The 110,844-nt window shown below is 70.4% G+C and carries 103 protein-coding genes, 1 tRNA gene, 4 pseudogenes and 1 riboswitch (1 of these 109 only partly in view); of the genes and pseudogenes, 57 read left to right on the top strand and 51 right to left on the bottom strand.

The window, feature by feature from the left end; genetic code table 11:
* Positions 1 to 16 carry the start of an urea carboxylase-associated family protein gene (locus FHG71_RS09310; RefSeq protein ID WP_139081352.1) on the bottom strand. Its footprint begins 848 nt before the window's first position, so the window shows 16 of its 864 coding nt (coding positions 1-16); its start codon is at positions 14 to 16; the stop codon falls past the left edge of the window.
* A 149-nt stretch (positions 17 to 165) separates the two neighbouring features.
* On the opposite strand from FHG71_RS09310, the gene FHG71_RS09305 reads away from it, so the two are divergent.
* Complete coding sequence (locus tag FHG71_RS09305) at positions 166 to 1,161, top strand: serine hydrolase domain-containing protein (RefSeq protein ID WP_139081351.1); 996 nt, start codon at positions 166 to 168, stop codon at positions 1,159 to 1,161.
* A gap of 141 nt (positions 1,162 to 1,302) precedes the next feature.
* Positions 1,303 to 2,277 (top strand): NAD-dependent epimerase/dehydratase family protein, encoded by a 975-nt coding sequence (locus FHG71_RS09300; protein WP_139081350.1) that lies wholly within the window; start codon positions 1,303 to 1,305, stop codon positions 2,275 to 2,277.
* An 85-nt stretch (positions 2,278 to 2,362) separates the two neighbouring features.
* Here FHG71_RS09300 and FHG71_RS09295 read toward each other — a convergent pair whose 3' ends face one another.
* Complete coding sequence (locus tag FHG71_RS09295; protein ID WP_139081349.1) at positions 2,363 to 3,253, bottom strand: LysR family transcriptional regulator; 891 nt, start codon at positions 3,251 to 3,253, stop codon at positions 2,363 to 2,365.
* A gap of 107 nt (positions 3,254 to 3,360) precedes the next feature.
* Here FHG71_RS09295 and FHG71_RS09290 point away from each other — a divergent pair, with 107 nt between their 5' ends.
* Positions 3,361 to 4,914, top strand: a complete 1,554-nt coding sequence (locus FHG71_RS09290; protein ID WP_139081348.1) for a proton-conducting transporter transmembrane domain-containing protein — start codon at positions 3,361 to 3,363, stop codon at positions 4,912 to 4,914.
* Positions 4,915 to 4,920: 6 nt separating this feature from the next.
* A complete protein-coding gene (locus FHG71_RS09285; protein WP_139081347.1) occupies positions 4,921 to 7,308 on the top strand; it encodes a YbcC family protein in 2,388 nt (795 codons plus the stop codon).
* Here the strand turns inward: FHG71_RS09285 and FHG71_RS09280 are convergent.
* A complete protein-coding gene (locus FHG71_RS09280) occupies positions 7,305 to 8,219 on the bottom strand; it encodes an NAD-dependent epimerase/dehydratase family protein (protein ID WP_139081346.1) in 915 nt (304 codons plus the stop codon). The genes FHG71_RS09285 and FHG71_RS09280 overlap by 4 nt on opposite strands.
* 222 nt (positions 8,220 to 8,441) lie before the next feature.
* On the opposite strand from FHG71_RS09280, the gene FHG71_RS23970 reads away from it, so the two are divergent.
* From FHG71_RS23970 to FHG71_RS09250, 6 genes are all read left to right on the top strand, one after another.
* On the top strand, positions 8,442 to 13,109 hold the full coding sequence (locus FHG71_RS23970; protein ID WP_218014067.1) for a PAS domain-containing protein: 4,668 nt from the start codon (positions 8,442 to 8,444) through the stop codon (positions 13,107 to 13,109).
* Between the two features lie 99 nt (positions 13,110 to 13,208).
* Positions 13,209 to 14,471, top strand: coding sequence for an extracellular solute-binding protein (locus FHG71_RS09270; protein WP_139081344.1), 1,263 nt, complete (start codon positions 13,209 to 13,211; stop codon positions 14,469 to 14,471).
* Positions 14,472 to 14,490: 19 nt separating this feature from the next.
* The gene (locus tag FHG71_RS09265; RefSeq protein ID WP_139081343.1) at positions 14,491 to 15,381 is read left to right on the top strand and encodes a carbohydrate ABC transporter permease; all 891 of its coding nucleotides are present in this window, start codon (positions 14,491 to 14,493) and stop codon (positions 15,379 to 15,381) included.
* Complete coding sequence (locus FHG71_RS09260) at positions 15,381 to 16,319, top strand: carbohydrate ABC transporter permease (RefSeq protein ID WP_139081342.1); 939 nt, start codon at positions 15,381 to 15,383, stop codon at positions 16,317 to 16,319. Before FHG71_RS09265 ends, FHG71_RS09260 begins: the two co-directional genes overlap by 1 nt.
* A 2-nt stretch (positions 16,320 to 16,321) precedes the next feature.
* Positions 16,322 to 16,669 carry a hypothetical protein gene (locus FHG71_RS09255; protein ID WP_139081341.1) on the top strand — a complete coding sequence of 116 codons (348 nt, stop codon included), beginning with the start codon at positions 16,322 to 16,324 and terminating at the stop codon, positions 16,667 to 16,669.
* The gene (locus FHG71_RS09250) at positions 16,669 to 17,376 is read left to right on the top strand and encodes a polysaccharide deacetylase family protein (protein ID WP_139081340.1); all 708 of its coding nucleotides are present in this window, start codon (positions 16,669 to 16,671) and stop codon (positions 17,374 to 17,376) included. Before FHG71_RS09255 ends, FHG71_RS09250 begins: the two co-directional genes overlap by 1 nt.
* Here the strand turns inward: FHG71_RS09250 and FHG71_RS09245 are convergent.
* The 4 genes from FHG71_RS09245 to FHG71_RS09230 form a co-directional block, all read right to left on the bottom strand.
* Entirely contained in the window at positions 17,354 to 17,989 is a 636-nt protein-coding gene (locus tag FHG71_RS09245) for a hypothetical protein (RefSeq protein WP_139081339.1), read from the bottom strand. The genes FHG71_RS09250 and FHG71_RS09245 overlap by 23 nt on opposite strands.
* Complete coding sequence (locus tag FHG71_RS09240; RefSeq protein ID WP_139081338.1) at positions 17,990 to 19,051, bottom strand: ABC transporter ATP-binding protein; 1,062 nt, start codon at positions 19,049 to 19,051, stop codon at positions 17,990 to 17,992.
* A gap of 60 nt (positions 19,052 to 19,111) precedes the next feature.
* The gene (locus FHG71_RS09235) at positions 19,112 to 19,705 is read right to left on the bottom strand and encodes an NAD(P)H-dependent oxidoreductase (protein ID WP_139081337.1); all 594 of its coding nucleotides are present in this window, start codon (positions 19,703 to 19,705) and stop codon (positions 19,112 to 19,114) included.
* Positions 19,706 to 19,938: 233 nt separating this feature from the next.
* Positions 19,939 to 20,928, bottom strand: coding sequence for a potassium channel beta subunit family protein (locus tag FHG71_RS09230; RefSeq protein ID WP_139081336.1), 990 nt, complete (start codon positions 20,926 to 20,928; stop codon positions 19,939 to 19,941).
* A gap of 100 nt (positions 20,929 to 21,028) precedes the next feature.
* Positions 21,029 to 21,114, top strand: a riboswitch (TPP riboswitch).
* Positions 21,115 to 21,158: 44 nt separating this feature from the next.
* Between FHG71_RS09230 and thiB the strand changes: the two genes are divergently transcribed.
* The 3 genes from thiB to FHG71_RS09215 are packed head-to-tail and all read left to right on the top strand — an operon-like array spanning position 21,159 to position 24,347.
* On the top strand, positions 21,159 to 22,136 hold the full coding sequence (gene thiB, locus FHG71_RS09225) for a thiamine ABC transporter substrate binding subunit (protein WP_139081335.1): 978 nt from the start codon (positions 21,159 to 21,161) through the stop codon (positions 22,134 to 22,136).
* Between the two features lie 44 nt (positions 22,137 to 22,180).
* On the top strand, positions 22,181 to 23,659 hold the full coding sequence (locus tag FHG71_RS09220; protein WP_246045400.1) for an ABC transporter permease family protein: 1,479 nt from the start codon (positions 22,181 to 22,183) through the stop codon (positions 23,657 to 23,659).
* Entirely contained in the window at positions 23,646 to 24,347 is a 702-nt protein-coding gene (locus FHG71_RS09215; protein WP_139081333.1) for a thiamine ABC transporter ATP-binding protein, read from the top strand. Before FHG71_RS09220 ends, FHG71_RS09215 begins: the two co-directional genes overlap by 14 nt.
* A 126-nt stretch (positions 24,348 to 24,473) precedes the next feature.
* On the opposite strand, the gene FHG71_RS09210 is transcribed toward FHG71_RS09215, so the two are convergent.
* The 7 genes from FHG71_RS09210 to dapF all read right to left on the bottom strand — a co-directional run bounded on the left by FHG71_RS09210 (position 24,474) and on the right by dapF (position 30,929).
* Positions 24,474 to 25,346 (bottom strand): cytochrome c1, encoded by an 873-nt coding sequence (locus FHG71_RS09210; RefSeq protein ID WP_139081332.1) that lies wholly within the window; start codon positions 25,344 to 25,346, stop codon positions 24,474 to 24,476.
* A gap of 11 nt (positions 25,347 to 25,357) precedes the next feature.
* On the bottom strand, positions 25,358 to 26,704 hold the full coding sequence (locus tag FHG71_RS09205) for a cytochrome b (RefSeq protein ID WP_139081331.1): 1,347 nt from the start codon (positions 26,702 to 26,704) through the stop codon (positions 25,358 to 25,360).
* A 12-nt stretch (positions 26,705 to 26,716) separates the two neighbouring features.
* Positions 26,717 to 27,298, bottom strand: a complete 582-nt coding sequence (gene petA, locus FHG71_RS09200) for a ubiquinol-cytochrome c reductase iron-sulfur subunit (protein WP_176559354.1) — start codon at positions 27,296 to 27,298, stop codon at positions 26,717 to 26,719.
* Between the two features lie 242 nt (positions 27,299 to 27,540).
* Entirely contained in the window at positions 27,541 to 28,143 is a 603-nt protein-coding gene (locus FHG71_RS09195) for a glutathione S-transferase (protein ID WP_139081329.1), read from the bottom strand.
* Between the two features lie 97 nt (positions 28,144 to 28,240).
* The gene (locus FHG71_RS09190; protein WP_139081328.1) at positions 28,241 to 28,570 is read right to left on the bottom strand and encodes a hypothetical protein; all 330 of its coding nucleotides are present in this window, start codon (positions 28,568 to 28,570) and stop codon (positions 28,241 to 28,243) included.
* Between the two features lie 272 nt (positions 28,571 to 28,842).
* Positions 28,843 to 30,096, bottom strand: coding sequence for a tRNA (N(6)-L-threonylcarbamoyladenosine(37)-C(2))-methylthiotransferase MtaB (mtaB, locus tag FHG71_RS09185; protein ID WP_139081327.1), 1,254 nt, complete (start codon positions 30,094 to 30,096; stop codon positions 28,843 to 28,845).
* Positions 30,093 to 30,929, bottom strand: a complete 837-nt coding sequence (gene dapF, locus FHG71_RS09180; protein ID WP_139081326.1) for a diaminopimelate epimerase — start codon at positions 30,927 to 30,929, stop codon at positions 30,093 to 30,095. The genes mtaB and dapF overlap by 4 nt, the downstream gene beginning before the upstream one ends.
* Positions 30,930 to 31,009: 80 nt before the next feature.
* On the opposite strand from dapF, the gene FHG71_RS09175 reads away from it, so the two are divergent.
* Positions 31,010 to 31,085: transfer RNA gene (locus FHG71_RS09175), tRNA-Lys, on the top strand.
* Positions 31,086 to 32,497: 1,412 nt separating this feature from the next.
* On the opposite strand, the gene FHG71_RS09170 is transcribed toward FHG71_RS09175, so the two are convergent.
* Both FHG71_RS09170 and FHG71_RS09165 read right to left on the bottom strand, forming a co-directional pair.
* Complete coding sequence (locus FHG71_RS09170; protein ID WP_139081325.1) at positions 32,498 to 34,030, bottom strand: aldehyde dehydrogenase; 1,533 nt, start codon at positions 34,028 to 34,030, stop codon at positions 32,498 to 32,500.
* Between the two features lie 27 nt (positions 34,031 to 34,057).
* Positions 34,058 to 34,693, bottom strand: coding sequence for a GntR family transcriptional regulator (locus FHG71_RS09165; RefSeq protein ID WP_139081324.1), 636 nt, complete (start codon positions 34,691 to 34,693; stop codon positions 34,058 to 34,060).
* 330 nt (positions 34,694 to 35,023) lie between these two features.
* On the opposite strand from FHG71_RS09165, the gene FHG71_RS09160 reads away from it, so the two are divergent.
* The 6 genes from FHG71_RS09160 to FHG71_RS24730 all read left to right on the top strand — a co-directional run bounded on the left by FHG71_RS09160 (position 35,024) and on the right by FHG71_RS24730 (position 39,593).
* A complete protein-coding gene (locus FHG71_RS09160; RefSeq protein ID WP_139081323.1) occupies positions 35,024 to 35,839 on the top strand; it encodes an alpha/beta fold hydrolase in 816 nt (271 codons plus the stop codon).
* 44 nt (positions 35,840 to 35,883) lie between these two features.
* Entirely contained in the window at positions 35,884 to 36,693 is an 810-nt protein-coding gene (locus FHG71_RS09155) for an ABC transporter ATP-binding protein (RefSeq protein WP_218014066.1), read from the top strand.
* A complete protein-coding gene (locus tag FHG71_RS09150; protein ID WP_218014065.1) occupies positions 36,690 to 37,556 on the top strand; it encodes an ABC transporter permease in 867 nt (288 codons plus the stop codon). Before FHG71_RS09155 ends, FHG71_RS09150 begins: the two co-directional genes overlap by 4 nt.
* Before the next feature lie 82 nt (positions 37,557 to 37,638).
* Positions 37,639 to 38,679, top strand: a complete 1,041-nt coding sequence (locus tag FHG71_RS09145) for an ABC transporter substrate-binding protein (protein WP_139081322.1) — start codon at positions 37,639 to 37,641, stop codon at positions 38,677 to 38,679.
* A gap of 171 nt (positions 38,680 to 38,850) precedes the next feature.
* Entirely contained in the window at positions 38,851 to 39,123 is a 273-nt protein-coding gene (locus FHG71_RS09140; RefSeq protein ID WP_139081321.1) for a squalene/phytoene synthase family protein, read from the top strand.
* Positions 39,027 to 39,593 carry a squalene/phytoene synthase family protein gene (locus tag FHG71_RS24730; protein WP_139081373.1) on the top strand — a complete coding sequence of 189 codons (567 nt, stop codon included), beginning with the start codon at positions 39,027 to 39,029 and terminating at the stop codon, positions 39,591 to 39,593. Before FHG71_RS09140 ends, FHG71_RS24730 begins: the two co-directional genes overlap by 97 nt.
* 160 nt (positions 39,594 to 39,753) lie before the next feature.
* Here the strand turns inward: FHG71_RS24730 and FHG71_RS23965 are convergent, their stop codons facing one another.
* From FHG71_RS23965 to FHG71_RS09115, 5 genes and pseudogenes are all read right to left on the bottom strand, one after another.
* Complete coding sequence (locus FHG71_RS23965; RefSeq protein WP_218014071.1) at positions 39,754 to 39,954, bottom strand: cold-shock protein; 201 nt, start codon at positions 39,952 to 39,954, stop codon at positions 39,754 to 39,756.
* 186 nt (positions 39,955 to 40,140) lie between these two features.
* Positions 40,141 to 40,281 (bottom strand): annotated as a pseudogene (locus FHG71_RS23960) (cold-shock protein); the annotation flags it as partial.
* Between the two features lie 104 nt (positions 40,282 to 40,385).
* Entirely contained in the window at positions 40,386 to 40,652 is a 267-nt protein-coding gene (locus FHG71_RS24240) for a WGR domain-containing protein (RefSeq protein WP_246045398.1), read from the bottom strand.
* A gap of 75 nt (positions 40,653 to 40,727) precedes the next feature.
* Positions 40,728 to 41,051: pseudogene (locus FHG71_RS24725) on the bottom strand (hypothetical protein); the annotation flags it as partial.
* Positions 41,052 to 41,511: 460 nt separating this feature from the next.
* Positions 41,512 to 43,749, bottom strand: a complete 2,238-nt coding sequence (locus FHG71_RS09115; protein WP_139081319.1) for a calcium-binding protein — start codon at positions 43,747 to 43,749, stop codon at positions 41,512 to 41,514.
* 1,036 nt (positions 43,750 to 44,785) lie between these two features.
* Between FHG71_RS09115 and FHG71_RS09110 the strand changes: the two genes are divergently transcribed.
* Positions 44,786 to 45,049 (top strand): hypothetical protein, encoded by a 264-nt coding sequence (locus tag FHG71_RS09110; protein ID WP_139081318.1) that lies wholly within the window; start codon positions 44,786 to 44,788, stop codon positions 45,047 to 45,049.
* Positions 45,050 to 45,233: 184 nt separating this feature from the next.
* Positions 45,234 to 45,569 (top strand): ADYC domain-containing protein, encoded by a 336-nt coding sequence (locus tag FHG71_RS09105; protein ID WP_139081317.1) that lies wholly within the window; start codon positions 45,234 to 45,236, stop codon positions 45,567 to 45,569.
* A 192-nt stretch (positions 45,570 to 45,761) separates the two neighbouring features.
* Here the strand turns inward: FHG71_RS09105 and FHG71_RS09100 are convergent, their stop codons facing one another.
* Positions 45,762 to 46,697 (bottom strand): DMT family transporter, encoded by a 936-nt coding sequence (locus FHG71_RS09100; RefSeq protein ID WP_139081316.1) that lies wholly within the window; start codon positions 46,695 to 46,697, stop codon positions 45,762 to 45,764.
* Between the two features lie 87 nt (positions 46,698 to 46,784).
* Positions 46,785 to 47,327: a TetR/AcrR family transcriptional regulator gene (locus FHG71_RS09095; protein WP_139081315.1), complete on the bottom strand. Its 543-nt coding sequence runs from the start codon at positions 47,325 to 47,327 to the stop codon at positions 46,785 to 46,787.
* A gap of 499 nt (positions 47,328 to 47,826) precedes the next feature.
* On the opposite strand from FHG71_RS09095, the gene FHG71_RS09090 reads away from it, so the two are divergent.
* Positions 47,827 to 49,023, top strand: a complete 1,197-nt coding sequence (locus FHG71_RS09090) for an MFS transporter (RefSeq protein ID WP_139081314.1) — start codon at positions 47,827 to 47,829, stop codon at positions 49,021 to 49,023.
* 62 nt (positions 49,024 to 49,085) lie between these two features.
* Here the strand turns inward: FHG71_RS09090 and FHG71_RS09085 are convergent, their stop codons facing one another.
* Positions 49,086 to 49,286, bottom strand: coding sequence for a hypothetical protein (locus FHG71_RS09085; protein WP_139081313.1), 201 nt, complete (start codon positions 49,284 to 49,286; stop codon positions 49,086 to 49,088).
* 517 nt (positions 49,287 to 49,803) lie between these two features.
* On the opposite strand from FHG71_RS09085, the gene FHG71_RS09080 reads away from it, so the two are divergent.
* The 3 genes from FHG71_RS09080 (at position 49,804) to FHG71_RS24570 (ending at position 54,880) form a co-directional block, all read left to right on the top strand.
* Complete coding sequence (locus tag FHG71_RS09080; RefSeq protein WP_139081312.1) at positions 49,804 to 50,931, top strand: mandelate racemase/muconate lactonizing enzyme family protein; 1,128 nt, start codon at positions 49,804 to 49,806, stop codon at positions 50,929 to 50,931.
* Between the two features lie 201 nt (positions 50,932 to 51,132).
* Entirely contained in the window at positions 51,133 to 52,257 is a 1,125-nt protein-coding gene (locus FHG71_RS09075; protein ID WP_139081311.1) for a metallophosphoesterase family protein, read from the top strand.
* 1 nt (position 52,258) lies between these two features.
* Positions 52,259 to 54,880, top strand: a complete 2,622-nt coding sequence (locus FHG71_RS24570) for an AAA family ATPase (protein WP_139081310.1) — start codon at positions 52,259 to 52,261, stop codon at positions 54,878 to 54,880.
* 3 nt (positions 54,881 to 54,883) lie between these two features.
* On the opposite strand, the gene FHG71_RS09065 is transcribed toward FHG71_RS24570, so the two are convergent.
* Positions 54,884 to 55,777: an aldo/keto reductase gene (locus FHG71_RS09065; protein ID WP_139081309.1), complete on the bottom strand. Its 894-nt coding sequence runs from the start codon at positions 55,775 to 55,777 to the stop codon at positions 54,884 to 54,886.
* A gap of 201 nt (positions 55,778 to 55,978) precedes the next feature.
* Between FHG71_RS09065 and FHG71_RS09060 the strand changes: the two genes are divergently transcribed.
* Genes FHG71_RS09060 through FHG71_RS09050 form a run of 3 tightly spaced genes read left to right on the top strand, consistent with a single transcriptional unit; the run spans position 55,979 to position 58,867 of the window.
* A complete protein-coding gene (locus tag FHG71_RS09060) occupies positions 55,979 to 57,043 on the top strand; it encodes a type III polyketide synthase (RefSeq protein WP_139081308.1) in 1,065 nt (354 codons plus the stop codon).
* A gap of 1 nt (position 57,044) precedes the next feature.
* Complete coding sequence (locus tag FHG71_RS09055; RefSeq protein WP_218014063.1) at positions 57,045 to 57,755, top strand: methyltransferase domain-containing protein; 711 nt, start codon at positions 57,045 to 57,047, stop codon at positions 57,753 to 57,755.
* A complete protein-coding gene (locus tag FHG71_RS09050) occupies positions 57,755 to 58,867 on the top strand; it encodes an NAD(P)/FAD-dependent oxidoreductase (protein ID WP_139081307.1) in 1,113 nt (370 codons plus the stop codon). Before FHG71_RS09055 ends, FHG71_RS09050 begins: the two co-directional genes overlap by 1 nt.
* Here the strand turns inward: FHG71_RS09050 and FHG71_RS09045 are convergent.
* The 4 genes from FHG71_RS09045 to FHG71_RS09030 form a co-directional block, all read right to left on the bottom strand.
* On the bottom strand, positions 58,846 to 59,193 hold the full coding sequence (locus FHG71_RS09045) for a hypothetical protein (protein ID WP_139081306.1): 348 nt from the start codon (positions 59,191 to 59,193) through the stop codon (positions 58,846 to 58,848). The two genes, FHG71_RS09050 and FHG71_RS09045, sit on opposite strands and share 22 nt — an antisense overlap.
* A gap of 64 nt (positions 59,194 to 59,257) precedes the next feature.
* Positions 59,258 to 59,704 (bottom strand): hypothetical protein, encoded by a 447-nt coding sequence (locus tag FHG71_RS09040; protein ID WP_139081305.1) that lies wholly within the window; start codon positions 59,702 to 59,704, stop codon positions 59,258 to 59,260.
* 150 nt (positions 59,705 to 59,854) lie between these two features.
* Complete coding sequence (locus tag FHG71_RS09035; RefSeq protein ID WP_139081304.1) at positions 59,855 to 60,130, bottom strand: YiaA/YiaB family inner membrane protein; 276 nt, start codon at positions 60,128 to 60,130, stop codon at positions 59,855 to 59,857.
* A 31-nt stretch (positions 60,131 to 60,161) separates the two neighbouring features.
* Complete coding sequence (locus FHG71_RS09030; protein WP_139081303.1) at positions 60,162 to 60,443, bottom strand: hypothetical protein; 282 nt, start codon at positions 60,441 to 60,443, stop codon at positions 60,162 to 60,164.
* A gap of 104 nt (positions 60,444 to 60,547) precedes the next feature.
* On the opposite strand from FHG71_RS09030, the gene FHG71_RS09025 reads away from it, so the two are divergent.
* The 3 genes from FHG71_RS09025 (at position 60,548) to FHG71_RS09015 (ending at position 62,518) form a co-directional block, all read left to right on the top strand.
* On the top strand, positions 60,548 to 61,159 hold the full coding sequence (locus FHG71_RS09025; protein WP_139081302.1) for a TetR-like C-terminal domain-containing protein: 612 nt from the start codon (positions 60,548 to 60,550) through the stop codon (positions 61,157 to 61,159).
* 131 nt (positions 61,160 to 61,290) lie between these two features.
* Positions 61,291 to 61,686 (top strand): hypothetical protein, encoded by a 396-nt coding sequence (locus FHG71_RS09020; RefSeq protein ID WP_139081301.1) that lies wholly within the window; start codon positions 61,291 to 61,293, stop codon positions 61,684 to 61,686.
* Positions 61,687 to 61,720: 34 nt separating this feature from the next.
* Entirely contained in the window at positions 61,721 to 62,518 is a 798-nt protein-coding gene (locus FHG71_RS09015) for a hypothetical protein (RefSeq protein ID WP_139081300.1), read from the top strand.
* On the opposite strand, the gene urtE is transcribed toward FHG71_RS09015, so the two are convergent.
* The 5 genes from urtE to urtA all read right to left on the bottom strand — a co-directional run bounded on the left by urtE (position 62,515) and on the right by urtA (position 68,526).
* Entirely contained in the window at positions 62,515 to 63,210 is a 696-nt protein-coding gene (gene urtE, locus FHG71_RS09010; protein ID WP_139081299.1) for an urea ABC transporter ATP-binding subunit UrtE, read from the bottom strand. The two genes, FHG71_RS09015 and urtE, sit on opposite strands and share 4 nt — an antisense overlap.
* Before the next feature lie 2 nt (positions 63,211 to 63,212).
* The gene (gene urtD / locus FHG71_RS09005; RefSeq protein WP_139081298.1) at positions 63,213 to 63,953 is read right to left on the bottom strand and encodes an urea ABC transporter ATP-binding protein UrtD; all 741 of its coding nucleotides are present in this window, start codon (positions 63,951 to 63,953) and stop codon (positions 63,213 to 63,215) included.
* Entirely contained in the window at positions 63,950 to 65,191 is a 1,242-nt protein-coding gene (locus FHG71_RS09000; protein WP_176559352.1) for an ABC transporter permease subunit, read from the bottom strand. Before FHG71_RS09000 ends, urtD begins: the two co-directional genes overlap by 4 nt.
* A gap of 4 nt (positions 65,192 to 65,195) precedes the next feature.
* A complete protein-coding gene (gene urtB / locus FHG71_RS08995; RefSeq protein WP_139081297.1) occupies positions 65,196 to 67,133 on the bottom strand; it encodes an urea ABC transporter permease subunit UrtB in 1,938 nt (645 codons plus the stop codon).
* A 109-nt stretch (positions 67,134 to 67,242) separates the two neighbouring features.
* Entirely contained in the window at positions 67,243 to 68,526 is a 1,284-nt protein-coding gene (urtA, locus tag FHG71_RS08990; RefSeq protein ID WP_139081296.1) for an urea ABC transporter substrate-binding protein, read from the bottom strand.
* 460 nt (positions 68,527 to 68,986) lie between these two features.
* On the opposite strand from urtA, the gene FHG71_RS08985 reads away from it, so the two are divergent.
* Genes FHG71_RS08985 through FHG71_RS08970 form a run of 4 tightly spaced genes read left to right on the top strand, consistent with a single transcriptional unit; the run spans position 68,987 to position 73,339 of the window.
* Complete coding sequence (locus tag FHG71_RS08985; protein WP_246045397.1) at positions 68,987 to 70,471, top strand: sugar ABC transporter ATP-binding protein; 1,485 nt, start codon at positions 68,987 to 68,989, stop codon at positions 70,469 to 70,471.
* Between the two features lie 12 nt (positions 70,472 to 70,483).
* Positions 70,484 to 71,485, top strand: a complete 1,002-nt coding sequence (locus FHG71_RS08980) for an ABC transporter permease (RefSeq protein ID WP_139081295.1) — start codon at positions 70,484 to 70,486, stop codon at positions 71,483 to 71,485.
* Between the two features lie 53 nt (positions 71,486 to 71,538).
* Positions 71,539 to 72,540 carry a substrate-binding domain-containing protein gene (locus tag FHG71_RS08975; RefSeq protein ID WP_139081294.1) on the top strand — a complete coding sequence of 334 codons (1,002 nt, stop codon included), beginning with the start codon at positions 71,539 to 71,541 and terminating at the stop codon, positions 72,538 to 72,540.
* Between the two features lie 52 nt (positions 72,541 to 72,592).
* Positions 72,593 to 73,339 (top strand): GolD/DthD family dehydrogenase, encoded by a 747-nt coding sequence (locus FHG71_RS08970; protein ID WP_246045396.1) that lies wholly within the window; start codon positions 72,593 to 72,595, stop codon positions 73,337 to 73,339.
* A 71-nt stretch (positions 73,340 to 73,410) separates the two neighbouring features.
* Here the strand turns inward: FHG71_RS08970 and FHG71_RS08965 are convergent, their stop codons facing one another.
* From FHG71_RS08965 to FHG71_RS08950, 4 genes are all read right to left on the bottom strand, one after another.
* Positions 73,411 to 74,928, bottom strand: a complete 1,518-nt coding sequence (locus FHG71_RS08965; RefSeq protein ID WP_139081292.1) for a tripartite tricarboxylate transporter permease — start codon at positions 74,926 to 74,928, stop codon at positions 73,411 to 73,413.
* Between the two features lies 1 nt (position 74,929).
* The gene (locus FHG71_RS08960) at positions 74,930 to 75,451 is read right to left on the bottom strand and encodes a tripartite tricarboxylate transporter TctB family protein (protein ID WP_139081291.1); all 522 of its coding nucleotides are present in this window, start codon (positions 75,449 to 75,451) and stop codon (positions 74,930 to 74,932) included.
* Positions 75,448 to 76,392, bottom strand: a complete 945-nt coding sequence (locus FHG71_RS08955; protein ID WP_139081290.1) for a Bug family tripartite tricarboxylate transporter substrate binding protein — start codon at positions 76,390 to 76,392, stop codon at positions 75,448 to 75,450. The genes FHG71_RS08960 and FHG71_RS08955 overlap by 4 nt, the downstream gene beginning before the upstream one ends.
* Positions 76,393 to 76,494: 102 nt before the next feature.
* Positions 76,495 to 77,523 (bottom strand): ABC transporter substrate-binding protein, encoded by a 1,029-nt coding sequence (locus tag FHG71_RS08950; protein ID WP_139081289.1) that lies wholly within the window; start codon positions 77,521 to 77,523, stop codon positions 76,495 to 76,497.
* 79 nt (positions 77,524 to 77,602) lie between these two features.
* Here FHG71_RS08950 and FHG71_RS08945 point away from each other — a divergent pair, with 79 nt between their 5' ends.
* Genes FHG71_RS08945 through FHG71_RS08935 form a run of 3 tightly spaced genes read left to right on the top strand, consistent with a single transcriptional unit; the run spans position 77,603 to position 80,199 of the window.
* Complete coding sequence (locus FHG71_RS08945) at positions 77,603 to 78,277, top strand: response regulator transcription factor (RefSeq protein ID WP_139081288.1); 675 nt, start codon at positions 77,603 to 77,605, stop codon at positions 78,275 to 78,277.
* Positions 78,274 to 79,659, top strand: a complete 1,386-nt coding sequence (locus FHG71_RS08940) for a sensor histidine kinase (protein ID WP_139081287.1) — start codon at positions 78,274 to 78,276, stop codon at positions 79,657 to 79,659. Before FHG71_RS08945 ends, FHG71_RS08940 begins: the two co-directional genes overlap by 4 nt.
* Before the next feature lie 57 nt (positions 79,660 to 79,716).
* The gene (locus FHG71_RS08935) at positions 79,717 to 80,199 is read left to right on the top strand and encodes an HAD family hydrolase (RefSeq protein WP_139081286.1); all 483 of its coding nucleotides are present in this window, start codon (positions 79,717 to 79,719) and stop codon (positions 80,197 to 80,199) included.
* A gap of 6 nt (positions 80,200 to 80,205) precedes the next feature.
* Here FHG71_RS08935 and FHG71_RS08930 read toward each other — a convergent pair whose 3' ends face one another.
* The 6 genes from FHG71_RS08930 to FHG71_RS08905 all read right to left on the bottom strand — a co-directional run bounded on the left by FHG71_RS08930 (position 80,206) and on the right by FHG71_RS08905 (position 87,057).
* Positions 80,206 to 80,550: a DUF2934 domain-containing protein gene (locus tag FHG71_RS08930; protein ID WP_139081285.1), complete on the bottom strand. Its 345-nt coding sequence runs from the start codon at positions 80,548 to 80,550 to the stop codon at positions 80,206 to 80,208.
* 218 nt (positions 80,551 to 80,768) lie between these two features.
* Positions 80,769 to 82,121 (bottom strand): NAD(P)H-dependent oxidoreductase, encoded by a 1,353-nt coding sequence (locus FHG71_RS08925; protein WP_139081284.1) that lies wholly within the window; start codon positions 82,119 to 82,121, stop codon positions 80,769 to 80,771.
* Positions 82,122 to 82,626: 505 nt separating this feature from the next.
* The gene (gene glnT, locus FHG71_RS08920; RefSeq protein ID WP_281281961.1) at positions 82,627 to 83,976 is read right to left on the bottom strand and encodes a type III glutamate--ammonia ligase; all 1,350 of its coding nucleotides are present in this window, start codon (positions 83,974 to 83,976) and stop codon (positions 82,627 to 82,629) included.
* A gap of 69 nt (positions 83,977 to 84,045) precedes the next feature.
* Positions 84,046 to 85,377, bottom strand: coding sequence for an FMN-binding glutamate synthase family protein (locus FHG71_RS08915; protein ID WP_139081282.1), 1,332 nt, complete (start codon positions 85,375 to 85,377; stop codon positions 84,046 to 84,048).
* A 9-nt stretch (positions 85,378 to 85,386) separates the two neighbouring features.
* Positions 85,387 to 86,127 (bottom strand): GltB/FmdC/FwdC-like GXGXG domain-containing protein, encoded by a 741-nt coding sequence (locus FHG71_RS08910; protein ID WP_139081281.1) that lies wholly within the window; start codon positions 86,125 to 86,127, stop codon positions 85,387 to 85,389.
* A 33-nt stretch (positions 86,128 to 86,160) separates the two neighbouring features.
* Positions 86,161 to 87,057, bottom strand: coding sequence for a class II glutamine amidotransferase (locus FHG71_RS08905; protein ID WP_139081280.1), 897 nt, complete (start codon positions 87,055 to 87,057; stop codon positions 86,161 to 86,163).
* Between the two features lie 289 nt (positions 87,058 to 87,346).
* Here FHG71_RS08905 and FHG71_RS08900 point away from each other — a divergent pair, with 289 nt between their 5' ends.
* Genes FHG71_RS08900 through FHG71_RS08880 form a run of 6 tightly spaced genes read left to right on the top strand, consistent with a single transcriptional unit; the run spans position 87,347 to position 90,564 of the window.
* Positions 87,347 to 87,604, top strand: a complete 258-nt coding sequence (locus tag FHG71_RS08900; RefSeq protein ID WP_139081279.1) for a hypothetical protein — start codon at positions 87,347 to 87,349, stop codon at positions 87,602 to 87,604.
* Between the two features lie 3 nt (positions 87,605 to 87,607).
* The gene (locus FHG71_RS08895) at positions 87,608 to 87,988 is read left to right on the top strand and encodes a hypothetical protein (protein ID WP_139081278.1); all 381 of its coding nucleotides are present in this window, start codon (positions 87,608 to 87,610) and stop codon (positions 87,986 to 87,988) included.
* 5 nt (positions 87,989 to 87,993) lie between these two features.
* Positions 87,994 to 88,158 (top strand): hypothetical protein, encoded by a 165-nt coding sequence (locus FHG71_RS23500; RefSeq protein WP_176559351.1) that lies wholly within the window; start codon positions 87,994 to 87,996, stop codon positions 88,156 to 88,158.
* Positions 88,158 to 89,570: an APC family permease gene (locus FHG71_RS08890; RefSeq protein WP_246045395.1), complete on the top strand. Its 1,413-nt coding sequence runs from the start codon at positions 88,158 to 88,160 to the stop codon at positions 89,568 to 89,570. The genes FHG71_RS23500 and FHG71_RS08890 overlap by 1 nt, the downstream gene beginning before the upstream one ends.
* Before the next feature lie 44 nt (positions 89,571 to 89,614).
* Positions 89,615 to 90,298: a hypothetical protein gene (locus tag FHG71_RS08885; protein ID WP_139081277.1), complete on the top strand. Its 684-nt coding sequence runs from the start codon at positions 89,615 to 89,617 to the stop codon at positions 90,296 to 90,298.
* Positions 90,298 to 90,564: a hypothetical protein gene (locus FHG71_RS08880; protein WP_139081276.1), complete on the top strand. Its 267-nt coding sequence runs from the start codon at positions 90,298 to 90,300 to the stop codon at positions 90,562 to 90,564. The genes FHG71_RS08885 and FHG71_RS08880 overlap by 1 nt, the downstream gene beginning before the upstream one ends.
* On the opposite strand, the gene FHG71_RS08875 is transcribed toward FHG71_RS08880, so the two are convergent.
* A complete protein-coding gene (locus FHG71_RS08875; protein WP_139081275.1) occupies positions 90,542 to 91,243 on the bottom strand; it encodes a helix-turn-helix domain-containing protein in 702 nt (233 codons plus the stop codon). The genes FHG71_RS08880 and FHG71_RS08875 overlap by 23 nt on opposite strands.
* 128 nt (positions 91,244 to 91,371) lie before the next feature.
* Here FHG71_RS08875 and FHG71_RS08870 point away from each other — a divergent pair, with 128 nt between their 5' ends.
* The gene (locus FHG71_RS08870; protein WP_246045394.1) at positions 91,372 to 92,340 is read left to right on the top strand and encodes a GlxA family transcriptional regulator; all 969 of its coding nucleotides are present in this window, start codon (positions 91,372 to 91,374) and stop codon (positions 92,338 to 92,340) included.
* Between the two features lie 82 nt (positions 92,341 to 92,422).
* Here FHG71_RS08870 and FHG71_RS08865 read toward each other — a convergent pair whose 3' ends face one another.
* The 4 genes from FHG71_RS08865 to FHG71_RS08850 all read right to left on the bottom strand — a co-directional run bounded on the left by FHG71_RS08865 (position 92,423) and on the right by FHG71_RS08850 (position 97,526).
* Positions 92,423 to 92,986 carry a sarcosine oxidase subunit gamma gene (locus tag FHG71_RS08865; RefSeq protein WP_139081273.1) on the bottom strand — a complete coding sequence of 188 codons (564 nt, stop codon included), beginning with the start codon at positions 92,984 to 92,986 and terminating at the stop codon, positions 92,423 to 92,425.
* Positions 92,979 to 95,912, bottom strand: a complete 2,934-nt coding sequence (locus FHG71_RS08860) for a sarcosine oxidase subunit alpha family protein (RefSeq protein ID WP_139081368.1) — start codon at positions 95,910 to 95,912, stop codon at positions 92,979 to 92,981. Before FHG71_RS08860 ends, FHG71_RS08865 begins: the two co-directional genes overlap by 8 nt.
* Before the next feature lie 71 nt (positions 95,913 to 95,983).
* Positions 95,984 to 96,265: a sarcosine oxidase subunit delta gene (locus tag FHG71_RS08855; protein WP_139081272.1), complete on the bottom strand. Its 282-nt coding sequence runs from the start codon at positions 96,263 to 96,265 to the stop codon at positions 95,984 to 95,986.
* Between the two features lie 10 nt (positions 96,266 to 96,275).
* Positions 96,276 to 97,526: a sarcosine oxidase subunit beta family protein gene (locus FHG71_RS08850; protein WP_139081271.1), complete on the bottom strand. Its 1,251-nt coding sequence runs from the start codon at positions 97,524 to 97,526 to the stop codon at positions 96,276 to 96,278.
* Positions 97,527 to 97,830: 304 nt separating this feature from the next.
* Between FHG71_RS08850 and FHG71_RS24720 the strand changes: the two genes are divergently transcribed.
* The 5 genes from FHG71_RS24720 to FHG71_RS08825 all read left to right on the top strand — a co-directional run bounded on the left by FHG71_RS24720 (position 97,831) and on the right by FHG71_RS08825 (position 102,508).
* Positions 97,831 to 98,022, top strand: a complete 192-nt coding sequence (locus tag FHG71_RS24720) for a hypothetical protein (RefSeq protein ID WP_218014062.1) — start codon at positions 97,831 to 97,833, stop codon at positions 98,020 to 98,022.
* A 579-nt stretch (positions 98,023 to 98,601) separates the two neighbouring features.
* Entirely contained in the window at positions 98,602 to 99,675 is a 1,074-nt protein-coding gene (locus FHG71_RS08840; RefSeq protein ID WP_176559350.1) for a GAF domain-containing protein, read from the top strand.
* A gap of 63 nt (positions 99,676 to 99,738) precedes the next feature.
* Complete coding sequence (locus FHG71_RS08835; protein WP_139081269.1) at positions 99,739 to 100,692, top strand: PAS domain-containing protein; 954 nt, start codon at positions 99,739 to 99,741, stop codon at positions 100,690 to 100,692.
* A 136-nt stretch (positions 100,693 to 100,828) separates the two neighbouring features.
* Positions 100,829 to 101,152 carry a response regulator gene (locus FHG71_RS08830; protein WP_139081268.1) on the top strand — a complete coding sequence of 108 codons (324 nt, stop codon included), beginning with the start codon at positions 100,829 to 100,831 and terminating at the stop codon, positions 101,150 to 101,152.
* Between the two features lie 129 nt (positions 101,153 to 101,281).
* Positions 101,282 to 102,508, top strand: coding sequence for a lytic murein transglycosylase (locus FHG71_RS08825; protein ID WP_139081267.1), 1,227 nt, complete (start codon positions 101,282 to 101,284; stop codon positions 102,506 to 102,508).
* 262 nt (positions 102,509 to 102,770) lie between these two features.
* On the opposite strand, the gene FHG71_RS08820 is transcribed toward FHG71_RS08825, so the two are convergent.
* The gene (locus FHG71_RS08820; protein WP_139081266.1) at positions 102,771 to 103,772 is read right to left on the bottom strand and encodes a hypothetical protein; all 1,002 of its coding nucleotides are present in this window, start codon (positions 103,770 to 103,772) and stop codon (positions 102,771 to 102,773) included.
* 586 nt (positions 103,773 to 104,358) lie between these two features.
* Between FHG71_RS08820 and FHG71_RS08815 the strand changes: the two are divergent.
* The 4 genes and pseudogenes from FHG71_RS08815 to FHG71_RS24560 all read left to right on the top strand — a co-directional run.
* Positions 104,359 to 105,483, top strand: a pseudogene (locus FHG71_RS08815) (IS3 family transposase); the annotation flags it as partial.
* A gap of 156 nt (positions 105,484 to 105,639) precedes the next feature.
* Entirely contained in the window at positions 105,640 to 105,921 is a 282-nt protein-coding gene (locus FHG71_RS24565; RefSeq protein ID WP_281281960.1) for a trimethylamine methyltransferase family protein, read from the top strand.
* Positions 105,918 to 106,025 carry a trimethylamine methyltransferase family protein gene (locus FHG71_RS24715; RefSeq protein WP_425467341.1) on the top strand — a complete coding sequence of 36 codons (108 nt, stop codon included), beginning with the start codon at positions 105,918 to 105,920 and terminating at the stop codon, positions 106,023 to 106,025. The genes FHG71_RS24565 and FHG71_RS24715 overlap by 4 nt, the downstream gene beginning before the upstream one ends.
* Positions 106,026 to 106,079: 54 nt before the next feature.
* Positions 106,080 to 106,736 (top strand): annotated as a pseudogene (locus FHG71_RS24560) (trimethylamine methyltransferase family protein).
* Between the two features lie 316 nt (positions 106,737 to 107,052).
* Here FHG71_RS24560 and hpbA read toward each other — a convergent pair.
* Entirely contained in the window at positions 107,053 to 109,089 is a 2,037-nt protein-coding gene (hpbA, locus tag FHG71_RS08805; RefSeq protein ID WP_139081265.1) for an N-methyl-L-proline N-demethylase HpbA, read from the bottom strand.
* Positions 109,090 to 109,231: 142 nt separating this feature from the next.
* Between hpbA and FHG71_RS08800 the strand changes: the two genes are divergently transcribed.
* On the top strand, positions 109,232 to 109,864 hold the full coding sequence (locus FHG71_RS08800; RefSeq protein WP_139081264.1) for a TetR/AcrR family transcriptional regulator: 633 nt from the start codon (positions 109,232 to 109,234) through the stop codon (positions 109,862 to 109,864).
* 305 nt (positions 109,865 to 110,169) lie between these two features.
* Entirely contained in the window at positions 110,170 to 110,379 is a 210-nt protein-coding gene (locus tag FHG71_RS08795; protein ID WP_139081263.1) for a pyrroline-5-carboxylate reductase family protein, read from the top strand.
* Positions 110,380 to 110,844 lie beyond the last annotated feature (465 nt).

The following is a 110,844-nucleotide window of genomic DNA, read 5'->3' as shown; positions in this document are numbered from 1 at the left end:
GATGGGCGGGCTTCACGGGGCGCGGGTCCTTCGGGCAGGGGTGGCGAAAGCCTAAAGGGCTGCGCGGCGGCGTCGAGCGTTCGCGCGCCCCTCGCCATTCCTTGACTGGACAGGCGCGGCGCGGCGGCCACCCTAGGGCGCGACAGGTTCCCCGAGGAGACGCCCATGCCGCATCCGACCCGCCGCCTCGTCCTGGCCGGCCTTGCCGCCGGTCTTGCCGCGCCCGCCTTCGCGCAGGGCGACCCCTGGGCCGGCGCGGTGGAGGCCGCGCGGGGGCTCGGGCAGCTCCACAGCCTGCTGATCGCGCAAGGTGGCGAGGTGAGGGTGGCCGAGGCGTTCCGGGGGCCGGGGCTGGAGGCGCCCGCCAACGTCAAGTCGGTGTCCAAGTCCATCGTGGCGCTGGTGCTGGGCGGGGCCATCGACCGGGGCGTGGTGCCGGGAGTGGGCGCGACGCTGGGCGAGGTCGCGCCGGGGATCATTCCCGAGGGCGCGGACCGGCGCGTGTCGGGGATCACGCTGGAGAATCTGGTCACGCTGCGGGCGGGGCTGGAGCGGACCTCGGGGCCCAGCTACGGCGAATGGGTGTCGTCGGGCAACTGGGTGGCGAACCAGCTCTCGCGGCCCTTCGTGGCCGAGCCGGGCGGGCGGATGCTGTATTCGACGGGGAGCTTCCATGTCCTGGGCGCGGCGCTGGCCGAGGCCTCGGGCGAGAGCCTCCTGTCCATGACGCGGGACTGGCTGGGCGAGCCGCTGGGCATCGAGGTCGCGCCATGGACGCGCGACCCGCAGGGCTACTACCTGGGCGGCAACGAGATGGCGCTGACGCCGCGGGCGATGCTGCGGATCGGCGAGATGGTGCGGCAGGGGGGAGCCTGGGAAGGCGAGCAGGTGCTGTCGCGGGACTGGATCGAGGCGAGCCTGCGACCCGTGACGCGCTCGCCCTTCTCGGGGCTCGACTACGGCTATGGGTGGTTCCTGGGGCGGGCGCCGCGCGGGACGGTGGCGCTGGCGCGGGGCTATGGCGGGCAGGTGATCGCGGTGGCGCCGGAGATGGGGATCACGGCCGTCATCACCTCGGACCCGACCCAGCCCGCGCGCAGCGAAGGCTATTTCGGCGACCTCCTGCGGCTTCTGGACCGCGAGGTGCTGGCGCGGGCCTGAGGGGCGCGGAGGCCACGGCGCGGGGCCGGCGGGCGCCAGCGTCCTTGACAGGCGGGGGGACGGGCGCAAAGGGCAGGGACGACCTGTCCGCTGGAGCCCGCCCATGCCCACCGCCCTTCGCGACCCCGACCGGGTGCGGCCGTGACGACGCTGGTGACCGGCGCGGCCGGGTTCATCGGTTTCCATGTGGCGAAGGCGCTGTTGGCGCGGGGCGAGCGGGTGCTGGGGATCGACAGCCTCGACGCCTACTACGACCCCCGGCTCAAGCATGACCGGCTGGCGGCGCTGGCGCATCCCGGATTCGCCTTCGCGCAGGTGGACATCGCCGACGCGGGCGCGCTGGGCGCGGCGCTGGAGGGGCAGGGGCTGCGGCGGATCATCCATCTCGCGGCGCAGGCGGGGGTGCGGCATTCCATTGAGAATCCGCAGGCCTATGTCGCCTCGAACCTCGTGGGGCATCTCAACATGCTGGAGGTCGCGCGGCGGGCCGAGCGGCTGGAGGGGATGGTCTATGCCTCGTCCAGCTCGGTCTATGGCGGGCAGTCCAAGCTCCCCTTCACGGAAGGCGACCCGGTCGATCAGCCCGTGTCGCTTTATGCGGCGACCAAGAAGGCGGACGAGCTGATGAGCCACGCCTATGCCCACCTTTACGGCATCCCGCTGACCGGCCTGCGCTTCTTCACCGTCTACGGGCCCTGGGGGCGCCCCGACATGGCGGTCTGGGCCTTCACCGAGGCGATCCTGCAGGGGCGGCCGATCCCCGTCTTCAACCGTGGGGCCATGTCGCGGGACTTCACCTACGTGGACGACATCGTGGCGGGGGTGCTGGCCGTGTCGGACTCGCCGCCCCCGGCGGGGACGGGCGACGCGCCGCACCGGATCTACAACCTGGGCAACAACCGGGCCGAGCCGCTCCTGCGGCTGATCGACGTGCTGGAGGAGGCGCTGGGGCGCAAGGCGGAGCGGGAGCTGCTGCCCATGCAGCCCGGCGACGTGCCCGCGACCTACGCCGACATCTCGGCCATCCGGCGCGACCACGGCTTCGAGCCCACGACGCCCATCGAGGTGGGCCTGCGGCGCTGGGTCGAGTGGTACCGGGGCTACAAGGGCGTCTAGGGGCATGGCGGGTCCTTTCGGGGCCAGCCTGCCCATGAGGGGTTAACGAGTCCTTCGACCACCGCGCGGTGGGGTTTCGGAGAGGTTAACCGAGTTGGAGCCCCTCGGCGCGCAGGAGAAGCTCGCGCAGGAGCGGGTTGGGGAACTTGCGCTCCACGGTGACGGCGACGAAGGTTTCCTGGATGCCGGGCAGGCGCGCGGCCTCCAGCAGGAGGTGCGCGGCCAGCTCGTCCTTGACCACGATGGGCGGCAGCACGGCGAGGCCCACGCCTTCGCGCGCCAGAAGGCGCATCAGGGCCATGTCGTCCACCTCGGCCGCGATCTGCGGGCTGAGGCCCAGCCGGTCCACCAGCGCGTCGAAGTCGGTGCGGATGGTGCTGTCGGTCGTGGGCAGGATCATTGGCCGCGTGGCCAGCAGGGCTTCCAGCGCCAGTCCTTCGCCGGCCAGCGCGGGCGTGCCCACGAGCGAGACGCGCTGCTCGGCCAAGCGGTGCGAGACATAGGGCGTCGTCGCGTCGCGCTGGGGCGCGCGTTCGAGCACCGCGAGGTCGAGCGCCAGGGTGGAGAGGCCGCGCAGCAGCTCGGCCTCGCTCCCTGAGCGGAGGATCACCTCGACGTCGGCCCGGCCCAGGATGGGGCGCAGGAAGCCCAGGAGGAAGTTGCGCGACAGCGTGGCCAGCGCGCCCACGCGGATCGCCTCGCGCGCGCGGCCCGATTCGCCCAAGCTGGCCAGGAGGTCGCGGCCCGTGGCGAAGATCGCGTCGGCGTGGTCGAGCGCGATGCGGCCCGCCTCGGTCAGGTGCAGCCCCCGGCCGCGCCGCTCGAAGAGCGCGTGGCCCAGCGACTCCTCCAGCTTGCGGATCTGCACGGACAGGGCGGACTGCGACAGGTGCAGACGCTCGGCGGTGCGGGTGAGGTTCCCGTCATGGGCCACTGCCCAGAAGTAGCGCAGGTGCAGGTAGTTCAGATCCGGCATGATCGTTCCATTTGATCGAACGTTTCGGGGCAAACATTGTATTTTTCTTCTCTGCTGGCAAGCCGTAGCTGACTGAACGTCATTCACCGCCCGAGGAGGCGTTCCCCGTGCCCGGCCTGATCCCGTTGCTGGCTCCCCTGATCCTGATCGCCGCCGCGGCGGTTGCCTTCCGCGGCCCCGGCCTGCGTCCGCGACGGAGCCTGCGGCTGGACGAGGGGGCGGCGCTGGGGGCCGTCCTCGTCGCGCTCCTGTCGCTGGGGCTGCTGGTCGCGGGCGGGCCCGTCACGGCGACCGTGGTGCCGGGGCTCCTCGCGCCGCGGCTCGATGCGGTGAGCGTGACGATGCTGCTGCTGGTGAGCGGGATCGGCTGGGTCGTCCTGCGCTACAGCGCCACCTACCTCGACGGAGAGGCGCGGCAGGGAGCCTTCACCGGCTGGATGGCCCTGACGCTGGCCGCGGTGATGCTGCTGGTGACGGCGGGGACGCTGGGGCAGCTCGTGGCGGCCTGGGTGGCGACCTCGCTGGCGCTGCACCAGCTCCTGTTGTTCTACCCTGGCCGGGTCGCGGCGCAGCGGGCGGCGCGGAAGAAATGGGTCACGGCGCGGGCGGGGGACGCCATGCTGGCCGTGGCGGCGGGGCTGCTCCTGTGGGCCTACGGCACCGCCGACATCGCGGCCATGGGCGCGGCGGCGCGCGACGGGCTGGCTCCGGCCTCCGCGCTCTGGGCGGCGGGGTTCCTGGCGCTGGCGGCGCTGCTGAAGTCGGCGCAGTTCCCCACGCATGGCTGGCTGACCGAGGTCATGGAAGCGCCCACGCCGGTCTCGGCGCTGCTGCACGCGGGCGTCATCAACGCCGGGGGCTTCCTGCTGATCCGCTTCGCGGACGTGATGGGGCTCGCGCCCGGCGTGATGGCGGGGCTGGTCATGGTCGGGGGCTTCACGGCGATCTTCGGGGGCCTCGTCATGCTGACCCAGAGCGCGGTGAAGACCTCGCTCGCCTGGTCCACGGTGGGGCAGATGGGCTTCATGATCCTGCAATGCGGGCTGGGGCTCTGGCCGCTGGCGCTGCTGCACATCGTGGCGCATTCGCTCTACAAGGCGCATGCCTTCCTGGCCTCGGGGGGCGCGGTGGAGGTCGTGGCGGCGATCCGGCGGCCGGGCCCGGTGGCGGTGCCCGACGCGCGGGCGGTGGGCCGGGCCTTCCTGGCGGCGCTGGGGATCTACGCGGCGGTGGGGCTGGCCTTCGGCTTCGCCGACAAGAGCCCGCAGGCGATGGCGCTGGGCGCGATCCTGATCTTCGGCGTGGCCTACCTGATCGCGCAGGGCCTGGCCGACGCCGCGCCGCGGGCGCTGACGCGGCGCACGGCGCTTGCCTCGGTGGCGACGGCGGTGGGCTACTTCGCGCTCCAGAAGGGCGCGGAATGGACCATGGCGGGCACGCTGCCCCCCACACCCGCGCCGGGGCCGCTCGAATGGACGCTGATGGTGCTGGCGGTGCTGAGCTTCGGCGCGGTGGCCTGGGCGCAGGCGACCTTCCCGCTCTGGTCCGGGCATCCGGCGGCGGCGGGTCTGCGGGTGCACCTGTCGAACGGACTTTACGTGAACGCGGTCTGGGACCGCCTGCTGCGGGCCCATGCGCGCCCGGCCTTTCCTGCGGAGTGAGCTGACATGAACGCCATCGCCGACCTTCGCACGGGCTCGCTCGCACGGGCCATCGACGCCGCGCAGCGGGCCGTGCCGCCCCTGTTCCCGCTGTCGGCCACCGTCGCCGTGAACCCCTTCCTGGGGCAGGCGGCAGAGCCTTTGTGGACCACCGCCGCGCGGATGGCGCGGGTGGGCGGGATCGCCGTGACCATGCCGCGGGCCTGGTACGCCGAGCGCATCGCCGACGGACGGATCACCGACGAGGACCTGTCGGGCGCGCTGGCCGGGGCGCCCGAGGGGCTGGGGCCCGAGTCGCTGGCCACGCTCAGGGCGGCCGTGGGGCGGCCCGCGCCCGCGCCCCGCGCCGTGCCGACTGTGGCCGATCTGGTGGCCGAGGCCACGGGGACCGACTGGCCGGGCATCGTCGCCGAGCGGATCGGCGCCTGGGCGGCGGGCTGGTTCGACGAGGGGCAGGCTCTTTGGGCCGCGCCGCGGGGCCGGGGGGCCTATGCGGCCTGGCGGGCGGTGGCGATCCGGGACCTGACGCCCGAGATCCTGGGGCTGTCGGGCTTCGCCGCCCATGTCGCGGCCGCGCCCGAGACCGCGCGCGAGGCGCTGGCGCAGGCCGTGGACCGGCTGGGGCTGCCGCCCGCGTCGCTGCCCACCTATTTCCATTCGCTTTTGGTGTCGCTCGGCGGCTGGGCGATGGCCGGGCGCACGCGGCTCTGGCAGGCGGAGCTGGGGGGCGGAACGGACGACACGCTGGAAGGGCTGCTGGCCATCCGGCTCGTGTGGGAGGACGCGCTGCGGACCTTGGGCGGCGCGCGCGTCGCCGACGGCTGGGCGGCGGCGCGGGCGGCCCATGCCGAGCCGGTCCTGCCCACGGCGGACCAGATGACCGACGCGCTCCTGCAGGAGGCCGCCGAGCGGGCGGCGCAGCGCGAGCTTGCCACGACGCTGGTCGCGCCCGCGTCCCGAGCGCCCGAGGGGCGGCCCGCGATGCAGGCGGCCTTCTGCATCGACGTGCGCTCCGAGGTGATCCGGCGGGCGCTGGAGGGGCTTGATCCCGGCATCGGCACGATGGGCTTCGCGGGCTTCTTCGGGCTGGGCGCGGCGCATCGGCGCTTCGCCTCGGACGTGGTGGAGCACCGGCTGCCGGTGCTCCTGACCCCCGCCCTGCGGAGCCGGGCCAAGGGTGCGCCCGGCGAGGACCGGGCGGCGCGGGTCAAGGCGCGGGCCGGGCGGGCCTGGGGGCGGTTCAAGCTGGCCGCCGTGTCCTCCTTCGCCTTCGTCGAGGCGACGGGGCCGGTCTATGCGGGCAAGCTCCTGCGCGATTCGCTGGGGCTGAAGGCGGGGGACCGGGACCACGACCCCGCACCCGTGCTGGACACGGTGCTGGACCTGCCCGCGCGGGTCAACGCCGCCGAGGCGGTGCTGCGGGCCATGTCGCTCACGCAGGGCTTCGCGCGGCTCGTGCTGCTGGTCGGGCACGGGGCGGGCGTCACCAACAACCCGCATGCGAGCGCGCTCCAGTGCGGGGCCTGCGGTGGCCATTCGGGCGAGGTCAACGCGCGGCTCCTGGCCCAGCTCCTCAACGACCCGGACGTGCGGACGGGGCTGGTGCCGCGCGGGATCGCGGTGCCGGGCGACACGCTGTTCGTGGCGGGCCTGCACGACACCACGGCGGACGCCGTGACGCTGTTCGAGGCGGACGCGCCCGCGGGCGGGCACGAGGCGGACGTGGAGCGGGCGCGGGGATGGCTGGCGCAGGCCGGGCGGCTGGCGCGGGCCGAGCGGGCGCTGCGGTTGCCGCGCGCGGCGGAAGGGACGATCGCGCGGCGGAGCCGCGACTGGGCCGAGACGCGGCCCGAATGGGCGCTGGCGGGCTGCAAGGCCTTCATCGCGGCCCCGCGGGCGCGCACGCGGGGCAAGGGGCTGGGCGGCCGGGCCTTCCTGCACGACTACGCCTGGCGCGAGGACCGCGAGTTCAAGACGCTGGAGCTGATCCTGACGGCCCCCGTCGTGGTGGCGAGCTGGATCGGGCTGCAATATTACGGTTCGGTCGTCGCCCCCGAGACCTTCGGCGCGGGCAACAAGCTGCTGCACAACGTCACGGGCGGCATCGGTGTGGTCGAGGGCAACGGCGGGACCCTGCGCCCCGGCCTGCCCTGGCAGTCGGTCCACGACGGCGAACGGCTGGTCCACGAGCCCCTGCGGCTGTCGGTCTGCGTCGAAGCCCCGCGCGAGGCGATGACCGAGATCCTGGCGCGCCACGACGGCGTGCGGGCGCTTTTCGACAACCGCTGGCTGCATCTCTTTGCGCTGGACCCCAGCGGGCGCATGGCCTGGCGCTATGCCGGCGGCCTGCGCTGGGAAGGGGAGGCGACGCGCGCCCTCGCGCTCGCGGGCTAGAGGAGGCGCGCGAGCCCCGTCTCGACGGTGGTGGCGGCGCGGAGGCCCAGGCTGGCCTCCATCCGCGCCGCCGACCCCCGCGAATGGCGGATGTCGCCGGGCCGGGCGGGGCCGTGCCGGATGGGCGTGGGCGCGCCGCCGCCCAGACGGTCCAGCGTCGCCGCCAAATCGAGAAGGCTGATCGAGCGCCCCGTGCAGACGTTGCAGAGCAGCGCCCGGGGCTTTTCCGCCAGCCGGTCCTGCGCGGCCAGCAGCGCGCGCACCACGTCGCCCACCTCGACGAAATCGCGCGTCTGGAGGCCGTCGCCGTGGAGGACATGGGGCCGGCCCGCGCGCCGGTTGTCGAGGAAGCGGGCGATCACCCCGGCATAGGGGGAGTGCGGGTCCTGCCCCGGCCCGTAGACGTTGAAAAGCCGGAGCGCGGCCGTGGGCAGGCCGTGGAGCCCGTGCAGGATGCGGGCGTGGTGCTCGCAGCCCAGCTTGTCCGCGCCGTAGGGCGAGATGGGCGCGGGCGCCATGTCCTCGGCGCAGGTCCGCTCGCCCGCGTCGCCGTAGACGGCGGCCGAGGAGGGAAAGACCACCGGCAGGTTGCCCGCCCGCCGGGCGGCGTCGAGCACGGTGAGCGTGCCCGCGAGGTTGACGCGGTGGGCGCCCAGGAGGTCCTGCGCGCAGCGCTCGACCGAGACGATGGCGGCGAGGTGGAAGACCCCGCGCGCCCCCCGGAGGCACCCGGCCACCAGCGCGGCGTCCTGCACGTCGCCCGTCACGAGCCGCGCCTCCGCGGGCAGCCGCTCGGCCCGCCCCGCCGACAGGTCGTCGAGCACGACGACCCCGTCGCCCCGCCCGAGCAGAGCCTGGACGAGGTGATGCCCGATGAACCCCGCGCCGCCTGTCACGAGCCAGTGGCCCATCCGCTCCCGCGCCCCCTCCCGGCCTGACGGCGCCCCCTCTGGAGCCTGGGACGGTCGGGGTCAAGCCTCGGGGCGACGCCGGAACGTCGCGGAGACGTTGATGCGGGCCCGCCGGCGCATTAGAGCCTTGGGGGACCTATCCCGGGTCCCATGAACGGAGAGGCCCGCCATGTCGCGTCCGCGCCGTCCCCAGTTCCCCGTCGCGCGCCGCCGGAGCCGCTGATGGAGCGCATCCTTCCGCCCCGGCCCGATCGCGCGGACAGCCCCGTCCAGGCGCTGATCCGGGCGCATGACTGGGCGGCGACGCCCCTGGGACCGGCGTCGGGCTGGCCGCAGCCCCTGCGCACGCTCCTGGGCGTCATGCTGGGGGCGAGCCAGCCCATGTTCGTGGCCTGGGGCCCCGGGCGGACGCTTCTCTACAATGACGCCTATGCGGCGGTGCTGGCGGGCAAGCATCCGGCCGCGCTGGGGCGCGACTTCCTGGAGGTCTGGCACGAGATCCGGGACGACCTGCGGCCCATCGTGGAGCGGGCGCTGGATGGCGAGCCCGTGCAGATGGACGACATCACGCTGATGATGGAGCGGCGGGGCTACCCGGAGGAGACGCACTTCGCCTTCTCCTACACGCCCGTGCGCGACGAGTCGGGGGCCGTCGCCGGCTTCTTCTGCGCCTGCCAGGAGACCACGGGCCATGTCCTGACCGAGCGGCGGCTGCGCGAGAGCGAGGCGCGCGCCCGCGAGGAGGCCGAGCGGGTGCGGCTCGCGCTCGACGCGGGCGCGATCCTGGGCACCTGGAACTGGGATCTGGTGACCGGCCGCTTCACCGCCGACGAACGCTTCGCCGTGGCCTTCGGGCTCGACCCAGAGGACTGCCGGCGCGGCCTGCGCATCGATCAGGTGGTGGAGACCGTCCATCCCGAGGATCTCGACCGGCTGAACGCCACCATGGACGAGGCCATCGCGCGGGGCGGGGCCTATGCCCACCAGTACCGCGTGCGGCGTCGGAACGGGCGCCACTACTGGATCGAGGCCAACGGGCGGGTGGACCTGGGCCCGGACGGCACGCCGCTGCGCTTTCCGGGCGTGCTTCTGGACATCGAGGCGCGGCGCGCGGCCGAGGCCGAGCGCGACCGGGCGACGCGGATGCTCGAAACCTTCGCCGAGGCGGTGCCGGGCGTGGTCTACGCCAAGGACCGCGAGGGGCGGATGCTGGTCGCCAACCGCGGCACGACCGAGCTGATCGGCAAGCCGCCCGAGCAGTACCTGGGCCGGACCGACGCCCAGTTCCTCAACGACCCCGATCAGGCGCGCGCCGTCATGGAGAACGACCGGCGCATCATGGAGACGGGCGTGGCCGAGCAGGTCGAGGAGGCCGTGAGCCGGCCCGACGGCACGCCCGCGGTCTGGTTCTCGACCAAGGCGCCCCTGCGGGACGCCAGGGGGGCGGTGGTGGGGCTCATCGGCGCCTCGATCGACATCACCGCGCGCAAGCGGACCGAGGCGGCGCTGCGCGAAAGCGAGGACAGCCTGCGCGAGGCGACGCGGCGGCTCGACGCCATCCTGAACAACACGCGCGAGGCGGTGTTCCTGATGGACGACCGGTACCGCTGCGTCTACGCCAACGCCGCCGCCGAGCGGCTGACCGGCCACCGCTTCGAGGCGCTGCGGGGCCGGCCGCTGCACGACGTGGTCCACCACACCCACCCCGACGGCCGTCCCTATCCGCTGGCGGACTGCCCCATCGGCTGCGCCTCGCTCGAGGGCCGGCGGGTGAGCGGCGAGGAGATCTTCGTGGCGCCCGACGGGTCCTTCTACCCGGTGGCCTACACCGCGAGCCCGGTGCTCGACGAGGAAGGCCGGGCGGTGGGCACCGTTCTGGAAGCCCGCGGCATCGCCGAGGAGAAGGCCGCCGAGGCCGAGCGGCAGCGCACGGCGCAGGCCTTGGCCGAGGCGATGGCCGACCTGGAGGCCACCTTCGACGCCGTGCCGGTCGCGGTCTGGATCGCGCGCGACCCCGAGGCGCGCCGCATCGACGGCAACCGCGCCGCGCGCGAGCTGCTGCGGGTGCGCGACGATGGCGCGAACCAGTCCAAGTCGGACCCCGAGGCCGCCCAGCGGCTGCGCCATTTCCGCCTGCTGGACACGGAGGGGCGGGAACTGGCGCCCGAGGACCTGCCCGTGCAGCGTGCGGCGCGGGGCGAGATCGTGCGCGAGTTCGAGGAGCGGATCGCCTTCGACGACGGCTCGGAGGTCGCCCTGGTCGGCAACGCCGTGCCGCTCCTCGGAGCGGACGGGCGGACGCGCGGGGCGGTCGCGGCCTTCGTCGACGTGACCGGGCGCCGCAAGGTCGAGGCGGCGCTGCGCGAGAGCGAAGAGCGCTTCCGCTTCGCGCTGGACGCGGCGGGCGGCATCGGCACCTGGGACTGGGACGTGGAGGGCGACCGCATCCACGCCAGCGAGCTTTTCGCGGAGATGTGCGGCGTCGATCCCGAGCGCGCCCGATCCGGGTTGCCGGTGGCCGAGTACCTGGCCGGCATCCATCCCGACGACCGCGCCGAGGTCCAGCGCCTGATCGGCGAGGCCGTGGCCGGCGGGGGCGAGTACCGGGCCGAGTACCGCATCCTGGGCCGCGACGGCGGCGTCCACTGGGTCATCGCGCGCGGGCGCTGCCTGCGGGACGCCGAGGGGCGGTCCCGGCGCTTTCCCGGCGTCGCCTTCGACATCACCGAGCGCAAGGCCGCCGAGGAGGAGCTGCGCGCGAGGACGGCCGAGCTCGAGTCGCTCCTGGTCTCGGCGCCGCTGGGCATCGCCTTCTTCGACCGCGAGCACCGCTGGCTGCGGATCAACGAGGAACTGGCCGCCATCAACGGCTTCTCGGTCGAGGGCCACATCGGACGGCGCCTCGAAGACCTCCTGCCGGTCAACGCCGCCATCGTGGCGCCGGTGCTCGACCAGGTCTTCGCCACGGGCGAGACGCTTCGCGGGATCGAGGTCAGCGGCGAGACGGCCGCCGCGCCCGGGCAGATCCGCCACTGGCTCGTGAGCTTCTACCCCGTGCGCGACGCGGCGGGCGCCGTGGCCTCGGTGGGCGTCTGGGTGGTGGACATCACCGCGCGCAAGGAGGCCGAGGCACGGGCGCAGGAGGAGTCGCGCCTTCTGGAGACGCTGAACCGCGCCGGCGCCACGCTGGCGGGCGAGCTCGACATCGACCGGCTGCTCCAGCGCCTGACGGACGCGGCGGTCGAGATCGTGGGCGCCCGCTTCGGCGCCTTCTTCCAGAACGTCCGCGACCCGGACGGCGAGCGGTTCCACCTTTACACCCTGTCGGGCGCGAACCCGTCCGACTTCGCAGGGCTGGGCGGAGTGCGGGCCACCGGCGTCTTCGCCCCGACCTTCAGCAACGAGGGCGTGGTCCGGTCGGACGACATCCTGCGCGACCCGCGCCACGGGCAGCTCGAGCCCCATCGCGGCATGCCGCCGGGCCACCTGCCGGTCCGCAGCTACATGGGCGTGCCGGTCGTGTCGCGGTCGGGCGAGGTCCTGGGCGGGCTCCTGTTCGGGCATCCCGATCCCGGGCGCTTCGACGAGAAGCACGAGCGGCTCGTCGTCGGGCTCGCGGCGCAGGCGGCCATCGCCATCGACAACGCCCGGCTGTTCCGCGAGGTGCAGGAGATCAACGACACGCTGGAGCGCCGCGTCGCGGACGCGCTGGCCGAGCGCGCGGCGATGGAGGAGCAGCTCCGCCAGAGCCAGAAGATGGAGGCCGTGGGCCAGCTCACCGGCGGGATCGCCCACGACTTCAACAACATGCTGGCGGCGGTCATCGGCTCGCTCGACCTTCTGCGCCGCCGCCTGGGCGACGCCGACGAGCGGTCGCGCCGCTACCTCGACGCGGCCGGCGAGGGCGCGCGGCGCGCGGCGCTGCTGACGCAGCGGCTCCTGGCCTTCTCGCGCCAGCAGCCGCTCCGGCCCGAGCCGGTGGATGTCAACCGGCTTGTGCTGGGGATGTCGGATCTGGTGCAGCGGTCGCTGGGGGCGGGGGTGCAGCTCGGGACGGTGCTGGCGGAGGGGCTCTGGACGGCCAGCGCCGACCCCAACCAGCTCGAGAACGTGATCCTGAACCTGGCGGTGAACGCGCGCGACGCCATGCCCGAGGGCGGCCATCTCACCATCGAGACCGCGAACGCCCATCTCGATTCGCGCTACGCCACCGAGCATTTTGGCCTGCCGGCCGGGCAGTACGTCCTGATCGCGGTCACCGACACCGGCACGGGGATGCCGCCCGAGGTGGTGGCCAAGGCCTTCGATCCCTTCTTCACCACCAAGCCCGTGGGGCAGGGGACGGGCCTGGGGCTGAGCCAGGTCTACGGCTTCGTCAAGCAGTCGGGCGGGCACGTGAAGATCTACTCCGAGCCCGGCCAGGGCACGACGGTCAAGGTCTACCTGCCCCGGCTCCTGGGCTCGGCCGCCGAGGCGGAGCCCGCTCCGGCCGCGCCGGACCTGCCCCGGGGCGAGGCGCGGGAGGTCGTGCTGGTGGTCGAGGACGAGCCCATCGTGCGGCAGTTCACCGTCGAGGCGCTGGGCGTCCTGGGCTACGGCGTGCTGGAGGCCGACGGGGCCGAGACGGCGCTGCGGCTCCTGGACGCCCATCCCGAGGTGGGGCTCCTGTTCACCGACATCGTCATGCCCGAGACCAACGGCCGCAAGCTCGCCGACGAGGTGCTGCGGAGACGTCCGGGGCTGCGGGTGCTGTTCACGACGGGCTACACGCGCGACGCGGTGGTGAACAACGGCGTGCTGGACCCGGGCGTGCACCTCCTGGGCAAGCCCTTCACCGTCGAGCAGCTCGCCGCCCGGCTGCGCGAGGTGCTGGACGCGCCGCCGGGCTGAAAGCGGAGCGGTCCGGTGGACATCGGGCCGCACCCTCCTAGCTGGTCACGCGGTCGGAGGCGGCTCGCTTGCCGCGGAGACGCAAGGAGGGGAAGACGCATGACGGGACGGGGAACCGGGCTCCTGGGGGCCTGCGCGGGACTCGCGATCATCGCGGGCGGGGCCTTCGCGCAGGAGGCGCGCACGATCACGGTGGCGACGCACTACTCGGCCGAGCAGATGGCGCCGCTCCTGGCCTGCTTCGACGCCTACGAGGCCGAGCATCCCGGCGTCACGGTCGAGCACCAGGAGACGGCCTACGGCGACTTCCTCCAGACCATCCTGACGAGCCGGGTGGGGGGGACTGCGCCCGACATCCTCAACGTCTACTCGGTCTGGGTGCCGCAGCTTGCGGGCGCGGGGGCGCTGGAGCCGCCGCCCGCCGAGATCGCGGAGTTCATCCAGTCCGGCTATTCGCCCGCCACCATCGGCGCGGCCACGGTGGACGGCCAGCTCTGGGGCATCCCGACCGAGCTGTCGATCTATGCGCTGGTCTACAACAAGGCCCTGCTGGAGCAGGCCGGCTACGCCGAGCCGCCCAGGACCTGGGCCGAGCTGCGCGAGATCGCGGAGAAGATCACCCGCACCAACGACCAGGGCAACATCGACGTGGGCGGCTATGCCTACGGCACCACGGTCGCGGAAGGGGTGCACCCCTTCTACGCCCAGATGTTCGCGGCGGGCGTGCCGCCCTTCAGCGAGGACGGGCGGTCCACGAACCTGACGTCGCCCGAGGCCATCCGCATCCTGGACGAGCAGGCGGCGCTGTTCCGGGACGGCGTGACCTCGAACGCGATCGCGGTGGACAACTTCGCCTCGGGCGCGGTGGCGATGCAGGTCAGCGCCAACTGGAACAAGTCCGGCTGGCAGGACGCCTTCGGCGACCAGTTCGAGAGCACCGTGGGCGTGGCACCCATCCCCACCGACGGGCCGGGGGGAACGATGCTCTACAGCTTCCTGTGGGCGGTGGATTCGACCTCGGACGTCAAGGAGGACGCCTGGGACCTCCTGCGCTACCTGAGCGAGCCGCGCGAGGCGGGCCTGAGCTGCACGGGCGAGGCGATGCAGGGCATGGGCGCCTTCGCGGGCGGCAACGCCGACCTCGCCGCGATGACCGAGGGGGCCGACGCCTTTGACCGGGCCTACATCGAGGAGGTGACCTCGGGCCGGGCGGTGACGCAGCCCAACGTCTGGCAGGCCTCGGAGGTGGACCGCATCCTGCGCGGCTACATCGACATGGCGTGGTCGGGCAGCATGACCGCCGAGGAGGCGCTGACGGCGGCCGACGCCGAGATCCAGGCCATCCTGGCCGAGCAGCCCTGACGGCGGGCGGCGACGGGCGGTGCGGCGGCTCCTGTCCTCCAAGGCGGCGGCGCCCTGGCTCTTCCTGGGGCCGGCGATCCTCTTCGCGCTGGTCTTCGTCCTGCTGCCCGTGGGCTTCGCGGCCTATATCAGCCTGACCGACTGGGACTCGCTCTCTCCGCCGCGCTGGGTGGGCCTGGGGAACTACCGGTATCTCCTGACCACCGACCCGGTCTTCCTGCGCACGCTCTGGCAGACGCTGCTGTTCGCGCTGGGCGCGCTGATCCTGGGCGTGCCGCTGGCGCTGGGGCTCGCCTTCGCCTTCAGCCGCTCGCGCCATCAGGCAGCCTGGCGCGTGGCCTACACGCTGCCGATGGTCACCAACATCGTGGCCATCGGCTTCATCTTCACCTTCGTCTTCCGCCAAACCGATGGGGCGCTGAACCGGCTGCTGGCGCTGTTCGGCCTGCCGGGGCCGGGCTGGCTCACCGATCCCTCGCTCACGCTCCTGTCGGCGACACTAGTCTTCGTCTGGATGGAGCTGGGGCGGAACATGCTGCTGTTCGCGGCGGGGCTCACCTCCATCGACGAGAGCTATTATGAGGCCGCGAAGCTCGATGGCGCGGGGACGTGGCAACTGTTCCGCTTCGTGACGCTGCCGCTCCTGCGGCCCACGATCCTGTTCGTGGTCCTCACCGGATTCATCTCGGGGATGAGCTACTTCACCCTGATGCTCGTGCTGTTTCCCGGCACGCAGGGGGGGCCGGGGCGGGCGGCGCTGACCACGGGGCAGTACATGTACCAGATGGCCTTCGAGGACCTGCGCATGGGCCGCGCCTCGGCCGTGAGCTACGTGCTCTTCGCGCTCGTGTTCGTGGCGACGCTGGTGCAGGTGCGCCTGCTGCGCCGGGGCGGGCTGGAGCAGACCTGATGGCCGAATCCTCGCTGCCCGCGGACCTGTCCGACAGCCCGGGCCTCGGGCGGCGCATCCTTCGCCTGCGGCGGCTCGCCTGGAGGCTCCTGCGCTGGGCGCTCCTTCTGATCGGGGCGGCCATCATGCTGCTGCCGTTCCTCGACATGGTGCTGGGGGCGCTGCGCACCCCGGCCGAGCGTCTGGCCCGGCCCCCCGTCTACTGGCCGCGCGACCCGCAATGGGGCAACTTCGTCCGGGTCTTCGACGAGCTGCCGCTCCTGCGCTGGACGTTGAACAGCCTCGGGGTCACGCTGGCGATCACGTTCCTCCAGTGCCTCACCTCGGCCATGGCGGGCTATGCGCTGGCGAAGTTCCCCTTCCGGGGGCGGCTCGCGATGTTCCGCTTCGCGGTGGGGGCGCAGATGTTCCCCTTCTTCATCTTCCTGATCCCCTGGTTCTTCATCCTGCGCTACTTCCCCCTCGTGGGCGGCAACGGCCTGGCGGGGCAGGGCGGAAGCGGCTTCCTGGGGACCTACGCCGCGCTGATCCTGCCCTTTGCCGTCTCGTGGTACGGCATCTTCCTGATGCGGCAGTTCTTCCTGGCGATCCCGGACGAGCTCCTGGACGCCGCGCGCATGGACGGGGCGGGGGAGTTCCTCATCTTCGGCCGCATCGCCCTGCCGCTCGTGGCCTCGGGGCTCGCGACGCTGGCCATCTTCGTCTTCCTTTATCACTGGAACGAGGTGCTCTGGACCATGACGGTCACGCGCACCGCGCCCGACCTCCAGACGCTTCCGGTGGGCATCTACCTGCTGCGCGGGGCTTTCGAGGAGGAGGCCACGAAATCGTTACAGCAGGCGGCCATCTGCGTCTCAGTTTTGCCCGTCTTGGTCGTCTTTGTGGCCCTGCAACGATACTACGCCGCGAGCGTGACCTCGGGCAGCGTCAAGGGCTGAAGATGATACGACTGGCATTGCCTCCCCTCTCCGAGGCGGAGGTCGAGGCGCGTCTGGCCGACATGGATCGGCTGGGAAGCCGCGATTACAAGGAGATCGGCGTGCCGATGTTCCTCGTGGCCGAAGACCTGACGGAAGGGGGGCCCGCCCCCGTGGCGCGCGACGGCGCGGGCCGCATCCTGGCCCTGCTGCTGGCCGAGGGCGTCGAGGCGTTGCGCACCCGCCGCCCCGACCTGGGGGCCGAGGACATCGCCCGCCTGATCGAGGCGCTGGCCGACCGGCACTTCCTGTCGCTCGCCGTCCCGGCCTTCTCGCGCCAGGCCGACCTGCACACGCGCGAGGCCGCCTGATGGGCGAGCTGCGGCTTCCGGGCTCGTTCGACGAGACGCTGGCGACACTGGTGCAGGGCCTGTCGGCAGGGCGCGTGCTGCGCGTCGTGAACTTCCACGCCACGCCGAGCTGGCGGCGCGACGAATACCGCCGGCAGTTCGAGACCTACGCCCGGCTCTTCGCCCCGATCACGCCCCGGAACTTCGGCACGGCCTTCGACGGCACCTGGGCCGAAGCGCGTCCGGGCCTCATGCCCGTCCTGTTCGAGGGCTTCCGCGACAACGTGGACGTCATGGTGCCGGTGCTGGAGGAGTTCGGCTTCGCGGGCTGGTTCTTCGTTCCCTCGGCCTTTCCGGCGGTGGGCGCGCAGGTCCAGCGCAGCTTCGCCGCCGCGCATATGCTGCACCTGCCCAAGCGCGACGAATACCCGGGCGAGCGGGTGGTGATGACCTGGGACGAGGCGCGCGACCTCGCGGGGCGGGGCCATGGCTTCGCCTGCCACTCGCGCTCGCATTTCGACCTGCAGCCCGACACGCCCGACCACGTGCTCTGGGACGAGATCCACACGGCCGCGACCGAGATGCGGGCGGGGCTGGAGCAGGCGGTCGAGATCTTCTGCTGGCTCCACGGCGCGGAGGCGGGGGTGAACCCGCGCGCCGACGCAATGCTGACGGAGGCGGGCTTCCGCTATCTGTTCTCCAACTTCAAAGTGCAGCGCCTGGCCTGAGCGCGGCCAGCACCAGCATCTCGCCCATCCCCTCGACACGCGCGGCCTCGCCGGGGGCGAGCGCCAGCGTGTGCGCGGGGGGCAGCTCATGCGCGCCCTCCGGCCCCGTGACCCGCGCGGGGCCCGTGAGGTGGACGAGCCGTTCCACCGCGTCCCCCAGCCCCGCCGAGGCGTCGGCTCCGGCCCCGAGCGGGACGAGGCGCAGCGCCAGCCCCGGGCCGTCGAGCGCGAGCGTGCCGTCCTTCGGGCGCAGGGCCAGCGGCGCGAAGGAGGCGTGGGCCCGGACGCGTGCCTCGGCCAATGTCGCGGGAGCCAGCACGGCAATCCGGTAGCCCTGGCCCGGCGGCAGCAGGAGCGCCCAGTCGCCGTCCGCGTCGAGCCGGTGCTCGTCCGCCCCGGCGGCGATCGTCACGGCCCCCGCGAGCAGCACGAGGAGGAGCGCCCCGTCCGCGCTGTGCCCCTCGACAGCGGACCCGTCGGGCAGGTCGTCGATGACCAGCGACAGGAGGTCCCGGAACCTCGTGTCCTCCGGCCCGATCTCCACCGGACGGGGTAGGGGACCCGCGCCGGGCCGCTCGGTCAGGCGGTCGAAGTCGGGCGCGATCACCCGCATTCAGGCCGCCTCGATCCGCTGCCCCTCGCCGTCGAACCAGTGGGCCTGGCCGGGATCGGGCAGGAGCCGCACGGCGTCGCCGGCGCGGGCCGTCACCCGCTCGCGCGCCAGCACCGTCACCGGACGCTCGCCCATCTGCGCCACGAGCAGCGTCTCGGAGCCCGTGGGCTCGACGCTGCGCAGCCGCGCGGGCAGGCCCTGGGGCGCGTCGGCCGGCAGGAGGCGCAGGTGCTCGGGCCGCACCCCGAGCGTGAGGCGCGCGGGGCCGCCGCGGGGCGCGAAGCCCAAAGGCGTCCCGTCGGCCAGCGCCACGCCATCCGGCCCCGGCACGACGTCGAGCAGGTTCATCGCCGGGCTGCCCAGGAAGCCCGCGACGAAGGTGTTGACGGGCCGGTCGTAGAGGTCGAGCGGGCGGCCCTGCTGCTCCACGCGCCCGTCGCGCAGCACGAGAATGCGGTCGGCCATGGTCATCGCCTCGATCTGGTCGTGGGTGACGTAGATCGAGGTGACGCCCAGCCGCGCGTGCAGCTCGCGCAGCTCGGTCCGCATCTGGACGCGCAGCTTGGCGTCGAGGTTCGAGAGCGGCTCGTCGAACAGGAACAGGCGGGGGTTGCGGACGATGGCCCGCCCCATGGCGACGCGCTGCCGCTGCCCGCCCGACAGCTGCCGGGGCGTGCGGTCCAGGAGATGGGCCACCTCCAGCGCCGCCGCGGCGCGGGCCACGGCCGCCTCGATGCTGCGCTTGTCCACCCCGCGCAGGCGCAGCGAGAAGCCCATGTTCTCGGCCACCGTCATGTGGGGGTAGAGCGCGTAGTTCTGGAACACCATGGCGATGTCCCGGTCCTTGGGCGGCACGTCGTTGACCACCGCGCCGTCGATGGCCACCGTGCCCGCGGTGATCTCCTCCAGCCCCGCGATCATCCGCAGGAGCGTGCTCTTGCCGCAGCCCGAGGGGCCTACCAGCACGACGAACTCGCCGTCGCCGATCTCGGCCGAGATGCCGCGCACCACCTCCTGGCCGTCGAAGGCCTTGCGCACGTCGCGCAGCGTGACCCGTGCCATGCCGTGTCTCCCCCTGTCCAAGCGGACATTAGGCGCGACGCGGGGCGAGGCAACCGTTCCTCAGGCCGGCAGCCGGGCGATCCGGGCGCGCACGCGGGCGAGAAAGCGGGCGCGCCGCTCGGGGGTTGCCGTGTCGATGTCATGGAGCGCAAGCCAGAAGGTGCGCGTCCGCCACCCGGTGCAGGCCCGCAAGCCCCGCAGGATCACCTTGCGGCCCGGGGCGCCCATGACCGCCGACCAGAGCCAGCGCGGCGAGCCCAGCGTGGTCACCACGCCCAGGAGCCGCACCTGCGGGAGGCCGGGCACGAGGCCCCTGGGCCCCAGGTGGAAGGCCGCGCCCATCCGCCAGACCCGGTCGAGCCAGCCCTTGAGCATCGCCGGCTGGCTGTACCACCAGGTCGGGTAGACGAGCACGATCCCCTCGGCCCAGCGCAGGTGCTCGATGTGGCGGAGGAGGACGGGGTCATCGGGCGGGCCTCCGTCGTTGTAGCCCCGCCGCTCCTCGGGGCCCATGACCGGGTCGAAGCCCTCGGCATGGAGGTCGAGGGCGCGCACCTCGTGTCCGGCGCCTTCGGCCGTCTCGACGACCGCCCGGAAAAGGGCCGTCCCGAAGCTTTCGGGCACGGGATGGGCATGGACGACGAGAAGGCGCACCGGGGCTCCGCGAAGGGATCACGAAGGCAGGCTAGCCCCGCCGCGCGCCACGCGCGAGGCCGGCGGTCCGAAAAAGGCGGGGTCCAGGCCGGATCGGGCTGGACCCCGAGTTCGGGACCAATGCCAACGCATTGATCTTGCTTGTCCTCTACCTCTGCGGCATCAATAAGGCTCGCTTGCGCTAATTGTTGACGAGTTAGCAACTATGGGGCGAGTGACGCTAGGCCAGGTCCTCAGAACCGGCGTGGCGCCTCGGGCTTGTTCTGCACCACGGCCTCGATCGCCTCCATCACGTCCGGGGTCAGCTTCTCCACCGCGTCCATGGCGGCGAGGTTGTCCTGAAGCTGCGAGAGCCGCGAGGCCCCCAGGATCACCGTCGAGACGCGCGGGTTCCTGAGGCACCAGGCCAGCGCGAGGTGCGTGAGGCTGATCCCCGCGCCGTCGGCGATCTTCTGGAGATCCCGGATCTGGCCGATGCGGCGCTTCCCCTTCTCGCCCTCGAAGATCTCGCGCAGCCATTCGTAGCCCGGCAGGGACGCGCGGCTGTCCTGGGGGATGCCGTCGTTGTACTTGCCGGTGAGGAGCCCCGAGGCGAGCGGCGACCAGATCGTGGTCCCGAGCCCATAGGTGTCGTAGATCGGCGCGTAGTCGCCCTCGACCTTCTCCCGCTCGAACAGGTTGTATTGCGGCTGCTCCATGGTGGGCGGGGTCATGCGCCATTCGCGGGCGACGGCGTGCGCCTCGGTGATCTGCTGGGCAGACCATTCCGAGGTGCCCCAGTAGAGCACCTTCCCCTGCCGGATCAGGTTGTCCATCGCCCGCACCGTCTCCTCAATGGGGGTGTCGATGTCGGGACGGTGGCAGAAGTAGAGGTCGAGGTGATCGACCTGCAGGCGGCGCAGGGCGGCGTGGCAGGCCTCGGTCACGTGCTTGGCCGACAGGCCGCGCTGCGTGGGCTTCTCGCCGCCCCAGAAGACCTTGGAGGAGACGATGAAGGTCTCGCGCTCCCAGCCCAGCTCCTGGAGCGCCTGGCCCATGACGACCTCGGACTGGCCCTGCTCGTAGCCCTCGGCGTTGTCGAAGAAGTTGACGCCCGCGTCGTAGGCTTCGGTCAGGAGCTCCTTGGCGAGGCTCGTGTCGACCTGCTTGGCGAAGGTGACCCAGGACCCGAAGGACAGGGCGCTGACCTGCAGGCCCGACTTGCCCAGGCGGCGGTATTCCATGACGTATCTCCCCTATGACGACGGCGTGTAGCTAGGCCGGGGGCCGGGCGGCGGAAAGAGGCCCCTTGCGCCGCGTCAGCGGAGGGCTATGGTTCGCGCCACCTCGGGGTGCCCGTTCGCGCGGGCTGAGATGCGGCAACGCGAACCCGTCGAACCTGAACCGGCTAGCACCGGCGGAGGGAAGGTCGCCCCGAGGGGCGCTGTTCGTCCGCCGACCCAAAGGACGAACCATGAGACCAACCCTCGCTGCCCTTCTCGCCCTCGCCGCCGCTCCGGCCCTCGCGCAGGACAGGCCCGTGCTGACGGTGCTGACCTACGACAGCTTCACCAGCGAATGGGGCCCCGGCCCCGCGGTGGAGACCGCCTTCGAGGCTGAGTGCGGCTGCGACCTCCGGCTCGTCGCCGGGGGCGACGGGGCGGCGCTGCTGAGCCGCCTCCAGCTCGAGGGCGAGACGACCGAGGCCGACGTGGTGCTGGGGCTCGACTCGAACCTCGTGGCGGCCGCCCGGGCGACGGGGCTCTTCGCGCCGCACGCGGCCGAGGCGGCGCTGGACCTGCCGGTGGACTGGGCCGACGACACCTTCCTGCCCTTCGACTGGGGCTGGTTCTCGGTCGTGGGCCGGGCGGACGAACCCCAGCCCAAGAGCTTCCGCGAGCTGGCCGAGAGCGACGCCTCGCTGGTGATCCAAGACCCGCGCTCCTCGACGCCGGGCCTCGGACTCGTGCTCTGGATCGAGGCCGCCTACGGCGATGAGGCCCCGGCGGTCTGGGAGGCGCTTCGGGACAACATCGTGACCGTCACGCCGGGCTGGTCCGAGGCCTACAACCTCTTCTTGGAAGGCGAGGCGGACCTGGTCCTCAGCTACACGACCTCGCCCGCCTATCACCTGATCGCCGAGGAGGACGCAGGCTACGTCGCGCTGCCCTTCGACGAGGGGCATTACCTGCAGGTCGAGGTCGCGGCCAAGGTCGCCTCGACCGACCAGCCGGAGCTGGCGGACCGCTTCCTGGCCTTCATGCTCTCCGAGGGCTTCCAGGGCGTGATCCCCACGACCAACTGGATGTATCCGGCGGTCACCCCGTCCGCCGGCCTGCCCGAGGGTTTCGAGAGCGTCCGGCCCGCCACGACCCTGTTCCTCGCCCCCGAGGAAGCCGAGGCCCTGCGCGGCCCGGCGGTCGAGGCCTGGCGCGGGGCGCTGTCGCAGTGACCCGGACCGGGGCGCCGCGTCTTCCGGGGGCGCTGGCTGCGCTCATGGTGGCGGGGCTCTGCCTCGGGACCCTCGTCCCCCTCCTGCGCGGCGCGGGGGAGGGGGGATTCGGGGCCGCCGACTGGGCGGCGCTGCGCTTCACGCTGCTTCAGGCGGCGCTCTCGGCCCTCGTCTCGGTGGCGCTGGCCGTTCCGGTCGCCCGCGCGCTGGCGCGGCGGCGCTTTCCGGGGCGGGGGGCGCTCGTCACCCTGCTCGGCGCGCCCTTCCTTCTGCCGGTGATCGTGGCGATCCTCGGGCTCCTCGCGCTCTTCGGGCGCGGGGGCCTCGTCAACGACGCCCTCGCGCTCCTCGGCCTGCCGCGCCTGTCGATCTACGGGCTCCACGGGGTCGTGCTGGCGCATGTCTTCCTGAACCTACCGCTGGCCACGCGGCTGATCCTCCAGGGCTGGCTCGACGTTCCGGCCGAGCGCTTCCGTCTGGCCGCCACGCTGAATGCCCCGGTCTGGGCGGTGATCGAGCGCCCGATGCTGGCCCGGATCGTCCCCGGGGCACTGGCCGCGATCTTCGCCCTCTGCCTCACGAGCTTCTCGGTGGCGCTCATCCTGGGCGGCGGCCCGGCGGCCACGACGCTGGAACTGGCCATCTACCAAGCGATCCGCTTCGAGGCCGACGTGGCCGGGGCGGCGCAGCTCGCGCTGCTCCAATACCTCCTCTGCGGGGCGGCGGCCGGGCTGGCGCTGGGACTCGCTCCGGGCGCGATGGGCGGCGCGGGCCTCGGACGCGCGGTCGAGCGCTGGGACGCGCAGGGCCGCGCCGCCCGCACCGGGGACGCGCTGGCGATCGGCGGGGCGGCGCTGTTCCTCCTTCTGCCGCTCGCCCTGGCGGCGCTGCGGGGGGTCGGGGGCCTGGCCGAGCTTCCGCCCGAGGTCGCAGGGGCGGCAGGGCGCTCGCTCCTCGTGGCACTGGGGGCGACGGCGCTGACGCTGATCCTGGCGCTCGCGCTGGCCATGCGCGGCGGGCACCTCGCCCTGGTCGCGGGGACGCTGCCGCTCGCGGCCTCGGGACTGGTGCTGGGCACGGGGCTTCTCCACCTCCTGCGGCCCCATGTGGCGCTCGCCACCGCAGCGCTCCCCGTGACGGCGCTGGTCGACGCCCTCGTGGCGCTGCCCTTCGCCTTGCGCGCCCTCGCCCCGGCCCTGGCCGAGATCGAGGCGCGGCACGGGAGGCTTGCGGACTCGCTGGGCCTTACGGGGCTCAGGCGGCTGCGGATCGTGCTCCTGCCGCTGCTGCGGCCCGCGCTGGGCTTCGCGGGCGGGCTCGCGGCGGCGCTGTCGGTGGGCAACCTGGGCGCGATCGCGCTCTTTGCCGCCGAGGGGCAGGCGACGCTGCCGCTCCTCATGGCCCGCCTCATGGGCGCCTACCGGATGGAGGCCGCGGCGGGGGTAGGGCTCATGATCCTCGTGCTGGCGCTCGGGCTGTTCTGGGCCTTCGACCGGGGAGGGCGGACCCGTGCTGCGGCTTGAGGGGCTGGAACTGGCGCAGGGCGCGTTCCGCCTTGCTGCCGACCTGTCGGTGCCGCGCGGGGCAACGGTCGCGCTGCTCGGGCCCTCGGGCGGAGGCAAGTCTACGCTCCTCGCCGGGATCGCTGGCTTCCTGCCGCCCCGCGCCGGCCGGGTGCTATGGGACGGGCGGGATCTCGGGCCACTCCCTCCCGGCCAGAGGCCGGCCAGCGTGCTGTTCCAGGACAACAACCTCTTCCCGCATCTTTCGGCCGCGCAGAACGTCGGGCTGGGGCTCCGGCCCTCCCTGCGCCTCTCCTCCCCCGAGCGGGAGCGCGTCGCGGCGGCGCTGGCGCGTGTGGGGCTCCAGGGGCTCGGCGACCGCCGGCCCGCGCAGCTTTCGGGCGGGCAGCAGGCGCGGGCGGCGCTGGCGCGCGTGCTGGTGCAGGAGCGCCCTCTCGTCCTGATGGACGAGCCCTTCGGGGCGCTGGGGCCCGCGCTCAAGGCCGAGATGCTCGCGCTCACCTCCGAGGTGCTGCGCGGCCGGGGCGCCACGCTCCTTCTTGTCACGCACGACCCCGAGGACGCGCGCGCCCTGGCCGATCTGGTCGTCGTGGTGGCCGAGGGCCGGGCCTCGCCTCCGGCACCGACCGCGGCCGTGCTGGCCGACCCGCCCCCGGCGCTGCGGGCCTATCTCGGGCCTCCGGCCTGACGCCTTCCCCGGTCCCAGGCATCCCGAGGAGGCCTTCAGGGGACCGGAGCCGAGCCCTCCTTCCCGAACGCGAAAGGGGCGCCCGGTCGCCCGGACGCCCCTTCGATCCCGTCGCGCGGCCCGGCGTCAGAGGCCGTGCTGGTCGCGGCCGATGGGCTTGCCCGCGGCCTTCACCGGCGCCCAGATGCGCTTGTTGGTGAGGTACAGGAGCGTGGCGAGCACCGTCAGGAAGATGATGCCGGTGAGGCCCGCCTGCTTGCGGGCGTTCAGGTGCGGCTCGGCCGACCACATCAGGAAGGCCGCCACGTCGTGCGACAGCGCCTCGACATGGGTGGGCGAGCCGTCGATGTACTCGACCTGACCGTCCGAGATCGGGGGCGGCATGGCGATCCAGGAGCCCGGCACCGTGTGGTGGCCGTGGTCGTCCTTGCACTCCTCGGGGAAGCCGCCGGCGGCGAAGGCCACGTTGTAGTAGCCCTCGAAGTCCTCGGGGGCGCAGGCCGGGGGCTCCTCGTAGCCGTTCAGCAGCGAGGCGATGTACTCGGCGCCGCCCATGCCGTTGAAGAGCTGGCTCAGGCCCGTGCCGTAGGGGCCTTCGAAGCCCTTGCGGGCCTTGGCCATCAGCGACAGGTCCGGGGCGTTCGCCAGCGCCGAGTGCGGGAAGCGGTCCGCCGGCGTGGCCGTGCGGAAGTCGCCCTCGCCGTCCGCGAGCGTCTCGTCGAAGACCTCGTAGAACTCGGCATAGGCCCGCATCTGGTCCTCGGGCAGTTCGGGGCCGCCGGGCTCGGACAGGTTGCGGAAGGCGACGTAGCTCAGGCCGTGGCAGGAGGCGCAGACCTCGGTGTAGACCTGCAGGCCGCGCTGGAGCTGCATCGTGTCATAGGAGCCGAAGGGCCCCTCGAAGGAGAAGGCGTAGTCGGTGACGTGCCCCTCCCCGGCCGCGAAGGCGGCCGGAGCGGTCAGGGCAAGGGCTGCGCCGAGAGCGAGCGTCTTGAGCATGTCGGGTCCTCTCACTCGGCCGGCTGGCCAGCGAACTGCTTGGTGCCCCCGGTCTGGGGGTCGTAGTGGGCCGCGAAGTCGGCCTCGATGGAGACGGGCGGGGCCACGGGCTTCTCGATCACGCCGAGGAGCGGCAGGATCACCAGGAAGTAGGCGAACCAGTAGGTCGCGCCGATCAGGGCGATGTAGGGGTAGATCCCCTCGGCCGGCATGGCGCCGACCCACATCAGGACGATGAAGTCCACGACCAGCAGCCAGAACCACCACTTGAACATCGGGCGGTAGCGGCCCGAGCGCACGAGCGAGGTGTCGAGCCAGGGCGCCAGCGCCATGACGATGATGGCGCCGAACATGGCGAGCACGCCGAAGAACTTGGCGTCGATCACGCCGAAGCTGATCCAGTCGACGAACATCACCACCCAGACGTCGCCGGTGAAGGCGCGCAGGATCGCGTAGAAGGGCAGGAAGTACCATTCCGGCACGATGTGCGCGGGCGTCACCAGCGCGTTGGCCGGGATGTAGTTGTCCGGGTGGCCCAGGTAGTTCGGCATGAAGCTGACGATCGCCCAGAACACCGCGAGCACGACCGCGAGCGCGTAGAGGTCCTTGAGCACGAAGTAGGGCCAGAAGGGCACGGTGTCGGCGCGGGCCTCCTCCTTGGAGGTGCGGCGGACCTCAACCCCGGTGGGGTTGTTGTTGCCGGTGGTGTGGAAGGCCCAGAAATGGACGAAGGTCAGCCCGAGCAGGATGAACGGCAGCAGGTAGTGCAGCGAGAAGAAGCGGTTCAGCGCCGGCTGGCCCACGGCCCCCGCGCCCAGGAGCCAAGTCTGGATCGACTCGCCCACGAAGGGGATGGCGCCGAAGAGGCCGGTGATCACCGCCGTGCCGTGGAAGGACATCTGGCCCCAGGGCAGCACGTAGCCCATGAAGGCGATGCCCATCATCAGCACGAACATCAGGATGCCGATGATGTAGGTGACCTCGCGCGGCGTCTTGTAGTTGCCGTAATAGAGGTTGCGGAAGATGTGCAGGTACACGGCCACGAACATCAGCGAGGCGCCGTTGGCGTGGAAGTAGCGGAGCATGTGCCCGCCGTTCACGTCGCGCATGATGTGCTCGACCGAGGCGAAGGCCATGTCCACGTGCGGCGTGTAGTGCATGGCGAGGATCACGCCCGTCGCGATCTGCCCCACCAGCGCGAAGGTGAGGATGATCCCCCAGATCCACATCCAGTTCAGGTTCTTGGGCGTGCGGATCGTGACGAAGCCGTGGATCAGCGAGATGATGGGCAGGCGCCGCTCGACCCACTTCTCGGCGCGGGTCTTGGGGATGTAGTCGTCGTGAAGGACACCGGACATCGGGACCTCTCCTCAGCCGAGCTGGATGGTGGTCGCGTCCACGAAGGCCGCGACGGGGACGGGCAGGTTGCGGGGCGCGGGCCCCCGGCGGATGCGGCCCGAGGTGTCGTAGTGCGAGCCGTGGCAGGGGCAGAACCAGCCGCCGAAGTCGCCCGATTCGCCCAGCGGCACGCAGCCCAGGTGGGTGCAGACGCCCATCTGCACGAGCCAGGTGCCCTCGGGCAGCTCGCTGCCCTCGGGGTTGGGCAGGGCGCGGTTCTCGTCGGTGGCGGGAACGTCGTCCAGCAGGTTGGCGTTGTTCGCCGTGGCGTCGACCAGCTCCTCGACCGGCACCTCGCGGGCGGCGGCGATCTCCTCCTCGGTGCGGGCGCGGATGAAGACCGGCTTGCCCTGCCACAGCACGGTGATCTGGGTGCCGGGGGTGACCTCGGCCACGTCCACCCGGATCGAGGCCAGGGCCATGACGTCCGCCGAGGGGTTCATCTGGTTGACGAGGGGCCACACGGCCGCTCCGGTCACCACGGCGCCGGCGCCGGCCGTCGCGTAGTAGATGAAGTCGCGGCGGGTGCCCTGAGGTGCTTCGGTATGCGACAAGGGAACCTCTCTCGGGATGGGGGCGGAAGACCGCCCATAGCGGGTAGGACGCGCGCAGGCGCACCCGTCCATTATGCGCGGCTGTTTATCACCAAATTCCGCTTGGTCCAGCGGACAGAAAGGCGCAGGGCAGGGCGGGGGAACACGATCGTTGGAGGGGTGGCCAAGCCGCCGCGCCCCCACGGACGGCGACCGCCCGCGCCTGCGGGATCGGCTCCCGCGCGGGCCGGGGCCCGCGTCCCTCAGGCCGGGGCGGTGGCCGTCAGGCTCGGCCGCGCGGCCATCTCCGCCTCCCAGGCCGCGAGCCGGGGCCGCCCCTCGCGCCAGCCACGAGCCCCGTGGCGGAAGTCGAGATAGCCCAGCGCGCAGGCAAGCCCGACCTGTCCCATGTCGGGGGGGCCGGCCAGATGCCCCGTCCAGTCCGCCTCCAGCGCATCGAGCGCGCGGGCGACCTTGGCCCACTGCGCCTCGACCCAGTCGGGAAAGCGCTTCTCCTCGGGGCGCAGCCGGGCCTCGTAGGCCATGAGCAGCGCCGAGTCGAGCATCCCCTCCGCCAGCGCCTCCAGCGTCAGCACCTCCCAGAGCCGCGCCTCGGGGTAGAGCCCCGCGCCCCAACGGGCGTCCAAGAAGCGGCAGATCACCCGGCTGTCCACGACCGGCGGCCCCTCGTCGCGGATCAGGACCGGGATGCGGCCCAGGGGGTTCACGCCCGGGATCTGCGGGTCGGTGGCCAAGGCGGTGGTCTGGACCATCACCTCCGCGATCTCGCCCTCGCGGCCCGCCTCGCGCACGAGAACGCGCACCTTGCGCACGTAGGGGGAGGCGGAGGAGATCAGGAGCTTCATGGGCGGGCCTTTCGGGGTTTCTCCGAGCCTAGCCACCGACGCCGACGCGCTCAAGGCGGCGACGCCGGGCCCAGTGGCCGGTGCGGAGGCCCCCCGCTCACGCGAGGTCGCGGCAGAGGCGCACGAAGTCATCGGGGCCGGGGGTGGCCGGACTTCGCAGCGGAGCGTCCAAGCCCGTGTGCAACAGGATGCCGGCCCTTGTCGGGTTCACGCGGATCAGGACGTCGTCCTCTTCGGCGGGGTGCCCGGCATGGAAGCCGCACATCACCTCGCCCGGCAGCCGGACCAGCGCCTGACTGATCGGCCGCAGGCCGGCCGAGTCGCCATGCTTGCCCTCATAGGCCAGCAGGCAGACGGGGGCGCCACCAGCGCGGCGGATCAGGCCGCCGCGCAGGGACCGGGTTCGCGGGGGACGTCGAGCGAACATGGGCAGGTCTCGTTGCTGGGGTGTGCCCTGGCCGGGACCGCTCCCATGCAGCCCGCGCGGTGGTGCAAGTCCGGTTGCGCCCCGATCCGTCCAGGTCCGGCCGTCCGCGGGTGTTGCGCGAATCGGGGGAGGACCGTTCGGTGGTGTGAGGCTTCGTTAACCCTTGGCTGCGATCCTGACCTTACCCCGGCGTCTTCCGCGCCCGGACCGGAGAGCCGCCCATGACGACCCCTTCGCCCGCCTCGCGCCCCTTCGCGCCAACCCGTCAGGGGTCAGGCCGCGAGCCGGCCGGCCTCCACGCCCCGGATCGTCGCCTCAATGATGGCGCCCACGGGCCGCTCCTCGCCGAAGGCGACCTCGGCGAACTGCTCGGTGCGCCCCAGGGTCGCGCTTTCCATCAGCACGAGGTGGCGACGCCCGACCTGCGCGTCGAGATGCCGGCGCGCGGCCTCCTCTCCGGCCGCCCGCAGCCGCGCCGCGCGTTCCCGGATCACCGGGCCTGGCACGGCGGGCATCTTGGCGGCGGGCGTGCCCTTGCGGGGGGAGAAGGGGAAGACATGCAGCCAGGTCAGCCCGCAATCCTCGATCAGCCCCAGGGAGCCCTCGAACATCGCCTCGGTCTCGGTCGGGAAGCCGGCGATGAGATCGGCGCCGAAGGTCACGTCGGGCCGAAGGCTGCGCGCCTCCTCGCAGAAGCGCAGGGCGTCGTCGCGCAGGTGCCGCCGCTTCATGCGCTTGAGCGTGAGATCGTGTCCGGCCTGCAGGGACAGGTGCAGGTGCGGCATGAGGCGCGGCTCGGTGGCGAGGGCTTCCATCAGGCGCGGATCGGCCTCGATCGAGTCGATCGAGGAGATGCGCAGCCGCGCGAGGCCGGGAACGAGCCTGAGGACCTGCAGCACGAGGTCCCCGAGCTTCGGCCCGCCCGGCAGGTCCGCGCCCCAGGAGGTGAGGTCCACGCCGGTCAGCACGACCTCCAGGAAGCCCTTGTCCACGAGTCGCGCGATCTGGTCCACCACCACGCCCGCGGGCACCGAGCGGGAGTTCCCCCGGCCGAACGGGATGATGCAGAAGGTGCAGCGGTGGTCGCAGCCGTTCTGGACCTGCACATAGGCCCGCGCGCGGGTGCCGAAGCCGTCGATCAGGTGGCTCGCCGTTTCCCTCACCGACATGATGTCGTCCACGAGGACGCGTTCGGTCTCGCCCACGAAGTCGGGGGCAAGCCGCGTCCAGGCGCCGGGGTCCAGCTTCTCGGCATTGCCGAGGACGAGGCCGACCTCGGGCATGGCGGCGAAGGTCTCGGGCTCGATCTGCGCGGCGCAGCCCGTGACGACCACGCGGGCGCCGGGGTTCTCACGCGCCAGCCGCCGGATCTCCTGCTTGGCCTTGCGCACGGCCTCCTGGGTGACGGCGCAGGTGTTGACCACCACGGCGTCGCCCACGCCCGCCTGCGCGGCGAGCGTCTTCATCGCCTCGGTTTCCCAGGCGTTGAGCCGGCAGCCCAGCGTGGCGAAGACGGGTGCCTTCATGCGAACGACTCCAGGAAGGCGGGGGTGAGGACCCCCGAGAAGACATGCGCCGTGGGGCCGGTCATCCAGACCCCGTCCTCGGCCCAGCGGATGCGCAGTTCACCCCCGTCCAGGACCACCGTCACGTCCCGATCGGCCAGCCCCCGCCGCGCCGCCGCGACAGACACCGCGCAGGAGGACGAGCCCGAGGCCAGCGTGTATCCCGCGCCGCGCTCCCAGACCCGCATCCTGAGGCGGTCGCGCGCCAGCACCTGCACGACCTGCACGTTCGTGCGCTGCGGGAAGAGCGGGTGGTGCTCATGCGCCGGGCCGAAGGTGGAGAGGTCCACCGCCTCCACGTCTGGAACGAAGAAGGTGCAGTGCGGATTGCCCATCGAGGTCGCCGTGGGCGCCCCCCCGATGGGAAGCTCCAGTGTGTCCATCGCCTCGGCGAGCGGGATCTCGTGCCACAGGAGCCGCGGCGGCCCCAGGTTGACCGCCGTGAGGCCCTCTCCGGCGTCGCGCGCCTCCAGCACGCCCCGCTCTGTGGCGAGGGTCAGCGCCGAGCGTCCTGTCCGGTCCAGCTCGGCCCGCGCGATGCAGCGCGTCGCATTGCCGCAGGTCGACGACTCGGAGCCGTCGGCGTTCCAGAACCGCAGGGCGAGGTCGGCCCGGTCCGAGTCCTCGATCAGCGCGAGCTGGTCGAAGCCCACGCCACGGTGCCGGTCGCCCAGCGCGCGCGCGAGCGCAGGCGTCATCGCCACGCGCGCCGGGCGGCCGTCGATCACCAGGAAGTCGTTGCCGAGCCCGTGCATCTTGGCGAAGGGCAGGCCTGTGTCTCTCATGTCACGCATGGCGCTCACTTACTCTCGATGCCTCTCCCTTTCCAGAGCCCCTTGACCCCGCCGGCTCAGGGCCATATGTCGCCCCCCGTGGGCCGTTAGCTCAGTTGGTAGAGCAACTGACTCTTAATCAGTTTGTCGTAGGTTCGATCCCTACACGGCTCACCACTCTACCAGAGGAATCAGGAAATCAGGTAACTCCCCAGCGGGGGTGGTCCGACTGTGTGCGAGTCCAACAGCTATCGTGATCCTGCATGTGAAGTAGGGCGCCGTGGTTGACTGCGCATGGCTTGTGATCGGTGCAGCTTGTCGGTGGCCACAGTGCCTTTCGGGTGTCCAGGCGTCACACCTTACCGGAGAAGTCCTCGGTGAGCGCCTCTCCGTGGATGTGCGTGAGTTCCTTTCCGGCAGCCAGACTGGCTGAGCGCCCCAGGGCAATACTCTTCGTGAGTTCGCTGCCGGAAGCTTATGATCGCACTTCTCGCTACCACGGAAGTGGAACCGGATTGTCCGTGTACCACTTCGGCGGCCGTCATCACGTCAGCCCGCGGGCGGCGAGGGATCTTTGCGGGTGTCCGATTGCGGGTCTCGGGTGCGCCTCTCCGCTACAGCCCGGAGCACCAAGGTGGCGCTCTATGGCCACGATCAGGGTAAGTGCTTTCATCATCAGGTGATGCGTGGGGTGTCACGGCAAGTGCGATGCACCTCTACCCTGATGGGCTGGGTTCCCGGCGGCGGACGGGAAGGTAAGCGCAGGCAATACGCAGGACGACTGGTTCCAGCACAGTTCCCTCAAGTACAAGGACGAGCAAGCCGCACGTGGTATCTAGATGTTCATGCTGAGCCGGGCGCTCGACCTAAGTCAGCGCCTACTTCACTCTTATGGCAGGCTCGCTTGCTGAACTCGGGTGATGCCCCCTTGTGGGCGGACGGGGCTGGGCGGGTTGGCAACGGGAGAGGAGCGCGCCGGCCCCGCGGCGACTCAGGCTCGGCTGAGACGGAAGGCACAGGTCGGGCCGCTGCGGCGCGAGGTGACGGGGCCTGTCGCGCGCCTGCGGACGCGGGTCAAGCCGAGCCGGCCCGTGCCGGACCTCGGCCTGCCCTGCCGCTTGGGCACAGGTTACCGCCCGCAAGCTGGTTCCGTCGCCGTCGCGGCCCGGAGTGTCACGGCTGCCCTACCCGCCCGAAGCCCGGGCCCGCCACGCAGTGTTGCGAGCGAGCCGCCGTATCGCCCGGGCGGTCCGGTGCCACGGGCGCGGCCATGCTCGGCAGCGCCCCAGGGAGGCGAAGAGGCGCGGCCCGGCGCCCCAGGCGAACGGCTCTCGGCCCGCCTCCCCGACCGCTCTGCCGCCGCGTTTCGGGCCCACGCCGCCCTTCCCGGCCGCTTCAGGCTTCCCGACCCTCCGGGAGGGTGCGCGTCGCCTGACGCAGATCGGAACCGGTGGCTGTTCGCCCTTACGCCGAGGTCCGCAACAGAACCGCTTCTTGTCGCGGTTATCACGGTCAGGCTGCTCTTCCAGTCCTGACCCGATTGCTGCGGTCTGTTCCTGTTGCCCCATCGGGTCAGAGCAGGACCTGTCTCAGTTCAGACGGCGTGGGCCGGTGCTGTCCTGATACCAGTCGAACGGCTTGTCGGTCATGTTGACCATCACGCTCTTGACGTCGAAGTGCTCGTCGAACGACTCCGAGCCGAACTCGCGCCCGGTGCCGGACAGCTTGACGCCCCCCCACGGCGAGGCGGGATCGAGCCGGTGGTGGTCGTTGACCCAGACGATGCCGCAGTCGATGGCCGCGGCCACGCGATGCGCGCGCGCAACGTCCTTCGTGCGGATCGCCGCTGCCAGTCCGAACGGCGAGTTGTTGGCGAGCTGGATGGCCTCCTCCTCGGTGGAAAAGGGCGTGACCGAGGTGAAGGGGCCGAACACCTCTTCCTGGAAGATGCGCATCTCGGGGCTCACGTCGGCAAAGACGGTCGGCTCGACGAAGAAGCCGCCGGCCTCCGCCAGCGACTCGGGCACTTGGCCGCCAGCAACGAGCCGCGCGCCTTCGTCGAGGCCGATACGGGCGTAGTCCAGGACACGCTGGCGCTGCTTTTCCGAGATCACGGGGCCGAGCTGCGTGTCCGGGTCCGTGGGGTCGCCGATGCGGATCGACTTGGCCTTGGTGGCGAGCTTCTCGACGAACTCGTCGTAGATGTCGCGATGCACGATGTGGCGGCTGGCGCAGACGCAGGTCTGGCCCGCCCCGATGAAGGCACCGAACGCCGCGTAGTTCACCGCCTGGTCCACGTCGAAGTCCGGGAACACCAGAACGGGAGTCTTGCCGCCCAGCTCGAGGGTCTGGCGCGCGAAGTTGCGCCCCGCGAGCGCGCCCGCGATCTGCCCGGCCTCCGTGCCGCCCGTCAGCACGAGCTTGTTGAGGCCGGGATGCTCGGCCAGGTACTTGCCCGTGGTGGGGCCGAGGCCGGTGACGACGTTGAACACGCCGTCCGGCAGGCCGGCCTCCGTGAAGATCTGCGCAAGCCGGAGCGTCGTGAGCGGCGTGTACTCGGAGGGCTTCACGACCGTGACGCAGCCCGAGGCGAAGACCGGCGCCAGGCTCTTGCACATGATCATGAGCGGATGGTTGAAGGGCGTGCAGTTGCCGACCACGCCGATGGGCGTGCGCTGGGTGTAGTTGAGGTAGTCACCCTCGACCGGGATGACCGAGTCGCGCCGCGCCAGAGCGAGGCCCGCATTGTAGCGGAAGAAGTCGGGCAGCCGGCGAAGCTGGGCCCGGGTCTCGTTGACGGGGCGGCCGTTGTTCATCGTCTCGAGCTGGTACAGTTCGTCGAGATGGGCCTCGAAGGCGTCGGCCAGCTTATTGACGAGCTTGGCGCGCTCGCGCAGCGGCATCCCGCCCCATTCGCGGCTCCTGAAGGCCCGGCGCGCGCTGCGGATGGCGCGGTCCACGTCCGAGGCGTCGGCGTGACCTATCCGCGCCACGACCTCGCCGGTCGCCGGGTTGCGCACGTCAAGGAGCTCGGGATGGCTCGCGGCGACCTCGCGGCCGTCGATGAAGAGGCCGTGGGTCACGACCCGGACCTCGGGACGTTCGAGTTCGGACACAGACATGATTTCTCCCTTGTCCTTGGTGGCGGGTCAGGCCTGGACCACGGCCCATTCGAGGGCCGTGACCAAGCGCTTTTCGCCGGAGCGGATGTGGTTCTTGAGCAGGGTGACGGCGGCCTTGGCGTCGCGGGCCTGCACGGCGTCGATGATGGCCCCGTGCTCCTCGACGAGCTTTTGCGGGTCGCGGCCGCGCACCGCGTTGAGGCTGACGCGAACGAGGCGGTCCATCTCCTCGATGAGGTCGCAGCTCGCCCTTGCCATGCGCGCGTTGCCCGAGGCGCGGGCCAGGGCGCAGTGGAAATCGCGGTTGTATTCGATGAAGGGATTGGGGCCCTCGCCCGCGAACTCGCGGAAGCGGTCGAGGTCGTGAAGCTGCGCCTCGCTCGCGTTGCGGGCCGCCTCGGCGATGCAGGCGAGTTCCAGCACCTGCCGAAAGCCGAACATGTCATGCGCATCCGATAGCGAGATCGGCGCCACCCGGTAGCCTTGGCGCGGCATCACCGTGACGAGCTTCTCCCTCTCGAGTTGGAGCAGCGCTTCTCGAACGGGGGACTTGCTGACCCCGAAGCGCGTCGCAAGCTCCTGCTCGCGCAGCTCGCTGCCGGGCGCAAGCGCGCAGGTCAGGATGTCGTTGCGCAGGCTCGAGTAGATGTCGTTGCGAAGCAAGGATGAGCCTCCGGGTGAACTCTAGAGGTGTCTTTGATCTGCTGTTAGCTTTCTGTGAGATATCACGTCAACCCACAATTCGAGCTGAGTGACTTCGTGGACGCAGGCTGATATCGCGTTTTGACCCTGTTTGGCAGGATTATGTCTAAAATGTAGTGCACCGCAGGAAGCTCTTGACACTGTCTTGGCGGCTTTGAGATATCAATGGTCAAGTCTGATGTAGAACTTGGCGCATCAGGGGAAAGCCAAGTCCAAGACGGTGATATGCATGAGCGGATGGGGATCTTGCCCCTAAGTCATGCCTTTCGTTCCGCATCCAAAGGAGAAGTTATGCCGCGCGTGACCATACAAGGCGCCGAACTCGAATACGACGAGATCGGGCACGGGCGTCCCCTGGTCCTGCTCCATTCGCTGCTGGCCGACCGTTCGGCCTTCGCGCACGTGGCTCCGCTGCTCGCCCCGGGCCGCCGCCTGCTCATGGTGAGTCTGCCCGGTTTCGCGGGCTCCTCGGCGGCCGAGCCCAGCATCGAGGCCTATGCGGACCGCATCGCGGGCCTGTTCGGGGCGCTCGACCTGGCCGTGGAAACGGACGTGCTCGGCAACGGCTTCGGCGGCTTCGTCGCAGTCGCCCTGGCAATCCGGCACGGCGGTCTGTTCGACCGGCTCGTGCTGGCCGACACGGGCATGGCCTTCTCGCCGGAGGGGCGGGGCGCGTTCCATGTCATGGCCTCAAAGGCGTCCGAGGGGGGCATGCCGGCGCTCGTCGACATCGCCATCCGGCGGCTCTTCCCCGAGGACTACATCCAGGCAAACCTCGACACGGTCGCGCGCTGCCGGGAGGCGCTGCTGCGCACGGACCCGGAGATGTTCGCGCGCGCCTGCCAGGTCTTGGCCACGCTCGACCTGAGCGGGCAGGTTCCGGGCATCCGCAACTCCACGCTGGTCATGGTGGGCAGCCTCGACGCCGCCACACCGCCCGCCATGTCCCGCGCCCTCGCGGCCGCCATCCCGGGGGCGCGGTTCCTGGAACTCGACGGGCTCGGCCATGCGCCGCACGTGCAGGCACCCGCGCGGTTCGCGGGCGCCCTGTCCGACTTCCTGGCCGTCCCACATCCGGCCGCCGACGCGAAACGGGCGCAAGCATGAGCCTCGTCCAACTCCGAGCAACCAGCCATCAGGGAGACGGCAAAGTGATCCAGTCCCAGATCGCGACCGAGAGGGTCATGGCGCAGCCCTACGCCGCCACGCGTCAGGCCATCGAGGCGCAGCAGGTCGAGAAGCGCTTCGGCAGCGTCCTGGCGGTCGAGAATGCCAGCTTCACCATCGAGCCCGGGTCGTTCATCTCCATCGTCGGCCCTTCGGGCTGCGGCAAGTCGACCTTGCTGCGGATGATCGCGGGCCTGATCCCCAAGACGACCGGAAGCCTGATGGTCCACGGCTCCGAGGTCACGGGTCCCCGGGGCGATGTCGGCGTCATGTTCCAGAAGCCCACGCTGCTGGACTGGAAGACGGTCATCGAGAACGTCCTGCTGCCCACCAAACTCAAGGGCCGGGTGACCGACGCGGACCGCCGTCGCGCCGTGGAACTCCTCCACCTCGTCGGGCTCCAGGACTTCGCCCATGCCTTCCCGCGCCACTTGTCGGGCGGGATGCAGCAGCGGGTGGCCCTGGCGCGCCTCCTCAACGTCGGCACCGACATCCTGCTGCTTGATGAGCCATTCGGCGCGCTGGACGAGTTCACGCGCGAGCACCTCAACGTCGAGCTGTCGCGCATCGTGGCCGAGGTGAACACGACCTCGGTCTTCGTCACCCACAACATCGCCGAAGCCATCTTCCTGGCCGACAAGGTGTTCGTGATGACGCCGCGCCCGGGGCGGCTCGCGGCCATCGTCGACGTGCCCTTCGAGAAGCCGCGCGACATCTCGCTGCTCCTGACGCCCGAGTTCAACGCGCTGGTGGCCCGGGTGCGCAACATCTTCGCCACGGGGAAAGATCTATGACCATGGACGCCACCTTCGAGACGTCGTCATCCGCGCCCAAGGCACGAGCCATGCCGTCCGTGGGCTCCGTGCGGATCATCAACCACCTGCTGATCCTGACGGTCGTGCTGGGAGTATGGGAACTGGCCTCGCGCATGGGATGGGTGGACTCTCTGATCCTGCCTGCGCCGACGGCCATCGCCGCGTCCTTTTGGCAGATCGCCGTCGTGGACCGCCTGATGTGGTGGCATTTCGGCGTGACCCTCTATGAGTCCCTGGTGGGCTTCGTGGTCGGCTCGACCATCGGGATCGCTCTCGCCATCGCCGCCGCGCTTTGGGAGCCGTTCCGCCGCTACAGCGCCCCCTACATCGTCGGCCTTCAGGTCACGCCGCGCATCGCGCTGGCGCCCATCGTGATCGCTTGGCTGGGCTTCGGCACGCTGCCCAACATCGGCATCGCGGCGCTGCTGTGTTTCTTTCCGCCCTTCCTGAACACGCTGACCGGGCTCACGGCGGTGGACCGCGACTGCCTCGAGATGTTCCGCTCGCTTCAGGCGAAGAAGCACCAGGTCTTCACCCAGCTCATGCTGCCCAGCGCCATGCCCGTCATCATGGCCGGCCTCAAGACCGGGATGACCATGGCCCTGATCGGGGCCATCGTGGGCGAGTTCATCTCGGCCAGCGAGGGCATGGGCGTGCTGATGCAGCGTTTCACCTTCGCGCTCAACATGTCGGGGACCTTCGCGGTGCTGCTGGCGCTGACCTTCATGGGCCTGCTGCTCTTCGCCATCATGGAGTGGCTGGACAACCGCATCGTCTTCTGGCGCCACGACGCCCGCATGCTCGAGATCACGCGCCGCCTGAACGCCAAGAACAAAGCCTGACCACCGGTACGGGGGCCCGCGGGAGGAGCGGGCCGCCGTCTGTGCCGCATGACCCGAATTCAAGAACAAGGGAGGAGAATCAATGTTTAAGACAGCACTGATGGCGGGCGTCGCGGGTGCGATGCTGACCACGGGCTCTGCGGCCTTGGCCCAGGAGCTCACCACCGTGAACTTCATCATGCCGACCCCGCGGTCGATCCTGTTCTATCCGATGATCGTGGGCGAGGCCCTGGGCTACTTCGAGGACGAGGGCATCGAAATCAACCTGCTGCCCTCGGCCACGACGGTGCCTTTCGTCGCGTTCCTGACCAACGGCAGCGCCGACATAGCCAAGCTCGACGGCCCGCAAACCTACCAGGCGCTGAATGCGGGCATTCCGGTCAGTGTCATCTACGAGGCCCAGCAGCGCGCGCCCGAGGGCATCGTCGTGCCGGGCGACAGCCCGATCACCTCCGTCGAGGAACTTGCCGGCAAGACCGTGGGCCTCGTCAGCGATCGGGACCGCGCTACCCTGGAGGTCGCACTCAACGCCGTCGGAGCCAGCATCGATGACGTGAGCACGGTCGTCGTGGGCGAAGGCGGCCCGACACTGGCCAACGCCTTCACGCGGCAGACGGTGGACGCCATCGCCGGGGCGCTGCCGGACTGGATCGCGCTCCAGGCGAACGGGATCGAGATCCGCGACATCACGCCCGAGGGCGTGGCCGAGACGCCGGCCAACTCCTTTGTCATCCTGTCGGAGCGCAAGGAGGAGATGCAGGGCATCCTCGAAGGCTTCACTCGCGCCTGGTCCAAGGGAGCCTATGCGGCCTCGCTCGACCGCGACGCCCTCGGTGCGATGACGCGTCAGGCGGTGCCCGAGGAGTGGCAGCAGGACGAGTTCGGCTGGAACTTCATCGACGGCGCCACGCCGCTCAATACCCCCGTGACCGAGCGATATGGCGCGCTCCGCTCCGAAGCGTGGGAGAAGGTGCAAGCGCAGATGATCGAGGTGGGCGAGCTCTCGGCCCCCGTCGATGTAAGCACCTTCCTCGACGACTCCTTTATCGGGCCAGCGAACGATTTCAGCAAGGAGGAGGTCGCAGCCGATCTCGAGGAGTGGAAGCAGGCGAACGGGATGTGAGCAGGTTGTACGTCATGCAACATCTTGAGGCGTGATCCTCGGCGCCAGGCTCCTGGTCTGGCGCCGAAGTTGCAACTTGGGAAAGGCTCGGGGATCACGTGTCGATGTCTGGCTGGAAGACGAGGCGTGAGGCCTTGTCCTGACACCCTCCAGTCCAACTCCGAAGCTGAGGTGGACATTGTCGCCGCTTCAGGCTCGTCTTTTGTCACAGGCTTGGATATCCTGCCGCGCGAATGTCGAGAGGCCATGTTCGCGATCTTTGCTCTCTGCGGTCTGGTCGACGACATCGCCGATGGCGAGGGGACCAAGAACGAAAAGGTGGCAGCCTCGGATAATGGTCCGAGGAAATCGCGCAGTCGCACGCCGCGCACCGCCGTCGGCGAGGAGCCCGATCTCGCCATCGACCGTCATCGGCTTCCCGGCGGGAGTTCGATCCGATTCTGACCGGCATGCGCATGGACGTCGATGGCATAGTGGCGCCCCATCTCGTGCGTCTTGCACGTTGCGTGCGCGGCCAGGCGGGTACAGTGGGCCTCTTGTCCATGCGCGTGTTCGGTGCCCGGCAGGGGGAGGAGACCCGCCGCTTCGCCTTATCCCTCGCATGCGCCATGCAACTCACCGACATCCTGCGCGACGAGGAGGAGGATCCCCGCGCGGTCATCTGTAAATCCCGGCGCCGATGCTCACGGCGGCCGGCATACCTTGGGATCCGGACACGGCCATCTATGAGGCGCGTTGCTGTCTTGGCGCCATTGCCAGAGATCGTTTCCGTCGTGCTTGGGCCGCAAGGCGCGGGCTCGCCTCGTCCCGGCGCTGCTGATGATGGGACCCCACGGCAAACTCTTGGCGAGCATGGAGGCCGACTGGTCGCGTCCGTCGACGCCCCGCCCAGGCTGGCGGAAGATGACCGATAGAGTCATCTGTTCGCCAGAGGGCGTTGCGTCGACTTGCTGAGCAACGGTCGCGACCGGAGCCTAAGCCCCGGAACCAGAAGCGGTGTCCTGACCTATGTCGAGTGGTCAGATCTGTTTTTCTGGGTGCGATGGCCAGATCTTGGGTCTTGTCTCTGCGATGTCAGTCCCCCAGGCGCAGGTTCGTCGCGGCTGACTTGCCGCTGCGGCGGTCCCGCTCGATGTCGTAGGTGACCGCCTGACCCTCACGCAAGTCGCGCAAGCCCGCCTGCTCCACGGCCGAGATATGGACGAAGATGTCGTCTCCACCCGTGTCCGGCTGAATGAAGCCGAACCCTTTGGTGGCGTTGAACCACTTCACCACGCCCCGACCGGAGCCCTCCGGCTGGCGGTAGGCTGGCCCGCCGCGTGAGGCAGTGCTGGAGCGCTGGTAATCATCACGAGAGCGCTCGGCCGGGCGATGGGTGGTGGCAGGCGCAGAGCCGGTCACCCGCAGGTCCGTTGCCGTGAGCTTGCCCGACCGGCGATCCTCCTCGACCTCGAAACTGACCTGATCCCCTTCGTTCAGTGCTCGGAGCCCGGAGCGCTCCACGGCCGAGGCATGCACGAAGATGTCGGGGCCGCCTTCGTTCGGCGCGATGAAGCCAAAGCCTTTCCCCGTGTTGAACCACTTAACCGTCCCGCTTGCCATTGCCGATTCCTTCAATCATCCATGCGCCCGGCCCTATACCCCCGTCGCCGCCTTTCGGCGAGTAGCTTTTGCAAGGCTGCTTCGGCAGGTCCCGATCTATCATGTCAGGTCGTTCGGCTCTGGCCAGCCGTTCCGATCCGCCCCCAGTGCCGCACCACCCCATACTCGCCGAAGAGGCTGTTCGCCAGCGCCAGGCTATGGAAGCGGCGCAGATCGAAGGCCGGGTCCACGCGGGTGAGGCGGGCAGGACGAAGGTCCGAAGCGTCAGAAGATGGCACCCGATCAGGCGTAACGCGATGCTGATCAGGTGGCTGCGCGGCCCAACGGTGCAGGAGGTCAGGTTGCTCGGTGTCGTTCATCGTACGCTCCATGTCCTCGCCTCCTGGAACGTGAGCCTGGAAGGCGGCCCGGCTTGCACCCGGGCGCCCGCCTTTGCTGCCCCGGGCTGCTGCGGTCTTGAACCCTTCTAGGGGGCGCTCCCGGTTCAACTCCCGGACGTGCTCAGCGATAGGGCTCAGGACGTCGAACAGGAGTCGGCCCGTGGGCGTCTGGCTGTCCAATACCTCAGTGAGGGAGCGCGGCCTTTCCCTGTGCGCTTGAAGCCGGGGGGGCCGTCGGTGCGGGATCGGCACGGCCTCGTGTCTTGGGCCGGACGGTGGGGGCGCATGGAGGTGTCTGAGGTCAGGCGGGGGAAGGTGCTCGCGGACGGGAGCGCCGGGCCGGGTGGTCCGGTGCTCCCTCGCGTCACGGCAGCCTGGGCGGAACGGCATCTGTGGCGACATCCACGGCTGCGGGAACGGCAAACCCCTCCAGGGTCGCAGGCCTTCTCGCGCCGCAGGTCGTTCCCCGGCCTCCGACCCGCCCGTGCCGGTGTCGCCCGCCGCCAGGCCGGTCACGTCACCGACCTGCTCCGCCGCCCCACCTGCGCCCACGCGCCAGTCCCACACCAGAGCTCCGACGTCGCGTGGAGGATGCGCTAAGGTTAGAGCGATTTAACTTAGATCGAAGCGCACGAGCAGACTGGAGAAACAAGCTGAGTGTCGTCGAGGAGGGTGCAAGTCGGGATCCGATCCAACCTTCCACACTTTTCCAGGGCGGCCCTGGTCACTTTAGGCCACGGCCACCTGAGTCGTGGTCGAAGCGAACGCATGTGGGGTCAGGACGGCACGTTCGCATGAGTTCAAACCCCACGGGAGAGGCTCCGCCGCCCCCGTGCTCACGTCGTGAAGCTTACTCGAAAAAGCTGAAGTGGCCTTTATCGAGGCTCGAAACGTTCTCGATCGTCGCCAGGAGGATCGGATCGGTGTTCTGATCGATCCGGCCGTCGCCGTCCGTGTCCTGTCCCTTGCCGTCCTCATCGAACCAGAGCCGGTGCGAGTCGGTTTCGAACACGAAGACCGGGCCCGTGGTCGCGGCCACGTTGCTGGTCTGGTTGGCGAGCTTGAAATTGAACGAGTCCACGTCGAACTCCGCCTCCGAGATGGCGAGCTTGTCCTCCCCCTTCTTGAAGTCGCTGATCACGTCGTGCGGCCAGTAGGGGTCGTGGTCCAGAAAGCCGTCGTCCCGCTCAAGCACGAACGTATCCTTGCCGCTGCCGCCGGTCAGGTTGTCGGCGCCGGACCCGCCGTTCAGCACGTCGCTGCCGCCACGGCCGTCGAGGACATCGTCCTGAGCGCCGCCGTCGAACGAGTTGCTGGACCCGTTGCCGAGCAGATAATCGTCGTAGCCTGACCCTTGGACGTGTTCGATGGAAGCCAAGCGGTCGCCACGTGCCGCCCCGCCGTTGGTGGACTGCTGGGCGAGATCGATGCGAACCGACGTGTCGGCGTCAAGGTAATCGACGCGATCGAAGCCACTGCCGCCATCGACCATGTCGGCCCGGTAGTCTTCCGAGCGCAGGTAGGCACCGAGATGGAAGACGTCGCTGCCGCCCCCGCCGTACATCTTGTCGGCGCCGTACCCATAGTTGAAGACATCGTTGCCTGCGCCTCCGTGGGCGATGTCGTTCCGCGCCGAGGCGATGTCATCGTTGTCGTTGAAGGTGTCGGCACCGTCGTCGCCGTAAAGCGTGTCGGTTCCCGCTTCCCCGTCAAGGGCATCGTCGCCCTTGCCTCCCTTGAGGGTGTCGCTGCCGTCGCCCCCCTCAAGAATGTCGGCGCGGCTGCCGCCGGTCACCCGGTCGTTGCCTTTGCCCCCCTCGAACTGCAGCACCTCGAAGCCATCAACCAGCGTGCCGTTCGCCAGTCGGGTCAGGGTCTGGCCCTGAGTGCCCAGGTTGTAGGTGATGGCGACGTCGTTGGTGGGAGAGTAGCCGAAGGTCATCTTGATCGTGTCGATCGATTTCGACGAGTCCCCACCGATGGCCCTGTCGCCGACACCTATGGAGACGAAGTCGCTGCCCCCGCCGCCTTCGATGTCGTCGTACTCGCCGTCGAAGTCCCACCCGAGATAGGCGCCTGAGTAAAGACTGTCATCGCCCGAACCTCCTCTCATGACGTCCCTGCCATAGCCGCCCGAGAGCATGTCGTTACCCTGGCCACCCTCGGCACGGTCGTTGCCATTCTCGCCGTTCAGGGTGTCTTGGCCGTCCTCACCATAGATGCGATCGTTTTCGTTCCCGCCGTTGGCAAGGTCGTCTCCCCTGCCTCCGTAGATCACATCGGCGCCAGAGGGCGTCTCGGTCTCGCTCCAGTCGTAGTAGCCGGTCGTGTCGCCGTACAGATAGTCGTCGCCGTTGTCGCCTCTGAGCGTATCGGACCCGTGACCGCCATGAAGGCTGTCGTTCCCACCACGTCCACCGAGCGTGTCCGTGCCCCGGCCGCCCTGAAGCTCGTCCTCCATTTCCCAGCCGGTGATGCGATCCCCAAAATCGGAGCCGCGGATCTTGTACTGCTCCACGCCTTGCACGGTGAATCCGCCGGCCGCGCTGTAGCTCTTCAGGTAATCGGTCGCGGTGAAGGTGAAGCCGTTGGTAAGGGCCTTGTAGCTGACGTCCAGGAGGTCGGTTCCCGTGCCGCCGTCGATCCTGTCACCCGAGGTCTCGCTGCCCGCCCCGAGGATGAACTGGTCATCGCCATTGCCGCCGCCCAGGAGGTCGCCGCCGGCTCCACCGTAAAGCCGGTCGTGGCCTTCGCCACCGTAGAGCTGATCGCCTTCGTCCGCTCCCGAGGCGTAGTAGCCATCGCCGTAGATGTCGTCGTTGCCGTGGCCGCCGTGGATCGTGTCAGAACCTGCCTGCCCATTCAGGTCGTCGTCGCCGTAACCACCCTTGAGGCTGTCGTCGCCTTCGTCGCCATCGATGGAGTCGTTGCCGTAGCCGCCGTCGATCGCGTCATTGCCAAGTCCACCGTAGGCGTAATCATCGCCATCAAGCAAGTTGATCGCATCACTTCCGGAGGTGTCGTGTCCGTAATAATCCCCGATGAAGTCTCTTTCGGATAGGCTGTTCGTTCCATTGATAATGGCCATGATGCGCCTTCTAAAACTATGCTCGGATCAATCAGCGGATTGCTGAGATGCGACAGGCTATGCTGTGAATCGACATCGTGAGTCAATGCGCTTCGAGGCCGGGGAATGGTCAGGAAAACCTGACCTGCTTCAAAAGTCACGAGCTATAGCCCAACAGATATGTACGGCACGGGTTTGGTGGAGTTCGGAGCTGCAAGCTCAATGCCCGATCGCCTTACCTGAATCCGACCTCGCCAACAGTGTCTGTTGGTTTGATGGACATGCCTGGATAGGGTTGAGTCCGCTGGGTGCCGCTCCTCCCTGTGGGACGGAACCGCGCCGGAACTTCTCTGCTCTGGTCTTGGGCTGGAACCCAGTAGGAGCTTGTCGCGCCAGCAGGATGAAATTATGATTGAAAAGGGCTTTCCGTGCTTCGATCAGAAGCTTGGGCCAGAACCGCATCAGCCTGACTGCTGCATCCGCGCCTGTGGGTCAGTCAGAAGTTACGCATAGGGCTGCATGAGTGTGCGGTGTTCATGTATGTTGTGCTGCGCGTCCCGCACAAAGGGCGAGCAGGCGCCTTGGCAAGGTCGGGGATACCCGACCTGACGATCGGCCAGCCTGCGAGTATCCAGTCCTTTATGCGTTCGGATCGTAACGTAGATCTGCCATGGGCCAAGCCGATGCCGAATAATGGTCCTTGTTCAGTCAGGAGAATTCCCATGAACCGAGTTTTCTTGCTGACGATTGCTCTTGCCCTCGGCGCCTCTGCTGCATCTGCGGAGCAAATAGCAACGGTATCAGCATCAACCGAGTGGCCTTCAATGGTTCGAACCTGAATTGCCTTAGCGCCAATGGCACGAACCTCAACGGATCGGACCTCAATGGCATCAAGTTAATAACGCGAACCTAAATGGGACGGAGCTGAACTATGGCTCCGGGACGCCTGTCGACACAGAAAATTTCGGCGATGCGCCGCTGCTGATGGAGCAAGCCCTTACGCTGGCGGACGGCACGCCCCTTGTCGTGAGGCCCAGCCATCAAGCGGCGTCGCTTCGTGGTTGCTCTTGCGGCCCTGCTGGTCGCGGGGGACCTGCACGCCGACACCGCCTCCGTTGATCTCCATGGCAGCGAGCTCCTCAGCACGATGGACGGGCGAAGACTAATTCGCTCCGAGCTGATCGGAGCGGTGCTGGCGCCGGTCCAGGAGGATGGCAGCGTCGCAAACATCCGCATCGACAGCATCGTCACGGACCTGGGGAGGGTCGAGGGCGATGTCGTGATGTACGGCCTCAGCGTTGCCGACGAGAGCGGCGCATAGATGCCTGTCTGTCCCCCCTGAGCCGGACCGTCGGCCGCATGCCGTACTCCAGCCGCGCTCGGACGGTGCCATCTTGATCAACTGCACGGTCGGGGCCCGGGACAAATGCATCCGGCTGCGCCACCGGTCCTGGGCTAGGCACGACGGCGTGCCTTTGGCGCCCTGCTGGAACGCCTGAATTTACATGATCCGCGCGGATTACTGTGGCGACAACCGGCCCTCGACGCGCAATGGCATGCCGATCAACATATACGACAGCTTCGGCATCCAGCAGCGCGCTGCGCCACTTGAGCCGGGAACGGACTTCTCCTTTGAGGCGGCATGGAGCGAACAAGGTGCCATCTGTGTGGCCCATCCCCGCGTGCCACAGAACATCGGCTTGGAGTCGCTCGCCGCCGAGTGTCGAGGGCTTTCCGACCATCTCGGGCCCGACTGCACCGAAGCCTCAGCCCGGCGTCTCGGTGCGTCCCGTGTCTTCAATGCATCGCGGGGCGACAGCATACCTGAACATGCCCGCTGATTGAAGCAGAGAGGCCGGTTCTCGGGCTTCGGCAGGGCGGATGCGTAGCCCGAGCATCTCAATCAGAAACGTGGTCACGATCTGCATGGGTTGAAAGCCCGGCACGTGGCGTTTGGTCCCTCGGCGTAACGGGTCACGACCTCAGGGGCTGAGAAGGCGGGCGAGGCCTCCGGCGTTCCGTTCTCGCGCGGCTCAATGGTCTGGATCCCGCGGCCCCGCTCCCTGGAATCTCGCGAAGACGATGATGCCGACGAGCGACACAGCCAAGCCGATGGCCATGGCCCAGGACAGCGGCTCGCCGAACATGACCCAGGCCCAGATCATCACCACCGGCGGGCTCAGGTACAGCACGGCCGTCACGCGGGCCGGAGAGGAGCGGCGCAGCGCGGCATAGTAAAGCCCCCAAGCTCCAAAGGTGGCCACGAACACGAGCCACAGGATGCCGCCGATGAAGCCCGCTTCCATGACCGGGGCCACGCCGCCCTCGATCCAAGCCGCAATGCCTAGGATCGCAGCGGCCGAGAGGCACTGGAGGCAGAGGCTCCGATGAACCGGCAGAGGCTCAGACGGACTGCGCTTTTGAAGAAGCGTCGCGAAGGCGAGGGAGAGGGTGCCAACGACGGGCAGGACGTAAGCCCACAGGGGCACGTCACCCATGCGAAGGGACCAGCCCGAGGCGATCAGCACGCCGGCGACACCGATCAAGGAGCCCAGCCACTGGCCTCCCGTCAGCGCCTGCCCAAGCATCGGCCAGGACAGGAGCGCCACCATCAATGGAAGCATGTCGGTTATGAGCGCCACGAGGCCGGTCGGCACGCCTTCCCCGATGGCGAGGGCGAACCCGGACAGGTAGCCTGCCATCGCCAGCGCCCCGAAAAGCATCTGCGGAGGCAAGTCCCGCCACCGGAGCCGGGGCCCCACCGTCAGGGTAAGGGGCAGCAGCACCAGTCCCGAGACCAGGCTTCGCCAGAACAGGATCAGGAAGATGGGAGCGTGGTCGCTTGCAAAGCGAATGCCTACGAACCCGCCACTCCAGGAGATTACCAGCGCCGCCTCAAGCGCGACGAGGATGAGGAGTGCGGAAAACCTGCCCCGGGTTCGATCAGGGGAGAAGGCAAAATCACTCATGGGATGGTCTCGGGGGAGGCGTCGCCGACGCGAAGGTCGCAACGCGCAGAGATTGGCGCATTGACCGGAGCGCAGGTGAGGCTGTGGTCAGAGCTGATCGAGAAGGGAGGCTGCGATGCGCCGTGCGGCTCGCAGTCGGGCGTCGTGGCCTTCCAGCCCGGCGCGGGTCATGGCGCCCTCGAGCAGGAAGGACAGATGCTGGGCCATGTCGGCGGCCCGGGCGCTCTCCTGAGGCAGGAGCTCTTCGAGAGCCTCCCGGATGAGGCGCTCCGCTTCGTCCTTTTGCGCTGCGACCTCGGCACGTCCGGGGTCTCCCACGGGAAGCTCGGCCGCGGCGTTGTAGAGCCCACAACCGCGAAAGTCCCTCTGATATTCGAAGGCGGCATGATCGAGATAGGAGTCGAAGACCGCCAGGATGCGCTCTTGCGGGGTCGAAGCGCCCCCGATCCGCTCCAGGCAGAGTCGATGCCACTCGTCGTGCCGGGACCGAACATAGGCCTGCACCAGCTCGGCCTTGGACGCGAAGTTGTTGTAGAGGCTCATCTTGGCCACGCCCGCCCTCGCGGTGATCGTATCTATACCGGTCGCTGCGATGCCGTTGTTGTAGAAGAGTTCGGATGCGGCCTTCATCAGGCGCTCCTTCGCGGGGGACGTGTTGGACAAGGATGCCTCCCAGATTATGGTTAGACTGGTCTACCTAATTATTGCTTCTGTCAAGCCGCTCAGGGTGGATGAGCCGCATCGGAGATCCTGACGGCGCTCAGGGACCCTGACCTCCGTTCATCAACGGCCTGAGCCATTCGGAAGCACGTGCATGGGACGATGCCAGAATCCAACGTGAGCAACCCGAAGGCTTTTCCGGGCGGAGCAGGGCTGCGGCCGCACACGCAGCATGCCGTTCCGGACAACGATGATCTTTCTGGCGGCGGGCCTCGGCGGATACGTTGGCCGCCCAGCCCCAATGAGATCAGCCGTCACCTTGTCTGGAAGCCAAGGACCTTCTAGTTCGTGCCTTCCAGGGCTGGCCGGGTTTGTCCGGGGCCTGCCACGCAGGTCTGTTCGGGTGCCGCACCCGGTCGATCATCACCTGTCATGACGCCTTGCGTCCGGAGTGTAACGGAGAGCCATCATGAGGTCCCCGTCGAGCCTGGGGCTCCATCTGAGCCCCGAGCGGCGCGTGTTCGCCGGCTTCGCGGTCCATGCCATGACCATGGGTAGCCTTTTTCCCCGGCTGCCGGAGATCCGGGACGCCATGGGCGTGGGCGAGGGGACGTTGGGACTGAGCCTCATCGGCGTGCCCGTCGGCACCCTGATCGCGCTCACAACCGCGTCTCCCCTGCTGGAGAGGGTCGGATACCGCCGCGCCCTTCTGGTCGCCATGCCGCTTGTGGCGCTGGCCTATGCCGTCGCCGTGCAGGCTACGGTGCCCTGGGCCCTGTTCCTTCTCCTGATCCCCGCGGGCCTTCTGATCGGATCGGTCGAGATCATTCTCAACGTCGAGGCTGACCGAACCGAGGCCTTGGTGGGGCGGAGGATCATGAACCGGGCGCACGCGTTCTGGAGCTTCGGCTTCTTCGCCACCGGTCTCCTGGGTGCCGGTCTGGCGCAGATCGGCCTGTCTCCGCAGGTCCATCTTGCCCTCGTCGTGCCGGTTGTGGTGCTTGCCGTGGCGCTCGTCTTCAGCGGCTTTGAGCCTGCTCCGACCCGGGCCGTCGAGGAGGCCGCGCCCGGCGTTGCCTGGCCGACATGGCCTATCCTCGTCCTCGTTGCGGTCACGCTCTCGGCGGTGCTGATGGAGGGCGCCGGGCTCGACTGGTCGGCCATCTACATGACCAACGTCTGGGGCTCGGCCTCGTTCAGCGCGGGCTTGGCCGTCGCGCTGGTCGCCGGATCCCAGGCCGTCGGCCGCTACTACTCCGACGGCTTCGTCGAGCGGTACTCCCCGGCCATCGTGGCCCGCGTCCAGCTCGGCATCCTGGCGCTGGGCCTTGTGCTCCTGCTCGTCTCCCCGGGGCCGGCGATCTCGCTCCTGAGCTTCGCGCTCCTGGGGTTCGGGTCCAGTGCCATCTTCCCGCTGGCCATGTCGGCCGCCGCGCAGCGCACCGACCGGCCTGCGGCGACGAATGTGGCGGCTCTCGCGCAGATCTCGTTCGTGGCCTTCCTTCTTGGACCGCCGCTTCTGGGGTTCGTGGGGGAGCATTGGGGCATCCGGTCGGTCTATGGCCTGGGGCTGCCCTTCGTCGTCCTGAGCTTCCTGGCCGCAGGCGCCCTGGGGCGTCGGGAGGCCGGGGCCGAGCCTCGGCCGACCGCAACGGCTGTGCTCTGAGCGTGGAGCTCGGGACGACGAGGCGCGATGTCCGTCGACGGGTTGCGGTTCAGCATCGAGCTTCACGTCAACTGCTCATCGGCGCACATCATATCGTCCGCATCATTGCTGTCCTCCTCTTCCATCTCGATGTCCTCCGGGTCGATCCGGCACGGCATCGTGGCCAACATCTCGACGGTCCGGGGGACAGTCTGCGCTGGCACGGCTTCGTACTTCTGCGCCGCTGCGGCAAATGGCAGGGCGACGATGGCAGGGGGCGGCATCGGCGCATGGTCTAGGTCGGCTGCTCAACGGACGAGCAAGACCTTGCGGCCGCCTGCGCTTGACACGCGGACGAGAGCCGCGCTCCTCAGGATTGCCAATGCGTTCGTGGCATCTCCGAGGCAGGAGGAGCGGGATGCAGCTGGGCTCCGTGATGACGTCCAACCACCAAGGTACTGGGGACACTGCCGCGAAGCGCTTGTGGGGGCGATCGTGACGCTCCGGGTGAAAGGTGCCGGGCAGGAGCCGTGAGTGTTTGAAGCACTTCATCATTCCTTCTGAGCGCACCAGAATTTCGATCAGCTTGTCGAAGGTCCGGTCCCCACACGGCTCACCGCCCGTTCCCTTGGTTCCTCGGTGTGACGCGCAGGCCGGTGTGCGCCCAAGACTCCTGCGGGCCGAAGGCAAGGCAGATCCTTCGTTGCCGCAAGATGGCGTGCCTGTAGTGACCGCGGGGGCCTTGCCATTCCGGTCCGGCTGCGCCGTGATGGGCCATCCGTCGAAGCCCAGGACCCGTCCATGACCATCCGCTCCGTCGAGGCGATCCCCGTTGCCTATCCCGAGCCCAACGACCATTCGCGCCTGCGCTCGGTCTGCCTCGTGAAGATCACCACCGAGGACGGGGCCGTGGGCTGGGGCGAGTGCTGCGCCTACTTCCCCGAGGCCTCGCGCGCCGCCAAGGCGCTGGTGGAGGGGATGGCCGAGATCGTCATCGGTCAGGACGAAGTGCGGACCGAAACGATCTGGCGGCTCCTGAAGGAGCATAGCTGGTGGTACGGCACGGGGGCGGGGATCGCCTCGCTGGCCATATCGGGCCTCGACATCGCGCTGTGGGACCTCAAGGGCAAGGTGCTGGGGCGCTCGGTGCTCGATCTTTTGGGCGGGCCCGTCCATGACCGGATGCCGGCCGTGGCCTCGATCCACGCGACCCGCGCCTCCATCCCCGCCATGGCCGAGGAGATCGTGGGCTACCTGTCCGGGGGCCTGCAGGGCGTGAAGGTCGGTTTCGGCAAGAAGGGCGACGCGCATCTGGGCTTCGACCACGCCCGCGACGTCGAATACGTCCGCACCGTGCGCGAGGCCGTCGGGCCCGACAAGCGGCTGATGATCGACCTGGGGGTCAAGAACTTCTGGGACGTGCCCACCGCCATCCAGCGGGCGCGGGCCTTCGAGGAGTACCAGATCCACTGGCTGGAGGAGCCCCTGGGCCACGACGACCCGGAGGGCTACCGCGCGCTGCGGGCCGGGACCTCCTTGTGCATCGGATACGGCGAGCGGGAGTGGAATCACCGGGGCGTGCAGCGCATCGTGGAGACGGGGACCGTGGACGTCGTGGGGCTCGACCCGGGGCGGATCGAGGGGATCACGGGCTTCCAGAAGGCGGCCCAGATCTGTGCGCTGCATCGCCGGCAGGCCAACGCCCACAACTTCTCCACGGCCATCGTCTCGGCGGCCTCCCAGGCGCTGAGCTTCGCGAGCCTCGCCTGCCGCGAGCTGGAATTGCAGCCTGTTTATGGGCCGGCGCAGAAGGACCTCGTGGACAAGCCCGTTTGGCACACCGACGGCTGGGTGAACCCGCCCGAGGGCGTGGGGCTTGGCATCGAGGTCAACGAGGACCTGGTGAACAGCGCACGGCTCGACCGCTGAGCGGGGCGGGAACGGATTGGCAGGGGCGTGCGGCATGGCGGGTCCTTCGGGGGCGTCGTGAGAACAGGATCGCCGCCAAAGGTTAACGATACCTTCGACCACCGAACGGTCCTCCCCCGTTTCGCGCAACACCCGCCGGGGTCCCTGTCGCCCGGCGGGCGATGGGGATATCGTGGCGGTTGAGTCATCCGGGGGACGCCTGTGGCCTTTCGCTTCATCCACACCGCCGACTGGCAGATCGGCAAGCCCTTCGCCCATGTCGCGGGCGATCCCGGGGCCGAGCTGCGCAGCCAGCGCATCCGCACCGTGCAGCGCATCGCGGAACTCGCGGCCGAGGCGCAGGTGGACGCGGTGCTGGTGGCGGGGGACGCCTTCGACAGCAACGAGGTCGCGGACCGGACGATCTTCCGCACGGTCGAGGCGCTGAAGCCCTTCGGGGGGACCTGGGTCTTCCTGCCGGGCAACCACGACGCGGCGCTGGCGCACAGCGTCTGGACGCGGGCGCGGGCCATGGGCCTGCCCGACAACATCGTGATCGCGGACCGGCCCGAGCCGGTGGACCGCTGGAACGGGCGTGCGACCGTGCTGCCCGCACCCCTGCGGCGGCGGCGCGAGGTCATGGACCAGACGGACTGGTTCGACGAAGCCCCGAGCCCCGAGGGGAGCTGCCGCGTGGGGCTGGCGCATGGGAGCGTCGCCGGGCGGCTGCCGGACAGGGGCGATTCGTCCAACGAGATCCGCGACGACCGCGCAGAGCGGGCGCGGCTCTGCTATCTGGCGCTGGGCGACTGGCACGGGGCGCTGCGGATCGCGCCGCGCACCTGGTACGCGGGCGCGCCCGAGCCCGACCGGCACAAGGCCAACGACTCGGGGCATGTCCATCTCGTGACGCTGGACGGCCCCGGCGCGCCCGAGCGGGTCGAGATGCGGGCCGTGGGGCACTTCGCCTGGGTGCGGCTGGAGGTGGAGCTTCTGGGTACCTGCGACAAGGCGATCCAGGCGCTGGAGGCGCTGGGGCGCGATCCGCGGGCCTGCGTGGTCTCCTTGGTGCTGAAGGGGAGCGTGTCGCTGTCCGAGCGGGACCGGCTGGAGCGGGCGCTGGCGCTGTGGGAGGCGCGGCTCCATCACCTCGACGCGGACCTGGGCGGGCTGGTGGACGACCCCTCGGCGGACGACCTCGACGCGCTGGACACGGCGGGATTCGTGCGGCTGGCGGTGGAGCGGCTGCGGGCGCGGGCGCAGGACCCGGCGGACCCGGAGGCGGCGGCGGCGCGGATGGCCTTGCGGATGATCTACCTCGACCACCTGCGCGGGGCGGAGGGCTGAGATGAGGCTCCGGCGGATCGAGGTCAGGGACTTCCGCAAGCTCCAGCATCTGGTGGTGGAGGGCTTGGGCGACGGGCTGAACGTCGTCGTGGGGGACAACGAGGCGGGCAAGTCCACGCTGCTTGCGGCGCTGCGGGCCGTGCTGTTCGAGCGGCATCGCGTGGGCGGGCGGGCGGCGCAGGGGATGCTGCCCTTCGGCCAGTCGGTGCGGCCCGAGATCCGGCTCGATTTCGATCTGGGGGGCGAGGCGTGGCGGCTGAGGAAGGCTTTCGTGCAAAAGCCCGAGGCCGAGCTGGAGAGCCCGCGCGGCCGCTGGTCCGGGGACGAGGTCGAGGAGAAGCTGGCGGAGCTTCTGGGCTTCACGCCGCCCGGCGCGGGCGGGTCCAAGCCCGGCGAGCACCAGGGGGCCTATGGGCTGCTGTGGGTGCAGCAGGGGACGGCGCACGAGGCGCTGGGCGTGGGCGCGGGGCGCGAGGGGATCGCGGCGGCGCTGGAGACCGAGGTCGGGCAGGTGCTGGGCGGCGAGCGCGGCCGGGCGCTGCTGACGGCGGCCGAGAGGCGGCGGGCGGACCACTGGACCAAGCTCGACAAGCCGCGCGGGCCCTGGAAGGAGCTGCGCGAGGAGGTCGAGGAGCTGGAGGCGCGGCAGGCCGACCTGCGGCGGCGCTGGGAGGCGCATGACGGCAAGGTGAGCGACCTCGCGGCCCGGCAGGAGGCGCTGGCGCGGCACGAGCGGGAGGATTCGCTGGGGCAGGCGCAGCGGGACCTCGCGGCGGCGCGGGTGGCCGAGGGGCAGGCGGCCCGGCTGGAGCAGGGGCTGCGCGAGGCCGAGGGGCGGCGGAAGCTGGCGGCGGCGGCGCGGGACGCGGCCGAGGGGCGGCGCGCGGCGCGGGCGGCGCTGGTCGGGCGGCGGGACGCGGCGGCGCGGGCGCTGGCGTCGGCGCAGGAGGAGGCGGGGGCGCTCCGGGGCGTGCTGGAGGCGCATGATGCGGCGGCGCGTGGGGCGGCCGGGCGGCTGGCCGAGGCGCGGGGCGCGCGTGACCGGGCGACCGAGCGGCTGGCGGCCGGGGAGCGGGCGCTGCGGCGGCAGGAGGCGCGCGAGGCGCTGGGGCGGCTGGAGGCGCAGCTTCGCGGGGCCGAGGAAGCGGAGCGGCGGCGGCGCGTGGCGCTGGCCGGGGCGGCGGCGGTTGCGATCACGGCCGCCGCGCTGAAGGAGGTCGAGGCGCTGGCGCAGGCGCGCGACCGGACGTTGGCCCGGAGCCAGGCGGCGAGCGTGCGGATCGACTTCGCCCCCGACGACGGGCGGGCCGTGACGGTGGATGGCCGGGCGCAGGACGCGGGGGCGCCGGTCTGGCTGGCGGCGGATGCCGAGATCATGCTGGAAGGGTTCGGCCGGCTGCGGGTGCGGCCCGGCGGCGGGGCGGGCGACCTCGCCCGCGAGGCCGAGGACGCGGGGCGGGCGCTGGCTGAGCGGCTCGCGGCGTTGGGCGTGGCCGATCCCGCCGAGGCGCGGGCGGCCCTGCAGCGCCGGCTTGCCTGCGAGGGCGAGGCCGAGGCGCAGGCACGGCTGGTGGAGGCGCTCGCGCCCCAGGGGATCGAGGCATTGCAGGCAGCGGTCGCGGCGCAGCGGTCCGTTCTTGATGAGGTGGGCGACGGGATCGGGGAGGCCGACGCGGCGGTGGTCGAGGCGGCGCGGGCGGACCTGCACGCGGCGATGGGGACCGTGGCGGGGGTGGAGGCCGAGGCGAAGGCGGCCGAGGCGGCGCGGGTCGCCGCGGACCGGGACCTCGCCACGCTGGAAGGACGGACGGCGGGGCTGGCGCGTGAGCACGAGGCGCTGGGCGCGGAGCTGGCGGAGGCGCGGGCGGCCGTGCCGGACGAGGCGCTGGAGGCGGCGCTGGGGCAGGCCGGGGCGGAGCTTCTGGCGGCCGAGGCGGCTGAGGGCGCGGCCCGGGCGGCGCTGGAGGCGTCGGACCCCGAGGTGGTGCGGCTGGAGATGAAGCGCGCGGAACGGGCGGAGCAGGCCATCCGCGCCGATATCGACCGGCTGGGCCGCGAGAAGCGCGATCTGGAGGTGGAGCTGGGCGCGCTGGGTCGCGAGGGCGTGGGCGAGCAGCTCGCCGAGGTCGAGGGCCTGCTGGAGCTGCGGCGGCGGCAGCTCGGGCTTCGGGGGCAGGAGGCGGCGGCCTCGAAGCTCCTTCACGAGGCGCTGGTCGCGGCGCAGAGCGAGAGCAAGGACCGCTGGCTGGGCCCCGTGCGCGAGAAGGTGCGGCCCTACCTGCGGCTCCTCCAGCCTGACACGGACGTGGTGCTGAACGAGACCACGCTGGAGATCGAGGGCTTCCGCCGCGACGGGCGCGAGGAGGCCTTCCACGACCTGTCCATCGGCGCGCGCGAGCAGGTGGCGGTGGTCACGCGGCTCGCGCTCGCGGACATCCTGCGGGGGGCGGGGCGGTCGGCGGCGGTGATCCTCGACGACGCGCTGGTGAACACGGACGAGGCCCGGCTGTCGCGGATGCACCTTGTCCTGCATCGGGCGGCCGAGAACCTGCAGGTGCTGGTCCTGACCTGCCGGGAGCGGGACTTCCGCCAGTTGGGGGCCCCGCTCGTCCGCATCCGCTGAGGCTCAGGGCACCTCGTGCCCTTGCGCGGCGCTGTAAAGCTCGAACCAGGTCTGCCGGTCCATCGGCACGTTCAGGGCCTGCGACAGCGTGCGGATGCGGTCGAGGGTGTTGGTGCCCAGGATCGGCAGGATGCGCGCGGGATGCGCCAGGAGCCAGGCCACCGCCACGGCCGCCGCGTCGGTCCCAGACTCCTCGCCCAGGCGGCGCAGGAGGGCGGACAGGGGTTCGTTGCCCTCGCTCAGGAGCGCGCCGCCTCCGAGCGGCGACCAGGCCATGACCGGCAGGCCGCGCTCCTGCAGGGAGGCCACTTGACCGTCGATCAGCGGCTGATGCGCGGACAGGCTCAGTTCGATCTGGTTGGTGGCGAGGCGCGTCTCCATGGCGGACTGGAGGAGCGACAGGTCCCAGGGGCGGAAGTTCGACACGCCCACGGCGCGGACCTTGCCGCTGGCCACCACCTCGTCGAGCGCCGCGCCGGTCTCGCGGTGGTCCATCAGCGGGTCGGGGCGGTGGATCAGGAGAAGGTCGATCCGGTCCACCCCCATGAGCCGCAGGGAATGGTCCACGGAGGCGAGGATGTGGGCGCGGCCCGTGTCGTAGTGCTTCACCCGCCGGTCGGCGTAGCGGCCCGCGCCCACGAGGATGCCGCACTTGGTGACGATCTCGACGCGGTCCTTCAGGTGGGGCGCGGCGCGCAGGGCGTCGCCTAGGATCTCCTCGGCGGTGTAGCCGCCGTAGATGTCGGCCTGATCCATCGTGGTGATGCCCTGATCGAGGCAGGCCTCGATCTTGGCCTGCACGCGGGCAGGCGAGGTGTCGGGATCGTCGGCGAGCCGCCACATGCCGTAAACGAGGCGGCTGAAGGTAAGCCCCGGGGCGATCTCGATGCGGTCCATGGTCGATGTCCTTGCGCGGCGCGGCCCTGTCCCGAGGCAGGCGCGCCGGGTGGAAGGTCCAGGCCTCGGGGCCGTCAGGTTGGCCGAAGGCGCGCGCGGCGTCGAGACGTGATGGGCGGCGGCGCGGGGCGCGCTTGCTCGGGCGGCGCCGGGGCCTAGCTGCGGGGAAGCGAGCCATTTCCCCGAGCCTCACGAGGACCCATGACCGCCTATCTGAACCGCATCGCCACGGCCGTTCCCCCCAACGACGTCCACGCGGCCTTCGTGGGCTTCGCACGGGGTCTTCTGGACGGCGACCGCAGCGCGCCCGTCTTCGACCGCCTGGTGAAGCGCAGCCAGATCGACCACCGCTGGTCGGTGCTGACGCTGGCGGACCAGGGCCGCTCGGCCGGAGTGGGCAACGAGGAGGTCTACCGCCGGGGCCGCTTTCCATCGACCGGCGAGCGGATGCGGATCTACGAGCGCTTCGCGGCCGACCTGGGCGCACGGGCCGTGGCCGGGCTGGAGCTGGGCGAGCGGGCGAAGGACGTGACCCATGTCCTCGCGGTGTCCTGCACGGGGCACTACGCGCCGGGGCTGGACCTGCAACTGATCGAGCGCTGCGGGCTCGACCCCTCCGTGGAGCGGACCTGCGTGGGCTTCATGGGCTGCTACGCCGGGATCAACGCGCTCAAGCTCGCGCGGCACATCGTGCGCTCCGAGCCCTCCGCGCGGGTTCTGATCGTGTCGGTCGAGCTCTGCACGCTGCACCTGCAGGAGACGCAGGACTTGGAGAAGGTGCTGAGCTTCCTGATCTTCGGCGACGGCTGCGCGGCGGCGCTGGTGACGGCGGATCCCGAGGGGCTGTCGCTCGACCGCTTCCACGCGGCGCTTCTGCCCGAGGGGGCCGAGCACATCACCTGGCGGATCGGCAACGACGGCTTCGACATGCACCTGTCGGGGCAGGTGCCGGCGGCCGTCGGCGAGGCGCTGCGGCGCGGGCGCGGGCGCATCCTGGACGGCGTGGCGATGGAGGATATCGACCTCTGGGCGGTGCATCCGGGCGGGCGCACGGTGCTGGACGCCGTGCAGGGGGCGCTGGAGCTGGAGCCCGAGGCGCTGTCGGATTCGCGCGAGGTGCTGCGGCGCTTCGGGAACATGTCCTCGGCCACGGTGCTCTTCGTGCTCCAGCGCATGATGGAGCGGGCGCAGGGCGGCGAGAAGGGCTGCGCCATGGCCTTCGGGCCGGGGCTCACGGCCGAGACGCTGCTCTTCACCGCGGCCTGAGATGGCGGACCTGTCGCGCCGGTCGCGCGAGCCGGAGCTGATGGACGCGCCCGACACGGACTACGCGACGTTCCGGGGCTGCCTGCGGGACCTCGCGCGCGTCAACCGGCTGTCGCTGGGGTATCGACCGACGCTCGGGTTTCTGGAGGGCCTGCGGCGGGCGGGGCGGATCGGGCCGGGGCGGCCCGTGGAGATCCTAGACGCGGGCAGCGGCTACGGCGACGCTCTGCGGGCGGTGGACGGCTGGGCCGCGCGGCACGGGATCGCGGTGCGGCTGACGGGGGTGGACCTGAGCCCCTGGTCGGCCCGCGCGGCGCGGGAGGCCACGGCCCCGGGGCGGCCGATCCGCTGGGTGACGGGGGACATCTTCGACCACGAGGGGCGCGCGGACGTGATCCTGAGCGCGCTCTTCGCCCATCACCTCGACGACGCGGGCGTGGTGCGCTTCCTGCGCTGGATGGAGGCGCGGGCGCGGATCGGGTGGTTCGTGAACGACCTGCACCGCCACAGGCTCGCTTATCACGGCTTCGGGCCGCTGGCGGCGGCGTTCCGGATGCATCCCTTCGTGCGCCACGACGGGCCGGTGTCCTTTGCCCGCGCCTTCGTGCCGGGGGACTGGCGGCGGCTCCTGGCCGAGGCGGGGGTGCCCGAGGCGGAGGTGCGGCGCCGGATGCCGTTCCGGCTCTGCGTCGGCCGCGTGAAGCCCGCCTGATGCGTGAGGTCGTCGTGATCGGCGGGGGGCTGGCCGGGGCGGCGGCGGCGGCGCATCTGGCAGGGGCGGGGCGCGACGTGCTGCTGCTGGAGCGCAGCACCGGCCCGCATGACAAGGTCTGCGGCGAGTTCCTGAGCTACGAGGCGCAGGAGGAATTGGGGGCGTTGGAGCTCGACCTGCGGGCCCTGGGCGCGGTGCCGATCCATCGCGTGGCGATGCAGGCGGGGCGGCGGCGGGCCGAGGCGGAGATGGGCTTCGAGGCGCTGAGCCTGTCGCGGCGGGTGCTCGACGAGGCCCTGCTGGCGCGGGCGGCGGGCGCGGGGGCCGAGGTCCGGCGCGGCGTTCGCGCCACGGCGCTGGAGCCGGCGGACGGGGGCTGGCGGGTCGGCACGGACGGCGGGTCGGTCCGCGCGCGGGCGGTGGCGCTGGCCACGGGCAAGCACGACCTGCGGGGCTGGAAGCGGCCCGAGGGCCGACAGACGGACCTCCTCGGGCTCAAGACCTACTGGCGGTTATCCGATCCCGGCCGGCTGGCGGGGCGGGTGGAGCTGCATCTGTTTCCCGGGGGCTATGCCGGGCTCCAGCCGGTCGAGGGGGGGCGGGCCAACCTGTGCCTGCTGGTCCGCGAGGGGGCCTTCGCGGGGCTGGGGCGCGACTGGGACCGGCTTCTCGCCCATCTGCGTGCGGCCGGCCCGGGCCTGTCGGTGCTGGACGGGGCCGAGCCCGAGGCAGCCCGGCCGCTCGCGGTGGCGCGCATTCCCTACGGGCTCGTGCAGGAGGAGAGCGGGGGCCTCTGGCGGCTGGGCGACCAGGCGGCGGTGATCCCGTCCTTCACCGGCGAGGGGATGTCGCTCGCGCTCCATGGGGCGCGGCTGGCGGCGGCGGCGCTGGTCCGGGGCGAGGACCCGCAGGCCTTCCAGCGCCGGCTCGCGCAGGACCTGCGGGGGCAGGTGGGGCGCAGCACCTGGGCCTCGCGGGCGCTGGTGGCGCCCTGGGGGCAGGTGGCGGCGGGGCGGCTCCTGGGCCCGGCCCTTCTGCGGTGGGGGCTGCAGGGCACGCGCATCCCCGAGGCGGCCCGCAGGCGGGCCGCTCAGGCGAGCGGGTGGCAGTAGGCCAACCCTCCGCCGTGGACGGAGGTGAGCGAGCGCGCGGCGGCGGCGCATTCGGCGCCGGTCTCGGTGCGCAGCACGAGGCTCGGGACGCGGGTGTTGGCCGTCAGGATCACGAGGACATGAGGCCCCGGGCGCATCTCGGCCTGGGGGAAGTTCGACAGGCCCCGGCGGGGGTCGAAGACCCAGATGTGCGCCGCGACGAGGTCGGCGGGCGCGATGGCCCGGCCCGGGTCGTCGCCCAGAAGGCGGTCGAGGACGCCCTGCGCCTGCGCGGGCGATGCAAGAAGGCCGGCGAGGAGGAGGGCGGCGAGGCGACGGACGGTCATGGCGGACTCCGGCTGGGGACGGCCACGAGCTTCGCCGGGGTGCGGCCCGCGATCAAGCCGGGGATCAGAGCGGCGCGCGCGCCACGTGCTCGACGATGTGGGCGCGCACCCGCGCGATGCCCGTGCGCCCGTCCGCGAGCATGACCCCCAGCGCCGAGCAGCCGTCGAAGGCGGCGGCCGGGCGGCGCAGGAAGCACAGGCAGGTGTCGGGCTCGGGCAGGAGCAGCAGGAGCGAGCGGTGGATGCCGAGGAGGCCCTCCAGACGCTCGATCCGCGCGGCCTCGTCGTCGAAGGGCTCTCCCATAAGGCGCAACGCTTCCTCGCCCGAGAGCGCCCATCGCGTCGCCAGACCCAGGAAGGCCTGCCGCATCGCCCGGAGCTGGCCGGCGCTGCAGGCCGCTCCGGCCGGACGCGCGGCCACGGAGGTCCGCCGCCGCCCCGCCCGCGCCGGAGGCGCGGACAGGGGAAGCTGGTCCATCAGCGGCAGGGCGGGCTGTGACGATTCGAGCATGGGCGTCCGTCTCCGGGTCCGCGACGCGCGGGCCTGTGGATAACCATGCTGTGGGGTGCGGAGTCCGGGGTCAACTACATCTTGTGCGTGTTCCCGATGCGTTCCGCATTCCCTGTGGTTGGGTCGGCTGATCCTGAGGGTGCCGCAGGGTCAGGAGGGGTGCGCCATCCCACCGGGCAGCCGCGCGTCGGCCTCCTCGCGGCGGCGTTCCCTGTCGCGCTCGGCCTCGGCCTCGTCGCGCAGAGTCTTGGACAGGGACACGGTCGAGCTCACCAGCATCAGCGCCGCCATCGCGTAGAACCCCTTCACCGCGAAGCTGGCGTCCAGGAACCAGATGCCACCCGCCATCATCAGCGCGGCGACAGCGAAGTTGACGAAGGTGAATGTCCGCCAGGCGGACGAGTCGGAACGGGTCGGCGTGGACATGGGAGGGCTCCTTCGCTGGATGGGAAACGGGTCAGGTCCGCGCGCGCGGCGGCTCGGGGCGGGCGTTGCGGGCCACCAGCACCGCGACGGCACGCGTCATGTCGGTCTCGATGGCCGCGAGGCGGCTCGCGAGGATCTCGGCGGCCGCACGGTCGTCCCGAGCCAGGGCGGCGGAACGCTCGGCCAGGAGCCAGACATGGCGGGCGCCGAGCGCGCCCAGCTCCGCGCAGGCGCGGGCGGCTTCGGTCGTCGGTCCAACGGCGGCACGGGGCGCCGGGAGGTCGTCCTGCTGGGGTCGGATGGTTGATTCCATGATGTCCTCCGAATAGTGAACGTTGTTCATGAAGTGATTTGTAGCTTGTCTCTGAACGTTGTTCAAGATATTTGTTGAACGGTGTTCATGGATTGGGAGGCGGGATGATGGGCAAGCGCGAGGAGAGCCGCGAGGAACTGCGCCGCCGCCTGCTGGACGCGGCCGAGCGGCGCATCGTGGAAGGCGGCCTCGGGGGACTGCGCGCGCGGGACCTGACGGCCGAGGCAGGCGTCGCGCTGGGCTCCCTGTACAGCGCCTTCGAGAGCCTGGACCTGCTGATCCTGCAGGTGAACGCCCGCACGCTGGCGCGGCTGGACGAGAGGCTTCGCCACGCGGCTCCCGAGGACCTGCCCCCGGCCGAGCGGATGGTAGCCCTCGCGCGTGGCTATGTCCGCTTCGCGCTGGCCGAGCGGCCGCTCTGGGCTGCGCTCTTCGACCACCGCCTGCCCGAGGGCGTGCCCGTCCCCGAGGATCATCGCGAGGCTCATGTGCGGATCATGCGGCTGATCGCGGGTCCGCTGGCGCGGCTGCGGCCCGACCTTGGCCCCGAGGGGCTGTCGCTGCGGGCGCGCACGCTCTTCGCGGCCGTCCATGGGGTCGTGCACCTGTCGCTCACCGGGCAATTCGTGGGCACCCCGCGCGAGGCGCTGGAGGACGAGGTCGTGGCGCTGGTCCAATCGCTCGTGCGCGGCATCCCGGCCTCGGCGTCGGGCTGATCGGCCCCGGCGACACCGCTTCGTCCTCAAAAAGGCTTGGAAAAGCCGGGATGCTCCAACGTGGCCGTTACGTGGCCCCGCTAGTCCGGTCGGCGCGCGCCCCCTGGCCCGCGCCACGAAAGGACCGGAGCATGTCGAGTTTCGAGACCGCGCTGCAGGCGACGATGGCGGCCATCCCGGACTGCCTGGCCTCGGGCTGCCTCGACGCCGAGTCGGGGCTGCTCCTGGCCACCGGGGCCACGGACACGGACCTGGCGCGGGGGCTCGACCGGCTGGGCGGCGCCGTGGCGGACCTGTTCCAGGGGGCGGCGCTGTCCGGGATCGGGCGCCTGCTCGCGGGCCCGACTGACGGGGCGCCGCGCCTGCCCGAGATGGTCGTGTTCAGCGACGAGCATCTCCATGTCTTCCTGCCCCTCGGGGCAACCTCGGGCCGGGTGATCTGCTACGTCTGCCGCAAGGCCGCCAATGTCGGCCTGGTCCTGGCCCGCGCCCGGGCCGGGGTCGAAACCCTGGCGCGGGCCGCCTGACGACTGTTCCCCCTGTTCATCCGCGCGAGGCACCATGCCCGACACCGCCCTTCTGCCCGACCGCCGCCCGCCCCGCCCGGAGGCCGAGCCCGCGCCCCCCACGCGCAGCCGGCTGGTCGAGGCCGACGCTCCCGCCGACCGCCTGCTGGCGATCCTGCTGGAGATCGAGACGGCGGCGCTGGTCCAGACCGTGACGCTGCGGGCGGGCGCGGCCGAGATCGTCCTTCTCGCGGGCTTTGGGCAGTTGCTGGAGATCGTTGAAGCCCGCATTCCGGGCCGGGGCGGCCGACCGGCGCACCGCCTCCGGCAGGTGGCGCATGTCCTGTGCGCGCTGATCCGCCAGCCCGGGCCCATGGCGATCGAGTTCCGGCGCGGCGCGACCGGCTGGTCGCGCAAGGTCCAGGGCTGGGGGCCGGGCGAGCTGCGCTCCGTCTGCCGGCGGCTGCTCGCGCAGGAGGAGCCGGAGGCCGCCCGCCCGGCCGGCGGCGCGGACCCGGCAGCGGCGGAGGCCTTCGTCGCCGTGGCGGCGCCCTATTGCCGGGGCGTGCTGCAACTCGGTCCCGAGGGCGAGGTCCTCCGGGGCTGGGGCGAGGGCTCGGCGCTGGAGGCCCTAGGCCCCGAGATCGCCGGGGACCTGGCCGGATGGGTCGCGGCCACGCGGCGCGTGCTGCCCGCCCGGCAGTTCCTGCTCCTGCGCGCCGATCCCGTGGGAATGGCCGTCGGAGTCCTGGTCGAGGGCGGCGTCGTGACCGTGCTCGTGTTCGAGGCCCGGAGCACGGGCCTCGTGTCGGTCGCCGCGGCGCGTCACCTGGGCGGGACGCTGGGCGCCTAGATCGAGATGGCCGACAGGAGCCGGTCGCGCGCGATCCCCTCGCGCGGGGCGGCCAGCGTCACCGCGCCCCGGCTCATGGCCACGAAGCGGTCCGCGAGCCGGTGGGCGAAGTCGAAGTACTGCTCGACCAGCACCACGGCGATGTCGCCGCGGTCGCGCAGCCCCTCGATCACCCGGCCGATGTCCTTGATGATGCTGGGCTGGATGCCCTCGGTGGGCTCGTCGAGCAGCAGGACGCGGGGCCGCGTCACCAGCGCGCGGGCGATGGCGAGCTGCTGCTGCTGGCCGCCCGACAGGTCGCCGCCGCGCCGGTGGCGCATGGTCGTCAGGATCGGGAAGAGATCGTAGAGTTCGGCCGGCACCTCGCGGCGCGCGCGGGGTAGGCAGGCGAAGCCCGTCTCCAGGTTCTCCTCGACGGTCAGGAGGGGGAAGATCTCGCGCCCCTGCGGCACGTAGGCGATGCCCGCGCGGGCGGCCTGCGCGGCGGTGGGGCGGCCCAGGTCGCGCCCGTCGAGGCGGATCGTGCCCCCCTCGAAAGGGTGGCGGCCCGCGATGGCGCGCAGGAGGCTGGTCTTGCCCACTCCGTTCACGCCCATCACCGCCGTCACCTCGCCCGGGCGGGCCACGAGGTCGATGCCGTGGAGGATGCGGCTCTGGCCGTAGCGCAGGGTCAGGTTCTCGACTTCGAGCATCGTCAGCGTCCCAGATAGACGTCGATGACGTCGGGATTGGAGGTCACGTGGTCCAGCGAGCCCTCGGCCAGCACGCGGCCCTCGTGCAGCACGGTCACGCGGCAGTCGAGGCGGCGGACGAACTCCATGTCGTGCTCGACCACCACCACGGCGCGGGTCTCGGCGGCGCGGCGCAGGAGGTCCGTGGTATGCTCGCGCTCGGGCACGGTCATGCCGGCGGCGGGCTCGTCCACGAGGAGGAGGCGGGGGTCCTGCGCGAGCAGCATCCCGATCTCCAGCCACTGCTTCTGGCCGTGCGACAGCTCGCCCGCGCGGCGGTGGAGGTGCGGAAGGAGCCCGATCTCCTCGGCGATGGCCAGGGCGCGGGCGCGGTCGTCGGCGGTGCGGCGGGCGAAGAGGACGCGCAGCGGCTGGCGGGGGTTCCGAAGCGCGAGGTCGAGGTTCTCGGCCACGGTCTGCGCCTCGAATACGGTGGGGCGCTGGAACTTGCGCCCGAGCCCGAGGCGGGCGATGCGCGATTCGGACAGGCCCACGAGATCCTGCGCCTTCTCGCCCCAGAGGACGCGGCCCGAGTCGGGCCGGGTCTTGCCGGTCACGATGTCCATGAAGGTGGTCTTGCCCGCGCCGTTGGGGCCGATGATGGCGCGCAGGCCCGTGGGTTCGACGGTCAGGGACAGGTCGTTGATCGCCCGGAAGCCGTCGAAGCTGACCGAGATGGAGTCGACATGGAGGAGCGCGGTCACGGCTGGCCCTCCTCGCGGCGCCAGGCGCCGTCGTCGGGGCCCCAGTCGCCCTGCCGGGGCTTGCGGGACGGCACGAGGTCGAAGAGCCCGCCCAGCCCCTTGGGCGCCCAGAGCGTCACGGCGACGAAGGTCAGGCCCAGGAGCACGGTCCACCAGTCGGTCCACTGGATCGTGTAGAAGCCCAGGGGAATATCCGGCGCCCCGCCCCCGGTGAACCAGGAGGAGAGGAGCGACACCAGCGCCGCGCCCAGCGCCGCGCCGTAGAGCCGCCCGCGCCCGCCGATGGCGACCCAGACGGCGAGGTAGATGGAGGCGAGGGGCGCGACCTCGCCCGGATTGATGATGCCCGCCTGCGGGTAATAGAGCGCGCCCGCGATGGCGGTGACCACGGCCGTCAGGGTGAAGACCAGGAGCTTGAGCCCCTCGACCCCGTGGCCGAGGAAGCGCAGCCGCGCCTCGTCGTCGCGGATGGCGCGGATGGCGCTGCCCCGCCGCCCGGAGGTGAGCCAGGCGAAGAGGACGTAGCCCGCCCCCAGCGCCCCGGCCGAGGCCCAGAGGAAGAGGAGAGAGATCCGGTCCTGCCCCCACTGGTCGAGGCCGGGAATGTTCTGGAGCCCCGAGAGCCCGTTGTTGCCCCGGAGCCCCGAGTCGTTCTGGAACAGCCAGAGCGAGAGGGCGAGTGTCATCCCCTGCGTGAGGATGGACAGGTAGACCCCCGTCACGCGCGAGCGGAAGGCCAGCCAGCCGAAGAGCCCGGCAAGCACGCCCGGCACCAGCACGACCATCAGCAGTTGCAGCGCGAGGCTGTGAGAGAAGGCCCAGATCCAGGGGAAGTCGTCGGCGCCCACGACCCCGAAGATCTGCGAGGCCACGGCTTGCTCGATCTCGCGCGGGGTGGGGGGGAGCGGCTGGCCGGCAAGGTTCTGTGTCACGATGTCGGTCGTGCGCGCCGTCATCAGCCACTGGCCGATGGCGTAGCCGCCGATTCCGAAGAAGGCCATGTGGCCGAGGCTGAGGATGCCGCAGTAGCCCCAGACCACGTCCATGGCGATGGCCGCGAGGCACAGGCAGAGCGTCTTGCCCAGGGTCTTGACGAAGGAGGTGGAGATCATCCCCGCCTCGGCCAGGACGGTCGCGCCCACCGTCACGAGCGCCAGGACGAGGAGCGCCCAGAGGACGGAGGAGTTTCCGGCGATCACGAAGCGGGGCCGCAGGGTGGAGGAGGGGGCGGTGGTCATGGGATCAGGCTCCGGCCGCGCGGCCCTTCATCGCGACGATCCCGCGGGGCCGGACCTGGATGAAGGCGATGATGAAGAGGATCATGAAGGTCTGCGCCGCCAGCGTGTTCGAGGGGTTGAGCCATTCCACCCCCTTCTGGAAGCCGCCGATGAGCCCGGCGCCCGCGAGCGTGCCCCAGACGTTGCCGACGCCGCCCACGACCACGGTCATGAAGCTTTGCACGATGTAGTCGGCGCCCATCTCGGAGGTCACCTTGGCGTAGAGCCCGATGGCCACGCCCGCGATCCCGGCGATGCCCGAGCCCAGGCCGAAGGTCAGCATCCCGATGCGGTCGGGATTGATCCCGAGCGAGGCCGCCATGCCGGGATTCTGGGTGACGGCGCGGACCTCCAGCCCCAGGCGGGTCCGCTTGAGGATGAACAACAGGAGCCCCAGGAACAGGAGCGCCAGGACGAAGATGGCGATGCGGATGTAGGCGATGCCCGCCACGTCGTTGATGACCCAGGCCCCGTCGAGCCAGGCGGGCGAGGTGAGGGGCCGCGCCTGCGTGCCGAAGACGTTCTTGGCGACCTGCTGGAGCGCGATGGAGATGCCGAAGGTGGCGAGCAGCGTCTCCAGCGGGCGATGCGCGAGGTGATGGATGACCAGCCGCTCCATCGCGACCCCGGCCGCGAAGGTGACGGCGAAGGCCAAGGGCAGCGCGAGGAGGAGAGACAGCGTGTAGTCGGGCACGAGGGTCTGCACGACGTAGCCCGTGTAGGCGCCCATCATGATGAACTCGCCATGCGCCATGTTGATGACGCCCATGACGCCGAAGGTGATGGCAAGGCCGATGGCCGCGAGGAAGTAGATCGAGGCGAGCGACACCGCGTCGAGGAGGAGGTCGGCCCCCTGCCACAGCGCGACGCGCGTCTCGGCCGTGCCCAGCGCCCGCTGGGCCGCGGCGGTGACGGTCGCGTCGGGCTCGGCGTAGCCCTGCCAGAAGACGTGGGTGGAGATCGCCGCGTCCACCTCGGCCTCCGTCACGCGGGGCGGAAGGCCCCGGGCGGGGGCGATGGCGTCGTAGGCCGCGTGGCGCGCGGCGTCGGTGCCCAGCGTCGCCACGGGAGTCTCGCCCACCATGCCGTCGGCGATGGAGGCCACGAGCGCGTCGCGGATCTCCGTCTCCGTCACGCGGGGGGGCGCGAGGCCCGCCTCCACCAGCATGACATAGGCGGCCTCGCGCGGCAGGTCGGCGCTGCCCGGCACGAGGAGGCGGGCGACGTTGGCGTCCTCGGGGAGGGTGGCGGCGACGGCCGGGCGGCTGGCCAGGATCTGGTTCAGCACCGCCCGCGCCTCGACCGAGATGTCGGCGCCCAGGGCCTCGATGGCGGCCACGCGCGCGGCGGGGTCCTCGTCGAAGCGGGCCGAGAGCAGGGCGAGGAGCCGCTCCTTGCGGGCCATCAGGTCCGGGTCCTCCTCGCCTTCCAGCGAGGCGCGGAGGGGGGCGGCCTGCTCGGGCGCGGGGTCCTTGGCGATGGCGTCCAGCGCGGCTTGGCGGCGCGCGGGGTCGGGATCGGAGAGTTGGAATTCGATGAGCGCCGAGCCGATGACGCCGCGCACGCCCGCGTTGGGCTTGAGTTCGGACAATTCGCGCGGGCCCGTCCGCCCGGCCTCCTCGCCCGTGGAGATGTCGTAAAGCACGTGCCCGTCGCCGTCCTCCTCGGCATAGAAGAACAGGCCGTCGCTCTTGCGCTGCCAGACCTCCTTGCCCTGCCAGCGTTCGAGGAAGACCGGCACCTCGGGGAGGCCCGAATCGACGAGCCTGTCCAGCACCTCGCCCACCGTGCGGCGCGAAGGGTCCGAGATGGCCTCGGGCTCCTGCTGGAGCAGGTCCTGAAGCGTCTGCGCCCCGGCCGCCGGGGCCCAGAGCGCCACGAGAAGGGCGAGGAGGATGCGCATGCTAGGGTCTGGGGGTGAGCCCCGCCCCGAAGACCGTCCGGGGGGACGGGCTTCAGGGGCGAACGCCCGGCGGCAGGCGCCGGGCTGGGCGGGTCCCCCAGCCTTTCCGTCAGTAGTTGGAGGTGAGCTGGACGCAGGTCTGCGTCTCGGTGTTGTACATGCCGCAGCCGAGCTTCTCCCAGTCCGCATCGAGCACGGCGGATTCGGGCAGGAAGTCGGTCCAGGCGTCGCCCGCGACCTCCTCGGTCTGCGAGATGATGTCGAACTGCCCGTCCTCGCGGATCTCGCCGATCAGCACGGGCTTCATCAGGTGGTGGTTGGGCAGCATCACGGCGGTCCCGCCGGTGAGGTTGGGGAACTCCTGCCCGTACATGGCGGTCCGCACGGCATCGACGTCGGTGGTGCCGGCCTCGGTCACCGCGTTCACCCACATGTTGAAGCCGATGTAGTGGGCCTCCATGGGGTCGTTGGTCACGCGGGCGGTGTCGCCGATATAGTCGTGCCAGGCCTGGATGAAGGCCGCGTTCTCGGGCGTGTCGGCGGACATGAAGTAGTTCCAGGCCGCGAGGTGCCCCACGAGGTTCGCGGTGTCGAGGCCCGACAGCTCCTCCTCGCCCACCGAGAAGGCCACCACCGGCATGTCGTCGGCCGAGATGCCCTGCGCCGCCAGCTCCTTGTAGAAGCCGATGTTGGCGTCGCCGTTGATGGTCGAGATCACGCCCACCGGCTCGCCGTCGGCGGCCAGCTCGGCCACGTCGGCCACGATCGTCGCCCAGTCGGAATGGCTGAAGGGGGTGTAGTTGACGAAGATGTCCTCGGACGCGATGCCCTTGGATTGGAGATAGGCCTCCAGGATGTTGTTCGTGGTGCGCGGGTAGACGTAGTCGGTGCCCAGCAGCGCGAACTTGGTGATGCCCAGCTCCTCCAGGAAGTAGTCCACCGCCGGGATGGCCTGCTGGTTGGGCGCGGCGCCGGTGTAGAAGACGTTCTTGGACGACTCCTCGCCCTCGTACTGGACGGGGTAGAACAGCAGTCCGTTCAGCTCCTCGATCACCGGCAGGACCGACTTGCGGCTGACCGAGGTCCAGTTGCCGAAGATCACGTCGACCTCGTGGACGGTCAGCAGCTCGCGCGCCTTCTCGGCGAAGAGCGGCCAGTCCGAGGCGGGGTCCACGACTACGGGCTCGATCTGGCAGCCCAGGAGCCCGCCCTTGGCGTTCTGCTGCTCGACGAGCATCAGCATCACGTCCTTGAGCGTCGTTTCCGAGATCGCCATGCTGCCCGACAGCGAATGGAGCACGCCCACCTTGATGGGGCAGGCGTCCTGCGCGACGGCGCCGGTGGCGCCCAGGGCGGCCAGAAGCGCCGCGATGGAGAAGGTGGTCTTGGTCATTGGTGTCCCGGTTCCCTGTCCGTGGCCGGGCCAAGGGATCGCCACTCCCGGAGGCTTGGCGACCTCCGGGCCCCGGGCTATCCTTGGGCCGCAGCCGTTCCGCTGCTGTCGCGCGGGAACCCAAGTCTGGCCGGACCGGTCCCGCGCGGCATCCTGTCGGGCCCCGTCGCTTCCGGGGTCCCTCGCGCAGCAGAAGCGCCGCGCGACATCACGGCAACCCGCGGCCGACGTCGTCGCGCCCGCTTGCGGCCGGGTCGATCAGGAAACGGGCACGGGCCGACGTCCTGCCACAATTTTCGGCGCTCGCTGCACGGCCGCAGGCGCACCGGCCACTGGCCGCGCGTGTCCGGCTTCGGAGCGGGCTTCTTGAAGGATCGAACGAACAATCCATATGACGAACACGTGATCCGGGAACGCCCGCCCAAGACGGGCCGGACCCGGACCGCAGGGGAGGACCGGGGTGACAGCCGCGCTGTTCGAGGCGGAGGGCCTGAAGAAGTCGTTCGGCGGCGTCGCGGCGCTGCGCGACGGGCGGCTCCGGCTGATGCCGGGCTCGGTCCATGCGCTCTGCGGCGGCAACGGCGCGGGAAAGTCCACCTTCCTGTCCATCGTCATGGGCATCCAGGAGCGCGACGCCGGCACGATCCGGCTGGAGGGCCGCGAGGTGCGGTTCGCCTCGCCGCGCGAGGCGCTGGCCGCCGGCATCTCGATCATCGAGCAGGAGCTGAGCCCGATCCCGGCCATGACGGTGGCCGAGAACATCTTCCTGGGGCGCGAGCCGCTACGCGCCTTCGGCCGGGTGGACTTCGCCCACATGAACCGCGCGGCGCAGGAGCTTCTCGACCGGCTGGGCTTCGCCATCCCGCCCGACCGCATGATGATGGACCTGACGGTGGCGCAGGTGCAGCTCGTGGAGATCGCCAAGGCGCTGAGCCACGAGGCCCGCGTCATCATCATGGACGAGCCGACCTCCGCCCTGGGCGAGCACGAGGCCGACCAGCTCTTCGCCGCCGTGGCGCGGCTCAGGGCGGAAGGGAAGGGGATCATCTACGTCTCCCACCGCCTGTCCGAGATCTTCCGCATCGCGGACAGCTACACGGTCTTCCGCGACGGGGCCCATGTGGGCTCGGGCGCAATGGCCGACCTCACGCGCGAGGGGCTGATCCAGATGATCGTGGGCCGCCCGCTGGCCGAGGAGTTCGTCAAGGCCAACCGGCCCGGCGGGGAGGTGACGCTGGCCGTCGAGGGGCTGAGCCGGGCGCGGCTCCTGCGCGACGTGTCCTTCGCGGCGCATCGCGGCGAGATCCTGGCGCTCTACGGCCTGATGGGCGCGGGCCGGACCGAGATCCTGGAGGCGGTCTTCGGGCTGGCGGACGACGTGACCGGGGGCACGGTGCGGCTGCACGGGGCGCCCGTCCGCATCCGCTCCCCGCGCGAGGCCATCGCGCGGGGCCTCGCGCTCGTGACCGAGGACCGCAAGGGCTCGGGCCTCGTGCTGAGCCAGAGCGTGCGCGCCAACATCGCCATGGCGGGGCTGGAGGGGCTGTCGCTCGGCCCCGCGATGAGCGTGCGGCGCGAGAAGGAGGCTGCGCGACGCATGATCGAGATGTTCGGCATCCGCACGGCCTCGGACCAGCTCGACGTGTCGGGCCTCTCTGGCGGCAACCAGCAGAAGGTGGTGCTGGGCAAGTGGTTCCTGACCGAGCCGCGCATCCTGCTGCTCGACGAGCCCACGCGCGGCGTGGACGTGGGTGCCAAGCGCGAGATCTACCGCATCATGTCGGATTTCGCGGCGGGCGGCGGCACGGTGGTGATGGTGTCGTCGGAGATCGAGGAGGTCCTGGGCATGGCCGACCGGGTGGTGGTGATCCGTGATGGCCGGGTGGCGGGCGAGGTCGGGCGGGCCGAGGCCACGGCCGAGGCGCTCGTGCATCTGGCGGCGTAGGGAGGGACGGGGATGCAGGAACGGGTGGCGGCAGGGGGACCGGCGCTGAGGCGCGCGGACCCGCGCGACCTCGCGCGGCGTTACGGCATCCTGATCGCCTTCGCGGTGCTCTGCGTGGTGCTGGCGCTGGTGAACGACAACTTCCTGAGCACGCGCAACATCCTGAACGTCCTGCGGCAGACGGCGATCAACGGCATCCTCGCCATCGGCATGACCTTCGTGATCCTGGCGCGCGGCATCGACCTGTCGGTAGGATCGGTGGTGGCGCTGGCGGGCATCGTCGCGGCCTCGCTCGCCACCACCTCCTCGACGGCGATGGTGGCGGGGGGACCCTACCCGGCGGCGCTGGCGATCCTCGTGGGGTTGGCCGTGGGCGCGGCCTGCGGGGCGGTGAACGGCGCGATCGTGGCGCGCTTCAACGTGCCCTCCTTCGTGGTGACGCTGGCCATGCTGTCGGCGGCGCGGGGGCTCGCGCTCCTCTATGCCGAAGGGCGGCCCGTTCCGGCGCTGACCGAGGGCTTCCGCGCCATGGGCACGGGCAGCGTGCTGGGCGTTCCGATGCCGGTGGTGATCTTCGCGGGGGTGTTCCTGGTCGCGTGGTGGGTACTGAACCAGAGCCGCTTCGGCCGGCAGGTCTATGCGGTGGGAGGCAACCCGCACGCGGCGACGGTGTCGGGCATCTCGGTCCCCTTCGTGCGCCTGTCGGTCTTCGTGATCTCGGGGGCGCTGGCGGGGCTCGCGGGGATGATGCTGGCGGCCCGGACGGGCTCGGCCCTGACGCAGGCCGGCATCGCCTACGAACTGGACGCCATCGCGGCGGTGGTGATCGGGGGAACCTCGCTCGCCGGGGGCGTGGGGCGGGTGACGGGGACGCTGATCGGGGCGCTCCTGATCGGGGTGATGAACAACGGGCTCGATCTGATGGGGGTCGAATCCTACTACCAGCAGGTCATCAAGGGCGTCCTGATCGTGGCCGCCGTGATGCTGGACCAATCCCGCAGCAGACGGGACTGACCGCCTCTAGGGCGGCGCGAACGACCGACGACAACAAGGGAGGACGACGCACGATGACGAGACTTCTCAGCCTCAGCTCGGCCCTGGCGATGGCGGCCGGGATGGCGGCGGCGCAGGACGCCGAGCCCCTGCGGATCGGCGCGGCCGTCTACGGCCTCAACGCCGAGTTCATGCAGATCTGGTCTGCCGCCCTGGAGCAGCACCCCTCGGTGCAGGACGGCTCCGTCGAGGTCACGGTCTTCGACGGGCGCTACGACGCGCTCGTCCAGCAGGACCAGTTCGAAACCATGATCACCGAGGGCTACGACGCCATCATCTTCGTGCCGATCGACATCGAGGCCGGGGCCGCCGCCGTGCAGGCCGCCGCCGACGCGGGCATCCCGGTGATCGGGTCCAACACGCGGGTGAACTCGGACCTCCTCACCGCCTATGTGGGCTCGAACGACGTCGAGTCGGGCCGGATGGAGGCCGAGTATGTCCTGGGCCAGATCGGCTGCGAGGAGGGCGGCAACGTCGTCATCCTCGAAGGTCCCATCGGCCAGTCGGCGCAGATCCAGCGGCTCGAAGGCAACCAGGAGGCCTTGGCCGCCTGCCCGAACGTGACGGTGCTGGAGCAGCAGACCGCTAACTGGAGCCGCGCCGAGGCGCAGACCCTGATGGAGAACTGGCTCACCACCCACGGCGACACCATCGACGGCGTGATCGGCCAGAACGACGAGATGGCCCTGGGCGCCATCGAGGCGATCAAGGGCGCGGGCCTGAACGTGTCGGACTTCGCCATCGCGGGGATCGACGGGATCACCGACGCGCTCAACGCCGTGAAGGCGGGTGAGATGCAGTCGATCCTGCAGGACGCCAACGCCCAGGCGCAGGGCGCGCTCGACCTCGCCATCTTCCACGCCTCGGGGATGCCCGAGGGCTGGGAGCCCCAGTCCGAGATCTGGGCGCAGTATCCCGACATGCCGTGGAATGACGGCGCGGACAAGGAATACAACGTGCCATGGACGCCGGTGACGGCCGAGAACGTGGACGCGCTGCTCGCCACGCGGCAGTGAGCCATCGGGGTCGGGCCATCGGGCCCGGCCCCTGTCATGCGAGGGAACGATCTTGGACCTGAACTTCGGACTTGAGGGCAGGGTGGCCCTCGTCACCGGCGCGGCCTCGGGGATCGGCGCGGCCATCGCCGAGGCCTATGCCGCGAAGGGTGCGCGCGTGGCCGTGGTGGACATGAACATGGAGGCGGCGCAGGCCCGCGCCGCAGGGCTGTCGGGCGCAAAGTCCTTCGCCTGCGACGTGACCGACGCAGGCAGCGTCGAGGCGGCGGTGGCGCAGGTGGCGCAGGCGATGGGCCGCATCGACATCCTGGTGAACTCGGCCGGGATCGTGGACCTCGCCCCCGCCGAGGAGATCAGCCTGCGGTCCTGGCAGCGCACGCTGGACGTGAACCTGACGGGCAGCTTCCTGATGGCGCAGGCCGTGGGGCGCATGATGATCGCGCAGGGCGGCGGCAAGATCGTCAACCTCGCCTCGCAGGCCGGGTCCGTCGCCATCGAGGGGCACGTGGCCTACTGCGCCTCCAAGTTCGCCGTGATCGGCATGACCAGGACGCTGGCGCTGGAATGGGGCCGCCACGGGATCTGCGTGAACTCCATCTCGCCCACGGTGGTGCTGACGGAGCTGGGCCGCAAGGCCTGGGATGGGCCGAAGGGCGACGCCATGAAGGCGCTGATCCCCACGGGCCGCTTCGCCGAGCCCGAGGAGATCGCCGCGGCGGCCGTGTTCCTGGCCTCCTCCGGCGCGGACATGATCAACGGCGCGGACCTGCTCGTGGACGGCGGCTACACCGTGAGGTGAGAGGCCGCCCGCTCCCCCGGACGTCGCGCCGGGGGAGGGGCGGTGGCCCGAGGGGAGGGCCGCCGCCCCGTTCAGTCCTCGTTGCCCGCCAGATGCGCCAGCACCTCGCCCTGGCCGCGCGCCCGCAGGATCATCGGCACCACCAGCGCCAGGAGCGCGAGCCCCAGGAGCACCGCCGCCACCGGCGACTGCACCAGCGTGAGCGGATCGCCCTGCGCGATGGCCAGCGCCCGGCGAAGCTGCTGCTCGGCCATGGGTCCCAGGATCATGCCCACGACCACCGGCGCGATGGGATAGGACCAGAGCCGCAGCAGGTAGCCCATCACCCCGAAGACGAGAAGCTGCCCCAGCTCCACCGCCGAGGGATTGGCCCCCATCGTGCCCATGGTCGCGAAGACGAGGATGCCCGCATAGAGCCAGGGCGTCGGGATCGTCAGGAGGCGCACCCAAAGCCCGATCAGCGGCAGGTTCAGCACCACCAGCATGACGTTGGCGATCAGCAGCGCCGCGATCAGCCCCCAGACCAGCGAGGCGTTGGTGACGAACAGGAGCGGCCCGGGCTGGAGCCCGAACTGCTGGAACCCCGCCAGCATGATCGCCGCCGTCGCCGTCGTGGGCAGGCCCAGCGTCAGCAGCGGCACCAGCGTCCCGGCGGCGGCGGCGTTGTTGGCGGCCTCGGGGCCGGCGACGCCCTCGATCGCGCCGTGGCCGAACTCCTCGGGGTGCTTCGTCGCCCGCCGCTCGGCGGCGTAGCTCAGGAAGGACGCGATGTCGGCGCCCCCGGCGGGCATGGCGCCGATCGGGAAGCCGATGAAGGTGCCCCGCAGCCAGGCCTTCCACGACCGCGCCCAGTCGGCGCCGGTCATCCAGATCGAGCCCTTGATCGCCAGCACGCCGCTGTCGTCGCGGTGCCGCTGCCCGGCCACGAACAGCGCCTCGCCGATGGCGAACATGGCGACCGCCAGCGTCGTGACCTCGATCCCGTCGAGAAGCTGCGGCACGCCGAACGACAGCCGCGCCTGCCCGGTGAGCCCGTCGATCCCGACGAGCGCCAACGCGAGGCCGAGGAAGAGCGAGGTGAGCCCCTTGCGGGCCGAGTCGCCGAAGGCGGCCGAGACGGTGACGAAGGCCAGCACCATCAGCGCAAAGTATTCGCGCGGCCCGAAGACGAGCGCGAGCTTGACCACCGAGGGCGCGAGGAACGCGAGGAGCAGCGTGGCGATGAGCCCCGCCACGAAGGAGCCGATGGCGGCGGTGGCCAGCGCGGGTCCCCCCCGGCCGGCCCGGGCCATCTTGTTGCCTTCGAGCGCGGTGACGATGGAGGCGCTCTCGCCCGGCGTGTTCAGCAGGATCGACGTCGTCGAGCCCCCGTACATGCCGCCGTAGTAGATGCCCGCGAACATGATGAGCGAGCCCGCCGGATCGAGCCCGTAGGTCACCGGCAGCAGCAGCGCGACGGTCAGCGCCGGTCCGATGCCCGGCAGCACGCCTACGGCCGTGCCGAGCGTCACGCCGATGAGCGAATAGAAAAGGATCATGGGGTCCGCGGCGACGGCGAACCCGTTCAGAAGCTGTTCGAACGCGCCCATGTCAGACCCCGAAGACGAGCCGCTCGAGCGGGCCTGCGGGCAGGCTCAGTTCGAGGAGCATGGCGAAGACGGCGAAGACCGCCAGCGCGAAGACGATGCCGATGGGCAGCGTGATCCAGAGCTTGCGCCGGCCGAAGGCGGCGGCGGTGCAGGCGAAGAGGATGCCCCCCGCGATCGAGAAGCCCGCCGAGCGGAAGAGGAGGAGCTGGAGCCCCAGCCCGCCGACGATCCACAGGATGGGCGGCAGGTCCTGCGCCGGCGCGGGCTCGGCCGGAGCCTTGAACGCATCCCAGGCGGCCCAGGCGGCCAAGAGCGCGAGCCCCAGCCCGATGAGGCGCGGCGTGTCGGCGGGACCGATCCCTGCATAGCCGCCCGTCGAGGGGATGCGCGCGGCGTCCCAGAACAGCACGGCCGAAAGGGCGGCGAGCCCCACCGCCACGATCAGCCCCACGCGGTCCACCCGGCGCGGAGATGGCGCCGCCCCAGGGGGGCGGCGCGCGTCGTGATCCGGTGTTCCGGTCATTGCACCAGGCCGATGTCCCGCAGGACGGTCTCGGTGGTGGCGATCTCCTCCTGAAGCTGGGCCTCGAACTCCTCGCCCGCGAGGTAGGTGTCGGTCCAGCCGCGGTCGGCCAGCGCCTGCTGCCAGCCCTCGGAGGTCACCAGGGCCTCGATGTCGGCCTCGATGGCGGCCTTCTGCTCCTCGGTGATCCCGGGGGCGGCGGCGACCATGCGCCAGTTCTCGACCACCATGTCGTAGCCGGCCTCCTGCAGCGTGGGCGCGTCCACGCCCTCGATGCGCTCGGGCGAGGACACGGCGAGGATGCGCAGCGTGCCGGCCTCGGCCTGCTCGCGGAACTCGCCCAGGGACGAGATGCCCGCCGTTACTTGGCTGCCCAGGATCGCCGCCAGCGCCTCGCCGCCGCCCGAGAAGGCGACGTAGTTGATCAGCGTCGGGTCCACGCCCGCCGCCTTGGCGAGAAGGCCCACGGCGATGTGGTCCGTGCCGCCCGCCGAGCCGCCGGCCCAGCTCACCGAGCCCGGTTCGGCCTTGAGCTGCTCGACGAGCTGCTCGATCGTCTGGATCTCGGAGGAGGCCGGGACGACGATGGCCTCGTATTCGCCGGTCAGCCGCGCGATGGGCGTGATGTCGGCCAGCGACACCGGCGACTGGTTGGTCAGGATCGCGCCCACCATCACGTAGCCGCCGACGATGAGCTGGTTCGGGTCGCCCGCCGCCTGGGACGCGAACTGCGCCAGCCCCACGGTGCCGCCCGCGCCGGGGACGTTCTGGACCTGCACGCTGTCCGAGATGCCCTCGGCCTGAAGGACCTCCTGCATGGTGCGGGCGGTCTGGTCCCAGCCGCCTCCGGGGTTGGCCGGAGCCAAGATCGTGTAGTCGGCAGCCTGGGCATGGGCGGCCAGGGCGCCCGCCGCGAGGGCGGCCAGCACGATGGTCTTCATTCGGTTCTCCTCCCATCGGGTCCACCCTCCCGGCGGACCTCTCCGGGGACCCCCATGACAGCGGAACCTGTCATCAAGCTGACATGAGCCGCGGCCCGGCGCTCATTTTCCGGCCAGCGCCGCCCGCCAGCGCTCGATCATCCCGTCGCGCCGCGAGCGGTCGAGATAGGCGAGAAGCCCCGGGCTCACCGGCACGGGCCGGAGCCGCGCGCCCAGCGCCTCGCGCATGGCCGCCGTGTCGGCGTGGCCCGCGACCTCCAGCGACACGGCCGGCAGGCGCAGCCGGTCGGCAAGCACCTCCTGCCCCTCGGGCGACATGAGCCAGGCCAGGAAGGCCGTCCCCAGATCGGGCGAGCGCGCCGCGCGCGGCACCAGCGCCACCCGCGAGGCGACCACCACGTAGTCGCGCGGCACCACGATCCCCAGGTCGGGCCGCTCGCGCGCGAGGTCGGCGGCGTAGGAGCCCAGCACGTTGTAGCCCAGCCGGAGCCGCCCGTCCGCCACCCGCTCCAGCACCTCGCGCGTCGTGGGAAAGGTCTCGACCCCCGCGCGCCCCATGGCCCCCAGAAGCGGCCAGATGTCCCGGAAATGCTCGGCGTCGCGGGCGAGCAGCAGGTAGCCCACCCCCGCCCGCTCCACGTCGTAGGTGCCGATCCCGGCGGGGGCCGCCTGCGCCTTCAGCCACGCCAGCAGCGCCCCGCGCGAATCCGGCGGGCCCTCGGGAAAGCTCGGGCGGTGATAGACGATCACCGCGGGCTCGAAGGTCAGGGCATAGGCCGTGTCGCGCCAGTTGGCCCAGGCGGGCCAGCCGTCCGTCGCGGGCGTGACTGCCTCCTGCGCGTAGCCGTCGTTGGCGAGCTTCACCTGAAGGTCCATGGCCGAGGAGAAGGCGAGGTCGGCGGTCCCCCGGCCGGCCTCGGTCTCGCGCACGATGCGGTCGTGGATCTCGCCCGTGAGCAGCGTCTCGGCCCGCACGGCCACGCCGGGGTGGCGGGCCTGGAACCCCTCCACGAGCGGCGCGCCCAGCGCTTCGTCGAGCGACCAGTAGACGACCAGCTCCGCCGCTGGGGGCGTGACCTCGGCGCGCAGCGGGCCGCAAAGGAGGAGGAGAAGGCCGAGGAGGAGCCGCATGGGCCATCCTAGCCCGCGCGGGGGCCCGTTCACAACGCCGCGCCCGCGCCCTAGTCTGCGACGGGGAAGGGGAGGGCCGATGCGCATCCTGCTCGTGGAGGACAATCCGGGCCTCGCCGAGGCGATCGGCTCGCTCCTGAGCGGGGCGGGCCATGCCGTCGACACGGTGGGCGACGGCCTGGCCGCCGAGGCGCTGACGCGGGCCGAGCGCTTCGACCTCGTGATCCTCGACCTCGGGCTGCCCGAGATGGACGGCCTGTCGGTCCTGCGCGCGCTCCGCGCCCGGCGGGACGACGCGGCCGTGCTGATCCTGACGGCGCGCGGCGCGCCCGAGGAGCGGGTCCGGGGCCTCGACCTCGGGGCCGACGACTACCTCGTGAAGCCCTTCGACGCGGGGGAGCTCGAGGCGCGCGTTCGGTCGCTCCTGCGCCGCCGCGCCGGCATCCGCGCCGCCGAGGTGCGGCTGGGCGAGATCACCTTCGACCTCGCGCGCCGCCGCGTCCTGGCCGAGGGCAAGCCGCTCGACCTGCCCGCGCGGGAACTCGCGCTCTTCGAGCTTCTGGTGATGCGGCAGGGGCAGGTCGTGACCAAGGAGGCGATCCAGCAGGCGCTCACCCCGCTCGACGAGCTGCTCAGCGACAATGCCGTCGAGCAGTACGCCAGCCGCCTGCGCCGCCGCCTCGCCCCCCATGGCCTTGCCCTGCGCACGGCGCGGGGGATCGGCTACTTCCTCGAACCGACGGACGAGGCATGAGCGCGACGCGCGACGGCGGGTCGCTGCGTCGGCGGCTCTTGGGCTGGCTTCTCGTCGCCACCGCGCTCCTGGGGGTGCTGGCGCTGCTCGACACCTGGCGCGAGGCCCTCCGCACGGCGGCGGCCGTATCGGACCGGGTGCTCGCGGGCTCGGCGCTCGCCATCGCCGAGCGGGTCTTCGTGGACCTCGACGGGGCGCTCGTGGCCGAGGTCCCCTATTCGGCGCTGGAGATGCTGGCCTCGACCGCGCAGGACCGCGTCTTCTACCGGGTGGACGGGCCGGGGGGCGCCAGCATCACCGGCTATTCCGACCTGCCGGTGGTGCCCGGCCCCGCCGAGGGGGCGGCCTTCGCCGACGCGACCTATGCGGGCGAACCCGTCCGCCTCGCCACGCTCCGGCGCGAGGCGCTGACGGGCGTGGACGCCATCCCCTTCGCCGTCACCGTGGCCGAGACGACGCGGGCGCGGCGCGAACTGGCCCGCGCGATCCTCTGGCGCTCGGCGCTGCGCCTGGGCGGCATGATCGCGGGGGCGGCGCTGGTGGTCTGGCTGGCCGTGACCCGCGCCCTGCGCCCGCTCGACGGGCTGTCGCGGGCGCTGGCCGCCCGCGCGCCGGGGGACCTGTCGCCGCTGCGGGACGAGGCCCCGCAGGAGGTGCGCGGCCTCGTGGAGGCGGTGAACGGCGTCATGGCCCGGCTCGGGACCACCATCGAGGCCCTGCGCAACTTCACCGGCAACGCCGGCCACCAGATCCGCACGCCGCTGGCTGTGGTTCGCGCGCAGGTGGCGCTCGCCGCCCGCGCCGGGCGCCCCGACGAGGCGGCCCATGCCCTGACCCGCGCCGACGCCGCCCTGGCCGAGGCCGAGCGGGTGCTGGCGCAGCTTCTGCTGCTCGCGCGCGTGGACGCGGCCGGGGCCGGGCCGCCGCCCGAGGCGGTGGACCTCGGCGCCCTGGCGCGGGACCTCACGGCCGAGCTGGTGCCTCGCGCCGCCCGCGCCGGCATCGACCTGGGCTTCGAGGCCGGGGCCGCGCCGCTGCGGGTCCGCGCCGAGCCCACGCTCCTGCGCGAGATGCTGCGCAACCTCGTGGAGAACGCCATCGCCTATGCGGGCCGGGGCGCGGTGGTGACGGTGCGCGTGGCCCGCGCGGGCGCCCAGGCGCGGGTCGAGGTGGAGGACGACGGCCCCGGCCTGCCGCCCGGTTTGGCCCAGACGGCGCTGCGCCGCTTCGCCCGCGGGCGCGAGGAGGGGCCGCCCGGCCTGGGCCTGGGCCTGCCCATCGTGGACGAGATCGCGCGCCGCTTCGGCGGGCATCTGGATCTCGGGCCGGGGCGGGGCGGGCGGGGCCTGAGGGCGGTCGTCACCCTGGCCGAGGCCGCCTGAGCGGGATCGCCCGCGCCGCTCGGCCGTTGTGCCACGGGACACAGACGGAGGACCGGAATGCCCAAGCTCTTTCTCGACTGCGACGGGGTGCTGGCCGACTTCGACGCCTATGCCACCGAGATCCTGGGCCTCCCCCCGCGCGAGTTCGAGGCGCGTCACGGCCGCAAGGCCTTCTGGTCGCGCATCGCGGGGCACGAGGACTTCTTCTTCAAGCTGCCGCTGATGCCCGACGCGCGCGAGTTGTGGTCGGCGGTCGAGCACCTGCATCCGGTGATCCTGACGGGGACGCCGCTGGGCACCTGGGCCGCGCCGCAGAAGATGCGCTGGGCGGCCCGGCACTTCCCGCAGGCGCGCATGATCACCACCATGGCGCGCGCCAAGCGCGAGCACATGGAGGCGCCCGGCGACGTGCTGGTGGACGACACGCTGAAGTACCGCCCCCTCTGGGAGGAGGCGGGCGGCGTCTTCGTTCCTCACCGCAGCGCCCGCGAAAGCCTGGCGGCGCTGCGGGCGCTGGGCTTCGACCTGCGCGAGGGCTGACGCGCCTCAGCGGCCCCGGTCCGCAACGTCGCCGCTCGGCTCGTTCGCCGTCGAGCCGCCGCCCGTGCCGAGGCTGCCCACCGAGGCCCCAGGTCCGCCGCCAGGGCTCACGCCCCCCGGCTGGAGCCCGCTCGCCAGCCCCGAGGCGCCACCCATGGTCCCGCCCGTGGCGGCGTCGCCCGTGCCCTCGAAGGTTTCCGCGATGCCCCGGTCGGGGTCGATGGCCTCCTCGCGGTCGATCTCGGCAGCCGCTTGCCGCCAATGCTCCTCGTGGCGACCCTCGGGCTGGCCCTCCGCCTGCCAGAGCGCGTGCGCCCTCTCGCGGATGCGCTGTTCGCGGTCCTGGTCCATGCTCCCCTCCGTTGCGGCCCGGCCGCCCGGGCATCGCGCACCGAACCCTCGACGGTCCCACGGGTTCCCCGCGCCCTCGTGTCCGATCACGGAAGCGTCGCGCAGGCCGACGCCTTCCGTCCGCACCGGCCGATGCCGCAGATCGCGGCGGCCCGGACCGCAGGATCAGGTCGCCGGGGTCCGGCCTCGCGACGTCGCCCGCAACCTGTCGGGCGTCCTCATGCGGGCTCGGGGGAGCTGGCCTGCCAGGCGCTGGTCAGGCCCAGCATGGCGTCCTGCTGGGCGCGCAGGCTGGCGATTCGGCTGGTGGGGGGCACCTGGGCGTTGCGGGCGGTGATGAGCGCGCCCTTGGGGATGGGGGCGGTGACCACCGCGCCCTGCAGGAGCCCGCAGGGGATGGCCCGCGCGGCCTGCGCCTCGGGCGCGGTCATGATCCAGGAGCGGTAGGTGTATTCCCCGATCTGGTCGAGCCGCTCGCCCGGCACCAGGTCGCGCTTGGCGACGGCGGTCACCTCGGCCACGGGCCGGGGCAGGGGCACCATGTCGGCCTGGCCGTAAAGCACCGCGCGCGCGCAGCTGAGCGGCACCTCGAGCGAGGTCAGGTGGAAGGGGCGCAGGAAGGTGAAGTAGGGCCCTTCGCCCATCTTCAGGTCCTCCATGCGCTCGCGGATGCGCGGGTGCTCCATCTCGGCCACCACGAACACGCCCGGCGCCACGCCCTGGCCCACCGAGTAGTCGACGCGCCCCACATCCGACAGCACGCCTCCCGCGGAGGTCGGCACCAGCACCTTGGAGAGCTCCTCGCGGGTGGCAGCCGGGCCGTGCATCCCCGGCTTGTCCGGGATGAGCCCCGTGGCATTGGCGATGGCCGCCATCTCCACCATGGTCTTGGAGCCGTCCACGAACTCCACCAGCATGCGCGGGTTCATGCTCCGCCGCCGCGCCTCCGCCTCGTAGGCGTCGGGGGTGGCGTCGAGGTTGAGCGGGTTGTTCTTGCCCTTGCCGGCCGCCACAACCCGGTGCCCCATGGCGGTGACGAACTCGATGAGCTCCATGCAGGAGGAGGGCTCGTCGCCCGCGCCAAGGGAATAGACCACCCCCAGCCGCTGGGCCTGCGTCGCCAGATAGGCGCCGATCGTGACGTCGGCCTCCACGTTCATCATCACGAGGTGCTTGCCCGCCTCCATGGCCCGCAGCCCGATCTCGGCCCCCGCCGCCGGCACTCCCGTGGCGTCCACCACCACATCGATCAGGCCCGAGCCCAGAAGCGCCTCCACGTCCGAGGTCACCGCGATCGCGCCCGCCTCGACGGCGGCGTTGAGCGCGTCCGCCGTGCCCGCCTCCCGCACCCGCTCCTCGCTGCCGTAGGCGATGGCCACCGCCTGCCGGGCGTTGGCCGGGGTCCGGACGCAGATGCCGCCGACCTCGACGCCCGGCATGTGGGCCACGCGGCTCACGATGTCGGTCCCCATCTCGCCCGCCCCCACCAGCCCGATGCGCACGGGGCGCCCCGCCTCCGCCCGCGCCGCGAGGTCCCGCGCCAGTCCCGTCAGCGCAACATTCGTAGGCATGGATGGTCCTCCTTGGCGATCCGCCGTCCCGCAGGGCCGCCGACGAGGCGGCCGGTTCCGGGCTCTCGGAGGTGCTCCTAGGTCGGCTGGCCGGCCTTGACAATCGCAGGCGCGATCCGCGGCGGCGGGCGGGCGCCGGAACGAACCCCTTTCCCGCCCGCGACGGGCGCTCGCCAAGGCCTCCGGCGGCCTCGCCGGGCGGTCTCCGGACCGGTGATCCGCCTGCGCAGAGGACCAATCGCGGCGCCGGCTTCCGGCCAGCGCGGGGGTGTTGCGCCGAACGCCCCACCACCGCGCGGTGCTGTCAGGTTTCGTTAACCCTCGGGGGGCACAGTGGCGAGGACGAACCGCCCCAGGAGACCGCTCCGTGACCCAGACCGCCCCTCAGGGGACCTCCGCCGCCCCTTCTGCCGGCGCTTCGCGACCGCGCTGTCCGGGTCGGGGCATCCCCGCGAGCCGCGCCCCGGCGGGCCGGTCGCGGGCGGCAGGGACCGGTCCCGGCGTGTCAGATGTCGATCGTGTTCTGCCGCTCCCACTCCGAGAAATGGGCGCAGTAGGCGTTCCACTCGTCGGTCTTGAGCTTCACGTAGGCCTTGCTGAACTCCTCGCCCATCATGGAGCAGAGCGTCTTGTCCTTCTCGTAGGCGCGCAGCGCGTCGAGAAGGTTCAGGGGCAGCTTCGGCGCGTTCTTCACCTTGTAGCCGTGGGCGTACATGTCGATGTCGTGGCGCGGCCCCGGATCGGCCTTGGTCCGCACGCCATCAAGGCCCGCGGCCAGGATCACCGCCTGCATCAGGTAGGGGTTCGCCGCCCCGTCGGGCAGGCGCAGCTCGAACCGTCCCGGCCCCGGCACGCGCACCATGTGCGTGCGGTTGTTGCCGGTCCAGGTCACGGTGTTCGGCGCCCAGGTCGCGCCCGAGGTCGTGCGCGGCGCGTTGATGCGCTTGTAGCTGTTCACCGTCGGGTTGGTGATCGCCGCCAACGCCGAGGCGTGCTTCATGATGCCGCCCAGGAAGTGCCGCCCCTGGTCCGACAGCCCCAGCTCCTTGCCGTCGTCCGCGAAGGCGTTCTTCCGGCCGTCGAGGTCCCAGACCGAGATATGGGCATGGCAGCCCGAGCCGGTGAGGCCCTGGAACGGCTTGGGCATGAAGGTCGCGCGCAGCCCGTGCTTCTCGGCGATGCTCTTCATCATGAACTTGAAGAAGCTGTGCTTGTCGGCCGTGCGCAGGACGTCGTCGTACTTCCAGTTCATCTCGAACTGGCCGATCGCGTCCTCGTGGTCGTTCTGGTAGGCCTCCCAGCCGAGGCTCAGCATGTAGTCGCAGACCTCGGCGATGACGTCATAGCGCCGCATCACCGCCTGCTGGTCGTAGCAGGGCTTCACCGCTGTATCGAGCGGGTCCGAGCACTGCTTGCCGTCGGCCGTGAGGATGAAGAACTCGGGCTCCACGCCCGTCTTGACGCGCAGGCCCTCCTTGGCGGCCTCGTGGATCAGGCGTCGCAGGACGTTGCGGGGGGCCTGCTCGACCAGGGCGCCCTCCATGGTCGCGGTCGCCGCGACCCAGGCCACCTCGGGCTTCCAGGGCAGCTGGATGACCGAGGAGGGGTCGGGGATCGCCATGAGGTCGGCATGCGCCGGCGTGAGGTCCAGCCAGGTCGCGAAGCCCGCGAAGCCCGCCCCTTCCACCGCCATGTCCGAGATCGCCTGCGCGGGCACGAGCTTGGCGCGCTGGCCCCCGAACAGGTCCGTGTAGGAGATCATGAAGTACTTGACGCCATTCGCCCGCGCGAACTCGGCGAGGTCGTGGACTTGGGCTTGGGCCTCCCACGGGCCCCGATGCAAATCCTGAAACACCATTGGACTCCCTGTCTTTCGCATGTCGCGGGCCCCGGTTCGTCCCGGGGCTCCGCCAAAGAGCTTACATCAGAACGGCCCGCCCGAGCGTCCGGGGATCCAGCTCGTCCCCGCGAGCGGCACGCCCGCCATCGCCGCCGCCTCGATCGTGAGCGCGCAAAGATCCTCGGGCTCGAGATTGTGCACGTGGCTCTTGCCGCAGGCGCGCGCGATGGTCTGCGCCTCGAGCGTCATCACCTTGAGGTAGTTCTTGAGTCGCCGGCCCCCGAGCACCGGGTCGAAGCGCCCGAAAAGCTCCGGGTCCTGCGTGGTGATGCCGGCGGGGTCCTTGCCCTCGTGCCAGTCGTCATAGGCCCCGGCGGTGGTGCCGAGCTTGCGGTATTCCTCTTCGTACACGGGATCGTTGTCGCCCAGCGCCACCAGCGCCGCCGAGCCGATGGCCACCGCGTCCGCGCCCAGCGCCAGCGCCTTGGCCACGTCCGCGCCCGACCGGATCCCGCCCGAGACGATGAGCTGCACCTCGCGATGCATGCCGAGGTCCTGCAGCGCCTTCACCGCCTGCGGGATGCAGGCCAGCGTCGGCATGCCGACGTGCTCGATGAAGACGTCCTGCGTCGCCGCCGTCCCGCCCTGCATCCCGTCGACCACGACCACGTCCGCCCCCGCCTTCACCGCCAGGGCCGTATCGTAGTAGGGCCGCGCGCCGCCGACCTTCACATAGATGGGCTTTTCCCAGTCGGTGATCTCGCGCAGTTCGAGGATCTTGATCTCCAGGTCGTCCGGCCCCGTCCAGTCGGGGTGGCGGCAGGCCGAGCGCTGGTCGATCCCCTTGGGGAGGTTCCGCATCTCGGCCACGCGGTCGCTGATCTTCTGGCCCAGCAGCATCCCGCCTCCGCCGGGCTTGGCGCCCTGGCCCACCACGACCTCGATGGCGTCCGCGCGGCGCAGGTCGTCGGGGTTCATGCCGTAGCGGCTGGGAAGGTACTGATAGACCAGCGTCTTGGAATGCCCGCGCTCCTCCTCGGTCATGCCGCCGTCGCCGGTGGTGGTCGAGGTGCCGGCCTCGGTCGCGCCACGGCCCAGGGCCTCCTTGGCGGGGCCCGAGAGCGCGCCGAAGCTCATGCCAGCGATGGTGATCGGGATGTCGAGGTGGATGGGCTTCTTGGCATGGCGGGTGCCGAGCCAGACGTCGGTCGAGCATTTCTCGCGGTAGCCTTCCAGCGGGTAGCGCGAGATGGAGGCCCCGAGGAACAGCAGGTCGTCGAAGTGCGGCAGCTTCCGCTTCGATCCGCCGCCGCGGATGTCGTAGATGCCGGTGGCGGCCGCGCGCCGGATCTCGGCATTGGCGTCGTTCGAGAAGGTCCAGGATTGCCGCGGGGGGGTGCGGGGGAACTCGGTCACGGGCGGGCCTCAGTAGGACGACGCGTTGTCGATGTTGAAGGTGTAAAGCTTGCGGGCCGAGCCGTAACGGCGGAACTCCTCCGGCCGGGCCTTCCCGTCCGCGAGGCCCCGGCGCAGGAGCGCCTCGAGATGCTCGTAGTGCTCGGGCCGCATCTCCTTCTCGATGCAGTCCGCGCCCAGGGATTTCACCTGGCCGCGCACGTAGATCCTGGCCTCGTAGAGCGAGTCGCCCAGCGCCTCGCCCGCGTCGCCCAGCACCACGAGGCTGCCCGACTGCGCCATGAAGGCCGACATGTGGCCGATGTTGCCATGCACCACGATGTCGATCCCCTTCATGGAGATGCCGCAGCGCGAGGAAGCGTTGCCCTTGATGACGAGAAGCCCGCCGCGCCCGGTGGCGCCGGCGTATTGCGAGGCGTCGCCTTCCACGATGACGGTGCCGGACATCATGTTCTCGGCCGTGCCTGGGCCCGCGGAGCCGTCGATGCGGATCGTGGCCTGCTTGTTCATCCCGGCGCAGTAGTAACCCGTCGTCCCCCGCACGGTGATGTCGAGCGGGGCGTCCACGCCGACGGCGATGGCGTGGGCGCCCTTGGTGTTGACGATCTCCCAGACGGTCTCGTTCGTCGGGTTGCGCCGGAAGTCGTGCAGCGCCTGGTTCAGCGCGCGCAGCCCATGGGCGGTCAGGTCGAAGACCTTGACCCCTTCGCGATCGGCGGCGGTCAGTTCGGCGGTGGCGGTGTGCAGCATCGCATGTCCCTGAAGGTGAGGGGGCAGGGCCCCTCAGCGTTCCCAGAAGTAGACGGTGGCGGGCTCGGGCTCCCAGACGCGGGCGGTCTCGATCCCTGGCAGGCCGACCATGGCACGGTATTCCGATCCGAAGGCAACGTACTGGTCGGTCTCGGCCATCACGGCGGGCTTGCAGGCGATGGGGTCGCGCACCACGCCGAAGCCGTTCCTGGTGCCCACCACGAAGGTGAAGAAGCCGTCGAGGTCCTGGAGCGTTCCCTCCATCGCCTGCCCGAGTCCCGCGCCGTCCGCGATCTTGTGGCTCAAGTAGGCGGCCGCGACCTCGGTGTCGTTCTCGGTCTCGAAGGTCATGCCGGCGCGCTTCAGCGTCCGTCGCACGGCGTTGTGGTTCGACAGCGACCCGTTGTGCACGAGGCACTGGTCCGGGCCGGTGGAGAAGGGGTGGGCGCCCATGGTCGTCACCGCCGACTCGGTCGCCATCCGGGTGTGGCCGATGCCGTGGGTGCCGGACATGCGCGCGATCTCGAAGCGGGCGGCCACGTCCTTGGGCAGGCCCACCTCCTTGTAGATCTCGATCCCCTCGCCCGCGCTCATGAGCTTGAGGCCGGGGCGGAGGGTCCGCACGACATCGCGCGCGACCTCGAGCCGGTCCTCGTCGACCTCGAGCACCGCATGGGTGTCCTTGACCTCGATCCCGACCTTGCCGCCGATCTCCTTCTTGAGATCGCGGTCGAGGCCGTCAAAGTCGGCGCCCGGGTTCGCGGACTGCACGGTCAGCTTGGCGCGGCCCTTCCGGGGGCGGCCATAGACCGCGATCCCGGCGCTGTCCGGGCCGCGGTCGGTCATGGTGATGAGCATGTCGGCCAGCATCTCGCCGAGATGCGGCTCGAGCTTGGGGTCCTTCAGGAACAGGCCCACGATCCCGCACATGGTCACGATCTCCTTTGCATCGTCGGGGCCAGCCTAGCACCGGGTTTTCCGTCGCTCAACCTAGATGAAACTTTTTTCACCTTGGGGCAAGGGTGCCGAGCCTTGGGCCTCGTCCGCGTTCCGGGCCTTTGCGGATCGCCTAAAGACAGGGCAGCGAGCCATGGTCTCTGCTTGACAGACGGGCAGCCCCGGCTTCTCCTCAAAGGAAAAAAAGTTGACCGGCACGATCCGGTCGCACCAACAGGAGGAGGACTCACCCTTGCCGTCAACGGACTCCCGCATCCCATCCATGCATCGACGCGACACCGCCGCCGCCTGGGCCTTCGTGCTGGGCCTCTGGTTCGCCATCCTCTTCGTGCTCTGGGCGACCTGGGATATCGCGCCCAGCGCGACCGCGCGGACCCTGCTGCTGGTCGGCGGCGTGGCGGTGCTGGTCTTCAACACCGCCGCGATCATCGCCATGCTCGCCCATTACCGCGAGGACCGCGACTTCATCTACGGGCTCGACCTCAAGTTCCTCGACGCCCTCCGCAGCGGGAGGGGCTGAGCCATGGCCCGCTACCGCCCCCCCGCGCAGTCGAAACTCGGACAGATCGTGGACGTGATCGTCCTTCTCGCGCTCACCTTCGGCGCGCTCTACCTGCCGCTCTACATGGGCCTCGCCGGCCGCACCGCCTCGCCCAGCCCGCAGGAGAACCCGACCTGGGAAAGCCTCGGCCAGAACGAGGCGATGGTCGAACGATGGAACGCGCTCGGCTACGCCGACCCGACGGCGGCGCAGGACATCATCACCTCGCGCTTCGACTATTCGTTCGGCGCGCTGAGCCTCATCGTGATGGTCGTCGTGGTCGTCGGCTACTTCGTCCTGATGTTCCGCCTGAGCGATCGCGAGTACCGCGAAGTCATCGCCGAGAAGTTCGGACGGGAGTGAGCGCCATGGATGTCTGGACTTTCCTGGAAGTCGCGGCTTGGGCGCTCTCGGCGCTCTTCGCCGTCCTCATCATCGCCGACTGGATCCGCATCGACTCGACCTACGACGAGGACGTCCTGACCTCCTCGCGCGAGGGCGAGATCGAGGCCCTCACCGAGGAGCACCGCTGATGGCGCAGACCGACATCGCCTCTCCCGTCGCGGACGGAATGGTGCACGCCACCAAGGTTGGCCTCGTCCGCGTCCTCGGCCCCGCCCATGTCTGGGCGCTGGGCGTGGGCATCGTCCTCGTGGGCGAGTACATGGGCTGGAACTTCGCGGTGGGGAAGGGCGGGGCCTACGCCGCGCTCATCGCCTGCTGGTTCGCGGGGCTCCTCTACTCCTGCGTGGCCATGATCGACTCCGAGGTGACCTCGACGGTCGCCGCGGCCGGGGGCCAGTACACGCAGGCCAAGCACATCGTCGGGCCGCTCATGGCCTTCAACGTGGGCCTCTACCTTGTCTTCGCCTACACGATGCTCGAGGCAGCGAACGCCCTGACCGTCGGCTTCCTGATGGAGACGGTGGCCGCCATGGCCGGGCACGAGGGGCTGAACCCGCAGCCTTTCATCGTGCTCTCCATCCTCTTCCTCGCCTGGCTCAACTACCGGGGCGTGCTCGCGACGCTGAACTTCAGCCTCGTCATCACCGCCGTGGCCTTCGTGGCGATCCTGATCCTCTTCCTCGGCACCGCGCCCTGGTCCGACGCTACGCCGTTGCGTCACGCGGAGCTTATGACCGACCTGCCCTATGGCTGGCTCGGCGTGCTCGCGGCCATGCATTTCGGCCTCTGGTACTATCTCGGCATCGAGGGCACCTGCCAAGCGGCCGAGGAGGTGCGCTCGCCCGCCCGCTCGCTGCCTTTCGGGACGCTCGCGGGGATCATGACGCTGGTGATCGCGGCGACGCTCACCTGGTACGTCTGCGTGGGCCTCATGCCCTGGGAGTATCTGGGCCAGTCGGGCGTGCCGCTCTTCGACGCGGCGCGGATGACGGGCTCGACGGCGCTCCTCGTGCTGCTCGGCGTGGGGACGCTCTTCGCGACCCTCGCCTCCGCCAACGGCTGCATCAACGACGCGAGCCGCGCCTGGTTCTCCATGGGCCGCGACCATTACCTGCCCGCGTGGTTCGGCGCGGTGCACCCGGTCTACCGGACGCCCTACCGCTCGATCATCTTCCTCGTACCCATCGCACTCGTCTTCGCGCTGGGGGCGCCGCTCGATCAGGTGGTGACCTTCTCGATCCTCTCGGGGCTGCTGGGCTATACCTTCATGCCCTTCAACATGATCATGTTCCGCCGCAAGTGGCCGCTGGGCTCGATCAAGCGGGGCTACGTCCACCCGATGCACCCGGTCCCAGCGATCGTGCTGATCCTGCTCTGCGCGGTGACCTTCTTCGCGGTGTTCCTGGGTTACGGCACCCAGCTCATCGCGATGGTGGTGTTCTACATCGTGGCCTCGCTCTGGTTCCACCTGCGCCGCTACCGATACGTAAAGCGCGCCGACCAGTTCACGATGCCCTGGCCCAAGCCGCAGGGCTACTGAGGCGGGCCCCTTCGGGGGCCCGTCCACCCGTGCCGGAGACTGACATGGCCGAGCCTCGCGTCCTCCTCGCGCTCCTTGCTTTGGGGCTGCTCCTGGTCTGGCAGGCCCGGCGCCTGTCCCGTGCCGCCGCCGTCCGGCGAGCCATGCGAGCCGGGTACCTGGACGCGGTTCTTCCCCTGCTGGCCTCGCCGGCCGCGCGTCTGGAGCCCTACGGCTTTCCGCGCGTTACCGGGTTCCGGGGCGGTGCGCCGTTCGAGGTGCGGGTAGTGCCCGACACGCTCGCCACCCGAAAACTCCCGGCGCTCTGGCTGCTCGTCACGCTGCCCGAGCCGATGCCGCTGGCCTGGACCTGGCATCTGATGCTGCGTCCGCGCGGGGGAGAGACCTTCTCGGCCTTCGACCGCCTGCCACGCCAGCTTGCGCCTGTACCAGACCTGCCCGCCGACAGCGCGGTCCGCACCGACGCCGCCGAAGGCACGCCGCCCGGGCTGCTGGCCGAGGTCGTCGCCCGCCTGGGCGAGGACCGCTTGAAGGAGGTGATCCTCTCGCCCAAGGGCCTCCGCCTCACCTGGCTGGCGGAGGAGGCGCCGCGCACCCGCTATCTCGTCTTCCGCGACGCCGAGATGGGGGCGACCCCGTTTGACCCCTCCGAACTCGCGCCGCTCCTTGAAGCACTCCTCGATTTCCGCGCGGCTCTCGCGCCCCAACCGGAACGTCTCAGCGCCTGATGCCCCTGTCGCCTCACCTCGTCCTCGTTGTCGCGCTCGTGCTCCCGGGCATGGGCCAAGTCCTGAACCGCCAACCCGTGCGGGGGCTGATCTTCGCCTTCTTCGCGCTGCTGCTCGGGACCTTCACCTTCGTCACCGCCGACCCCGGGGTGTCCTGGGTGGGACGTCTCGCGGGCGGGATCTTCGTCCATCTGATGGCCGTTCTGGACGCCTATCGCGTGGCGCGCCTCCGGACCGGGACGATCAGGGCTGCGGGTACGAGATGACCGACAGGTAACGGGCAGGCAGCCTGTTGAGCACCTCGGGCCCGTGCCGCGCGTCCGCGTCGAAGAGGAGCGAGTCCCCGGGGCGCAGATGGAAGAGCTGGTCCCCGTGCCGGTAGGTAACCTCGCCTTCCAGCATGTAGAGAAGCTCGATCCCGTCATGCTGGAACGTCGGGAAGACGTCCGATTCCTCGGTGAGCGTGATGACGTAAGGCTCCACCACCACGCCCGAGGCATTGGCCCCGATATGCCCCAGAAGGTGATACTGGTGCCCCGCCCGCGTGCCGCGCCGCTCGATCTCCAGATGCTCGCCTGCCTTGACGTGCTGGACTTCCCGCTTCTCCTCGTAACCCCGGAAGAAGGCGGTGATCGGGGCCGAGAAGGCGTGCGCCAGCGCCTGCAGCGTCGCGAGCGAGGGCGAGGTCATCCCGTTCTCGATCTTGGACAGCATGCCGATGGACAGCCCCGTCGCCTGCGCGAGATCCGCCACGGTCATTCCCTGTGCGCGGCGAAAGGCCCGCACCTCGCGCCCGATCGCCGTCTCCAGGTTGCGCTCCGCGAGATCCCGCACCCGGTGGGGGTCCTGGCTGAAGGCGGGCTTGCCCCTGGGCCGGTCGGGCGAGGGCGCTCCGCTGTGCGCGGCGCGGACGGCGTCCTCGGTCCCGTCGAAATCTTCAGGCATGGCGCGCGGGTTCCTTCTGTCCTATGGTGTTTCCTACCGTGAAACATGTCGCCACTCAAACCCAAACCGGCCGATCAACTGAAACCGCCCTGCGCTCCTGGGGGTTCCTGCTGTTCCCGGGCTTCCCCATGGCCTGCCTGACCTCGGCCGTCGAGCCCCTGCGCGCCGCCAACGAGATCACCGGCCGGCCGGACTTCGCCTGGACGCTCGTCGGGGAGAAGCCCGGCCCGGTACGCTCCTCGGCCGCCGTGCGGTTCGACGCGGACCTTACGCTCGCGCAGGCGGCCGAGGTCCCGGCGCGGCTCGACGCCCTGATCTGCCTGTCTCCACCCGACGCGCGCTTCGCCGACCCGCGTCGAGGGGGCGCGGCCCTGCGGCTCCTTGCGCGTCATGGCGTGACCCTGGGCGGCTTCTCGGGCGGGGTCTTCCCGCTCATGCGGGCACAGGCCATGGGCGCGCATCGACCCTCCGTCCACTGGTGCTACGAGGCCGCTTGGGCAGGCGAGTTCCCGGACGCCGCCACCTCGCGCGCCGCCATCGAGCGGGCCGCGGGCCGCATCACCGTCTCGGGCGCGGGGGCGGTCTTCGACCTCATGCTCCGCGTCATCGAGGAACGGGGCGGGCGGGCGCTGATGACCGAGGTGGCCTGCTGGTTCCAGCATCCCTTCGTGCGCGACGAGAACGCGCCACAGGCCACACCAGTCGCAAGTGCGGGCGGAACCGAAGCCATGTTGCCCCGCCCACTGCGCGAGGCGCTGAGGCTCATGGCCTCGCACATCGAGGACCCGCTTGCCATTGCCGATGTCGCGCGGGAACTGGGCCTGTCCGAGCGTACGCTCGAGCGCGCCTTCAAAGCCGCAATCGGGGAGACTCCCTTGCGCTACTATCGCCGCATGCGTCTCGAGCGCGGGCGCCAGCGCGTGCTCTACTCCACCGACACGGTGACCGAGATCGCCCGATCGGTGGGTTATTCCACCTCCACCGACTTTGCTCGCCATTATGCGGAGGCCTTTGGCGTCCACCCCGCCGACGAGCGCCGCCGGCTTGCGGGGCTCAGGGGGCTGGCGGGCAGCGTGCCTCCGGCGGCGCTGGGGTGAGAGGCGACCCCCCGGCTTTCAGCCATCATCATGGGACAGCCGACCATGGAGCGTGGCGGTTGGGGCCGCCCTCGATGTCTGCCTAGAACGCGCTGCGCGCCGCGACCGTGATCGCGTGGTGGAGCGAGCCCGCCGAGGAGCGCGGGCCCAGCACCGTCATCCGATCCTCGGCCCGCCGGATCACGTAGACCCCCAGATGCTCCATGAGCGTGCGCGTGGCCGATCCCGGCGCGAAGCGGTCGAGGTCGATGTTGCAGAGCCGCTCGAACAGCGGCTTCAGCGGCCCGGCGACCTCGAATCGCACCCAGGCGTCGGTCTGCTCGGTCACCGAGGCCGCCTCGCCCAGCGCGGGCTTCACCTGCGCCGCCACGTCCTCGTGCGTGGCATAGGGCGCCTCGACCATCCACATCTCGGGTCCGAGCCAGAACGACCCCCAGGGCGCGTTCTCGGCCGCCTGCCCCGGCGGGGGCAGCGGCAGGCCTGCCTGCGCGGCGCGGGCGGCCAGCTCCGTCTCCCACCCCCGGCGCGTCGCGACCGAGGCCATGGCCACGTCGGTCCGCTCCGCGATCAGGACGGGTCCGATGCGCTCCTCAATGGGCTCCGCATGGCCCAGAGGGGCGAGAGGTGTCAGGCGATGCTCAGCCACGGAGGCGCTCCCCTTGCGGATCGATGAAGTGCGGCGACACGATCTCGACCTCCACCTCGGTCTTCGCGAGCAGGTTTACGGCCCGCAGCCGCTCCCCCATCCGCGCCGCGCCGTTCTTCAGATACCCGAGCGCAATCTGGTGCCTTAGATGCGGCGAATGGACGAGAGACGTGATCCAGCCGTCGTCGTTCGCGGCCACCGGGTCCTTGCCCAAGGCGATGAAGTGGCTTCCCGCCTTGAGCTGGGCGGCCGGGTCCACCGGCTTGATGCCCACGAGCCGCAGCCCGTCCTCGCGCACCAGCTCCTCGCGCTGCGAGAGGACCATGCCGATGCTGTCCTTCTTCTTCGACACCATCTTGCCCAGGCCCATGTTCAGCGCCGTGGTCTGGCCGTTGAGCTCGTTGCCCGCGACATGGCCCTTCTCGACCCGCAGGACGCCCAGCGCCTCGGTCCCGTAGGGCGTCACGCCCAGGTCCTGCCCCTGCGCCATCAGCTCGCGCACCAACGCGTCGCCGTAGCGCGTCGGCACTGCGATCTCGTAGGCCATCTCGCCCGAGAAACTGATCCGGAACAGCCGCGCCCGCAGCCCGCCGCAGACCGTGACGTTGCCGCAGGCCATGTAGGGGAAGGCCGCGTCCGAGATGTCCTGATCGACGATGCGCGAAAGCAGCGCCCGCGCGTTCGGCCCCGCGACCGAGAACTGCGCCCAGGCCTCGGTCGTGGAGATGAGCTGCACGTCGAGGTCGGGCCAGAGGCACTGGCGGCAGAACTCGAGGTGCCGGAACACCGGCACGGCATTGGCCGTGGTGGTGGTCATTACGTATTCATGCTCGCCCATCCGCGCGGTGGTGCCGTCATCCATGACGATCCCGTCTTCGCGCAGCATCAGCCCGTAGCGGACCTTGCCCACGGGGAGCGTCGAGAACGTGTTGGCGTAGACCCGGTCGAGGAAAAGCCCCGCATCCGTCCCCTGGATGTCGATCTTGCCCAGCGTGGTCACGTCGCAGACGCCCACGGCCTTGCGGGTGGCCAGCACCTCGCGGTCCACGGACTCGCGCCAGGTCGTCTCGCCGGGGCGCGGAAACCACTGGGCCCGCAGCCACATCCCCACCTCGACGAAGACCGCGCCCCGCTCCTCGGCCCACTTGTGCGAGGGGGTGAGGCGCGTCGGCTTGAACTCCTCCCCGCGCGACCGACCGGCCAGGACGCCCATGGCGACGGGCGTGTAGGGCGGGCGGAACATGGTCGTGCCCGTCTCGGGGATGCTCTGCCCCGTCAGCTCCGCCATGACGGCGAGGCCGAGGACGTTCGAGGTCTTGCCCTGGTCCGTCGCCATCCCGAGCGTGGTGTAGCGCTTCAGGTGCTCGACCGAGCGGAAGTTCTCCTGATGGGCGAGCTTCACGTCCTTGACGGTCACGTCGTTCTGGAAGTCCACCCAGGCGCGCCCCTTCCCCGGTACGTGCCAGAAGGGCGCGATCCGCACGGGCGCGTCCTCGGCCTGAGGGAGATCGGCCGCGGGCGCGCGGAAGCCCAGCGCCTCGACCGCCTCGGCGGCCTTGGCGGCACCCGAGGCCAGCGCCCCATGGGTGGAGAACGCCCCCGCCGCCGCACCGACCGGGATCAGCCCGGCGGGAGCGTTTGGCGAGGCGAGGAAGGCGGAAATCTTCTCGTCCCAGACGGGCCGCGCCGACTGGTGCGCGGTCAGCGCGACCGTGGGGTTCCAGCCCCCCGACACCGCGAGGGCGTCGCAGACGACGTGCTCCTCGCGCCCGTCGATGCGGCGCACGTTGATGCCGGTGAGGCCCAGCCGCCCCGTGGTCCCCGTGACCACCCCCAGCATGTGCGGGAGGCCGGCCTGGCGCCGGATGTCGCGCCGGGGGTCCACCACAGCGACGACCTCGACGCCCCGAGCCATCAGGTCGCGCGCCGTGCGCATCCCGTCGTCGTTGTTGACGAAGAGAGCGACCCGCTTGCCGGCCGCCACGCCCCAGCGGTTGAGATAGGCGCGCACCGCCCCCGCCATCATCACGCCGGGCCGGTCGTTGTCCGCAAAGGCGATGGGCCGCTCCAGGGCACCCGCCGCGAGGATCGCGCGCTTCGCGTAAACCCGCCACAGAACCTGCCGGGGCTTCCCGGCGAGAGGGGCCGCGAAGTGGTCCGACACCCTCTCGACCGCCGAATAGACGCCGTGGTCGAAGACGCCCATGATGGTCGTGCGCGGCATGACGCGGACGTTCGGCATCCCCGCCAACTCCGCGACCGCCGAGGTTGCCCAGCCCGCGCCCGACTGCCCGCCGACCTCGTGCGTCTCCGCAATCAGCCGCCCGCCCAGCGCGAAATCCTCGTCCGCGAGGATGACCCGCGCGCCCGCGCGCGCCGCCGTGAGCGCCGCCATGAGGCCCGCAGGCCCCGCGCCGATCACCAGCACGTCGCAGTGCAGGAAGCCCTTGTCGTAGGCATCCGGATCGGGCTCGCGCGAGAGAGTTCCGAGCCCCGCCGCGCGGCGGATGATCGGCTCGTAGAGCTTCTCCCAGAAGGCCGCCGGCCACATGAAGGTCTTGTAATAGAAGCCCGCCGTGAAGAACGGCGACAGCCAGTCGTTCACCGCCATCGCGTCGAAGGCTAGGGTCGGCCAGTGGTTCTGGCTGCTCGCCTCCAGCCCGTCGTACAGTTCCGCCACTGTAGCCCGCGTGTTCGGCTCCCGGCGCGCGCCCGAGCGCAGCTCCACGAGCGCGTTGGGCTCCTCGGAGCCCGCCGACAGCACGCCGCGCGGCCGGTGGTACTTGAAGGACCGGCCCATCAGTTTCACGCCACTGGCAAGCAGCGCCGAGGCCAGCGTGTCCCCCGGATGGCCCGTGTAGGACTTGCCGTCAAAGGTAAAGCGCACCGACCGGGAGCGGTCTACAAGGCCGCCCGTCACCCGCATCGGCTGGGAGGCCAGGACGGGCGCCGCGTCCTGCCCCGTGAGGACTCCGCTCGTGTCGCGAAGAACTTCCGTCACTTGGACCTCCCCCGCCCGCGGGCGGTGTCGCGGGCGAGCACCGCCCCCAGAATCTCGTGCGTGACCGTGTTGCGCGTGACCACCAGCCAGGACCGGTCGCCCTGCTCGTGGAACCACAGCTCCTTGTGCACCCCGGCGGGGTTGTCGCGCAGATAGGCGTAGTCGTGGAACTTCTCGGGCTCGGTCAGCCCGTCGGGCCGGTCGATCAGCGCGGCGTCGCCGAGATAGGTGAACTCCTGCGCGTCGCGCGGGCCGAGGAGGGGGTGCGGAATCAGCATGGGAGCAATCTCAATGGAGGTTCGGCTGGGCGCCTTGGCCCTTCTCGTCGATCATCGCGCCGCGCTTGAAGCGGTCGAGCCGGTAAGCCGTCGCGGTCGCGTGCGGGCGGTCGGTGGCGAGCAGATGCGCGAAGCAGTACCCGCTTGCCGGCGTCGCCTTGAAGCCGCCGTAGCACCAGCCCCCGTTGAAGTAGAGCCCCTCGACCCCCGTCCGGTCGATGAAGGGCGACCCGTCCATGGACATGTCCATGACGCCCCCCCAGGTCCGCAGGAGCCGCGCCCGCCCGATCATGGGCATCAGCGCCATGCCCCCCTCGGCCACGTCCTCGATCACGGGGAGGTTCCCCCGCTGGGCGTAGGAGTTGTAGCCATCGATGTCGCCGCCGAAGACGAGGCCGCCCTTGTCGGACTGCGACACGTAGAAGTGCCCCGCCCCGAAGGTCATCACCCCGTCGATCACGGGCTTCAGCCCCTCGGACACGAAGGCCTGCAGGACGTGGCTCTCGATCGGCAGCCGCATCCCGGCCGCCGCCATCACGCGGGACGAATTGCCCGCCACCGCCACGCCCACCTTCTTCGCGCCGATGTAGCCGCGCGTCGTCTCGACCCCGAGGACCTTCCCGTTCTCGATCCGGAACCCCGTGACGCCGCAGTTCTGGATGATGTCCACGCCGCGCATGTCAGCCCCGCGGGCATAGCCCCAGGCCACCGCGTCGTGCCGCGCCGTCCCGCCCCGCCTCTGCAGGAGCCCGCCCTTGATGGGGAAGCGCGCATGGTCGAAGTTCAGGAACGGATACATCGTCCGCACCTGATCGCGGTCCAGAAGCTCCGCATCCGCCCCGTGCAGGAGCATCGCGTTGCCCCGCCGCGTGTAGGCGTCGCGCTGGGCGTCGGTGTGGAACAGGTTCAGGATGCCGCGCTGCGACACCATCGCGTTGTAGTTAAGATCCTGTTCCAGCCCCTCCCAGAGCTTCATGGAGAACTCATAGAAGGGCTCGTTCCCGTCGAGGAGGTAGTTCGACCGGATGATCGTGGTGTTGCGGCCTGCGTTTCCGCCGCCGATCCACCCCTTCTCGAGCACGGCCACGCTGGCCTGCTCGAACTCTTTGGCGAGGTAGAAGGCCGTGGCGAGCCCGTGCCCCCCGCCGCCCACGACAATGATGTCGTAGGCGGGCTTGGGGTCGGGATCGCGCCAGTTGGCCGTCCAGCCCCTGTGGCCTGTCAGGGCCTCGCGGAAGACCCGCCATCCGGAAAACTTCATGGGTCGCTCCCCTTTCAGCCCGTTCTGTCTAGCACCTCCGGGAACCGACAGACTCGGGCGTTTCCGACAAAAGAGGCGGTGTTTCGGTCAGTGGGTGGCCTGCTCCGATCGGGTGGTCCGACCAGCATCTTGGAGCAGGACCGGTTCTCGCCGCTGATCCACACGCTGCGTTTCGGCAACCACTATCGGCAAGTGGTCGAGGTTGAGAGCGATCTCGCCTTCCGCAACACTCGCGGACCGCCAACGCGCCGCTGGTATTTTCGCTCATGGACGGGAATGACGAAAGTCGGGGGGCGAGATCGTCGTGATGCTGGGTGCCTCGATCCAGGGACGGCCGCATCGCTGCATCAGTAAAGGCATGACGCCGCAATCCTTGGCGATGTCCGATTGCGACCAAGCCCACCTGATCGAGGCGGGGCAGGACAAGGTGCTCCTGCTGGCCTATGGCGTGGATCTCCGTGCCGAGGCCCGGCCGCGCGTGTTATGGCCAACTTGATGGATGACGGCAGCTGCCTTCCGGGGCAAGGCAAGGCGCTACGGGAAACTTCGCAGATCTGGCCTTCGCTGATGGTTGGGTAGTGCCACCGCAGACGTAGGCTCGCCCCGGCCAGCCGGCCGGGCTGCCTCGGCCCGAGCAGGTCGAGCTGGTGCCCGGAGCCCGTTTCCGATTGGGCGACCCTGCCCGCTGCCGTGTGCGACCTGATCTTCCCGGGTAACACCCTCGATGTGGCGCTCCTGACAACTGGAACGCATTTATCGCGGCACAGTTGGGCGTCGGCCCGCGAAGCGCCGGAGGACCAATTCTGTATCTCCAGAACGCCCGAGGCGATTCGAGGCTTCCGTCAACCCGATTGCTCTGAAGGGCCGGCCGAGGGCACCCGGTCGCCGTGCCGACCCGATATGCCTGCAAGGTTGCGTTGGTGCGACGCGTCTGAATCAATAGGAGGCGTGGGGCCTTCTCGATTGAACGGTGTGCGTCAACGTTCGTTCTGCCGGGCAGGCTTTGGAGAACAGGGAGAAGCCGATGGCGTCCATCGACAATCCCCTGCGGGACGACGCGGGCCGGGTCGAAGGAATGTTCGGCATGGTCGCCGAAACGTCCCGCGTCCACGGCGACAGTACCCTGACCGGGAGCCCCGAGCCGGGCCGGAGCGTCATCGCCGAGCGTATGACGACCGGCGGCGCGCTGCACGAGAGTCAAGAGCGGCAGATTTTCCTTTTGCGGTTCGCCGATGCGCTACGACCCTTGGACGACGCTGTCGTAATCCTGCGCGAGGCGAGCCGCCTTATGGGAGATCATCTGCGCGCCAGTCGGGTCGCCCATGCCGAGGACATGGGCGACGACGAGACGGTGCTCCTCACGCACGATTACACGGACGGAGTACCCAGCATCCGAGGCCGCGACCGCTCTGCCGACTATGGTGAAGCGCTCATCCGCACGATGCGGGAGGGCCATGTCGTGGTCCGTCCCGACATCGCCATTGATCCCGCTCTCACCGAGGCCGAGAAGGCCACGCACGCCGCCTTGCAACTCGGCGCCACCCTGAACGTGCCGCTGGTCAAGGGCGGGCAACTCGTCGTGATGCTGGCGGTCCATCACGCGACCGCTCACGACTTCACCCTCGAGGAGGTCGCGCTGCCTCAGGAAATGGCCGAGCGCACCTGGGCGGCGGTGGAGCGCGCCCGCGCTGGGACCTCGTTCCGCGGCGACGGATGGCGGGCTCTCAGTCTACCCTCGCGACATATCGGAGAAGAAGCGAACCGAGTCAGATCGCCTCAGGGCCGAAGTCGCCCTGCACCAGAGCGAGAAGCGCTTTCGCGCCATCGTCGAGACCGCGCGGGACTACGCCACCTTCACCACCGACGCGGCATGCCGCATCGTGACCTAGCCCCGGGGAGCCGAGGAGGTCTTCGTTGGACGGCAGAAGAGGCGGTGGGCCAGCCGATCGATCTCACCTTCACGGCCGAGGACCGCGCGGCGGGCGCGCCGGCGGCGGAGCGGCAGGAGGCCCGTAAGCAAGGGCACGCACCCGATGTGCGCTGGCATCTGTGTAAGAACGGCGCGCGGGTGTTCATCGATGGGATAATGCGCTCGCTCACCAACTCGGGAGGCGTGATTACAGGCTTCCTGAAGGTGGGCCAGGACTGACGGACAGGCGCGCGACCGAAGAGGCCCTCCGCGAGAGCGAGGCGCACTTCCGGCAGTTCGGCGATGCCTCAGCTGAGGTGCTCTGGATCCGAAACGCCGAGACGCTGGAATTCGAGTACGTCAGCCTCGCATGAGGATATCTACGGGGTTCCGCTCGGCTCCACCCAAATGCGCAACTCCGTCCGGCGCTGGATGGAGCTGGTTCTGCCCGAGGACCGGGCGTTGGCCCTCGATCATCTTCGACGCGTCCGTGCGGCCGAACACGTGCTCCATGCCTATCGAATCCTGCGGCCCGACGGAGAGGTGCGCTGGATTCGTGACACCGGCTTCCCTCTGCTCGACCGGGCCGGTGGGGTGCAGCGCGTGGCCGGGATCGGGCACGACGCCACCGAGAAGGTCGAACTGAACGACCACCTGCGCGTGCTGGTCGCCGAGCTTCAGCACCGCTCCCGCAAACTGGTCTCTGGGGTGAAAGGCGTGGTGGAGCGGACGCTCGCCGGCTCCGAGACGCTGGAGGATTGCCGTCCCCGTTTCCGCTCGAGCGTCAAGGCCTTGGCCCGGGTCAACGGCCTACTGCCGCGTCTGGAGGAGGGCCAGCGGATCACCTTCGACCAGCTCTTGCGGACGGAGTTGGCCGCACACGGGGTTCTAGACGGCGAGGATCATGGTGGCCAAGTGCGTCCCAGCGGCCCGACAGGCGTGCTGCTGCCGTCGTCCACCGTGCAGACCTTCGCGCTCGTGCTCCAAGAACTGGCAACCAACGCGCTCAAGCACGGTGCGCTTTCCCGGTCGGAGCGACGCCTCGACGTGCCTTGGGCACTGGTGCACGGCCGGCGGGAAAGCGGCGGCTGCGGGTGGAACGGCGCGAGCGGGACGGGTCGGCTAGGGCCTCGGGCGAAGCTCCTGCCGAGGCGGTCGCCTTCTCTCGACAAGGATATGGCCGCGAGCTCCTCAAACGGGCGCTGCCTTATCAACTTCGGGCGCCGACGACCTGCGAACTCACGCCTGAAGGCTTGAGGTGCACCATCGTCGTACCTGTGTCGTCGACCCCGGATGTGGCATTCTCCGGCTAGGTGAGGCTCAGGGCCGAGACGGAAGAGACGCTCATGACCGGAACGATCGCCCTCCATCCCTGCGAGGCTGCCGCACTCTTGTGGTTCAGGACGACTTTATCACGGCGGAGGATTTCGCGATGGAACTGGAGGGGCCGGGCGCCGAGGTGATGGGGTCCGTGCCCGATCTCGCCGGCGCCCTGAGCCTTCTCGACTCCGGCCCGCATCCCGACGCCGCCATCCTCGACATCAACCTGGGCGGAGAGATAGTCTTTCCCTTAGCGGACCGGCTGCGGGATTGGGCCATCCCCTTCGTTTTCGCCCCGGGCTACGAACAGTGGGCGATCCCCGAACCCTATGCCAGCCAGCCCCGCTGCGAGAAGCCCTTGGACATGCGGCAGGTCGCCCGGATCTTTGCGGGGTGATGGTGCGTGCGACGGGAACCGGCCATCGCGCCCCAGCGCCGCAATCCGGGATTTCCGGAACCCTGATGCACCCCCAGCCGTGCCACGCTAGGACTCTCCACGACTCCAGTCTGCCGAAGGTCCGCGCCCATGCTCCGCACTGTTCTTTTCCTGGCCTGGCTCGTCGTCGCGCAGGGGCCGCTGCTCGCGCAGGACCGCTCTGCCGTCGAGAGCCGGTTCCAGCTTTGGCTGGAGACGACGGTCTGGCCCCGTGCGCAGGCCGCCGGCGTGTCGCGGCCCACCTTCGATGCGGCGCTGGCGGGCGTCGACCTCGACTGGAACCTACCCGACCTTGTTCCGCCAGGTGCCCCGAGCCAGACGCCGCCACAGCAGCAACAGGCCGAGTTCGCCTCGCCCGCCGCCTATTTCCGCCCCGAGGCGGTCGAGGCGACCGTGACGGCGGGGCGACGGATGGCGGAGCGTCATGAGGCGACCCTGACGGCGGTGGAGCAGGCCACGGGCGTGCCCGGCCGCATCATTCTCGCGATCTGGGGACGCGAGAGCGCCTATGGCCGTGCCGACCTGACGCACGACGCCTTCGAGGTGCTGGCCACCAAGGGATTCATGAGCACGCGCGCCGGCTACTTCAGCGACGAACTCGTCGCCGCGCTTCGCGTCGCCGAGGCCGGCTTCGCGCCGGTCGACGGCCTGAGGAGCAGCTGGGCCGGAGCGCTCGGGCAGCCGCAGTTCATGCCGTCCAGCGTCCTGACCTACGCGACCGACGGCGACGGCGACGGTCGCATCGACATCTGGGGCTCGGAGGCCGACACCCTCGCGTCCATCGGGACCTATCTCGCCCGGCATGGCTGGGTAGCGGGGCGCGATTGGGGCTTCGAGGTCATGGTGCCGCCCTCGGTCTCCTGCGCCTTGGAAGGACCCGACCAGGGACGCCGGATCGCCGAGTGGGAAGCTATGGGGATCCGCCGCGTCTCGGGGCGGCCCTTTCCCGAGGCCGAGCGGCCGCAGGCGGGATACCTGATGATGCCGGCGGGCCGGCATGGACCGGCCTTTCTGGTCACCCCCAATTTCTATGTGCTGAAGGATTACAACACCAGCGACCTTTATGCACTGTTCGTGGGCCATGTGAGTGATCGGATCGCATTCGGGACGGCGGGCTTCGCGGAAGGGTGGGACGAGATGGGCGGGCTTTTGCGATCCGACATCGCGGATCTCCAGCGGGCGCTTGCCGATCGGGGGTACGACGTCGGCGGGGTGGATGGTTTGCCAGGCTACAGGACACGCCGTTCCATCGGCCACTGGCAGGAGGCGGCCGGACGGCGGCCCACCTGTTTCCCCGAACCTGGGCTCCTCCCCTAAGGGCCGCAGGCCCGGAACCGAGACGCGGGGAGCTTCGCGCCCGCCGCTCGGCTGCTCCCGGCGCAGGCAGCGGAGCCTCTTCGTCGGAGTGCCGGTTAAGGACAGGCCTATCCGATGATCTCCACCCGGCCGAGGTGGTCATCCCCGGTCGGCGAGCGAAGGACCGTCCTGCTAACGTGCCTATACGTCTGATTCAGTCGGAGCATCCATCCGCTCCCGACTCCGACGCTGATTTCGGCCATCCGCCAAGTCAGGCGTCGAACTAGGCATCCCGTGGAAACAGGTCCCCGACCGGGTCGGACAGCTTCCCATCCTGGCCGGCGCCGACCGGGGCTGTCTCGTTTTCCGGCCGCCGCCGCTCCAGGGCCGCATGGAACACGTTCCCCACGCGGCCCAGCACGCGGAGACGCCAGGCCGTGGCCCCATCGGGCAAGTCCCGAACGCCTGGAGCTTCCGCTCGGGCCACGAAGCCCAAGCGGGTGACCGTTGGTCCGTCATACCAGACCTCGACGGCCTTCGGGTCGTGGGGATTGTCGTCCACGGGCTGCAGCCTGAGCCGGGTTCCGGGCTCGATCCGGCCAGCCATCTCAGGGTGGGGGCCGTAGGGCAGCCCCACCACCGTGACCTGTGCATTGAGGGAGGTCGTCTTCGAGGAGTCGCCGCTGCGGGGACGAGTGCGCAACAGATCGCCGCCATCCAAGGCCCGCAGGTCACCCCAGATCCTGGGCGTCAGGGTACGAGGCGCCAGCAGTTCGGCCATGGCGTCCCGCACGGCGGCCGGCATCGCGGCCAGGGAGGCGCCTCGGGTCACGTCTAGATTGCCGCGCCTGACCGGGTCTCCGGCCAGGTCGTTGGCCCAGACTAGCAGGACTTGATCGACATAGATGCAGAATGCCGCCTCGAAGACGAGGCCGAAGTCTTGGGTCGCAGGCGGCTCGCGGCGTCCCTGGTAATCTTGAAGGGACCAGAGCCCGTTCCGGATTGCCGTCAGTCCGAGCGGCGCGGCATGGCCGAGTGGCAGGATGGGAGGGCGTTCCGAAGCCATCTCGTCCCGATAAAGGCCGAGATCGGTCTCGAACCGTTCGATTCCCACTACCGGGCTGCCAAAGCCTTCGTCCGGGAGTACCGCGCGCAGGAAAGGCGCGGCCAGCACGGGCAGGAAGGAGACCGGGTTTCCAACGCCGAGCGTCCGACGGTAGATCAGGCGCAGGGTCTGGGGCAGGGGGACCCCGCAATGGAGGAACACGGCCTCGATGGTTTCCATTTCGTCCTCTCGGGCGGGACGGAGCAAGCCATAAGCACCTTCCGGGCTCCGATGGGAAGACAGGGCGACATGGGCGCGTAAGAGCCGCTCCAAGGCCTCCAGGGCCGCCTTGCGCGGGGTCCTGCGGGCCAGCGCCACGTCTCCGATGTCTAGCTTCGTAGGTTCCATGTATGTCGGGCCGCCGCTCCTTGGGCCAAGGGACCATGGTCTTGCGATCTTTATCCCTCTGGCGGAGCGGCAAGGCCAGCCGTGGCCGCGCTACCTCGCGCAGTGTTCAGACGGTGAGCGGACGGGAAGCAAGAATTCGTGGGTCGGCGACGCCCTGGATCCGGGCGATTGCGATTATCTAGGGAAAGAACTGCCCAGATGGCCGAACCCTGTCCTTGATGAGGCGGAAGTCTCGCAGGCAGGGTAGACCGATCTGGCGGCATATGGCGCGTCTGGCGGTGCAGAATGTGGCAACTTCGCGCCACGACCTGAGTCGGGGCTGCAGGTCGCGAGGCGATCGGAGCGAGGTACCGGGGATTGGACTGCCACCCGAGAACGGATCCGCCTGCGATGTCGGCGTGCCGGATGAGGAGGATCCATGCCGAGGAAGCGACGCAGCCCCGAGGGGATCGTGGCGAAGCTGCGCCAGGTGGACGTCCTGACCGCGCAAGGGAGGACCTTGGGAAAGGCGATCCGCGCCATTGGGGTGGCCGAGGCCACCTGCCACCGCTGGCGCAAGGAGTTCGGCGGGCTCCAGCTCGACCAGGTGCGACGGCTGGAGGCCCTTGAGCTGGAGAACAGTCGGCTCAGGAAGGCGGTCTCCGATCTCACCCTGGACAGGCAGATCCTGGCCGAGGCGCTCCGGGGAAACGGACCGGCCCTTCGCGTCGCCGGCCAAGGGTCGAGCAGGTCTGCTCGGAGCTCGGCGTCTCCGAGCGGCGGGCCCGGGTCATTGGCCAGCCGCGCTCGACCCGGCGCCGGGTCCTGAAGGTGGCAGACGACAAAGAGCGCCTCACGGCCGCCATCATCGAACTCGCGACCCTGTCCGGCCGCGGCGGCTCCCGCCGCATCACGGCTTGCCTGCGTCAGGCAGGCTGGGTCGTGAACAAGCGCATGGAGCGCATCCGGCGACGCGGAGGGCTCAGGGTTCCCCGGAGGCCCCCCAAGAAGGGACGGCTCCGGCGGAACGACGGCTCCGGCCGGAGCGGGCCCACCCTGTCCGGGCCTGCGACTTCGTGCAGGACCGCACCCACGCCGGGCGCACGTTCCGCATGCGTCGCGCGTGGTGGACGAGTTCACCCGGGCAGCCCTGGCCATCCGGGTCGATCGCACGCCCTCCTCGGCCGGGGTCCTCGAGACCTTGGCTGAGCTCATGCTCGAGCGCGGCGTGCCTGGGCCCCTCCGCTCGGACAATGGCCCCGAGTTCGTGGCCCGGAGCGTGCGGGACTGGATCAGGGCCGTGGGCGCCAGGACCGCTGACACCGAGCCCGGCTCACCTTGGGAGAACGGCTCTGTCGAAAGCTTCACCTCCAGGCTCAGCGACGACCTGCTCAACCGCGAGATCGTCGGCTCTCTCAACGAGGCCCAGATCCTGATCGAGGGCTGGCGCCAGCCCTGCAACGCCATCCGGCCCTGCGATGGACGCCACCCGCCCCAGAGGTCCGGCTTCCCAAGTCCCCCGTCCGGCCCGCTACGACGCCCGCCCGCTATGCCACAACGAACTATCATCGACCCTGACGCCGTGATCAGGGCACAGCCAGGGCGACGCCTGACATGTCCATGCTGCCCTCGCTCCGGCGCGGCATCCCTGTCTCGAAGTCATGAGCGGCGAGCATGTCGAACGGATTGACGGCCCTTCCATGTCCTTAACCGCGGCCTTATGCGCGAACTGACCTCCACGCTTCCCTCGACCTTTATCTACCGCGCTCGCAACCCCGAGCGCAGCCCCCCTTCAGCGTCACGCCACCCCATGTTCGTGCAAATGATAGGTGCGCCGTTCCTGCGCGACCTCAATGACGTGAGGCGCTGGCCGACGATGGCCGACCTCCACATGTTCCACAAGCTCGCCCACATTAACCCGGCGCTGCACTCCACGGCGCACCACATCGTGAAGTCGATGCACCTGAAGGCCAGCCACCTCCACATCACTCATCCATCATGAAGCACGCGGACAAGACGTTCAGGGGGACGACCACCTCGCCCCGGAACGCCGAGGACGTCATGGTGCTGTGCGCGATCCTCTTCGGCGAGGACGTGATGGAGTAGACTCCGGTCACGACCGGGAACTACAACGGCAACTCGCCCCTCGTCTGGGACGAGATGATGTTGAGGGCCATGCTCGCCTGCTGCCGCAGGGACCAGCCGGTGCTCTGCTCGCTCTCCGTGCTGGGCGGCGCCAACACCTCCGCCTCGGTCGTGCCGGCCGTGGCGCAACTCCCTGGCGAGGCGCTCTCGGCGCTGACCTACACGCAGGTGATCCGCAAAGGCTGCCCAGCCATCTACGAACATTACCTGTCCACGGTGTCCATGAAGTCCGGCGCGCCCATGTTGGAGACGCCCGAGATCAGTTTCATGAACTTCATGATTGGGCAGATGGCGCGCTTCTACGGCGCGCCGTGGCGGACCTCGAACCTCTCTGGGCGTGGCCAAAACCTTCAATAGCCAGGCGGTCTACGAGAGAGCACCATGACCCTGAACGCCGTCCTGCAAGCGGGCGCCAACTACATCTGGCACTCCGCCGGCTGAAGTGAAGCGGGGATGCACTGTTCGGTCGCCAAGCTCGTCGTAGACGCAGAGATGTGCGCCGTGGGCTACCGCATGGCCGAAAGCCCCCGCTGGGACGACGCCGACGAGGCGATGGAGGCGGTGCACGACGTGGGCTCCAGTGGCCACTACCTGGGCCACCCGCGCACTCAAGCCAGCTTCAAACGGGCCTTCCTCATGCTCAAGCTCTTTGACAACAACTCTATCGAGTAGTGACAGGCGGAAGACTGGCACGAATCACCGTGCGCGCCTTGTCCTGCGCCCGCAAGCTTCTGAGTGAATGCGAGGAACCCAAGCTGGATCCGGGAACCGACGAGGCTCTGTGTGACTAGACGGCGCGCCGCGAACGGGAGATCCCGGCCGTGGATGCCCTGAACAACGACCATTGGGACCGGCCGGCGCAACTGGCTTGGATAGTAAATGCCGCCATCCAAGCGACAGCGGCATTTCTTGTTGCTTTAATTACCAGGATATCGGTCCACAGGCGCCCCCGTGAACGGCTGGCCGAGCCGTCAACCCGTTCGCTCCCTTACAGGTCCTTCACCAGTCTGAGCGCATCATAGATGGCAGCGTGGGTGTTGCGGGCGGCGACGGCATCGCCGATGCGGAACAGGCGAAAGCGGCTCTCAGGGTGACGGATGACCTGTTGGGGCTGGCCGGTGGCCAAGGCCTCGTAGTCCACCTCGCCGGCGTTCGAAGACAGTGCCTTCAGGTCGAAGTAGACTTCGTCGAGGGGGCGCGTGCCGTGATTGACGACCACTTGGTCGACGACCCGCTCGCGCGTCATGTCCCCGTAGTCCGAGCCCAGCGTGGCCCGGAGTTGGTTGCCCTGCCGCTCGACGGCCCGGAGCCGCCAGGTGACGGTGAAGGTCGTGTCGCGCCGCTGGAGGCTCCTCATGTAGGGAACGAGGTTCATGGCCATGACCTCGGGCGCGAAGGTGCGATCGGGCGTGACGATCTCGACCCTGGCTCCGGCGGCGGCGATCATCTCAGCAGCTTGCAGCCCCGCATGGTCACCCGCATCGTCATAGACGAGCACGTTGCCTCCTGGTCGCGCATCGCCCGACAGGATGTCCCAGGCCGAGACCACGAGGTCGTTGCCCGCTTCCAGCACCTCCGTATGTGGAAACCCGCCGGTGGCGACGATCACCTCGTCGGGCTCGGTGGCCAGCACTGCGTCGGCGTCCGCGACCGTGTTGAAGTGAAAGCGCACGCCGCGCTTCTCGCACTGGCTCATGCGCCAGGCAATGATTGAGATCATCTCGCGCCGCCGCTCGCTTTGCGCCGTGAGACGGATCTGCCCGCCGGGCTCATCGGCCGCCTCGAAGACCGTGACCTCGTGCCCGCGCTCGGCCGCCACGCGCGCGGCCTCGAGCCCCGCCGGGCCCGCGCCCACCACGGTGATCCGCTTGGCGACAGGCGCGACCGAGATGGTATGAGGCATCGAGGTCTCGCGCCCAGTGGCGGCATTATGGATGCAGAAGGCCGCGCCCCCTTGGTAGATGCGGTCGAGGCAGTAGTTCGCGCCCACGCAGGGGCGGATGTCGTCCTCGCGCCCTTCTATGATCTTCCGCACGATATGGGGGTCAGTCATGTGAGCGCGGGTAAGGCCCACCATATCGATCTTTCCGGCTGCGATGGCGTGACGCGCGGTGGCCACGTCGGGGATCTTGGCCGCGTGGAAGGTCGGGAAGCCCGTGGCGGCGCGGATCTCGCCCGCGAAGTCGAGATGCGGGGCGTTGGCCATACCCTGAATCGGGATCACGTCCGTAAGACCCGCATCGGTGTCGATGTGACCGCGCACCACATTGAGGAAGTCGACGAGCCCGCTGTCCTTAAGCCGGTGCGAGATATCTACGCCCTCCGCGGGGGTGATCCCGCCCGGCAGACCTTCGTCGCCGGTATAGCGCACGCCCACGATGAACTCGGTCCCGCAGCGCTCGCGCACGGCCTTGAGAACGTCGAAGGTGAAACGCAGACGATTGTCGAGGCTGCCCCCATAAGGCGCGTCAAGGTCGTTGGTCAGCGGCGACCAGAACTGGTCCAGAAGGTGACCGTAGGCCTCGAACTCGATGCCGTCGACGCCTGCGCCCTTCATCCGCTCGGCCGCGTCCGCGTAGTCGCGGATCACGCGGGCGACGTCCCAGTCCTCCATCCGCTTGGGAAAGGCCCGGTGCGAGGTCTCGCGCTCATGTGAGGGCGAGATGACGGGCAGCCAGTCGCCCTTGTCCCAGCGCGTGCGGCGCCCAAGGTGGGTGAGCTGGATCATGACCGCCGCGCCGTGGTCGTGGCACTCGTCCACGAGCTGGCGCATCCAGCCCACGACCTCGTCCTTCCAGGCCAGAATGTTGTTGAATGCCGGCGGACTGTCGCGCGCCACCGAGGCCGAGCCCGCCGTCATCGTCAGCGCGATGCCAGCCTTGGCCCGTTCCACGTGGTAGGCGCGGTAGCGCTCCTTGGGCATCCCATCCTCGGGGTAGGCGGGCTCGTGGCTCGTGATCATGACGCGGTTGCGCAACGTCAGGTGCTTGAGCTGGAAGGGCTGAAGAAGCGGATCGGGGATCATGGGGCGGCCTCGGGCGCAAAGATGGTGCTGCAGGCCTAGGGTGGAATGTTCACCTGTGTCAAGTTAACGGCCATCGCTGCACCGGTTCGTTGTGTAGGGTTGTTCACGCTGATAGGACAGGCAGGGCAGGAGGGCTCGCAGGTTGAACGAGACGGGATGGCGCGGATCGCCTGAGATCTGGCTCGACGCCGCTTACGAGGCCCTCGTCGAAGGCGGCGTGGAAGCTGTGAAGATCCTTCCCTTGGCCCAGCGGCTCAAGCTCGCGCGCACGAGCTTCTATTGGTTTTTCAAGGACCGTGACGAACTGCTGGGGGCCTTGGCCGACCGCTGGGCTGGCCGAAACACCGGCGCCCTTGTCGCCGCCACGCAGGCCTATGCGGAAACCGAGTCCGAGGCCATGCTGAATGTCATCGGGTGCTTCCTCGACCCGGCCGCCTTCGACGCCCGCTTCGAGTTCGCCGTGCGGAGCTGGGCCCTCCGGTCGCCCGAGATGACCGGGCGCATCGCCATGGCCGACCGGGACCGGATCGCCGCCTTGACAGCCATGCTGGAGCGCTGGGGCCATGCCCTGCTCGACGCCGACGTGCGGGCACGCACCATCTACCTCGTCCAGATCGGTTATATCTCGCTGCAGTCCAACGAGACCCTGGCCGAGAGGATGAGGCGCATCCCCACCTATGTGGAGATCTACACCGGCCAGAAGCCCCAACCTCGCGAACTGGCGCGCTTCCACGCCCGGCATGGTTATGCCTCTGATAACGCAGGAGCCGCCTGATACATTTGGGAATCATCGGTGCCACGGAGTGGCTCGGCTCGGCCCTCATGCGGGCACCCCTGGCGGAGGGAATGGCTCCGGCCTCGGGCTCCTGCTCCTGAACCGCAGTGGCGCGCGGCCTGAGGCCTTCGCCCAATCAAGGGTCGGCTGGGCCCGTGACGCGGCAGACATGGCCCGGCGCGCCGAGGTTCTTGTGGTTTCGGTCCGCCTTAAGGACTTCGCCAACCTTGCAGTGTGCTCAGGACCGGCTCGTCATATCGTTGATGGCCGGAATGCCGATTGCGGCTCTGCAGAAGGCGGCCGGCGTGCGTGTCGTGTGGGCCATGCCCAATGCCGCCGCTGAGACGGGGCGCTCCTACAGGCCATGGCTGGCCGGACGCGCGGTGATTGCGGCCGACCGCGCCATTGTGCGCGCCCTGCTGGCGCGGGTCGGGACCAAGGACGAGGTCCGCGACGAAGGGGAGATCGACTACCTGACCGCCCTGTCCGGCTGGGGGCGGCCTATCCGGCGCTGATGGCTGCGGCGATGCTTGCCGACGCGCGGGCCCGGGGCCTGCTCGACCCCGATCCGATCCACGACGTCGTGCCTGACGAGACCACCGAGGCTGAGGTCATCTTCGCGAGGAGCGGCCCAGTCCGCACTGGCCGGGAGACGAACACGGTCCTACAGATCGCCAAGGACGCTGGCCTGTGGATTCCCTCAAGCTGCAACTTCGGGCTCTGCTGCACCTGTAGGATCTGAAGGACTTCTGGGGAGGTCCACATGGTGCACAACGGCGGAATCAGCGATGATGACATTGCTGAAGGCTATATCCTGGCCTGCTGCGCCCACCCCATCGTTCGGTTCGAGATCGAGGCATGACGCTCGCCGGGCTCTGTTGCATGAGGCGGCTGAGGTTTGGACTTGTGCTTGTTCTGGACGGGCCTCTGCCATGGCCTCTGCGGCGGGTGTGCCGCGGGCTGGAGCCGGTCAGGGCGGC

Origin of the sequence: Rubellimicrobium roseum (assembly GCF_006152145.1) — a bacterium.
Classification (GTDB): Bacteria; Pseudomonadota; Alphaproteobacteria; order Rhodobacterales; family Rhodobacteraceae; genus Rubellimicrobium; species Rubellimicrobium roseum.
This window is presented reverse-complemented; position numbering and strand designations above follow the sequence as displayed.

Excerpts from the sequence above, each read along its gene's own strand:
- FHG71_RS09305 (WP_139081351.1), top strand. The coding sequence starts at position 166 with ATGCCGCATCCGACCCGCCGCCTCGTCCTGGCCGGCCTTGCCGCCGGT.
- FHG71_RS09295 (WP_139081349.1), bottom strand. The coding sequence starts at position 3,253 with ATGCCGGATCTGAACTACCTGCACCTGCGCTACTTCTGGGCAGTGGCC.
- FHG71_RS09285 (WP_139081347.1), top strand. The coding sequence starts at position 4,921 with ATGAACGCCATCGCCGACCTTCGCACGGGCTCGCTCGCACGGGCCATC.
- FHG71_RS09280 (WP_139081346.1), bottom strand. The coding sequence starts at position 8,219 with ATGGGCCACTGGCTCGTGACAGGCGGCGCGGGGTTCATCGGGCATCAC.
- FHG71_RS23970 (WP_218014067.1), top strand. The coding sequence starts at position 8,442 with ATGGAGCGCATCCTTCCGCCCCGGCCCGATCGCGCGGACAGCCCCGTC.
- FHG71_RS09270 (WP_139081344.1), top strand. The coding sequence starts at position 13,209 with ATGACGGGACGGGGAACCGGGCTCCTGGGGGCCTGCGCGGGACTCGCG.
- FHG71_RS09260 (WP_139081342.1), top strand. The coding sequence starts at position 15,381 with ATGGCCGAATCCTCGCTGCCCGCGGACCTGTCCGACAGCCCGGGCCTC.
- FHG71_RS09255 (WP_139081341.1), top strand. The coding sequence starts at position 16,322 with ATGATACGACTGGCATTGCCTCCCCTCTCCGAGGCGGAGGTCGAGGCG.
- FHG71_RS09250 (WP_139081340.1), top strand. The coding sequence starts at position 16,669 with ATGGGCGAGCTGCGGCTTCCGGGCTCGTTCGACGAGACGCTGGCGACA.
- FHG71_RS09245 (WP_139081339.1), bottom strand. The coding sequence starts at position 17,989 with ATGCGGGTGATCGCGCCCGACTTCGACCGCCTGACCGAGCGGCCCGGC.
- FHG71_RS09240 (WP_139081338.1), bottom strand. The coding sequence starts at position 19,051 with ATGGCACGGGTCACGCTGCGCGACGTGCGCAAGGCCTTCGACGGCCAG.
- FHG71_RS09230 (WP_139081336.1), bottom strand. The coding sequence starts at position 20,928 with ATGGAATACCGCCGCCTGGGCAAGTCGGGCCTGCAGGTCAGCGCCCTG.
- thiB (WP_139081335.1), top strand. The coding sequence starts at position 21,159 with ATGAGACCAACCCTCGCTGCCCTTCTCGCCCTCGCCGCCGCTCCGGCC.
- FHG71_RS09220 (WP_246045400.1), top strand. The coding sequence starts at position 22,181 with ATGGTGGCGGGGCTCTGCCTCGGGACCCTCGTCCCCCTCCTGCGCGGC.
- FHG71_RS09210 (WP_139081332.1), bottom strand. The coding sequence starts at position 25,346 with ATGCTCAAGACGCTCGCTCTCGGCGCAGCCCTTGCCCTGACCGCTCCG.
- FHG71_RS09205 (WP_139081331.1), bottom strand. The coding sequence starts at position 26,704 with ATGTCCGGTGTCCTTCACGACGACTACATCCCCAAGACCCGCGCCGAG.
- FHG71_RS09195 (WP_139081329.1), bottom strand. The coding sequence starts at position 28,143 with ATGAAGCTCCTGATCTCCTCCGCCTCCCCCTACGTGCGCAAGGTGCGC.
- FHG71_RS09190 (WP_139081328.1), bottom strand. The coding sequence starts at position 28,570 with ATGTTCGCTCGACGTCCCCCGCGAACCCGGTCCCTGCGCGGCGGCCTG.
- mtaB (WP_139081327.1), bottom strand. The coding sequence starts at position 30,096 with ATGAAGGCACCCGTCTTCGCCACGCTGGGCTGCCGGCTCAACGCCTGG.
- dapF (WP_139081326.1), bottom strand. The coding sequence starts at position 30,929 with ATGCGTGACATGAGAGACACAGGCCTGCCCTTCGCCAAGATGCACGGG.
- FHG71_RS09170 (WP_139081325.1), bottom strand. The coding sequence starts at position 34,030 with ATGTCTGTGTCCGAACTCGAACGTCCCGAGGTCCGGGTCGTGACCCAC.
- FHG71_RS09160 (WP_139081323.1), top strand. The coding sequence starts at position 35,024 with ATGCCGCGCGTGACCATACAAGGCGCCGAACTCGAATACGACGAGATC.
- FHG71_RS09150 (WP_218014065.1), top strand. The coding sequence starts at position 36,690 with ATGACCATGGACGCCACCTTCGAGACGTCGTCATCCGCGCCCAAGGCA.
- FHG71_RS09145 (WP_139081322.1), top strand. The coding sequence starts at position 37,639 with ATGTTTAAGACAGCACTGATGGCGGGCGTCGCGGGTGCGATGCTGACC.
- FHG71_RS24240 (WP_246045398.1), bottom strand. The coding sequence starts at position 40,652 with ATGGAGCGTACGATGAACGACACCGAGCAACCTGACCTCCTGCACCGT.
- FHG71_RS09115 (WP_139081319.1), bottom strand. The coding sequence starts at position 43,749 with ATGGCCATTATCAATGGAACGAACAGCCTATCCGAAAGAGACTTCATC.
- FHG71_RS09105 (WP_139081317.1), top strand. The coding sequence starts at position 45,234 with ATGATCCGCGCGGATTACTGTGGCGACAACCGGCCCTCGACGCGCAAT.
- FHG71_RS09100 (WP_139081316.1), bottom strand. The coding sequence starts at position 46,697 with ATGAGTGATTTTGCCTTCTCCCCTGATCGAACCCGGGGCAGGTTTTCC.
- FHG71_RS09095 (WP_139081315.1), bottom strand. The coding sequence starts at position 47,327 with ATGAAGGCCGCATCCGAACTCTTCTACAACAACGGCATCGCAGCGACC.
- FHG71_RS09090 (WP_139081314.1), top strand. The coding sequence starts at position 47,827 with ATGAGGTCCCCGTCGAGCCTGGGGCTCCATCTGAGCCCCGAGCGGCGC.
- FHG71_RS09085 (WP_139081313.1), bottom strand. The coding sequence starts at position 49,286 with ATGCCGCCCCCTGCCATCGTCGCCCTGCCATTTGCCGCAGCGGCGCAG.
- FHG71_RS09080 (WP_139081312.1), top strand. The coding sequence starts at position 49,804 with ATGACCATCCGCTCCGTCGAGGCGATCCCCGTTGCCTATCCCGAGCCC.
- FHG71_RS24570 (WP_139081310.1), top strand. The coding sequence starts at position 52,259 with ATGAGGCTCCGGCGGATCGAGGTCAGGGACTTCCGCAAGCTCCAGCAT.
- FHG71_RS09065 (WP_139081309.1), bottom strand. The coding sequence starts at position 55,777 with ATGGACCGCATCGAGATCGCCCCGGGGCTTACCTTCAGCCGCCTCGTT.
- FHG71_RS09060 (WP_139081308.1), top strand. The coding sequence starts at position 55,979 with ATGACCGCCTATCTGAACCGCATCGCCACGGCCGTTCCCCCCAACGAC.
- FHG71_RS09055 (WP_218014063.1), top strand. The coding sequence starts at position 57,045 with ATGGCGGACCTGTCGCGCCGGTCGCGCGAGCCGGAGCTGATGGACGCG.
- FHG71_RS09050 (WP_139081307.1), top strand. The coding sequence starts at position 57,755 with ATGCGTGAGGTCGTCGTGATCGGCGGGGGGCTGGCCGGGGCGGCGGCG.
- FHG71_RS09045 (WP_139081306.1), bottom strand. The coding sequence starts at position 59,193 with ATGACCGTCCGTCGCCTCGCCGCCCTCCTCCTCGCCGGCCTTCTTGCA.
- FHG71_RS09040 (WP_139081305.1), bottom strand. The coding sequence starts at position 59,704 with ATGCTCGAATCGTCACAGCCCGCCCTGCCGCTGATGGACCAGCTTCCC.
- FHG71_RS09035 (WP_139081304.1), bottom strand. The coding sequence starts at position 60,130 with ATGTCCACGCCGACCCGTTCCGACTCGTCCGCCTGGCGGACATTCACC.
- FHG71_RS09030 (WP_139081303.1), bottom strand. The coding sequence starts at position 60,443 with ATGGAATCAACCATCCGACCCCAGCAGGACGACCTCCCGGCGCCCCGT.
- FHG71_RS09025 (WP_139081302.1), top strand. The coding sequence starts at position 60,548 with ATGATGGGCAAGCGCGAGGAGAGCCGCGAGGAACTGCGCCGCCGCCTG.
- FHG71_RS09020 (WP_139081301.1), top strand. The coding sequence starts at position 61,291 with ATGTCGAGTTTCGAGACCGCGCTGCAGGCGACGATGGCGGCCATCCCG.
- FHG71_RS09015 (WP_139081300.1), top strand. The coding sequence starts at position 61,721 with ATGCCCGACACCGCCCTTCTGCCCGACCGCCGCCCGCCCCGCCCGGAG.
- urtE (WP_139081299.1), bottom strand. The coding sequence starts at position 63,210 with ATGCTCGAAGTCGAGAACCTGACCCTGCGCTACGGCCAGAGCCGCATC.
- FHG71_RS09000 (WP_176559352.1), bottom strand. The coding sequence starts at position 65,191 with ATGACCACCGCCCCCTCCTCCACCCTGCGGCCCCGCTTCGTGATCGCC.
- urtB (WP_139081297.1), bottom strand. The coding sequence starts at position 67,133 with ATGCGCATCCTCCTCGCCCTTCTCGTGGCGCTCTGGGCCCCGGCGGCC.
- urtA (WP_139081296.1), bottom strand. The coding sequence starts at position 68,526 with ATGACCAAGACCACCTTCTCCATCGCGGCGCTTCTGGCCGCCCTGGGC.
- FHG71_RS08980 (WP_139081295.1), top strand. The coding sequence starts at position 70,484 with ATGCAGGAACGGGTGGCGGCAGGGGGACCGGCGCTGAGGCGCGCGGAC.
- FHG71_RS08975 (WP_139081294.1), top strand. The coding sequence starts at position 71,539 with ATGACGAGACTTCTCAGCCTCAGCTCGGCCCTGGCGATGGCGGCCGGG.
- FHG71_RS08965 (WP_139081292.1), bottom strand. The coding sequence starts at position 74,928 with ATGGGCGCGTTCGAACAGCTTCTGAACGGGTTCGCCGTCGCCGCGGAC.
- FHG71_RS08960 (WP_139081291.1), bottom strand. The coding sequence starts at position 75,451 with ATGACCGGAACACCGGATCACGACGCGCGCCGCCCCCCTGGGGCGGCG.
- FHG71_RS08955 (WP_139081290.1), bottom strand. The coding sequence starts at position 76,392 with ATGAAGACCATCGTGCTGGCCGCCCTCGCGGCGGGCGCCCTGGCCGCC.
- FHG71_RS08950 (WP_139081289.1), bottom strand. The coding sequence starts at position 77,523 with ATGCGGCTCCTCCTCGGCCTTCTCCTCCTCCTTTGCGGCCCGCTGCGC.
- FHG71_RS08945 (WP_139081288.1), top strand. The coding sequence starts at position 77,603 with ATGCGCATCCTGCTCGTGGAGGACAATCCGGGCCTCGCCGAGGCGATC.
- FHG71_RS08940 (WP_139081287.1), top strand. The coding sequence starts at position 78,274 with ATGAGCGCGACGCGCGACGGCGGGTCGCTGCGTCGGCGGCTCTTGGGC.
- FHG71_RS08935 (WP_139081286.1), top strand. The coding sequence starts at position 79,717 with ATGCCCAAGCTCTTTCTCGACTGCGACGGGGTGCTGGCCGACTTCGAC.
- FHG71_RS08930 (WP_139081285.1), bottom strand. The coding sequence starts at position 80,550 with ATGGACCAGGACCGCGAACAGCGCATCCGCGAGAGGGCGCACGCGCTC.
- FHG71_RS08925 (WP_139081284.1), bottom strand. The coding sequence starts at position 82,121 with ATGCCTACGAATGTTGCGCTGACGGGACTGGCGCGGGACCTCGCGGCG.
- FHG71_RS08910 (WP_139081281.1), bottom strand. The coding sequence starts at position 86,127 with ATGCTGCACACCGCCACCGCCGAACTGACCGCCGCCGATCGCGAAGGG.
- FHG71_RS08905 (WP_139081280.1), bottom strand. The coding sequence starts at position 87,057 with ATGTGCGGGATCGTGGGCCTGTTCCTGAAGGACCCCAAGCTCGAGCCG.
- FHG71_RS08900 (WP_139081279.1), top strand. The coding sequence starts at position 87,347 with ATGCATCGACGCGACACCGCCGCCGCCTGGGCCTTCGTGCTGGGCCTC.
- FHG71_RS08895 (WP_139081278.1), top strand. The coding sequence starts at position 87,608 with ATGGCCCGCTACCGCCCCCCCGCGCAGTCGAAACTCGGACAGATCGTG.
- FHG71_RS23500 (WP_176559351.1), top strand. The coding sequence starts at position 87,994 with ATGGATGTCTGGACTTTCCTGGAAGTCGCGGCTTGGGCGCTCTCGGCG.
- FHG71_RS08890 (WP_246045395.1), top strand. The coding sequence starts at position 88,158 with ATGGCGCAGACCGACATCGCCTCTCCCGTCGCGGACGGAATGGTGCAC.
- FHG71_RS08885 (WP_139081277.1), top strand. The coding sequence starts at position 89,615 with ATGGCCGAGCCTCGCGTCCTCCTCGCGCTCCTTGCTTTGGGGCTGCTC.
- FHG71_RS08880 (WP_139081276.1), top strand. The coding sequence starts at position 90,298 with ATGCCCCTGTCGCCTCACCTCGTCCTCGTTGTCGCGCTCGTGCTCCCG.
- FHG71_RS08875 (WP_139081275.1), bottom strand. The coding sequence starts at position 91,243 with ATGCCTGAAGATTTCGACGGGACCGAGGACGCCGTCCGCGCCGCGCAC.
- FHG71_RS08870 (WP_246045394.1), top strand. The coding sequence starts at position 91,372 with ATGGCCTGCCTGACCTCGGCCGTCGAGCCCCTGCGCGCCGCCAACGAG.
- FHG71_RS08860 (WP_139081368.1), bottom strand. The coding sequence starts at position 95,912 with ATGCGGGTGACGGGCGGCCTTGTAGACCGCTCCCGGTCGGTGCGCTTT.
- FHG71_RS08855 (WP_139081272.1), bottom strand. The coding sequence starts at position 96,265 with ATGCTGATTCCGCACCCCCTCCTCGGCCCGCGCGACGCGCAGGAGTTC.
- FHG71_RS08850 (WP_139081271.1), bottom strand. The coding sequence starts at position 97,526 with ATGAAGTTTTCCGGATGGCGGGTCTTCCGCGAGGCCCTGACAGGCCAC.
- FHG71_RS08840 (WP_176559350.1), top strand. The coding sequence starts at position 98,602 with ATGTTCGGCATGGTCGCCGAAACGTCCCGCGTCCACGGCGACAGTACC.
- FHG71_RS08835 (WP_139081269.1), top strand. The coding sequence starts at position 99,739 with ATGCCTCAGCTGAGGTGCTCTGGATCCGAAACGCCGAGACGCTGGAAT.
- FHG71_RS08825 (WP_139081267.1), top strand. The coding sequence starts at position 101,282 with ATGCTCCGCACTGTTCTTTTCCTGGCCTGGCTCGTCGTCGCGCAGGGG.
- FHG71_RS08820 (WP_139081266.1), bottom strand. The coding sequence starts at position 103,772 with ATGGAAACCATCGAGGCCGTGTTCCTCCATTGCGGGGTCCCCCTGCCC.
- FHG71_RS24565 (WP_281281960.1), top strand. The coding sequence starts at position 105,640 with ATGCGCGAACTGACCTCCACGCTTCCCTCGACCTTTATCTACCGCGCT.
- FHG71_RS24715 (WP_425467341.1), top strand. The coding sequence starts at position 105,918 with ATGAAGCACGCGGACAAGACGTTCAGGGGGACGACCACCTCGCCCCGG.
- hpbA (WP_139081265.1), bottom strand. The coding sequence starts at position 109,089 with ATGATCCCCGATCCGCTTCTTCAGCCCTTCCAGCTCAAGCACCTGACG.